109 protein-coding genes, 3 pseudogenes and 1 riboswitch (1 of these 113 running past the window's edge) are annotated in these 110,855 nt (G+C 61.6%); of the genes and pseudogenes, 53 read left to right on the top strand and 59 right to left on the bottom strand.

Translation table 11 applies throughout. The features are described 5' to 3' along the window. From M5C01_RS08090 to M5C01_RS08070, 5 genes are all read left to right on the top strand, one after another. On the top strand, positions 1-424 hold the final stretch of the coding sequence (locus tag M5C01_RS08090; protein ID WP_248764294.1) for an HlyD family efflux transporter periplasmic adaptor subunit. The gene continues 857 nt to the left of window position 1, outside the view; only the last 424 of its 1,281 coding nucleotides appear in the window; the start codon falls outside the window, past its left edge; it ends in the stop codon at positions 422-424. Beyond that, positions 421-2,586: a peptidase domain-containing ABC transporter gene (locus tag M5C01_RS08085; protein ID WP_152736786.1), complete on the top strand. Its 2,166-nt coding sequence runs from the start codon at positions 421-423 to the stop codon at positions 2,584-2,586. The genes M5C01_RS08090 and M5C01_RS08085 overlap by 4 nt, the downstream gene beginning before the upstream one ends. Continuing rightward, entirely contained in the window at positions 2,583-3,593 is a 1,011-nt protein-coding gene (locus tag M5C01_RS08080) for a hypothetical protein (RefSeq protein ID WP_152736787.1), read from the top strand. The genes M5C01_RS08085 and M5C01_RS08080 overlap by 4 nt, the downstream gene beginning before the upstream one ends. Then, positions 3,590-4,978, top strand: a complete 1,389-nt coding sequence (locus M5C01_RS08075; protein WP_152736788.1) for an efflux transporter outer membrane subunit — start codon at positions 3,590-3,592, stop codon at positions 4,976-4,978. Before M5C01_RS08080 ends, M5C01_RS08075 begins: the two co-directional genes overlap by 4 nt. Positions 4,979-5,095: 117 nt before the next feature. Beyond that, positions 5,096-5,632 carry a hypothetical protein gene (locus M5C01_RS08070; RefSeq protein ID WP_152736789.1) on the top strand — a complete coding sequence of 179 codons (537 nt, stop codon included), beginning with the start codon at positions 5,096-5,098 and terminating at the stop codon, positions 5,630-5,632. Positions 5,633-5,642: 10 nt separating this feature from the next. Here the strand turns inward: M5C01_RS08070 and M5C01_RS08065 are convergent, their stop codons facing one another. Both M5C01_RS08065 and M5C01_RS08060 read right to left on the bottom strand, forming a co-directional pair. Further along, positions 5,643-7,016, bottom strand: a complete 1,374-nt coding sequence (locus tag M5C01_RS08065) for a DUF3482 domain-containing protein (protein WP_152736790.1) — start codon at positions 7,014-7,016, stop codon at positions 5,643-5,645. After that, the gene (locus M5C01_RS08060) at positions 7,009-8,388 is read right to left on the bottom strand and encodes a DUF2868 domain-containing protein (RefSeq protein WP_178129705.1); all 1,380 of its coding nucleotides are present in this window, start codon (positions 8,386-8,388) and stop codon (positions 7,009-7,011) included. Before M5C01_RS08060 ends, M5C01_RS08065 begins: the two co-directional genes overlap by 8 nt. A 140-nt stretch (positions 8,389-8,528) precedes the next feature. Between M5C01_RS08060 and M5C01_RS08055 the strand changes: the two genes are divergently transcribed. Beyond that, on the top strand, positions 8,529-9,041 hold the full coding sequence (locus M5C01_RS08055; RefSeq protein ID WP_103494485.1) for a dihydrofolate reductase: 513 nt from the start codon (positions 8,529-8,531) through the stop codon (positions 9,039-9,041). Positions 9,042-9,208: 167 nt separating this feature from the next. Here M5C01_RS08055 and M5C01_RS08050 read toward each other — a convergent pair whose 3' ends face one another. Beyond that, positions 9,209-10,600 carry an L-cystine transporter gene (locus M5C01_RS08050; protein WP_152736791.1) on the bottom strand — a complete coding sequence of 464 codons (1,392 nt, stop codon included), beginning with the start codon at positions 10,598-10,600 and terminating at the stop codon, positions 9,209-9,211. Between the two features lie 466 nt (positions 10,601-11,066). On the opposite strand from M5C01_RS08050, the gene M5C01_RS08045 reads away from it, so the two are divergent. Further along, on the top strand, positions 11,067-11,705 hold the full coding sequence (locus tag M5C01_RS08045; RefSeq protein ID WP_152736792.1) for a hypothetical protein: 639 nt from the start codon (positions 11,067-11,069) through the stop codon (positions 11,703-11,705). A gap of 80 nt (positions 11,706-11,785) precedes the next feature. Here M5C01_RS08045 and ilvD read toward each other — a convergent pair whose 3' ends face one another. The 6 genes from ilvD to M5C01_RS08015 form a co-directional block, all read right to left on the bottom strand. Next, positions 11,786-13,627: a dihydroxy-acid dehydratase gene (gene ilvD, locus M5C01_RS08040; RefSeq protein ID WP_152736793.1), complete on the bottom strand. Its 1,842-nt coding sequence runs from the start codon at positions 13,625-13,627 to the stop codon at positions 11,786-11,788. 389 nt (positions 13,628-14,016) lie between these two features. Further along, positions 14,017-14,475: a transposase gene (locus tag M5C01_RS08035; protein ID WP_152736795.1), complete on the bottom strand. Its 459-nt coding sequence runs from the start codon at positions 14,473-14,475 to the stop codon at positions 14,017-14,019. Between the two features lie 319 nt (positions 14,476-14,794). Beyond that, the gene (locus tag M5C01_RS08030; RefSeq protein WP_152736796.1) at positions 14,795-16,006 is read right to left on the bottom strand and encodes a multidrug effflux MFS transporter; all 1,212 of its coding nucleotides are present in this window, start codon (positions 16,004-16,006) and stop codon (positions 14,795-14,797) included. After that, complete coding sequence (locus tag M5C01_RS08025) at positions 15,999-16,964, bottom strand: diiron oxygenase (RefSeq protein ID WP_152736797.1); 966 nt, start codon at positions 16,962-16,964, stop codon at positions 15,999-16,001. The genes M5C01_RS08030 and M5C01_RS08025 overlap by 8 nt, the downstream gene beginning before the upstream one ends. Further along, positions 16,961-18,046 (bottom strand): SagB family peptide dehydrogenase, encoded by a 1,086-nt coding sequence (locus M5C01_RS08020; RefSeq protein WP_152736798.1) that lies wholly within the window; start codon positions 18,044-18,046, stop codon positions 16,961-16,963. Before M5C01_RS08020 ends, M5C01_RS08025 begins: the two co-directional genes overlap by 4 nt. A gap of 451 nt (positions 18,047-18,497) precedes the next feature. Beyond that, positions 18,498-19,694, bottom strand: coding sequence for a class I SAM-dependent rRNA methyltransferase (locus tag M5C01_RS08015; protein ID WP_152736799.1), 1,197 nt, complete (start codon positions 19,692-19,694; stop codon positions 18,498-18,500). A 199-nt stretch (positions 19,695-19,893) separates the two neighbouring features. On the opposite strand from M5C01_RS08015, the gene M5C01_RS08010 reads away from it, so the two are divergent. The 3 genes from M5C01_RS08010 to M5C01_RS08000 all read left to right on the top strand — a co-directional run bounded on the left by M5C01_RS08010 (position 19,894) and on the right by M5C01_RS08000 (position 21,976). Continuing rightward, positions 19,894-20,706 carry an HDOD domain-containing protein gene (locus M5C01_RS08010; protein ID WP_178129715.1) on the top strand — a complete coding sequence of 271 codons (813 nt, stop codon included), beginning with the start codon at positions 19,894-19,896 and terminating at the stop codon, positions 20,704-20,706. Positions 20,707-20,755: 49 nt separating this feature from the next. Beyond that, positions 20,756-21,568 (top strand): bifunctional DNA-formamidopyrimidine glycosylase/DNA-(apurinic or apyrimidinic site) lyase, encoded by an 813-nt coding sequence (gene mutM, locus M5C01_RS08005; protein ID WP_100944583.1) that lies wholly within the window; start codon positions 20,756-20,758, stop codon positions 21,566-21,568. A gap of 69 nt (positions 21,569-21,637) precedes the next feature. Further along, on the top strand, positions 21,638-21,976 hold the full coding sequence (locus tag M5C01_RS08000) for a multidrug transporter (protein ID WP_152736801.1): 339 nt from the start codon (positions 21,638-21,640) through the stop codon (positions 21,974-21,976). Between the two features lie 168 nt (positions 21,977-22,144). Here M5C01_RS08000 and M5C01_RS07995 read toward each other — a convergent pair whose 3' ends face one another. The 5 genes from M5C01_RS07995 to M5C01_RS07975 all read right to left on the bottom strand — a co-directional run bounded on the left by M5C01_RS07995 (position 22,145) and on the right by M5C01_RS07975 (position 26,776). Then, positions 22,145-22,396 carry a YfhL family 4Fe-4S dicluster ferredoxin gene (locus M5C01_RS07995; protein ID WP_103494464.1) on the bottom strand — a complete coding sequence of 84 codons (252 nt, stop codon included), beginning with the start codon at positions 22,394-22,396 and terminating at the stop codon, positions 22,145-22,147. A gap of 135 nt (positions 22,397-22,531) precedes the next feature. After that, a complete protein-coding gene (gene coaD, locus M5C01_RS07990) occupies positions 22,532-23,011 on the bottom strand; it encodes a pantetheine-phosphate adenylyltransferase (protein ID WP_100944586.1) in 480 nt (159 codons plus the stop codon). Positions 23,012-23,128: 117 nt separating this feature from the next. Further along, complete coding sequence (locus M5C01_RS07985; protein WP_152736802.1) at positions 23,129-24,724, bottom strand: GMC family oxidoreductase; 1,596 nt, start codon at positions 24,722-24,724, stop codon at positions 23,129-23,131. A 50-nt stretch (positions 24,725-24,774) separates the two neighbouring features. After that, a complete protein-coding gene (locus M5C01_RS07980) occupies positions 24,775-25,317 on the bottom strand; it encodes a twin-arginine translocation pathway signal protein (protein ID WP_152736803.1) in 543 nt (180 codons plus the stop codon). A gap of 28 nt (positions 25,318-25,345) precedes the next feature. Continuing rightward, a complete protein-coding gene (locus M5C01_RS07975) occupies positions 25,346-26,776 on the bottom strand; it encodes a coniferyl aldehyde dehydrogenase (protein WP_152736804.1) in 1,431 nt (476 codons plus the stop codon). Positions 26,777-26,950: 174 nt separating this feature from the next. On the opposite strand from M5C01_RS07975, the gene M5C01_RS07970 reads away from it, so the two are divergent. The 3 genes from M5C01_RS07970 to M5C01_RS07960 all read left to right on the top strand — a co-directional run bounded on the left by M5C01_RS07970 (position 26,951) and on the right by M5C01_RS07960 (position 29,131). After that, positions 26,951-27,622, top strand: a complete 672-nt coding sequence (locus M5C01_RS07970) for a TetR/AcrR family transcriptional regulator (protein WP_152736805.1) — start codon at positions 26,951-26,953, stop codon at positions 27,620-27,622. A 147-nt stretch (positions 27,623-27,769) separates the two neighbouring features. Then, positions 27,770-28,624 carry a sulfurtransferase gene (locus M5C01_RS07965; RefSeq protein WP_152736807.1) on the top strand — a complete coding sequence of 285 codons (855 nt, stop codon included), beginning with the start codon at positions 27,770-27,772 and terminating at the stop codon, positions 28,622-28,624. A gap of 75 nt (positions 28,625-28,699) precedes the next feature. Further along, complete coding sequence (locus M5C01_RS07960; RefSeq protein WP_152736808.1) at positions 28,700-29,131, top strand: hypothetical protein; 432 nt, start codon at positions 28,700-28,702, stop codon at positions 29,129-29,131. A gap of 27 nt (positions 29,132-29,158) precedes the next feature. Here M5C01_RS07960 and M5C01_RS07955 read toward each other — a convergent pair whose 3' ends face one another. The 6 genes from M5C01_RS07955 to M5C01_RS07930 all read right to left on the bottom strand — a co-directional run bounded on the left by M5C01_RS07955 (position 29,159) and on the right by M5C01_RS07930 (position 36,661). Next, the gene (locus M5C01_RS07955) at positions 29,159-30,169 is read right to left on the bottom strand and encodes a hydrolase (protein ID WP_248764302.1); all 1,011 of its coding nucleotides are present in this window, start codon (positions 30,167-30,169) and stop codon (positions 29,159-29,161) included. 123 nt (positions 30,170-30,292) lie between these two features. Next, a complete protein-coding gene (locus M5C01_RS07950) occupies positions 30,293-31,756 on the bottom strand; it encodes a pitrilysin family protein (protein WP_152736809.1) in 1,464 nt (487 codons plus the stop codon). After that, entirely contained in the window at positions 31,749-33,095 is a 1,347-nt protein-coding gene (locus tag M5C01_RS07945; RefSeq protein ID WP_152736810.1) for a pitrilysin family protein, read from the bottom strand. Before M5C01_RS07945 ends, M5C01_RS07950 begins: the two co-directional genes overlap by 8 nt. Positions 33,096-33,207: 112 nt before the next feature. Further along, positions 33,208-33,822 carry a 16S rRNA (guanine(966)-N(2))-methyltransferase RsmD gene (rsmD, locus tag M5C01_RS07940; RefSeq protein WP_152736811.1) on the bottom strand — a complete coding sequence of 205 codons (615 nt, stop codon included), beginning with the start codon at positions 33,820-33,822 and terminating at the stop codon, positions 33,208-33,210. Further along, on the bottom strand, positions 33,822-35,312 hold the full coding sequence (locus M5C01_RS07935; RefSeq protein WP_152736812.1) for a pitrilysin family protein: 1,491 nt from the start codon (positions 35,310-35,312) through the stop codon (positions 33,822-33,824). Before M5C01_RS07935 ends, rsmD begins: the two co-directional genes overlap by 1 nt. Then, positions 35,309-36,661 (bottom strand): pitrilysin family protein, encoded by a 1,353-nt coding sequence (locus tag M5C01_RS07930; RefSeq protein ID WP_103494451.1) that lies wholly within the window; start codon positions 36,659-36,661, stop codon positions 35,309-35,311. Before M5C01_RS07930 ends, M5C01_RS07935 begins: the two co-directional genes overlap by 4 nt. Positions 36,662-36,835: 174 nt before the next feature. Between M5C01_RS07930 and ftsY the strand changes: the two genes are divergently transcribed. The 4 genes from ftsY to rpoH all read left to right on the top strand — a co-directional run bounded on the left by ftsY (position 36,836) and on the right by rpoH (position 40,991). Next, positions 36,836-38,320 carry a signal recognition particle-docking protein FtsY gene (gene ftsY, locus M5C01_RS07925; protein ID WP_152736813.1) on the top strand — a complete coding sequence of 495 codons (1,485 nt, stop codon included), beginning with the start codon at positions 36,836-36,838 and terminating at the stop codon, positions 38,318-38,320. Continuing rightward, a complete protein-coding gene (ftsE, locus tag M5C01_RS07920) occupies positions 38,317-38,988 on the top strand; it encodes a cell division ATP-binding protein FtsE (protein WP_100944599.1) in 672 nt (223 codons plus the stop codon). The genes ftsY and ftsE overlap by 4 nt, the downstream gene beginning before the upstream one ends. After that, positions 38,985-40,007: a permease-like cell division protein FtsX gene (gene ftsX / locus M5C01_RS07915; protein WP_152736814.1), complete on the top strand. Its 1,023-nt coding sequence runs from the start codon at positions 38,985-38,987 to the stop codon at positions 40,005-40,007. The genes ftsE and ftsX overlap by 4 nt, the downstream gene beginning before the upstream one ends. Positions 40,008-40,136: 129 nt before the next feature. Further along, positions 40,137-40,991: an RNA polymerase sigma factor RpoH gene (rpoH, locus tag M5C01_RS07910; RefSeq protein WP_100944601.1), complete on the top strand. Its 855-nt coding sequence runs from the start codon at positions 40,137-40,139 to the stop codon at positions 40,989-40,991. 186 nt (positions 40,992-41,177) lie between these two features. Here rpoH and mtgA read toward each other — a convergent pair whose 3' ends face one another. After that, complete coding sequence (mtgA, locus tag M5C01_RS07905; RefSeq protein ID WP_152736815.1) at positions 41,178-41,900, bottom strand: monofunctional biosynthetic peptidoglycan transglycosylase; 723 nt, start codon at positions 41,898-41,900, stop codon at positions 41,178-41,180. 70 nt (positions 41,901-41,970) lie between these two features. On the opposite strand from mtgA, the gene M5C01_RS07900 reads away from it, so the two are divergent. From M5C01_RS07900 to trmB, 4 genes are all read left to right on the top strand, one after another. Continuing rightward, positions 41,971-42,348, top strand: a complete 378-nt coding sequence (locus tag M5C01_RS07900; RefSeq protein ID WP_103494447.1) for a DUF423 domain-containing protein — start codon at positions 41,971-41,973, stop codon at positions 42,346-42,348. Positions 42,349-42,435: 87 nt separating this feature from the next. Further along, a complete protein-coding gene (gene thiS, locus M5C01_RS07895; RefSeq protein ID WP_100944604.1) occupies positions 42,436-42,636 on the top strand; it encodes a sulfur carrier protein ThiS in 201 nt (66 codons plus the stop codon). A gap of 65 nt (positions 42,637-42,701) precedes the next feature. After that, positions 42,702-43,496: a thiazole synthase gene (locus tag M5C01_RS07890; protein ID WP_100944605.1), complete on the top strand. Its 795-nt coding sequence runs from the start codon at positions 42,702-42,704 to the stop codon at positions 43,494-43,496. A 9-nt stretch (positions 43,497-43,505) separates the two neighbouring features. Beyond that, a complete protein-coding gene (gene trmB / locus M5C01_RS07885; RefSeq protein WP_152736816.1) occupies positions 43,506-44,231 on the top strand; it encodes a tRNA (guanosine(46)-N7)-methyltransferase TrmB in 726 nt (241 codons plus the stop codon). Between the two features lie 27 nt (positions 44,232-44,258). Here trmB and M5C01_RS07880 read toward each other — a convergent pair whose 3' ends face one another. The 9 genes from M5C01_RS07880 to M5C01_RS07840 form a co-directional block, all read right to left on the bottom strand. Then, the gene (locus M5C01_RS07880) at positions 44,259-44,582 is read right to left on the bottom strand and encodes a DUF3392 domain-containing protein (RefSeq protein WP_060781995.1); all 324 of its coding nucleotides are present in this window, start codon (positions 44,580-44,582) and stop codon (positions 44,259-44,261) included. Positions 44,583-44,591: 9 nt separating this feature from the next. Beyond that, positions 44,592-45,731, bottom strand: a complete 1,140-nt coding sequence (gene hemW / locus M5C01_RS07875; protein WP_178129716.1) for a radical SAM family heme chaperone HemW — start codon at positions 45,729-45,731, stop codon at positions 44,592-44,594. Positions 45,732-45,790: 59 nt separating this feature from the next. Further along, complete coding sequence (rdgB, locus tag M5C01_RS07870; RefSeq protein ID WP_152736818.1) at positions 45,791-46,387, bottom strand: RdgB/HAM1 family non-canonical purine NTP pyrophosphatase; 597 nt, start codon at positions 46,385-46,387, stop codon at positions 45,791-45,793. After that, complete coding sequence (locus M5C01_RS07865; protein ID WP_152736819.1) at positions 46,384-46,818, bottom strand: DUF4426 domain-containing protein; 435 nt, start codon at positions 46,816-46,818, stop codon at positions 46,384-46,386. The genes rdgB and M5C01_RS07865 overlap by 4 nt, the downstream gene beginning before the upstream one ends. Before the next feature lie 26 nt (positions 46,819-46,844). Further along, positions 46,845-47,465, bottom strand: a complete 621-nt coding sequence (gene metW, locus M5C01_RS07860; RefSeq protein WP_103494442.1) for a methionine biosynthesis protein MetW — start codon at positions 47,463-47,465, stop codon at positions 46,845-46,847. Between the two features lie 7 nt (positions 47,466-47,472). Then, positions 47,473-48,612, bottom strand: coding sequence for a homoserine O-acetyltransferase (locus tag M5C01_RS07855; protein WP_152736820.1), 1,140 nt, complete (start codon positions 48,610-48,612; stop codon positions 47,473-47,475). A gap of 77 nt (positions 48,613-48,689) precedes the next feature. Continuing rightward, positions 48,690-49,280: a YggT family protein gene (locus M5C01_RS07850; protein WP_152736821.1), complete on the bottom strand. Its 591-nt coding sequence runs from the start codon at positions 49,278-49,280 to the stop codon at positions 48,690-48,692. Between the two features lie 18 nt (positions 49,281-49,298). Next, entirely contained in the window at positions 49,299-50,117 is an 819-nt protein-coding gene (proC, locus tag M5C01_RS07845; protein ID WP_152736822.1) for a pyrroline-5-carboxylate reductase, read from the bottom strand. Between the two features lie 33 nt (positions 50,118-50,150). Beyond that, complete coding sequence (locus M5C01_RS07840; RefSeq protein WP_152736823.1) at positions 50,151-50,837, bottom strand: YggS family pyridoxal phosphate-dependent enzyme; 687 nt, start codon at positions 50,835-50,837, stop codon at positions 50,151-50,153. Positions 50,838-50,893: 56 nt separating this feature from the next. Between M5C01_RS07840 and M5C01_RS07835 the strand changes: the two genes are divergently transcribed. Then, a complete protein-coding gene (locus tag M5C01_RS07835) occupies positions 50,894-51,928 on the top strand; it encodes a type IV pilus twitching motility protein PilT (RefSeq protein ID WP_103494437.1) in 1,035 nt (344 codons plus the stop codon). A 65-nt stretch (positions 51,929-51,993) separates the two neighbouring features. Further along, positions 51,994-53,046, top strand: a pseudogene (locus tag M5C01_RS07830) (PilT/PilU family type 4a pilus ATPase); the annotation flags it as partial. Between the two features lie 233 nt (positions 53,047-53,279). Here the strand turns inward: M5C01_RS07830 and M5C01_RS07825 are convergent. Beyond that, positions 53,280-53,933 (bottom strand): C40 family peptidase, encoded by a 654-nt coding sequence (locus M5C01_RS07825; protein WP_103494435.1) that lies wholly within the window; start codon positions 53,931-53,933, stop codon positions 53,280-53,282. Between the two features lie 252 nt (positions 53,934-54,185). Between M5C01_RS07825 and M5C01_RS07820 the strand changes: the two genes are divergently transcribed. Continuing rightward, positions 54,186-54,605 (top strand): TM2 domain-containing protein, encoded by a 420-nt coding sequence (locus M5C01_RS07820; protein ID WP_152736825.1) that lies wholly within the window; start codon positions 54,186-54,188, stop codon positions 54,603-54,605. 208 nt (positions 54,606-54,813) lie between these two features. Here the strand turns inward: M5C01_RS07820 and M5C01_RS07815 are convergent, their stop codons facing one another. The 7 genes from M5C01_RS07815 to gshB form a co-directional block, all read right to left on the bottom strand. Further along, positions 54,814-56,085, bottom strand: coding sequence for a dihydroorotase (locus M5C01_RS07815; RefSeq protein WP_178129706.1), 1,272 nt, complete (start codon positions 56,083-56,085; stop codon positions 54,814-54,816). Continuing rightward, complete coding sequence (locus M5C01_RS07810; protein WP_152736826.1) at positions 56,082-57,086, bottom strand: aspartate carbamoyltransferase catalytic subunit; 1,005 nt, start codon at positions 57,084-57,086, stop codon at positions 56,082-56,084. The genes M5C01_RS07815 and M5C01_RS07810 overlap by 4 nt, the downstream gene beginning before the upstream one ends. A gap of 13 nt (positions 57,087-57,099) precedes the next feature. After that, a complete protein-coding gene (gene pyrR / locus M5C01_RS07805) occupies positions 57,100-57,606 on the bottom strand; it encodes a bifunctional pyr operon transcriptional regulator/uracil phosphoribosyltransferase PyrR (protein ID WP_152736827.1) in 507 nt (168 codons plus the stop codon). Positions 57,607-57,673: 67 nt separating this feature from the next. Further along, entirely contained in the window at positions 57,674-58,114 is a 441-nt protein-coding gene (gene ruvX / locus M5C01_RS07800; RefSeq protein ID WP_103494430.1) for a Holliday junction resolvase RuvX, read from the bottom strand. Then, entirely contained in the window at positions 58,114-58,683 is a 570-nt protein-coding gene (locus M5C01_RS07795; protein WP_103494429.1) for a YqgE/AlgH family protein, read from the bottom strand. Before M5C01_RS07795 ends, ruvX begins: the two co-directional genes overlap by 1 nt. 52 nt (positions 58,684-58,735) lie before the next feature. After that, positions 58,736-59,635 (bottom strand): energy transducer TonB, encoded by a 900-nt coding sequence (locus tag M5C01_RS07790; RefSeq protein WP_152736828.1) that lies wholly within the window; start codon positions 59,633-59,635, stop codon positions 58,736-58,738. 77 nt (positions 59,636-59,712) lie between these two features. Beyond that, positions 59,713-60,666, bottom strand: coding sequence for a glutathione synthase (gshB, locus tag M5C01_RS07785; protein WP_100944625.1), 954 nt, complete (start codon positions 60,664-60,666; stop codon positions 59,713-59,715). 251 nt (positions 60,667-60,917) lie between these two features. Here gshB and pilG point away from each other — a divergent pair, with 251 nt between their 5' ends. From pilG to M5C01_RS07755, 6 genes are read left to right on the top strand one after another with little or no spacing between them, the layout of a single operon-like run. Next, positions 60,918-61,325, top strand: coding sequence for a twitching motility response regulator PilG (gene pilG, locus M5C01_RS07780; protein WP_100944626.1), 408 nt, complete (start codon positions 60,918-60,920; stop codon positions 61,323-61,325). Between the two features lie 45 nt (positions 61,326-61,370). Further along, complete coding sequence (pilH, locus tag M5C01_RS07775) at positions 61,371-61,736, top strand: twitching motility response regulator PilH (RefSeq protein ID WP_103494426.1); 366 nt, start codon at positions 61,371-61,373, stop codon at positions 61,734-61,736. Between the two features lie 12 nt (positions 61,737-61,748). Beyond that, positions 61,749-62,300: a chemotaxis protein CheW gene (locus M5C01_RS07770; protein ID WP_103494425.1), complete on the top strand. Its 552-nt coding sequence runs from the start codon at positions 61,749-61,751 to the stop codon at positions 62,298-62,300. A 3-nt stretch (positions 62,301-62,303) separates the two neighbouring features. Further along, the gene (locus M5C01_RS07765; RefSeq protein ID WP_100944629.1) at positions 62,304-64,361 is read left to right on the top strand and encodes a methyl-accepting chemotaxis protein; all 2,058 of its coding nucleotides are present in this window, start codon (positions 62,304-62,306) and stop codon (positions 64,359-64,361) included. A 10-nt stretch (positions 64,362-64,371) separates the two neighbouring features. Beyond that, complete coding sequence (locus tag M5C01_RS07760) at positions 64,372-70,299, top strand: Hpt domain-containing protein (RefSeq protein ID WP_152736829.1); 5,928 nt, start codon at positions 64,372-64,374, stop codon at positions 70,297-70,299. After that, on the top strand, positions 70,292-70,747 hold the full coding sequence (locus tag M5C01_RS07755) for a chemotaxis protein CheW (protein WP_100944631.1): 456 nt from the start codon (positions 70,292-70,294) through the stop codon (positions 70,745-70,747). The genes M5C01_RS07760 and M5C01_RS07755 overlap by 8 nt, the downstream gene beginning before the upstream one ends. Before the next feature lie 23 nt (positions 70,748-70,770). Here M5C01_RS07755 and M5C01_RS07750 read toward each other — a convergent pair whose 3' ends face one another. After that, positions 70,771-71,274 (bottom strand): hypothetical protein, encoded by a 504-nt coding sequence (locus tag M5C01_RS07750; protein WP_152736830.1) that lies wholly within the window; start codon positions 71,272-71,274, stop codon positions 70,771-70,773. Between the two features lie 185 nt (positions 71,275-71,459). Between M5C01_RS07750 and M5C01_RS07745 the strand changes: the two are divergent. The 3 genes and pseudogenes from M5C01_RS07745 to M5C01_RS07735 all read left to right on the top strand — a co-directional run. Then, a pseudogene (locus M5C01_RS07745) lies at positions 71,460-71,609 on the top strand (chemotaxis protein CheW); the annotation flags it as partial. A 913-nt stretch (positions 71,610-72,522) separates the two neighbouring features. After that, a pseudogene (locus M5C01_RS07740) lies at positions 72,523-72,731 on the top strand (OprD family outer membrane porin); the annotation flags it as partial. Between the two features lie 383 nt (positions 72,732-73,114). Next, positions 73,115-74,467: a S8 family serine peptidase gene (locus tag M5C01_RS07735; protein WP_152736832.1), complete on the top strand. Its 1,353-nt coding sequence runs from the start codon at positions 73,115-73,117 to the stop codon at positions 74,465-74,467. Between the two features lie 254 nt (positions 74,468-74,721). Here M5C01_RS07735 and M5C01_RS07730 read toward each other — a convergent pair whose 3' ends face one another. Next, positions 74,722-75,135, bottom strand: a complete 414-nt coding sequence (locus M5C01_RS07730; RefSeq protein ID WP_177104258.1) for an RDD family protein — start codon at positions 75,133-75,135, stop codon at positions 74,722-74,724. A 123-nt stretch (positions 75,136-75,258) separates the two neighbouring features. Between M5C01_RS07730 and M5C01_RS07725 the strand changes: the two genes are divergently transcribed. From M5C01_RS07725 to madM, 11 genes are all read left to right on the top strand, one after another. Next, on the top strand, positions 75,259-75,888 hold the full coding sequence (locus M5C01_RS07725) for a nucleotidyltransferase domain-containing protein (protein WP_152736833.1): 630 nt from the start codon (positions 75,259-75,261) through the stop codon (positions 75,886-75,888). Next, positions 75,851-76,285, top strand: coding sequence for a hypothetical protein (locus tag M5C01_RS07720; RefSeq protein ID WP_152736834.1), 435 nt, complete (start codon positions 75,851-75,853; stop codon positions 76,283-76,285). The genes M5C01_RS07725 and M5C01_RS07720 overlap by 38 nt, the downstream gene beginning before the upstream one ends. Before the next feature lie 109 nt (positions 76,286-76,394). Further along, a complete protein-coding gene (gene mdcA, locus M5C01_RS07715; RefSeq protein ID WP_152736835.1) occupies positions 76,395-78,071 on the top strand; it encodes a malonate decarboxylase subunit alpha in 1,677 nt (558 codons plus the stop codon). Beyond that, complete coding sequence (locus tag M5C01_RS07710) at positions 78,072-79,052, top strand: triphosphoribosyl-dephospho-CoA synthase (protein WP_152736836.1); 981 nt, start codon at positions 78,072-78,074, stop codon at positions 79,050-79,052. Continuing rightward, entirely contained in the window at positions 79,052-79,351 is a 300-nt protein-coding gene (locus M5C01_RS07705) for a malonate decarboxylase subunit delta (protein WP_121135287.1), read from the top strand. The genes M5C01_RS07710 and M5C01_RS07705 overlap by 1 nt, the downstream gene beginning before the upstream one ends. Then, positions 79,344-80,195, top strand: coding sequence for a biotin-independent malonate decarboxylase subunit beta (locus tag M5C01_RS07700; protein WP_152736837.1), 852 nt, complete (start codon positions 79,344-79,346; stop codon positions 80,193-80,195). The genes M5C01_RS07705 and M5C01_RS07700 overlap by 8 nt, the downstream gene beginning before the upstream one ends. Continuing rightward, positions 80,192-80,995, top strand: a complete 804-nt coding sequence (mdcE, locus tag M5C01_RS07695; protein ID WP_152736838.1) for a biotin-independent malonate decarboxylase subunit gamma — start codon at positions 80,192-80,194, stop codon at positions 80,993-80,995. The genes M5C01_RS07700 and mdcE overlap by 4 nt, the downstream gene beginning before the upstream one ends. Positions 80,996-81,001: 6 nt before the next feature. Continuing rightward, positions 81,002-81,631 (top strand): malonate decarboxylase holo-ACP synthase, encoded by a 630-nt coding sequence (locus M5C01_RS07690; protein WP_152736839.1) that lies wholly within the window; start codon positions 81,002-81,004, stop codon positions 81,629-81,631. Next, positions 81,628-82,557: a malonate decarboxylase subunit epsilon gene (mdcH, locus tag M5C01_RS07685; protein WP_152736840.1), complete on the top strand. Its 930-nt coding sequence runs from the start codon at positions 81,628-81,630 to the stop codon at positions 82,555-82,557. The genes M5C01_RS07690 and mdcH overlap by 4 nt, the downstream gene beginning before the upstream one ends. Positions 82,558-82,622: 65 nt before the next feature. Continuing rightward, a complete protein-coding gene (madL, locus tag M5C01_RS07680; protein WP_152736841.1) occupies positions 82,623-83,039 on the top strand; it encodes a malonate transporter subunit MadL in 417 nt (138 codons plus the stop codon). Position 83,040: 1 nt separating this feature from the next. Beyond that, positions 83,041-83,805: a malonate transporter subunit MadM gene (gene madM / locus M5C01_RS07675; RefSeq protein ID WP_100944641.1), complete on the top strand. Its 765-nt coding sequence runs from the start codon at positions 83,041-83,043 to the stop codon at positions 83,803-83,805. 100 nt (positions 83,806-83,905) lie between these two features. Here madM and M5C01_RS07670 read toward each other — a convergent pair whose 3' ends face one another. Together M5C01_RS07670 and M5C01_RS07665 are read right to left on the bottom strand one after the other, a co-directional pair. Further along, on the bottom strand, positions 83,906-84,820 hold the full coding sequence (locus M5C01_RS07670; RefSeq protein ID WP_103499352.1) for a LysR substrate-binding domain-containing protein: 915 nt from the start codon (positions 84,818-84,820) through the stop codon (positions 83,906-83,908). A 250-nt stretch (positions 84,821-85,070) separates the two neighbouring features. Next, positions 85,071-85,418 (bottom strand): DUF3077 domain-containing protein, encoded by a 348-nt coding sequence (locus M5C01_RS07665; protein WP_152736842.1) that lies wholly within the window; start codon positions 85,416-85,418, stop codon positions 85,071-85,073. A 419-nt stretch (positions 85,419-85,837) separates the two neighbouring features. On the opposite strand from M5C01_RS07665, the gene M5C01_RS07660 reads away from it, so the two are divergent. Continuing rightward, on the top strand, positions 85,838-86,860 hold the full coding sequence (locus M5C01_RS07660; protein WP_152736843.1) for a type II toxin-antitoxin system PemK/MazF family toxin: 1,023 nt from the start codon (positions 85,838-85,840) through the stop codon (positions 86,858-86,860). Positions 86,861-87,058: 198 nt separating this feature from the next. On the opposite strand, the gene M5C01_RS07655 is transcribed toward M5C01_RS07660, so the two are convergent. After that, positions 87,059-87,601, bottom strand: coding sequence for a chromate transporter (locus tag M5C01_RS07655; protein WP_152736844.1), 543 nt, complete (start codon positions 87,599-87,601; stop codon positions 87,059-87,061). Between the two features lie 3 nt (positions 87,602-87,604). Next, positions 87,605-88,174 carry a chromate transporter gene (locus M5C01_RS07650; protein WP_152736845.1) on the bottom strand — a complete coding sequence of 190 codons (570 nt, stop codon included), beginning with the start codon at positions 88,172-88,174 and terminating at the stop codon, positions 87,605-87,607. Between the two features lie 301 nt (positions 88,175-88,475). Between M5C01_RS07650 and M5C01_RS07645 the strand changes: the two genes are divergently transcribed. After that, the gene (locus M5C01_RS07645; protein WP_152736846.1) at positions 88,476-89,093 is read left to right on the top strand and encodes a hemolysin III family protein; all 618 of its coding nucleotides are present in this window, start codon (positions 88,476-88,478) and stop codon (positions 89,091-89,093) included. Positions 89,094-89,222: 129 nt separating this feature from the next. Here the strand turns inward: M5C01_RS07645 and M5C01_RS07640 are convergent, their stop codons facing one another. Next, positions 89,223-89,942: a 16S rRNA (uracil(1498)-N(3))-methyltransferase gene (locus M5C01_RS07640; RefSeq protein ID WP_103499348.1), complete on the bottom strand. Its 720-nt coding sequence runs from the start codon at positions 89,940-89,942 to the stop codon at positions 89,223-89,225. 176 nt (positions 89,943-90,118) lie between these two features. Then, a complete protein-coding gene (locus M5C01_RS07635; protein ID WP_152736847.1) occupies positions 90,119-91,525 on the bottom strand; it encodes an adenosylmethionine--8-amino-7-oxononanoate transaminase in 1,407 nt (468 codons plus the stop codon). 284 nt (positions 91,526-91,809) lie between these two features. Here M5C01_RS07635 and M5C01_RS07630 point away from each other — a divergent pair, with 284 nt between their 5' ends. After that, positions 91,810-92,361, top strand: a complete 552-nt coding sequence (locus tag M5C01_RS07630) for a cytochrome b (RefSeq protein ID WP_152736848.1) — start codon at positions 91,810-91,812, stop codon at positions 92,359-92,361. Positions 92,362-92,392: 31 nt separating this feature from the next. After that, the gene (locus M5C01_RS07625) at positions 92,393-92,989 is read left to right on the top strand and encodes a YceI family protein (protein WP_103498390.1); all 597 of its coding nucleotides are present in this window, start codon (positions 92,393-92,395) and stop codon (positions 92,987-92,989) included. 161 nt (positions 92,990-93,150) lie between these two features. Here the strand turns inward: M5C01_RS07625 and M5C01_RS07620 are convergent, their stop codons facing one another. From M5C01_RS07620 to M5C01_RS07595, 6 genes are all read right to left on the bottom strand, one after another. Next, a complete protein-coding gene (locus tag M5C01_RS07620) occupies positions 93,151-95,031 on the bottom strand; it encodes a DEAD/DEAH box helicase (RefSeq protein ID WP_103498389.1) in 1,881 nt (626 codons plus the stop codon). A gap of 433 nt (positions 95,032-95,464) precedes the next feature. After that, positions 95,465-96,217, bottom strand: coding sequence for a transporter substrate-binding domain-containing protein (locus M5C01_RS07615; RefSeq protein WP_152736849.1), 753 nt, complete (start codon positions 96,215-96,217; stop codon positions 95,465-95,467). Between the two features lie 112 nt (positions 96,218-96,329). After that, a complete protein-coding gene (gene metF, locus M5C01_RS07610) occupies positions 96,330-97,175 on the bottom strand; it encodes a methylenetetrahydrofolate reductase [NAD(P)H] (RefSeq protein ID WP_103498387.1) in 846 nt (281 codons plus the stop codon). Positions 97,176-97,308: 133 nt separating this feature from the next. After that, positions 97,309-98,718, bottom strand: coding sequence for an adenosylhomocysteinase (locus tag M5C01_RS07605; RefSeq protein WP_152736850.1), 1,410 nt, complete (start codon positions 98,716-98,718; stop codon positions 97,309-97,311). Positions 98,719-98,739: 21 nt separating this feature from the next. Then, positions 98,740-98,846: riboswitch (S-adenosyl-L-homocysteine riboswitch) on the bottom strand. 146 nt (positions 98,847-98,992) lie between these two features. Next, the gene (locus M5C01_RS07600) at positions 98,993-99,505 is read right to left on the bottom strand and encodes an AidA/PixA family protein (RefSeq protein ID WP_152736851.1); all 513 of its coding nucleotides are present in this window, start codon (positions 99,503-99,505) and stop codon (positions 98,993-98,995) included. 121 nt (positions 99,506-99,626) lie between these two features. Further along, complete coding sequence (locus M5C01_RS07595) at positions 99,627-100,130, bottom strand: inclusion body family protein (RefSeq protein ID WP_100944655.1); 504 nt, start codon at positions 100,128-100,130, stop codon at positions 99,627-99,629. A 316-nt stretch (positions 100,131-100,446) separates the two neighbouring features. Here M5C01_RS07595 and M5C01_RS07590 point away from each other — a divergent pair, with 316 nt between their 5' ends. The 3 genes from M5C01_RS07590 (at position 100,447) to M5C01_RS07580 (ending at position 101,768) form a co-directional block, all read left to right on the top strand. Beyond that, positions 100,447-100,854: a hotdog domain-containing protein gene (locus M5C01_RS07590; RefSeq protein ID WP_152736852.1), complete on the top strand. Its 408-nt coding sequence runs from the start codon at positions 100,447-100,449 to the stop codon at positions 100,852-100,854. A gap of 128 nt (positions 100,855-100,982) precedes the next feature. Continuing rightward, positions 100,983-101,531 (top strand): DUF2975 domain-containing protein, encoded by a 549-nt coding sequence (locus tag M5C01_RS07585; RefSeq protein ID WP_152736853.1) that lies wholly within the window; start codon positions 100,983-100,985, stop codon positions 101,529-101,531. A gap of 12 nt (positions 101,532-101,543) precedes the next feature. Then, on the top strand, positions 101,544-101,768 hold the full coding sequence (locus tag M5C01_RS07580) for a helix-turn-helix transcriptional regulator (protein WP_152736854.1): 225 nt from the start codon (positions 101,544-101,546) through the stop codon (positions 101,766-101,768). On the opposite strand, the gene M5C01_RS07575 is transcribed toward M5C01_RS07580, so the two are convergent. Further along, positions 101,765-102,934, bottom strand: a complete 1,170-nt coding sequence (locus M5C01_RS07575) for an MFS transporter (RefSeq protein WP_152736855.1) — start codon at positions 102,932-102,934, stop codon at positions 101,765-101,767. The genes M5C01_RS07580 and M5C01_RS07575 overlap by 4 nt on opposite strands. A gap of 228 nt (positions 102,935-103,162) precedes the next feature. Between M5C01_RS07575 and M5C01_RS07570 the strand changes: the two genes are divergently transcribed. Further along, positions 103,163-103,549: an MAPEG family protein gene (locus M5C01_RS07570; protein ID WP_103498381.1), complete on the top strand. Its 387-nt coding sequence runs from the start codon at positions 103,163-103,165 to the stop codon at positions 103,547-103,549. A gap of 146 nt (positions 103,550-103,695) precedes the next feature. Here M5C01_RS07570 and M5C01_RS07565 read toward each other — a convergent pair whose 3' ends face one another. Then, positions 103,696-104,847, bottom strand: coding sequence for an MltA domain-containing protein (locus tag M5C01_RS07565; protein ID WP_152736856.1), 1,152 nt, complete (start codon positions 104,845-104,847; stop codon positions 103,696-103,698). A gap of 146 nt (positions 104,848-104,993) precedes the next feature. Here M5C01_RS07565 and M5C01_RS07560 point away from each other — a divergent pair, with 146 nt between their 5' ends. After that, positions 104,994-105,443, top strand: coding sequence for a cytochrome c (locus M5C01_RS07560; RefSeq protein WP_152736857.1), 450 nt, complete (start codon positions 104,994-104,996; stop codon positions 105,441-105,443). A 66-nt stretch (positions 105,444-105,509) separates the two neighbouring features. On the opposite strand, the gene M5C01_RS07555 is transcribed toward M5C01_RS07560, so the two are convergent. The 5 genes from M5C01_RS07555 to M5C01_RS07535 all read right to left on the bottom strand — a co-directional run bounded on the left by M5C01_RS07555 (position 105,510) and on the right by M5C01_RS07535 (position 110,561). After that, entirely contained in the window at positions 105,510-105,905 is a 396-nt protein-coding gene (locus tag M5C01_RS07555) for a DUF1090 domain-containing protein (RefSeq protein ID WP_103499424.1), read from the bottom strand. Between the two features lie 100 nt (positions 105,906-106,005). Then, entirely contained in the window at positions 106,006-107,676 is a 1,671-nt protein-coding gene (gene ligB, locus M5C01_RS07550) for an NAD-dependent DNA ligase LigB (RefSeq protein ID WP_152736858.1), read from the bottom strand. 97 nt (positions 107,677-107,773) lie between these two features. Next, positions 107,774-108,169, bottom strand: coding sequence for a DUF1090 family protein (locus tag M5C01_RS07545; protein ID WP_152736859.1), 396 nt, complete (start codon positions 108,167-108,169; stop codon positions 107,774-107,776). 188 nt (positions 108,170-108,357) lie between these two features. Further along, the gene (metK, locus tag M5C01_RS07540) at positions 108,358-109,548 is read right to left on the bottom strand and encodes a methionine adenosyltransferase (RefSeq protein WP_152736860.1); all 1,191 of its coding nucleotides are present in this window, start codon (positions 109,546-109,548) and stop codon (positions 108,358-108,360) included. Beyond that, positions 109,545-110,561 carry a metalloregulator ArsR/SmtB family transcription factor gene (locus M5C01_RS07535; protein WP_103499428.1) on the bottom strand — a complete coding sequence of 339 codons (1,017 nt, stop codon included), beginning with the start codon at positions 110,559-110,561 and terminating at the stop codon, positions 109,545-109,547. The genes metK and M5C01_RS07535 overlap by 4 nt, the downstream gene beginning before the upstream one ends. Positions 110,562-110,855 lie beyond the last annotated feature (294 nt).

The raw sequence follows: 110,855 nt of genomic DNA, 5'->3' as shown, positions 1-110,855 counted from the left end.
GCTGCACGAGGCGCCGGTGGTGGTCCTCGATGTCAGCCCGGCGGCCATCGGTTTTGCCGGCGCTGGCACCGAAGTCATCGTGCGGGTCGATGCGTTTCCCTATGAGCGTTATGGCGTGATCAGGGGGCAGATTGTCCGTAGCACCGCCAGTACCTACCTGGAAGCCGCGCCCGGTGCCAGGACCGATGGCGAGGAACCGGGGCCGACTTATCGCGCCGAGGTGAAGCTCGACTTTTCCGACCCACGGACCAAGATCCGCCAGGACTGGCTCAAGGACGGCATGACCCTCAGCGGTTCATTGCGTCTGGAACGCCTGAACCTGATGGAGTGGTTGTTCCTGCCGGTGCTCCGTGGGCTGGCGGGCAATCCTGACTACCTGCCGACGCTGGGCTCCCCGGCGCGGCCTGTGGATAAATCCGCATGAGCCGCCTCAAGCGATCCCTGCGCGAGGCCCTGGCCCGCTCGCGGCAGTTGTTCCAGCGCACGGTCCCGGTGATTCTCCAGGACGAAATGTCCGAATGCGGCATGGCCTCGATTGCCATGGTCGCCGGTTATCACGGCAAGGCCCTGAGCTTGCGCGAGATGCGCCAGCGCTACCGGGTGGCGCGGGACGGCATGTCGCTGTTCCAGGTGATCAAGGTCAGCGAAGAGCTGGGTTTCAGCTGCCGCCCGCTGCGCTTGCAACTGCACGATGTGCGGCAACTGCGCACGCCGTCGATCCTGTTCTGGAACAATATGCACTTCGTCGTGCTGCAATCCACCAATCGCCAAGGACTGCATATCGTCGATCCGGCGGTGGGGCGGCGTTTCTATACCTGGGAAGAAGCGCTGTCGATGTTCAGCGGCGCGGCGTTGGAAATGCTGCCGGGGCTGGGCTTCACCACCCAGGTCCATCGGCGTGTTCCCGGTACCTTCGGCCCGCTCGGCGTGCTGCGCAAGAACACCTGGCTGTTGCGTTACCTGGTGCCCATGGGCCTGCTGTCTGTGGTCGGCTACTTCGGCGCCATCGCCGCGCCCAAGCTGTTTTCCCTGACCATCGATGAAGTGGTGGCGAAGAACGACGAGGATTTCCTGTTTCTGATCCTCTATGTCTTTGGCGGGATCTTTCTGTTCAAGAGCCTCGCCGCCTGGCTGCGGGCGGTCCTCGATATGCGCCTGCGCGTTGCCCTGAGCCAGGACCTGTCCACCGGGGTGATCGCCTGGCTGCTGCGCTTGCCGGTGAGTTATTTCGAGCGCCGCGCCCCCGGCGATATCCTGCGGCGGACCCAGGCCACCGACAAAGCCTTCGTGCAGTTCACCGCCGGTTGGATGGACATATCCATCGACCTGGCCTTTGGCGTGGCGTTCCTGGCGTTGATGGCCTTGATCAATGCCAAGCTGGCGGCGCTGTCGTTGCTGTTGTGCCTGCTGTTCTTTCTGTTTCGCGGCGTGACCCTGCCGGTCATGGAGAAACACCACAAGACCTCGATCGAAGCCGAGACGGCGCGCAACGTGACCTTGCTCGGCACCCTGGGCAATGTCGAGTCGATGAAGCTCTACAACTACGAAGCGGCCAAGCTGGCGAACTGGAGCAACCAGCACACCGACACCGAAATGGCCCGCGCCGGCGTCCAGCGTTTGCAGGCGATGAACCAGGTGGTGCACGAAGGGTTGTCCCATGGCCATTCGCTGCTGGTCAGCGCCCTCGGTGCGCTGGCCGTGCTCCACGGCGAGAACAGCGTCGGCGACCTGTTCGCCTTTGTCCTCTACAAGGACATGTTCATGGGCTGCGCGCTGAAGGTGGTCGACAGCTATATGAACCTGCGGCTGGTGAAGGTCGAGCTCAAGCGGGTCGAGGAAATCGTCGATGAGCCGGTCGAGCAGGTGGAGTCGAGTGTGTACAGCGCCGATCCCCTTGGCCAGCAGCAACCCTTGCGCTCGATCCAGATCGAAGGCGCGCGCTTTCGCTACAGCTCGTTCGACCGGCCGACCTTCGAGGAGCTGAGTTTCAGCCTGGAAAGCCCGAACCGACGCATCGCGATATTCGGCCCTTCGGGCTGCGGCAAGAGCACCTTCCTGAAAGTGCTCGCCGGGTTCTATGCCCTGGACACCGGGCGCTTCAGGATCAACGGCCAGGCGATGCGGCATTTCGGTTTGCGCCGCTACCGCCAGAGCGTGGCCTATGTCACGGCCCACGACGAAATCATCGCCGGTACGGTGATCGAGAACATCCTGATGGACAGCGACCCGCTGGACGGTACGCGTTTGCAGAGCTGTGTCGAGCAGGCCGGGTTGCTGGAAAGCATCCTGAAACTGAGCAATGGCTTCAATACCTTGCTCGGACCCATGGGCGTGCAATTGTCCTCGGGCCAGAAGCAACGCCTGTTGATCGCCCGGGCACTGTATCGGCGCCCGGAACTGTTGTTGCTCGATGAGCCGACTTCCCATCTGGACCCCAGTGCCCGCGATGTGATTATCGAGACCGTGCGCCGCTTGCCCATGCTGTGTGTGATCGTGACCCACGACAAGGCGGTGGCCCTGGCCTGCGACAGGGTACTGCTGATGCATCAGGGGCGTTTGCGGCCGTTGAGCGGCGCGGCGCGATGACTCCGTTTCGTCCGGGCTGGCCGATCCGCCGCTGGCTGTGGTGGATGCGCTGCAAGGCCGGGTTGCGGGCGCGCCTGGTGAAAGGACTGGCGCTGATCTTTCGGCTGAAGGTTGCGCACCGTTGCTTGCCGCTGTTGCCGGTCGTGCTGCTGCGGCTGCCCTCCGCGTGGCGCGGCCCGGACTACAACACCTGTCGGCAGAACCTCGAATTGTTCGGACTGGAGCCCCGCGCCTGTCGGCTAGTGGCTTGTCGCTACAGCGCCATCCAGTTGCAGTGCGCGATCTACCAGGTGCTTTACCCTCGCGATTATCCCGAGCGGCTGCGGGCCTGGATTCGCGCGATTACCTGGCACGACCCGGAGCAACACTGGCCGCGTACGCGGGTGCGTTCGACGATTATCGTGCTGGCCCACACGGGCGAATACTGGATGGCGGTGGCCTGCATGATCGAGCGTTGCCCGGCGCCGAAGCGTTTCATCATTCCGATCTGGAACTTCAACGATCCCCTGACCCGGCGCTCCCTCAAGAGCCTGGAAGCCTTCGGGCATCGCGTGGATATTCTCGACAGCAACGATCCGAAAACCGCGTTGGCGATTGCCCGGGCGCTGAAGCGCGGCGACCAGGTGATCATCTTTGCCGACCTGCCGGTGAGTTTCGGTGGAGTACGTTCCGGCGAGCCGGTGGACGGCCACCTGTTCGGCCGCGCCGCGCAATTCGTCAAGGGGCCGATGTTCCTGGCGGCGAAAATGAAATGCGACGTGCTGCTGGCAGGGCATCGTGCCGAGCTTGGCGGCTGCGGTGAGCTGCATGTGATTCGGTGGATCACCCGGGCCGCCGCACCGGATATGCAGGCGCAATGGGCGCGGGCGATGGAGTCGTTTATTGCCGAGGCTCCCGAGCACTGGTTCTACTTGTCGCGGTTGGAGGCTTTCTATCAGCGGCAAAAGACTTCGGAGGAGAAGTCCTCGGGACTGCCGGGTCTGCTGCAACGGCGGGGGCTCAGATGATGAGGCGCAGCCCGGGGCTGACGCTGGTTGTCCTGCTATTGGCCGGGTGTTCGTTTATTCCCGATTACCAGCAGCCGTCGCCAACCGTGGCCGAGCACTGGCGAGACGCGAGTCCCCAGGGCGATGCCGTGCCGTTACCGGACTGGCACAAGGTTTTTCCCGACCCCGAGCTGCAAAGGCTGATCGAGCTGGCGCGGGTCCATAACCATGATCTGCAGGTGGCCGTCCTGCGCATCGACGAGGCCCGGGTGCTGTATGGGATTTCCACCGCCGATCAATGGCCCAGTGGCGGGATCGACGGTTCGGTGCAACGGCAGAAGATTTCCGCCGCGGACTCGCCCACTGGCAAGGCGGTGATCCGCGAGCAAGGGCAGTTCAGGCTGGGGATCACCGCCTTTGAACTGGATCTCTGGGGCCGCGTCCGGGCGTTGAAAACCGAAGTCGGGCAACGCTTGGTGGCCCGTGAAGAAGATGCCCTGAGTGTGGGGATCAGTCTGGTCGGCGAGGTCGCGACGGCTTACTACGAACACCGTGCCCATCTTGAATTGCACCGGCAGAACCGACAGTTGCTGGAGCGGGCGGGCCAGTCGAAACGGCTGATCGGCCGCCGCCAGGAATTGGGACTGGCGAGCGAACTGGAGTTGCGTCAGGCCGATACGCTGGCGTTGACCCTGGAGGCCGAGATGGCCGACGCGGCGCGTCAACAGGGGCTGGCGCTGAACCGCCTGGAGTTGCTGGTGGGCACGACGCTTGATCCCGCGCGTCTGTCCTCCGGGGAGTGGAGCGAAGGGCCACCGTTGCCGGAGATTGCCCCGGGCCTGCCTTCCGAATTGTTGGTGCGCCGCCCGGATATTCGCGCCGCCGAGGCCCGGCTCAAGGCCTTCAACGCCAATATCGGTGCCGCCCGGGCGGCCTTTCTGCCGAGCATTTCCCTGACCGGCTTCTTCGGTGTCAGCAGCCCGCAGTTGAGCGAGCTGTTTTCCGGCGAGGCCAAGGGCTGGTCCTTCACCCCCGCCGTGACCTTGCCGCTGTTCGATATTGGTCGGCGCTTCACGCAGCTCGAGCTGTCGAAGGTGCAGCGTGATATCGCCGTGGTCGAGTATCAGCGTTCGATCCAGCAGGCCTTTCGTGAAGTGGCCGATGCGCTGGCTTCGAACGAGCCGCTCAATCGGCAGCTCAATGCACAGCAACGGCTGGTGCTGAACGAGTCGCGCCGCGTCGAGTTGGCGCAACTGCTCCATCAGGATGGCTTGAACAGCTACCTTGAGGTGCTCGACGCCCAGCGCGGCCTGAGCACGGCGCAACAAGCCCTGATCAGGACCCGTTTGTTGCAGGTGAGCAACCGTATCGCCCTGTACAAGAGCCTGGGCGGTGGGTGGTCCTGAGCGTTGCCGTGCCTCTCAGCACAGGGCGCGGTTTCGTACACAGGCTCAGGAATCCTGGTCTGGTGGCTGAAAGATGCGCTGCACTAGGGTAGTGGCTCACATGGAAAGGAGTTGTTTATGCGTTATTTGAGAATGACCGCCCAGGATCGCAGCGGCAATGGTCGGGCCGATACGGTGTTGCTGCGCTTTTATGAGGAAGTGCCCGGCAAGCCTGACAAGCTGGTGCTCAAGGCGGCGTCGGTCGATATGACCGCCGATGGGGTGACGGACTTGCAGTTCGGTGGTGACGTCAATGGTGATGGCAGGGACAACGCCAAGGACGAAAAGCTGCTCAGGGCCTTTGCCAACCAGTTCCTGAAGCTTGGCTGGTTCAATCGAGGGAAAAGCTGGCAGCGCTATATCAAGGTGTTTGCCGAGAACTACCACAACGACAAGTCACCGAATGTGGTGAGGTTGCATCTTCATGAAGGGACGGGGACGCCGAGAAACCAGACCCTGGTCTTCAAGGCCTCGGCCCATGACACCGACAATAATGGGACGCTGGATTCGGTGGTTTATTTCGATGTCGACGGTGACGGTATTGTCAGCCGGGCCGAAGAGGAATGGATCAAGTCCATGGGCCGGACCTTTCTGAAGTTCAAGTGGTATAGCTGAACGTCCTGTTTCAGGTCTCAGCCAGACGCTGTAACAGCAGATCGATTTGCTCCTGGCGTTCTGGCTGGTTCAACCGGGCCTGGGGGTTGAGCGACGACCACTGCGGATGTGCCCGGGCCTTGTGCAAGGCCTCGGGCAACTTGCCCTCACGCCAACGGGTATCCACCGGCAGGCTCATCTTGATGCTCTCCATCGCCGCATGCCCACGTGCCTCCAGGGCTTGCAGCAGTTGCCGTTGGCGCAGGGCCAGCAGGCGCAGCACGTTGTCGTCGACGGTCAGTTCCCGTTGGCCCTTGAGTTTGCCCAGCAGGCGGCTGCCATAGCCGCGGACGGTTTGCAGGGCGCCACCGGCGAGGGCTCCGGCCAGGGCGGCCGCGCCTAGGGTCAGACCTCCCACCAGCAGGTCGATACCAGCACCCGCCGCCGCGCCTGCGGCAATCCCACCACCGACCTTTACACCGAGTTGCTTGAGGGTTTCAGGGTTGAACAGATCGTCACCCCAGCGCCCGTCCAGTAACGGCAGGTCGCCGGCCGCCGCGTCGCCACGGCGGAATCCGTAGAGCTTGAGCAAAGCCTCGACACAACGTTGCTCCCGTTGGCGCACGGCCTGGCGCAGTTCGCCGATGGCTTGGGTTTGCGCGTCGGCGGCGCTGACCACACTGCGCCGACAGGCCGCACAGTCGATCAGCAGTTCGGCGATCAGGCGGTTGGCGCTCTGCCGCCGCGCCCGCCGCTGGGCCTCCAGGTCGAGGACCAGCCGTTCCAGCTGCGGTCGGGCGCCTTCGAGCAACAGCGCCAGGCTTTCATACAGCCGCCGCTCACCGTCTTCCGGCGGGGCCACGCTGTCGAAGCGCACCAAGGCGTGCAGGCCCAGGCGGGCCAGGGCTTCACGCCACTCCGGCTCGCGCTGTTCGGCGCTGCTGACAAAGTTGAGCACCGGCAACAGCGGCTTGCCACAGCTGGCGAGGACGCTAAGTTCGTCGCGGTATTTGGCCAGCACCGGCTCGCGGGCGTCGATCACATAAAGCCCGGCATCCGAAGCCAGCAACTGGCGCAGCACCTTGGCTTCCTGTTCGAAGCGCTGGCGGGCTTCGCTGCCATCGAGAAAACGGGCGACGCGGGCCGGGCCGTCTAGGCGCTCGCCGGGGCGATCAAGGCGTTCGAGATAGTCGAGCAGGGCGATAGCATCTTCCAGTCCCGGGGTGTCGTAGAGTTCGAGCAGGGCTTCGCCGTCCACTGACAGCCGCGCGCCTTCCACATGCCGGGTGGTGCTGGGGCGGTGGGAGACTTCGCCGAAGCCGACGTCGCGGGTCAGGGTGCGCAACAGTGAGGTCTTGCCGACATTGGTGTGACCGACCACGGCCAGTTTCAGGGCTTTAGTCATGACCGGTCTCCAGCCAGTTCAGCGGAGCACTGTCGGCGAAAGGCAGTTCCAGTTGTTGCAGGGCACTGTGCCAGTCGCCGAGGCGATCGGCATCCAGGGCCTGGCCGGGCGGCGCCTGCAGCAGCCAGACCCGGGTCGCGCCGGCGCTGCGGGCCAGTTCGGCGATCAGCCCGAGGCTGCCACGGTCCGGCGAGCGCCGTGGGTCACAGGCGATTGCCAGGCGTGCGGGCGGGAAGCGGGTCAATTGTTCGAGGAGCTTGTTCCGCGATTCGCGGCTGTCGAGGATACCGGCGTCCTTGATGGTTTTCGGCAAGGTCGGCGGCCAGGGGCGCTGGTTGTCCAGCTCGATGGCCACCAGCAAGGCGCCTTCGCTCTCCAGGGCGGTGGTGCCTGTCTCGGCGTTGTGCAGCGCGTCGGGTGCCGTATCGCTGACCCCCAGGCGTTCACTGCTGGGCATCAGCCGTTCACGCAGTTGCGCGTAGCCGGGCAGGTTGAGGTCCAGGCTCAGGGCGCGGCTGCCACGGCGCCAGCGCCACAGGCAAAACCCGCCCAGCAGCAGGCGCGGTAACACGCCATAGACCACCAGCACTCCCACCAGCCAAGTGGCCCAGGCGTGCCGGGCGTTCTCCAGGTTCAGCGCGGTATTGCCGCTGGCACGGATCATCTCCGGGTCGGGCAGGTTGAAGCCGAGCAAGGCGGGCAGGGCGCCGAGGGCCTGGGTCACCGCGACAAAGGTGTCGCCGCGCAGCAGGGTGGTTTCCCAGACAAAACCGTAGCGCCGGGTCGACATCAACATCAGCAGCAGGACCAGGGCGCTGAGCATGGCCAGCAACCACAGGCCGTGGACCACGCAGCCGATGGCCCAGCGATTGAGGCGTCGGCGCTGGAGCATCAACAACAGGGCTGGCGCCAATTGCGCGGCCTGGGCATCGCGGGCGAGTTTTTCACTGAGCCACAGCCAGAGGCGGCCGAAGCTGGCCGCGTGTTCACCGGCGAAGACCAGGCCCAGGGCCCAGCTCAGCAGCAATAGCAGGTTCAGGCCGAGCAGGCTGCCGAGGGCCCAGAACACATTGACCGGCGTCTGGCCGTTGCCCAGGGCGGCGAAAGCCATGCCGGCGCCACTGACCATCACCAGCACCGCGAGGACCAGCAGCGCCAGTCGCGCGCCCTGCAACCAATGGTGTAACGCGTTGAGCAGGCCATCGCGCTCTGCCAGCCAGAGGGCGCGGTTCTGGATGCGGGTCGGCAGGTCGCCCCCCGCGGCGCGGGCGCGGCGATTGGCTTCGAGGTCTTCCAGCGGGCCTGCCTGTTCTTCGCGCAGGCGCACCGTCTCGGTCAGCCAGAGGCGGTGCAGGGGAGTCGGTTCAGTCACGCGGCGTCCTGGGCTCAAGTGAGCTGGAAGCATAACCGCTGCGGCGGGTAGCTGCATCCCGCTGTCCCTTGTGGAAAGGGCGAGTTAATTTTGTCGGCGTATGTCCGAGTCGGCCCATGGGCTCTGGTATCCTCGGTGGCATGAACAGAACTCTCCCTTTAAGCCTGATCGCGGCCCTCGGTGAAAACCGCGTGATCGGCGTCGACAACAGCATGCCCTGGCATTTGCCGGCGGATTTCAAGTACTTCAAGGCCACGACCCTCGGCAAGCCGATCATCATGGGGCGCAAGACCTGGGATTCGCTGGGCCGGCCATTGCCGGGCCGGTTGAACCTGGTGGTCAGTCGCCAGGCCGGTTTGCAGCTGGAAGGCGCGGAGGTTTTTCCGTCCCTTGCGGCGGCGCTGGTGCGCGCTGAACAGTGGGCGTTGGAGCAGGGCGCGAGCGAGCTGATGCTGATCGGCGGGGCGCAGTTGTATACCCAGGGGCTGGAACAAGCGGATCGGCTGTACCTGACCCGTGTGGCGCTGAGCCCGGAGGGGGATGCCTGGTTTCCGCAGATCGATGAAAGCCTGTGGAGGTTGGTGTCGGATGAACCGCACCCGGCGGCTGAGGGTAAGCCGGCGTTCAGTTTCGAGGTGTGGGAAAAGCGTTAAACGCTGTTCCTAAGAGGTGCCGAGGCTGAGCATGGTCTTGAGGGCCTCTTCGCGGGCAAGCTCCGCTCCCACATTGAGTTTTGAGTCGTACCCGAATCTTGTGTACGACCGAGAACCTGTGGGAGCGGAGCTTGCCCGCGAAGACGTTAGAACAGACGCCTAAAGACTCAAGCCTGCGCCAATTCCCCATGCTCTTCAGCCTCCAGCAGCGCCTTGTCGGTCTGCTGCATCACCTGGCTGGCAATCGCCCCGGCGGTGATCGAACCGCTGACATTCAACGCCGTGCGGCCCATGTCGATCAGTGGCTCGACGGAAATCAGCAACGCCACCAGTGACACCGGCAAGCCCATCGCCGGCAGCACGATCAGCGCGGCGAACGTCGCGCCGCCACCGACCCCGGCCACCCCGGCCGAACTCAAGGTCACAATGGCCACCAAGGTCGCGATCCACAGCGGATCCAGCGGGTTGATCCCCACCGTCGGTGCCACCATCACCGCCAACATTGCCGGATACAGCCCGGCACACCCGTTCTGGCCGATGGTCGCGCCGAACGAGGCGGCAAAGCTGGCAATCGACTGTGGAATCCCCAACCGGCGGGTCTGGGCTTCAATGCTCAGCGGAATGCTCGCCGCGCTGGAGCGGCTGGTGAAGGCAAAGGTCAGCACCGGCCAGATCTTGCGAAAGAAGCGCAGCGGGTTGATCCCGGCCAGGGACACCAGCAGGCCGTGGACCACGAACATCAAGGCCAGACCGATATACGACACCACCACGAAACTGCCCAGCTTGATGATGTCCTGCAGGTTGGAGCCGGCGACTACCTTGGTCATCAGCGCCAGCACGCCGTAGGGCGTGAGTTTCATCACCAGGCGCACCAGACGGGTGACCCAGGCTTGCAGGGTGTCGATGGCATTCACCACCTTCCGGCCCTTCTCGGCATCATCCTTGAGCAGTTGCAGCGCGGCCACGCCCATGAAGGCGGCAAAGATCACCACGCTGATGATCGAGGTCGGCTTGGCTCGGGCGAGGTCCGCGAAGGGGTTCTGCGGGATGAACGAAAGCAGCAACTGCGGCACATTCAGGTCGGCGACCTTGCCCGCGTAATCGCTCTGGATCACTTGCAGGCGGGCCAATTCCTGGGTACCGGCCACCAGGCCTTCGGCAGTCAGGCCGAACAGGTTGGTCAGGCCGATACCGATCAGCGCGGCGATGGCCGTGGTGAACAGCAGCGTGCCGATGGTCAGGAAACTGATCTTGCCCAGGGACGTGGCGTTGTGCAGGCGGGCCACGGCGCTGAGGATCGAGGCGAACACCAGCGGGATCACGATCATCTGCAGTAATTGCACATAGCCGTTGCCGACCAGGTCGAACCAGCCGATGGAGGCCTTGAGCACCGGGTTGCCGGCACCGTAGATGCTGTGCAGGGCGACACCGAAGAGCACGCCCAACACCAGGGCGAGCAGCACTTTTTTCGCCAGGCTGAAGGTGGTGCGACGGGTTTGGGCCAGGCCCAGCAGCAGGGCGAGGAACACCAGCAGGTTGAGAATCAGCGGCAGATTCATTGAAGCTCCGGAAAACGATAGGTGCCAATTGCTCTGGTCGGCAATTGTGAACCGGTAAGCCTAACAGCTTGATAAATATGGATTTAATATCGATGTGGAATGGCTTCCATCGTTTTTGGAATAAGCCGCTGGCGCTTGGGCGTGGTGACGTGACCGGAACACGGGGAAGCATGGATGAAGACTGTCATAGACATTTGCCAGGGGCTGTTGCTGTTTGATACTAATAAATTGAAACTTGGGAAGTTCACAATCGGACTTATCTTATAAATATTAAGTATTGCTTTTCTTTTTGGGTGGCTGACGGAAGGCTTGAAGTTCGGGTGAGGACTAAATAATATTTATTTCGAGCTTTAGACCGTGTTGTGTACGGAGCAGGCCCAGGGTCGCTGCGTCTATAACGCTTTTGATTTTATAGGGATACTGTTCAGTTTTAAATGAGCTGAGTTGAGCTGGGAGGCGATAAGCTGTGGGTGTTTCGAATGTGTTCTTGTGTGCGGCCAAGTCTGCAGGTGCCATTAAAAAAGAAAAGTTCAGTCAAGGAAAACTGATCAGGGCCGAGCAAAGCTCAATTATCCGCCAAGGTATTTGTGGCGGGATAAGCATGATTTTTTTGGGGCTCTATGCCAAGCATGGGCTGCGTAGCTTGACGGATGCAAAATCATATAGTTGGTCGGCTTTATTAGAATTTGGGCTCAAGATTCAAAACGGATTGGCGGAGGTTCATGTCGATGGTGTTGGTCAGACGGCCAGCCAGGCAAGTGCTCAGGCATTGGCAATTAACTGTACTCGCTTGGGACCTGTCGTTGGCTTGAAATTTGTGAAAATGTATCCTGTCTTGACATGGCCCTGCCAGGAACGGATATCGAGAATTGTCATGTCTGAGCCGGGATATTACTTGATAGGTATTCCCGGTCATTATGTGACAGCTGTTTGCAGCCGCTCAGGTTCGACGGTTTTCTTTGATTGTAATGCGGGCGCGGCCGAGTTTAGTGGTGTCGATGGGATGATTAGAATGTTAGCGGGATACTTTAATAATAAGCAGGTGATGGATCTCTATACGGGGAGCACAAACAACGTGCATATCATGCGTTTTGATGCGATGTAATGAACTCATCGACGCTCCAGAAACATGCTTTCAAAAAGAACCGGCGCCTGGGCGCCGGTTCTTTTTGACATATATATGTCTTAGAGACCGTCGAGCATCGCCTTGTTGCGCACCGCGCCCTTGTCGGCACTGGTGGCGAGCAACGCGTAAGCTTTCAAGGCCGTGGTCACCTTGCGTGGACGCACTTCCACCGGCTTCCAGCCCTTCTTGTCCTGTTCGGCGCGACGTGCCGCCAGCACCTCATCACTGACCAACAGGTTGATCGAGCGATTCGGAATGTCGATCAGCACTTTGTCGCCGTCCTGGACCAGGCCAATCGCGCCACCCGCGGCCGCTTCCGGAGAAGCATGGCCGATGGACAGGCCCGAAGTGCCGCCGGAGAAACGCCCGTCGGTCAGCAGGGCGCAGGCTTTGCCCAGGCCCTTGGACTTCAGATAGGACGTCGGGTAGAGCATTTCCTGCATGCCCGGGCCGCCTTTCGGACCTTCGTAACGGATGATCACGATGTCGCCGGCCTGCACTTCGTCGGCGAGGATGCCGCGCACGGCGCTGTCCTGGCTTTCGAAGATCTTCGCGTTGCCTTCGAACACGTGGATCGACTCGTCGACACCGGCGGTTTTCACCACGCAGCCGTCCAGGGCGATATTGCCGTAGAGCACGGCCAGGCCGCCTTCTTTCGAATAGGCGTGCTCGACACTGCGGATGCAGCCGTTTTCACGGTCGTCGTCGAGGGTTTCCCAACGGGTCGACTGGCTGAACGCGGTCTGGGTCGGGATACCGGCGGGGCCGGCCTTGAAGAAGGTGTGTACCGCTTCATCGCTGGTCTGGGTGATGTCCCACTTGGCGATGCCCTCGGCTAGGGTCCTGCTGTGCACGGTCGGCAGGTCGGTGTGCAGCAGGCCGCCACGGGCCAGTTCGCCGAGGATGCTGAAGATGCCGCCGGCGCGGTGCACGTCTTCCATATGGTACTTCTGGATGTTCGGCGCGACCTTGCACAGTTGCGGCACGTGCCGGGACAGGCGGTCGATATCGCGCAGGTCGAAATCGATCTCGGCTTCCTGGGCGGCGGCCAGCAGATGCAGGATGGTGTTGGTGGAACCGCCCATGGCGATGTCCAGGGTCATGGCGTTTTCGAACGCCTTGATATTGGCGATATTGCGCGGCAGCACCGAGTCATCGTTGTCGCCGTAGTAACGCTGGCACAGCTCGACGATGGTGCGGCCGGCCTGGAGGAACAGTTGCTCGCGGTCGGAGTGGGTCGCCAGGGCCGAACCGTTGCCCGGCAGGGCCAGGCCCAGGGCTTCGGTGAGGCAGTTCATCGAGTTGGCGGTGAACATGCCGGAGCACGAACCGCAGGTCGGGCAGGCGCTGCGCTCGTACTCGGCAACCTTCTCGTCAGAGGCGCTGGAGTCGGCGGCGATGACCATGGCGTCCACCAGGTCGAGACCGTGGGCGGCCAGTTTGGTCTTGCCGGCTTCCATCGGGCCGCCGGAAACGAAGATCACCGGGATGTTCAGGCGCAGGGCGGCCATCAGCATGCCGGGGGTGATCTTGTCGCAGTTGGAGATGCAGACGATGGCGTCGGCGCAGTGGGCGTTGACCATGTATTCGACGGAGTCGGCGATGATCTCGCGGCTCGGCAGCGAATAGAGCATGCCGTCATGGCCCATGGCGATGCCGTCATCCACGGCGATGGTGTTGAATTCCTTGGCCACGCCGCCGGCGCGTTCGATCTCGCGGGCGACCAGTTGGCCCATGTCCTTGAGGTGGACATGGCCGGGAACGAACTGGGTGAAGGAGTTGGCGACGGCGATGATCGGTTTCTTGAAGTCGGCGTCTTTCATCCCCGTGGCGCGCCACAGGGCGCGGGCACCGGCCATGTTGCGGCCGTGGGTGGATGTTTTCGAGCGGTAATCAGGCATGGAGCACTCCGGGCGGCTAATCAGGTATCAAATGGGGAGTGAGCTTCTATGGACCTTGGGAACACTCAGAAATGGCCGTGTGTCCGAAAGCTGCCGATAACACCACGGGATCGCCGTGCGTTTCAGCCTGAGCTCATAAACCCGCCGGGGGATGACTGGCGATGAATAAGCTGATTCTACACGGGTCGTGGACGGAAGGAATCGCGGCAAGTGTTGTGTCAGGGGTCACAACGCGTGTGGGATGACGACTGGTGGTTTCCGGATATGAATATTCTGTAGGAGCGAGCTTGCTCGCGATGGAAGTTCGGGCACCGCGGGACACCAGGTACCCCGCGTTATCGTTGACGCCCATCGCGAGCAAGCTCGCTCCTACAGACGGGGGCGTACTGTCAGAGCCATATGGCATCCCAAAGCGGATAATCGCCGATATGCTCGGCCAGTCCCGCTCGTAGCGGGTTGGCGACAATGTAACGAGCCATGGCTTTCAAGTCTTCTTCACGGCGCAGTGCCCGATCGAAGTAGCCCTTTTGCCAGAGTGGTGTCTGAAGTCCCCTGATTTTGTTGATGGCGCGGGCGCTGCGGGATTTTGTGCACTGCATCAGCCTGGGCAGGTCGCCGTTGTGCAGTTCAAGCAACCAGTGAAAATGATCCGGCATCACGACCCAGGCCAATGATTGCGCGGCACCGGTTTGCTCGGCCTGCTTGAACTCATTCACCACCAGTCGGCCCAGGTGCCAATCCATAAAGATCGGCTGGCGATTCAGGGTGACTGCGGTAAGAAGGTAGATGCGCCCCGGTTCCGAAAAGCGGCCGACGCGTAGTCGATGGGTGTGAGGGAAGCTGGACATTCCGTTGTCCTCTGTGCAAGTGGAGGAACAACGTTAATGGAGGGAGGTTCGGATTGTCTTGCTGGCAGTGGGTCAGGATGTGTCCGTTGGAACGCATCGCGAGCAAGCTCGGTCCTACAGGGGGAGCGAGCTGGGTACGATCTTAGCTGTTAGGCAACAACCGGCAAATAATGCTCTTGATATAGCGCGTCTCCGGGATCGCCGGGTGTACCGGATGACCCGGGCCATGGCCACCGCGTTCCAGCAACAGGAAAAGGGTGCAACTGCCGAGGCTGGGATTATGGAGTATGGAGTATGAAGGATGACGACCGGGATCGTGTTACTCGAAAACCGGCCGCTGGTTACGTCGCTGGATTAGCGTGTTCAGGCCAAGTCCGGTCGTGCTCAATAGCAGAAAGGACAAGGCGAGTGTCGCTTCGAGTGCCACTGGGCTGAGATTGACTAGCGCACTGATCAGTCCGCCGCAAACGAAAATCAACGTGTTGCCAGCAGAGGCGCTTGCGCCAGCTTGGTCCGGGAAACACTCCATGGCTTTTGAGGTCGCAGCAGGACGAGTGATAGTGGTGCCCGCAGTACAAATGATCATCGGTATCAGCATCGTTATTGTCGACAAACCGAAGTGATGTGACAGGTAAAATAGCATCATGCCCGCGCAGAAAATAAAGCATAGGCCCACTGTGATTTGGGTGTTGGCGGTTATTTTGGTGCTTAGAAGTCCTGCGACTGCACCGCCGATGACATAAGCAGCGCCGTAGAACAACAGGGTTAGTGAGAACTCGTACTCGGAGAGTTGCAAATGCTCCATGAATATCAATGGTGAAGCAACGATGAACGAAAAGTGACAAGTAAAAACCAGCGCAGCGATTAGCCAATAGCCAAGGAACTTTATATCTGTGCAAATATGGCGATAGGATTGGAAAATTGAGCGGTGAGGGGCGCGCTCCACTATAGGGATAGGATTCTCTAGGAGCAGGTAGGCTTTGATAAATACCACCGCGGCGACTATGGTAAATATATAGAAACTGCCTGGCCAATCAAGCCGGTTCTGCAATGAGGCGCCGGCCAAGGGTGATAGCGATATGAAAATACCGCTGGCGGTAACGATGAGAATGCGTAACCGATCTCGCTCTTTGCCCTCGAATAGATCTTGGACGAGGGCTTGTGAGAGCACAAAACAGCCGCACCCGAGTGCTTGGATTAGGCGAAAAAGTAAAAACAGACTGTATTCGTTGACTAGCGCACACCCCAGCGCCCCCAGCATGGATATCGCCATACCGGTCAGAAGGAGGTTTTTTCGGCCTATTTTGTCTGATAATGGCCCGATGAATAATTGAGAAATGGATATGCCGACGGCGAACAGGCTGATGGACAGGGCAATGTCGGCAGGGGATCGATTGAAATGAGAGGACAGTGAAGGAACAGACGGGAGCAGCACATCGATAGGAAATACCCCTAGCAACACCATGGACAGTAAGAGCGCAATAGCCGAGATTTTCTTGTTTTTCTCTATGGTATGACTTAACTCAATCATCGATCAGTCCCGCTTCCTTGAAAGGAAGTTTGTTATGTTTGTTGTCGAAAACACCAGCTTTTTTCATAGCGAGGAAAGTAGGCGTGGCACCGACTCGGATGCGTTGGATAGCGGTAGACTTATTCAAGAGTGGGTAGATGATAGTACGGATTTGAGAGGTGGAGAAACCTGTGCTGAGGAGACTTTCTGTCAGCCACGGCTCATCAACTTCTGAAAAAATCAGAATGATGTTTTTCAGCAGTTCTACTGTGAGTAGCTGTTGGTTGGCTTCAAGGCGCTGCCAAAAATAGCAGAAAGCATCTGCGAAAAATCGACTGTGTCGAGCTTCGTCTTCCAGATGCTGTCGTAGAATCTGGTATACGCTGGAAATTATGGTGTTACAGGTGACGTTGAGTAGCTCTTTGGCAATGATTGTCTCGGATACAAAACCAATCAGGAACCATGCCAGTGGTTTGTGCTCTGTCTCAACTCTATCGATAAGGTCAAGCAAGAGAGTGATTCGTAGTGGTCTAGGACTTTGGCTCTGAATACAATAGTATTCTGAAACCTGCTTGGCTATTTCATGAGAAAAATATGCATGGTAGCCCTCATCGGTATAGAGTTGTAAGGCGGCGGACTTCATTGGCTCAGGTATGTCATCTTGCAATTCCCCATGGATAATAGTTTCTACAGACCGATTGACGATTTTGTGTTCTAGTACGGTGGTGTAGTCGAGAAAGTGAATCAAGTGGTTGGCTGTTAGTCTTTGCTTGAGTTTCTTGTCTGTGTTAACGGTTAATGGGTGTTGTAGATAGGGCATGAAGGTTGGAGGGAACCAGTATTTACTTTCTAGTTCAAGCTCCAGCTCTCGCTTGGAAGGAAAAAGAAAATTGCTTTTTCTTGTTCTTACACAGGCTTTGTTATCCCAGTCTCCCAAAGTAAATAGGGGCGAGTTGGCCATGGAGCTGGAAAGTGTCATTGTTGAACACTCCGTTCCTCGATCAGCGTGCGGAGTTCTTTGCACTGAGCTTCTGAATCGCCCTTTCCGCATCCCACGAAAAACAGGACTTGTTCAGGACTGTTTTCCAAATTCAGCAAATCCTCGATTCGTTCGTCAGCCATAGCGCCGGTCAGCCATGTTTTCAGCCCGAGTGCAGTGGCGATCAGTTGGAACGTTTGGGAGATGTGACCCGTTTCGACGTAGGCCATCCGATAGGCTCGCGAGTGCTCATATTTCCACCACAATTTGTCAAAGCGACAGGTGAGAAACACACCGAAAGGCAACGCGTTGATGAAATGCTGACCAGCCAGGAATAGACCCAGAGGTTTGGCAGGCAACGGGCTTGTGAGGCTCAATGCATGGTGGTTTGGATGATAGCGATAAATCCCGGGATCTATCCCCTTGATCCTACGAGCATAGATAAAGCCATCGCAGGCATTCAATCCACCCCCGGAAGGGCTGCTGCGTCGTGATCGTAATGTCTTGGGAATGGACTCATCTATATCCTGCTCGCGTTCTTTCAGATAACCGAGTGAGAGATAGAGTAATGTGCTGGCGTGGTTGAGGGATATTTCGTCTTCGCTGAATGATCGGCAGGTTTTTCTACTGATCAGGCTGTGGGTCAACGACATCTTTAATGACCCTGCCGACAATGGGGGTGGCAGATGGATTAGAGGGGGTGTGGGGGGGTTCTCTGAGAGGAAGTCAGGTGCCGGCTTTTTCAATACTTCATCACAATGTGCCAGATAGTGAACTGACCACTCTTGAATATCTTGGATCTCATGTTCGTAAGGAATGTCCTTGGTGCCGATATGGAATATCTTCGACAGCTCATCCCAGTTCCAGTCAAGGGTCGTGTGTTTTGTTGCGCTAATAATTCCGGATGCGAGAAATTCTGCGTCCATCGAAGCATTGACGTCAAATGAGTTGGGATTGTCTATGAGTTCGGTCAGACGTTTTGCATAATGAACGTTTAATTCGTACTGGGTGTGTGTTTTATAGTTCCATACGATCTGGTGTGGTGGTCGAGCAATAATAAATAGATTCGGATTTATATGCATGGTGTGCCACCTTGTTGGGGAATGCTAACAAGAGGGGGTCGGGCCGCCGGCACTTCCCGATCCCTCATTGATATTAGCGCTGCTTGGTTGCTACCAAGCAATTAAGGTTGGCGATTTTTTTGGCTTCCAGATTAATTTTTTTCATGAGTGTTACTCCATTGAGTTGAATGGCTGATATTGCTGTCTTAGTCATTTGTGAAATGACTATCTCAATAGTAGTTTGGTTGTGGTTGTTGGCAAGGGAAAAATAAGTAGGAAGCTTCCAGTAATTTTGTAAGGGGGATCTTTATCGTGTAGGACGATTTATATGTTTTTGTTGTTGTGGGTGTGGGTTTGACGCATGTATGTTGTAAGAGGTGTGATTGAACGAGGGCGTGTTTGAATGAGGATTGGGGCGGGTATTTAATTATCCTCAAGGCGCGGAGCAGGGCTGCTCCGCGCCGCGGAAAAGTCAGCTGTTAGGCAACAACCGGCAAGTAATGCTCTTGATATAACGGGTTTCCGGAATCGCCGGGTGTACCGGATGGTCCGGGCCCTGGCCGCCGCGTTCCAGCAGCTGGATATTGCGGTCCAGGTGACGGGCGCTGGTCAGCAGGATGTTCTGCAGGTCATCTTCCGGCAGATGCATCGAGCACGAGGCACTGACCAGGATCCCGTCCTTGCTCAGCAGGCGCATGGCCTGCTCGTTCAGGCGGCGATAGGCGCCTTCGCCGTTCTTCAGGTCTTTCTTGCGTTTGATGAAGGCGGGCGGGTCGGCCACGATCACGTCGAAACGCTCTTCGGAGGCCTTCAGTTCCTTGAGGGCTTCGAACACGTCACCTTCGATGCAGGTCATCTTCTCGGCAAAACCGTTCAACGCCGCGTTACGTTCCACGCCGTCCAGGGCAAAGGACGAGGCATCGACGCAGAACACTTCGCTGGCACCGAACGCCGCCGCCTGCACACCCCAGCCGCCGATATAGCTGAACAGGTCCAGCACCCGCTTGCCCTTGGCATACGGCGCCAGGCGCGCACGGTTCATGCGGTGGTCGTAGAACCAGCCGGTTTTCTGGCCTTCCATGACCGGCGCTTCGAACTTCACGCCGTTCTCTTCCAGGGCGACCCATTCCGGCACCAGGCCGAACACGGTCTCGACATAACGCTCCAGGCCTTCGGCGTCACGGGCCGCGGAGTCGTTCTTGAACAGGATGCCGCTCGGTTTCAGGACCTGGACCAGCGCCGCGATCACTTCATCCTTGTGCTGCTCCATGGCCGCCGAAGCGAGCTGGACCACCAGGATATCGCCGAAACGATCCACCACCAGCCCCGGCAGCAGGTCGGAATCGCCGTAGACCAGGCGATAGAACGGCTTGTCGAACAGCCGATCGCGCAGGGACAGGGCCACGTTGAGACGGTGTACCAGCAGCGATTTGTCCAGCGGCAGCTTGATGTCGCGCGACAGCAGGCGCGCGCAGATCAGGTTGTTCGGGCTCATGGCGACGATGCCCAGCGGCTTGCCGCCGGCAGCTTCGAGCAGGGCCTGGTCGCCGGCCTTGAAGCCGTGAAGTGGAGTGGCCGCCACGTCGATTTCGTTGCTGTAGACCCACAGGTGACCGTTGCGCAGGCGTCGGTCGGCGTTGGCTTTAAGGCGTAGGCTAGGCAGGGACATGACGTCGCTCCGGGGAAAAAAGAGCGGGATTATAGCGGGAGTTGGGCGTCCCCGGCGTGCGATGTTTCATGTAAGCGATTGTACACTTGGCCCATGGCGTACAGGTTTTCCGCTAGAATCCCTCACTCGCCCGGAGTGTGTACCCATGTCCCAAGAACTTTCACCTGAACAGATCCAGCAGGCCCTGCAAGGCATTAGCGTGCCTCCCCAACCGCAAATCATGGTGGATTTGCAGATGGAGCAGTACATGCCTGACCCGGATCTGGAGGTGATCGCCCGGCTGATCAGCCAGGACCCGGGTCTCTCCGGCGCGCTGCTGAAAATCGTCAATTCGCCGTATTACGGCCTGTCGAACAAGATCGCCTCGATCCAGCGCGCGGTGAATCTGCTGGGCAGCCGCTCGATCATCAACCTGATCAACGCGCAATCGATCAAGGGTGAGATGGCTGATGAAACCATCGTCACCCTCAATCGTTTCTGGGACACCGCCCAGGACGTGGCCATGACCAGCCTGACCCTGGCCAAGCGTACCGGCGCCCAGGCGGTCGATGAGTCCTATGCCCTGGGGCTGTTCCACGATTGCGGCATTCCGCTGATGATCAAGCGTTTCCCCAACTATATGGCGGTGCTTGAGCGGGCTTATGCCAATGCCAGCCCGGAGCAGCGCGTGGTGGACACGGAAAACGCCGAGTTGAACACCAACCATGCGGTGGTCGGCTACTACACGGCCAAATCCTGGCGCCTGCCGGAGCATGTGACCAACGCCATCGCCAATCACCACAATGCCCTGGCGATCTTCAGCGACGAATCGACCCGCAACAGCCAGTTGAAGAACCTGCTGGCCATCCTGAAAATGGCCGAACATATCTGTGCGTCCCATCGGGTGCTGGGCAACGAAGCCGAAGACCACGAATGGAAGGCCATCGGTCATCTGGTGCTCGATTATGTCGGCCTGTCCGACTATGACTTCGAGAACCTCAGAGAGAACATCCGCGAACTCGGTACTCACTAAGCGTCCGAGCGTCGTCGCCGAGCCCGTTATTGCCTGACCTGGGGCCGCCATGCCTGAATTACCTGAAGTCGAAACCACCCGGCGCGGTATTGCGCCCCATCTGGAAGGCCAGCGGGTCAGCCGTGTGATCGTGCGCGACCGTCGGTTGCGCTGGCCGATCCCGGAAGACCTCGATGTGCGCCTGTCCGGGCAGCGCATCGTGCTGGTGGAGCGGCGGGCCAAATACCTGTTGATCAATGCCGAGGTCGGGACCCTGATCAGTCACCTGGGCATGTCGGGCAACCTGCGCCTGGTGGAAGCCGGCTTGCCGGCGGCCAAGCACGAGCATGTGGATATCGAGCTGGAATCCGGGTTGGCCTTGCGCTACACCGACCCACGGCGTTTCGGTGCGATGCTCTGGAGCCTGGACCCGCTCAATCACGAATTGCTCGCGCGCCTGGGGCCGGAGCCGCTGACCGAGCTGTTCGACGGCGAGCGGCTGTTCCAGCTGTCGCGCAAGCGTTCCATGGCGGTGAAGCCGTTCATCATGGATAACGCGGTGGTGGTGGGGGTCGGCAATATCTATGCGACCGAGGCGCTGTTCGCCGCCGGCATCGACCCGCGCCGCGAGGCCGGGAGTATTTCCCGGGGGCGCTACCTGGCGCTGGCGATCGAGATCAAACGCATCCTGGCAGCGGCCATCGAACGGGGCGGCACCACCTTGCGCGACTTTATCGGCGGCGACGGCCAACCCGGCTATTTCCAGCAGGAACTCTTCGTCTACGGGCGTGGTGGCGAGCATTGCAAGGTCTGTGGCACTGTCTTGCGTGAGATTCGTCTGGGGCAGCGGGCGAGCGTGTACTGCCCGCGTTGTCAGAGCTGACCTGACAAGCGTGCGGACGCTGTTATAGTTAAGACTTTGCCATCCATTGCTTTGTTGAAGGATAGTGCCATGAACCCGTTTCGCACCCTGGCCCTGGTTGTGGCCCTGAGTTTTGGTCTGCAGGCGTTGCCGGTGCTGGCGGACGATGGTACCAGTGGCGACCCGACCTACTCGATCCAGAACCCACCGGCCTACGCGATGATCGCCGACCTGATCATCGCCCGTCCCTTGCTGGTGGGCGCGACCCTGGTGGGTACGGCGGTGTTTGTGGTGTCGTTGCCGTTTACCGCATTCGGTGGTGTCGACGGCATGGGCAAGGCCGGCAAGTCACTGGTGCTCGCCCCCGGGAAAGCGGCCTTTGCCCGTTGCCTGGGTTGCACGGCGGAAGGGTTTGACGGCGACCAGTAATCTGCTGGCGCCCGGTACAGCCCTTGCTGGCTGCGGCGTCAGTGATGGCCCTTTCGCGGGCAAGCTCCGCTCCCACAATATCTGAGCCAAGACTAAATATTGTGTATGACACAAAACCTGTGGGAGCGGAGCTTGCCCGCGAAAAGGGCCTTGGATTCGCTACAATGCTCAAGCCTTACCGGTGATCTTCCGGTATTTGATCATCAACTCATCTTCGGTTTCCGGATGGGCTTCATCCAGTGGGATACAGTCCACCGGGCAGACCTGCTGGCATTGCGGCTCGTCGTAATGGCCGACACACTGGGTACACAGGTTCGGGTCGATCACGTAGATCTCTTCGCCTTGGGAAATAGCGGCGTTCGGGCACTCGGGTTCGCAGACGTCGCAGTTGATGCAATCGTCGGTGATGATCAGGGACATGGGCACTCCGGCCCGGGCGGCAGGCCGGGCAACATGAAAACTAATGCGCCAATTGTGCCGCATTGGCGCGCGCAGTGCACGCGCGCCCGTCGAGGCGGCCGCAATAGCCAGCCTCGACAGTGCCTGCGCCCGGCGTTATTTCTTGAAGCGCAGGGTCAGTGCGTCGGCCACCGCCGGGTGGACAAACTTGGTGATATCGCCGCCCAGGGCCGCGATTTCCCGGACCAGGGTCGACGAAATGAATGAATAACGCTCCGACGGCGTGAGGAACAGACTCTCGACGTCCGGAGCCAACTGACGGTTCATGTTTGCCAGCTGGAACTCGTATTCGAAGTCCGACACGGCGCGCAGGCCACGCAGGAAGACATTGGCGTTCTGTTCCTTGGCAAAATGCGCCAGCAGGGTGGAAAACCCCACCACTTCCACGTTGGGCAGGTGCTGGGTGACCTCGCGGGCCAACTCCACACGTTGCTCCAGGGGGAACAGCGGGTTCTTCTTCGGGCTGGCTGCCACGGCGATGATCACGTGGTCGAACAGGCGCGCGGCGCGCTCGACCAAGTCGCCATGACCCTTGGTAATCGGGTCGAAGGTACCTGGGTACAACACTCGGTTCATCGCGTCGTCCTGGCGGGTATCCGTTTAGGGGAGTCGGATGGTATCGCAGCCTTTCCGGTCGGCCAAGTCAGGATACCGGGAAGAAAGCACTATAGACGCGACGAATAGTCCTCTTTTTCACGGGTTTTTCAAGCGCTCCGCGAGGGCGGTCGCCAGCTTGGCTGTCAGACCATAAACCGAAAGCTGTGGGTTGGCGCCTATGCTGGTGGGGAACAACGAGCCGTCGTGGACCGACAGATTGCGCAGTTGATGGTGGCGGCCGAGGCTGTCGGTGACCGCGCTTTTCGCCTCTTCGCCCATGGCGCAACCGCCCATGACGTGGGCGCTGCCCAGGCGCGTGCGGTACAGCTCCAGGCTCAGTTCGTCGATCAGTTCCCGGGCCTTGGCCAGGGTGTTCACGTAGTCGGCATCGGCGTGCAGCGGCAGCACCGACTTGGCGCCCGCCGCGAACTGGATCTCGGCCATGCTGTGGTACGCCCGGCGCAGGCCGTCCCAGGCATAGGCCGATACCTGATAGTCGAGCACCGGCGTGCCGTCGCCGCGCAGTTCCACGCTGCCGCCGGGACTGTCCGGGTGGAAACCGTCGCGCATCAGCGCCAGCATCATGTGGGTATGCGGCAGTTGTTGCATGCGCAGGGCGTTTTGCGTGCCGAAGCCGCCCAGCAGGGTGCTGGCCAGGGCCGGTTGCAGGGGCGGGACTTCGAGTTTGTAGGACATCGGCCCGGTGACGCCGGCATTCCACTGGAAATGGTCGGAATAGATCGACTGGGGCGCGCCGTAAAACGGATTGATGACTTCGGAAAACTGCCCAGCGGAGAAATTCACCAGGTGCAGGAAGGTCCGTTTGCCCAGTTGGCCGCTGGGATCCGGTGCCTTGGAGCGCAACAGCAGTCCCGGGCTGTTGATGCCGCCGCCCGCCAGCACGTAATGCCGGGCCTTGACCTGGATTGTCCGGCCATTGGGGGCCACGCAACGTTCGTCCATCGCCACGCAGAGCAGGCCGGTGACCTGATCGCCTTCGATCTGCAAGCGTTCGGCCCGGGCCAGATAGAGCAGCTCGCCGCCTTTCTCCAGGGTTGCCGGGATGGTGGTGACCAGCATCGACTGCTTGGCGTTGGTCGGGCAGCCCATGCCGCAGTAACCCAGGTTCCAGCAGCCGCGCACGTTGCGCGGGATGACTTTCCAACTGTAGCCGAGGGCTTCGCAGCCGTTGCGGATCACGTCGTTGTTGGCGTTGGGCGGCATGACCCAGGGGGCGACACCCAGGCGCTGTTCCATTTTCTCGAACCAGGGCGCCATCTCGGCGCTGCCATGGCCCTTGACGTTGTGCTCTTTGGCCCAGTGTTCGAGGGTCTGGTCCGGAGTGCGGAAGCTCGAGGTCCAGTTGATCAGTGTGGTACCGCCGACGGCGCGGCCCTGGAGGATGGTAATGGCGCCGTCCTTGCTCATGCGGCCGATGCCTTCCTGGTAGAGGCTGGTGTAGGCCTGGTCTTCGAGCATCTTGAAGTCGCTGCTGGTTTTCAGCGGGCCTTCTTCGATCAGCAGGACCTTGTAGCCGGCGGCGCTGAGGATTTCGGCGGTGGTGCCGCCGCCCGCGCCGCTGCCGATAATGGCGACATCGGCCTCCAGCGTCAGGTCCTGCTCCAGGCGAGAGCCGTTGTAGGTTTTCCAGCCTCGGGCCAGGCCTTCGCGAAACAGATCGGGTACGGGCATGTGCAGCCTCTTTTATTGTTGTTTTGTCAGAAACCGGGCATCTACAAGGATCAGACTTTCGGTGGGCCTGGATAACCGCAGTGCGCCCAGGCTTCGGCGCGGTTGTACCAAGCCATCATCACCAGTTGCAGCAGTGACGCGTGGCCCATGCGCAGCAGGCTCAGGTAGCTGTTTTCCCAGCGCTTGAGAAAGCCGTGGATCTGCGCATTGCTGGCATTTTCCCAACTGCCCCAGATGCCGGTCAGCGGCCCACGGGTGATGCCCATGCCGAGGACGTCGAACAGTTGCCGGGTCAGCTTGAGCATTTCCGGCGACAGGTGGTCGAGGCTGTAGTCCAGGCTCGCCAGGGTCTGGTCGATGGCGGCGGGGATTTTCTCGGCGGCGACAGCGCCTTCGAGCATCACCGGGATCAGCGCCTGCAAAAACGGCAGGTCATTGGCCTGCAACACGGTAAAACCGCTGGCCGGATGGCCGGCCGAGCAGCCGCTGAGGCTGGCGACAAGCCCGGCGCTGCTGAGGAAGGCGCCGGCGCAGAGACCGAGTTTCAGCACGCCGCGACGGCTCAGTTCGGGGGATTCAGACAGGCTTGGCATTCTTGTTATTCACCTGGGCAGTGGAACATCAACGAACGAAGAGTTTCTGGATCAGTTTCTGGATCGATTTGCCGTAGGGCGGATAGATCAGCCGCGCCGCGTTGAAGCGCTGCTTGGTCAGCACGCCCTTGGCCTTGCTGAAAGTCAGGAAACCTTCGTGGCCATGGTAATGGCCCATGCCCGAGGGGCCGATGCCGCCAAAGGGCAGGTCTTCCTGGGGCACATGGAGCAGGGTGTCATTCAGGCAGACGCCGCCGGAATGGGTTTCATCGAGCACCCGTTGCTGTTCGGCCTTGTTATAGCCGAAGTAGTAGAGCGCCAGGGGGCGAGGCCGGTTATTGATGTAGGCAAAGGCCTCATCCAGGCCCTTGTACGGCACGATGGGCAGCAACGGGCCGAAGATCTCGTCCTGCATCAGGGTCATCTCATCGCTGACGTTCAGCAGCAGGCTGTGGCCCATGCGCCGACCCTGGCCCTGGTCGAACAGCGGAATCAGCAGCGCGCCCTTGCTGGTGGCATCGCTGAGGTAGCCGTTGAGCCGTGTCAGTTGGCGGTCGTTGATGATGCTGGTGTAGTCCGGGTTGTCGACCAGGGTCGGATAAAAGCCGCGCACTGCCTGTCGGTAGGCTTCGACGAAGGACCCGACCCGATCTTCCGGCACCAGCACGTAGTCCGGCGCCACGCAGGTCTGGCCGGCGTTGAGGGTCTTGCCGAAGGCGATGCGTTCGGCGGCGTCCTTGAGGGGCACGTCCTGGGAGACGATGGCCGGCGACTTGCCGCCCAGTTCCAGGGTCACCGGGGTCAGGTTTTCCGCCGCCGCGCGCATCACGTGTCGGCCGATGCTGGTGGCACCGGTGAACAGCAGGTGATCGAACGGCAGCTTGGAAAAGGCCATGCCGATCTCGGCTTCGCCGAGTACCACGCACACCTGGTCTTCCGGGAATACCCGGCCCAGCAGTTCCTTGAGCAACAGGCCGGTGGCCGGGGTCGACTCGCTGAGCTTGAGCATCACCCGGTTACCCGCCGCCAACGCGCCCACCAGTGGGCCGACGCTGAGGAACAGCGGGTAGTTCCAGGGCACGATCACGCCGACCACTCCCAATGGTTGATAGACGACTTTGGCCGAGGCCGGCTGGAAGGCCAGCCCGACCCGACGGCGCGACGGTTTCATCCAGCCCTTGAGGTGGCGGCGGGCATGCTGGATGCCGTGCAGGCTGGGCATGAGTTCGCCGAGCAGGGTTTCATCGGCGCTGCGGTTGCCGAAGTCCTGGCTGATGGCGTCGATCAGCGCCTGGCGTTCGTCGCTGAGCAGTTGGCGCAGGCTGTCGAGCCATTGCCGGCGTTGCTCGGCGGGAGGCATGGGGTGCGCGGCGTAAGCCTGGCGCTGCGCTTGAAACTGGCGCTGGAGTTGGTCCAGTTGCTGCTGAGACTCCTGCAGATAGGCTATTTCGGCAGACATGGCGCGCTCCGGTGTGTGATTTTATTTTTAAACGAATGTTTAGAGCTAATGCTCCAGAAAGTCAACAGGGAGTGCCTGTGCGTTCTGATAGCGGCTGAGAATCATGGCGATTTATCCGCGGCCGGATAGGCCGTAAGATGGCCGATACCGTCTTCTGGAAGTAAAGCTGAAGTCATGGCCCCTCGAATAAAAACCAGCGAGCGTATCGTCCAGAACAGCCTGGATCTGTTCAATCTGCAGGGCGAGCGCAGTGTCAGCACCAACCATATCGCGGCGCACATGGACATTTCGCCGGGCAACCTCTACTACCACTTCCCCAACAAGCAGGCGATCATCGCCGTGCTGTTTGCCGAGTACGAAGCCCTGGTCGACAGTTTTCTGCGCCCGCCCCAGGGTCGCGCCGCGACCATCGACGACAAGCGTTTCTACCTCAAGGCCTTGCTCGCGGCGATGTGGCGTTATCGCTTCCTGCACCGTGATCTTGAACATCTGCTGGAAAGCGATGCCGAACTGGCCGCCCGTTACCGACGTTTTTCCCAGCGCTGCCTGATCCAGGGCCAGGCGATCTACGCGGGTTTTGTCGCGGCCGGGATCCTGGGGATGGATGCCGTGCAGATCGAGGCCCTGACCCTCAATGCCTGGATTATCCTGACCTCCTGGGTGCGTTTCCTGAGCACTACCCGCGAGAATGCCCATCACCTGAGCGAAGAATCGATCAAGCGTGGGGTCTATCAGGTGCTGGTGCTGGAGTCGGGTTTTGTCACCGCGCAGTCGCGGGCGGCGGTGGACAAGTTGCTCAGTGAGTTTTATGTGCCGTTGGCCCAGGCCCTGGATGAGGGAAGCTAGGTTATGGTGTTGTAGGAGCAAGCTTGCTCGCGATGGACGTCAACGATGACGCGGGCGTCCTGGCACCCCGCGGCGCCTGGACCACCATCGCGAGCAAGCTCGCTCCTACAATTGTTTTGTATTCACTTCACTTAGGAGGCGTTCGCCATGTCCCTTGCGCAGCTGATCAGCCCCCGGCAACTGGCCGAACGCCAGGCCCGGCCCGGGTTGGTGATCCTGGATTGCCGTTTTGCCCTTGATGACCCGGATTACGGGCAGCGCAGTTATGCCCAGGGGCATATCGAAGGCGCACACCACGCCGATCTGGAGCGGGACCTGAGTGGCCCGGTGATCAAGGGGCTGACCGGGCGTCATCCGCTCCCGGATCCGGTGGCCCTGGTCGAGCGCCTGCGGGCCTGGGGTATCAGTGCCAACAGCGAGGTCGTGCTCTATGACGATGGCCCGGGCATGTACGCCGCCCGGGCCTGGTGGCTGCTGGCCTGGCTGGGCAAGCGCGACGGCGTGTTCCTGCTCGATGGCGGGTTGAAAGCCTGGCATGCCGCCGGTCAACCACTGAGCCTGAATCCACCCACCGCCGGTCGTGGAACCTTCGAGGGGACGCCGGACGCGGCGCTGCAGATCAGCGTCGAAGACTTGCAGCAGCGCCTCGGGCAGCCGTCGATGACCCTGCTGGACGCCCGTGCCCTGCCGCGTTTCCGTGGTGAAGTGGAGCCGATCGATCCGGTGGCCGGCCATATTCCCGGCGCACAGTGTGCGGCGTTCAACGAGAACCTGGACGCGGATGGGCGTTTTCTGCCTGCGGAACAGCTCAAGCAGCGTTTCGCCGCCAAGCTGGGGGATCGCTCGCCACGGGAACTGGTGGCGTATTGCGGCTCCGGGGTGACGGCGTGTCATAACCTGTTTGCCCTGTGCCTGGCGGGTTATCCGTTGGGAACCTTGTATGCCGGTTCGTGGAGCGAGTGGATTACCGATCCGCAGCGAGCGGTGGCGATGGGCGACTGATTATCCCGGCGGCCGAGATTTATCTACCTACAGGCCGGACTCCGTAACCGGCTTAATCCCCATGAGCGTGGAGCGATGCACGCTGTAGAAACCTCTTTGATAGAACGGATACAGGAGATTTTTATGGGACAGGCCGTGTTGAATAATCAACTCGATCCGAGGTCGGTAGAGGAAATGGACGAATCGGCAGGGGCGCGAACCCCTGCCGAGCCACGATACAGCGGGCAGATGGAACCTCTCGCCAAACACTTTGAAACACTGGCGAACAATACCCATCACAAGATGCTCGCGCTGGGCCGTAGTGTGCTGCTGGACAAAAAAGCGTCCTTGCAAGACCGTGAGATTGAAATGCTGGAAGACTGGCTGGTGGATGCGGAACTCGAAGCCGAAGTTTTTGCCTGGGTCGAGGATCAGCCAGATGGCTATTCGGATGGGCAAGTGCTGGTGCCACTCGTGAATGATATCGCCACGCCGCTTGGCGCTGTCAGCTACCACGAATATGCCTGATCGATAGAAAGGCATCGCGCATTCCGCTCAATATTGCCTATCGGCCAGCCATTGTGGAATGCGCCTCTCCAGATAGTAAGTCGGCTTGCCCAGCGAGCCGTCGACAAACCCCACATGCCCGCCCTTGGCCTGCAATTCGAACTGGATGCCCGGTGCCAATTCGTCAGGCTCCGGCAGGCTGTGGGGAAACACGAAGGGGTCGTCCTTGGCCTGGATAATCAGCGTCGGGGTGCGAATCGCTCCAAGGAAATAGCGGCTGGAGGCGCGGCGATAATAATCCTGGGCATCGGCAAAACCGTGCAATGGTGCGGTGACCCGGCCATCGAAATCCCAGAAGGTGCGCATGCCGGTCAGCGGTCCCAGGTCGCTCAGGGTCGCCAGGCCCTCGATCCGCCCGTCATGCTGGAACTGGCGCTGCTTGTTCTTGATATAGGCCACCATCTCGCGCATGAAATGCGCCTGGTAGAGCCGCGAAAAGCCCTGGCCGATGCGGTCGGCGCACTGGTCCAGGCGAAACGGCACCGACACCGCCACGGCGCCTTGCAGGCCACTGTCCTGGCCACTTTCCCCCAGATGCTTGAGCAGCACGTTGCCACCCAGGGAGTAGCCGACGGCATAGAGCGGCGCCAGCGGGCGTTGGGCCTTGAGGTGGGCGATCGTGGCTGCCAGGTCTTCGCTGGCCCCGGAGTGATAGCTGCGCGCCAGTAGATTGGGCTCTCCCGAACAGCCCCGCCAGTTCAGCGCCACGCTGGCCCAGCCCTGGTTGCCCAGCGCCTGTTGCAGGCCGGCGACATAAGGCGAGTTCGACGAACCGGTGAGCCCGTGGAGGATCAGCACCAACGGCGTCTCGGCGGCATGCGGGCCGTGCCAGTCAAGGTCGAGGAAGTCGCCATCGTCAAGCCACAGGCGTTCACGCCGACGGTCAAGGTGGACGGTCTTGCGCCAGAGCGGCCCCCACAAGGTCTGCAGGTGTGGGTTGCCCAGGCCTGTGGCAGGGGTGAAACCCGGTAAATGAGTGGGCTGGGAAAATGGCGGCAACGCAGCGAGTCTCGAAGTGGGAATGGACAGGTCGGGTGCTGCCATCAGCAAGTCGCCATGGCGGCCACGCTTGTGCGTGCGATGCATCTAAATTGCCACAGTCCTGTCCATTGCCGCAGCTTTTTATCCGGGCGGCAGGGCGCGAGGCTGGCAACTGGGTCCCCGCACCTGGAGATCGGGCAACGCTTGCTGGGCGACGCTCGGGCCGGTGCTGGTCACCACCCAGCTCTCGGCATCAAAGTGCTTGTTCAAGGCCGTCCTGATCATTTCGCGGGTCAGTTGCTGGGCCTGTTCGGCGTAGTCCGTCAGGCTCAGTGGCAGGTCGTGACGCGCGATCACCAGCAGCGCCTGGAGGATATCCGCATTGCTGGCGCCATTCAGGGCCATGTCACCGCGCAGGCTCAGCTTGATGTTCTGCAGTTCCTGCTCGGTCGGGCCGTCTTTCAGGAGTTGTTCGAACATCCGCTTGACCCGCCGGATAACGGCTTCGCGGTATTCGGGAGGGGTCGAGAGGTTGATATGGAACGGGCCCCGGGCTTGCCAGTTCTTGAGTTGGGCCTCAGCCGAATAGGTGACGCCGTGCTGTTCGCGCAGGACTTTCATCAGGCGGCTGTCGAAGCCGCCGCCAAAAATCAGGCTGGCCACGTAGAGGGCGACGTAATCGGGATGATTCCGGGGCGGAGCGATCTGGGCGAAATCCAGATGAATCAGGGTGGTCGGCTGTTCGATATGGAAGGTACCGACGACACTGTCTTCAGGCCGGGCGCTGGCGGTGGGTGGCAATGCCGGACCTTTGGGCAAAGCGTCGGAAATCTTCACGCTGATGCTCTGTGCCTGCTCCAATGAGAGATCACCGACCAGCAGGATAATGGCGTTGCCCGCGCTGTAAGCCTTGCTGTGAAAGCTGCGCAGCTGCTCGGCAGTGATTTCCCCGATACTTTCCCGAGTGCCATAGAGAGGCTGGGCATACGGGTGCCGTGGGTAGAGCGGCGGTGCAAAGCGATGACTGATCCAGGTGTCGATGGCGACATCCTCGCGCATTTGCCGGTCGATGATCTCGCTCTTGACCCGGCGGATGGCGTCGCGGGTGAAGCTGGGTTTGCTCAACACTTCGCTCAACAACTGCAGGGCCGGTGTGCGGACAGCTTCGTCGCTGAGACTGCGCAGGGTGAAAAAGCCATGGTCGCGGTCAATGCCATTGCCCAGCTTCACCCCCAGGCTGTCGAACGCGGTCAGGATGGTGTCGACATCCTTGCCCTCCGACCCTTCGTTGAGCAGGCTCAGGGCCATGGCCGCCAAGCCGGGTTGCTCGCCGTCATAACGGCTGCCGGCGGCAAAGCTCACGGCCACATCGAGCAAGGGCAGGCCATGGGTTTCAACGAAGAGCACCTTGCTCCCGCTGAGGGTTTTCCAGCCGCGAACAAGGCGGGTGGTGGGGGTGGGGGCCAGGTACTGGACCGCGCTCAGCGATTGCAGGGGATTGACGGTCGACAGCTCGCCGCCAGCGGATGCCCTCGGCCCGGGGGTGGCAGGGGTGCAGATGAATGTCAGCAGAACGCTCGATAACACCAGGTTAGTCTTATTCATGGTGGGTTTTCCCGGGGCTGGCCAGGGCAACGCTGAGTCGCTCGTGGGTGAAGTAGGTTTGCGCGGCGCGTTGAATATCCAGGGGCGTGACGGCTTTCAGTTGTTCTTCTTCCAGTTCCTCCAGGGGCCACGACAGGCCGACGCTTTCCAGGCCGCCGAGTTTCTGCGCCTGGTTTTCCAGGGAGTCGAGGGCAAAGACGCGTTTCGCCATTATCCGGGTGCGCGCGCGCTCCAGCTCCTGGGCGCTGACAGGTGAGCGTTTGAGCTCGTCGAGCAGTTGCCACAGACGTGTCTGAAGGTCGTCCAGGCTGGGATTTTTCAGAGTGTCCAGGTCGACGACGATCTTCAACAAGGCGTCTCCCCGGTTGAAGGCCTCATAGCGCGAGTGAGCCCGGGTGACCAGCTCTTCATGGAACTTCAACTCCCTGAAAAGCCGCGAGCCGGAGCCGACGCCAAGCAGTTCGTTGAGCAGGCGCAAGGTGTGCGCGGTATGCGGATCGGCGGCGGTGACCAGGCTGGGCACGTTGAACGCCATGATCAGGCTGGGAAACTCATTACGGGTCTGGAGCATGATCCGTCGCTCGCCCGGCTCGTTCAGCTCCAGTGGGGGCTTGGTCTCTGGCAGCGTTCGGCCGGGCAGGTCGGCGAAGTAGCGCCGGGCCAGGGTTTCGACCTCCCCGGGGGTGATATCGCCGACCACCACCAGGGTGGCGTTGTTCGGCGCGTACCAGGTGGCGTACCAGCGTTGCAGTTGTTGGGCGTTCATGCGTTGCAGGTCGTGTAGCCAGCCGATGGTCGAGGTGCGATAGCCGCTGGTGGTAAAGGCGATGCTGCGCATCTTCTCGTCGAGCAGTGTCCCTGGGGTGTCATCGACGTTCTGCAGCCGCTCGTTTTTGATCACCTCGATTTCACGCCGGAAGGCGGCTGGCGAAAGTCGGGCGGTGCTCATCTGGTCGGCCATGATTTCCAGCGCGACGCCCAGGGCATGGCGTGGCATCAGGTATTCGTAGGTGGTGCTGTCATGGTTGGTGAAGGCGTTGATCCGCGCGCCCAGGCGTTCCATGATCTCGAACGCCTGGCCGGGGCAGACTTTGCTGCTGCCCTGGAACAACAGGTGTTCCAGGGCATGGGAAAGCCCTGATTCACCCGGTGGTTCGTGACTGGAGCCGACTTTGTACCAGAGCTGGGCCGCCACGACGGGGGCTCGATGATCTTCGCGCACGATGATTTTCAAACCGTTGTCGAGCATCAGCTCGTGGGTGCTGGGCAAGGGGGTGGCGAGGGCGATGACCGGCAGGAAAAGCAGGCCGAGTGCACATCGTGGGTAGGGGCATTTCATCCTTCGGGGGCCTTTTGAGCTGCAAAGGAACACCTTGATCCGGATGACGGAGGGGCTGGCGGTAGCGGGATAGTGACGGCGGTCTGAGGCTTGGCTCGAACCGCCGCTCAGGTTATTGGCTGGCTATGCTGCGCTGCCACAGCGCGTAGTGGACCCGCCCGGACTTCTGCTCGCGGTGCAGGCGCCAGTTGCCCGGCAGGCCGAGGCCCGAGGGGGCGTTTTCGCTTTCGGTGTAGACCCACGCGTCGTCGGCCAGCCACTGGCGTTCTTCCAGCAGGGCGCAGATGCCGGGCAGCAGGTTCTGGTTGAACGGCGGGTCGAGGAACACCAGGTCGAAGGCCGTGGCCGCCTGGGTTTCCAGGTAGCGCATGGCGTCGGCGGTCTGCACCTGGCCGACGCTGCAACGCAGGGTGCCCAGGTGTTCGCGCAGGTTGGCCACCGCCAGGTTGCTGGCGTCCAGTGCCTGGCCCATGGCCGCGCCACGGGACAGGGCCTCGAGGAACAAGGCGCCGCTACCGGCGAACGGGTCGAGCACCTTGGCCCCGGCGACATAGGGCGCCAGCCAGTTGAACAGGGTTTCGCGCACCCGGTCCGGGGTCGGCCGCAGCCCCGGGACATCCGGGAAGCTCAGGCGTCGGCTGCGCCATTCGCCACCGATGATACGCAGTTGATTCACACCGTTATGGGGGTGAGCGGGTTTCTTGCTGGGACGCGATGGGCTGGCCATTAATGCTCCGGAACCCCGAGCGGCTGCTCGGCGGGTTTGTCAGTCGGTGGCGGCAGGGGCTTTTGCGGCACCGTGGGCCCTGCGGTGACGACGATCATCTTGTCGACACTCAGGTGTTTGTTCATGGCGGACTTGATCTGCTCGACGGTCAGCGCCTGGGTTTGTTGCACGAAGTTTTCCAGGTAATCGAGTGGCAGGTCATAGAAACCCATCAGGCCCAACTGGCCGACGATGCTGCTGTTGCTCGCATTGGAAAGCGGAAAGCTGCCGGACATTTCGCGCTTGGCGTCGTCGACTTCCTTCTGGGTCGGGCCGTTTTTCAGGTAGTCGGCGACCACGTCGTCCACCAGTTTGAGCGTGCCTTCGCTCATTTCGGCGCGGGTTTGCAGGTTGATCTGGAACGGACCCCGGACCTGCATCGGCGAGAAGCCCGAATAGACACCATAGGTCAGGCCGCGTTTTTCCCGCACTTCGCTCATCAGGCGGGTGCCGAAACCGCCGCCGCCGAGGATCTGGTTGCCCAGGGACAGGGCTGCGTAGTCCGGGTCGGTGCGGTCGATGCCCTGTTGGGCCATCAGGATGGTGGTCTGCTTGGACGGGAACTCGATATGCCCGACGCTGGCTTTCGGTTCAGCCGGCTGGGCGATCTTCGGCAAGGCCGGGCCCTTGGGCAGGGCGGCGGAGACCTGGCTGGCGATGCCTTCGGCTTCGCTGCGGGAAAGATCGCCGACCAGCGCGATCACCACGTTGCCGGCCGCGTAGGCCTTGGCATGGAAGGCGCGCAGCTGTTCCAGGGTAATCGGCGGAATGCTCTGTGCCGTACCTTCGCTCGGGTGCGCGTAGGGGTGATCGCCATACAGGCGCTTGGACAGGTCCAGGCTCGCCAGCTTGCCGGGGTTCTGCTTCTGGTATTCGAAACCGGCCAGCAACTGGTTCTTGATCCGCGCCAGGGAGTTGGCAGGGAAGGTCGGCTTGCCCACCACCTCGGCGAACAGCTTCAGCGCCGGCTCGCGTTTGTCCGGGGCGCTGAGGCTGCGCAGCGAAGCAATCGCCATGTCCTTGTAGGAACCGTTGCCGAAGTCAGCCCCGAGGCCTTCGAAGCCCTGGGCAATGGCACCGACGTCCTTGCCGGCCACGCCTTCATTGAGCATGGCGTTGGTCAGCGCGGCGAGGCCGGCGGCGTTGCCGTCCTGGCTGCTGCCGGCGGCGAAGGTCAGGTTCAGGTTGAACATCGGCAGTTCATGGGCTTCGACGAACAGCACCTTGGCGCCTTCGGCGGTTTTCCAGGTCTGTACGTTCAGGCTGCGGTGCGCCGGCGCCTTGCCGTCCAGCTCCGCCAGCGATTGCAGCTTGTGGCCGGACTTGGCCGCGTCCAGGGCCTGGCTGGCCTGGGTATTACGCGCATCGAACAGATAAAAGCCGATACCGCCCGCCGCGACGGCGAGGGTCAGGGCGAGCAGGGCGAAACGTGGCCCCTTGGACTGACTCATTGGGCGCTCTCCTCGGGCAATACATGGGCGACGCTGAGGCGCTCGCGGGTGAAATAGGTACGGGCGGCTTTCTGCAGATCCTGCGGCGTGACGCTTTGCAGGTCGGCCAGTTCGGTGTCCATCATTTTCCAGGACAGGCCGACGGTTTCCAGGATGCCGATGGCGCTGGCCTGGCTGGTGATGGAGTCACGTTCGTAGACCAGGCCGGCGATCACCTGGGCACGTACGCGTTCCAGCTCTTCGGCGCTCGGTGCCTGGGTTTTCAGTTGGTCGAGCAGGCGCCAGAGGCCGGCCTCGGTGTCGGCCAGGGTTTTTTTCTTCTGGCTGTTGGGGGTGGCCGAAAGCAGGAACAGGGTGTCGCCACGGGTGTAGGCGTCGTAGCTCGACGAGCCGCCGGAGATCAGCTCTTCGCCACGCTCCAGTTGCGACGGCAGGCGCGCACTGTAGCCGCCGTCGAGCAGGGCGGCGATCAGGCGCAGGGCGGTGACCGAACGCTTGTCTTCGGCGGTGGCGAAGCTCGGCACGTTGAAGGCGAGCATCAGGCTCGGCAACTGGGTCTTCACATGCAGGGTGATCAGGCGTTCGCCGGGCTCGTCGAGTTCCCGCGGGATCTTCGCCGGCGGTGTGTCACGCCGGGGGATGGCGCCGAAATAGCGTTGGGCCAGGGTTTTGACTTCATCCGGGGTGACGTCGCCGACCACCACCAGGGTGGCGTTGTTCGGTACATACCAGGATTGGTACCAGTGGCGCAGCTCTTCGACCTTCATGCGGTCGAGGTCGGCCATCCAGCCGATGGTCGGCGTGTGGTAGCCACTGGCCGGATAGGCCATCGCCTTGAAGCGCTCGAAGGCCTTGCCCATGGGCTTGTCGTCGGTGCGCAGGCGGCGCTCCTCCTTGATCACTTCGATTTCCCGGCTGAACTCGTCGGCCGGCAGGCGCAGGCTGGCCATGCGGTCGGCTTCCAGTTCCAGGGCCACGCCCAGGCGGTCGCGGGCCAGGACCTGGTAATAGGCGGTGTAGTCGTCGCTGGTGAACGCGTTTTCTTCGGCACCGAGGTCCCGCAGGATCAGCGAGGCTTCGCCCGGGCCGACCTTGGAGCTGCCCTTGAACATCATGTGTTCCAGGGCGTGGGACAGGCCGGTCTGGCCCGGGGTTTCGTAGCTCGAGCCGACCTTGTACCAGATCTGCGAGACCACCACGGGGGCGCGGTGATCCTCGCGCACGACGACCTTCAGACCGTTGTCGAGGGTGAATTCGTGGGTCGGTTGCGGGTCGGCGGCCAAGGCGGCCAGGGGTAGGCAAAGCGTGCTGAGCAACAGGCCAGCGGCACGGCGGGCTAGAGCATTCATTCGTTTTCAAACCTGTAGTACGGCCCGCGTGATCTTAGCGTCGGCGGGCGAGGAGGTGCTAGGATACTGCGTTGCGCGCGAACAATCTGGTCAAAAGGCAGTCTGTTGCGCATCAGAATATTATTTGCCGAAGCGCCACCTTGGCGCGTCGCTACCGTGAGATAGCCGTCCTCCATGTTTGGTTCCAACGACGACAAGAAGACCCCAGCCCCGGCTGGCGAGAAAAAAAGCCTGTTCGGCTGGCTGCGTAAAAAACCGCAGGAAGCCGTCGTCGAACAGCCACAACCGACCCCCGAGGCCACGCCCGCGCCAGTGAGCGAGGCATTGCCGGTGGCCGCCGAGCCGTTGCCGTTCAGCGTGCCGGTGGTTGAAACGCCGGCCGTCGCGCCGGTTGCCCAGGTGCATGAGCCCTGGCCGAGCCTGCCCGTGGCTGAGGAGCCGGTGGCCCTGGTCGAGGATGTTCAGGCACCGCATATCACCCCGCCGATCCCGCTGACGGCTGTTGCGCCGGTCGCTGAAGTGGCCGCACCTGAACCGTTCATCGCCGGACCGGTGCCAGCGCCGGTCATTGCGCCGATTGTCGAAGCTCCAGCTCCAGCTCCAGTCTCTGCACCTGCACCAGTCCCGGCACCCGCGCCGGTCGTGGCGCCTGTGGTTGCTCCTGCGCCGGTTGCGGTGGCTGAACCGGTGACTGCCGAACCGGCCAAGCCCGTTTCCGAAGAGACCAAGGTCGGCTTCTTTACCCGCCTCAAACAGGGCCTGTCCAAGACCAGCGCCAGCATTGGCGAAGGTATGGCCAGCCTGTTCCTGGGCAAGAAGGCCATTGACGACGACCTGCTCGAAGAGCTGGAAACCCGCCTGCTGACCGCCGACGTGGGCGTTGAAGCCACCTCGGTGATCATCCAGAGCCTGACCCAGAAAGTCGCCCGCAAGCAGTTGACCGACAGCGACGCGCTCTACGCCTCGTTGCAGGCCGAGCTGACCGCGATGCTCAAGCCGGTCGAACAGCCGCTGAAGATCGATTCGCAGCACAAACCCTTCGTGATTCTGGTAGTGGGCGTCAACGGCGCCGGCAAGACCACCACCATCGGCAAACTGGCGAAGAAGCTGCAGCTTGAAGGCAAGAAGGTCATGCTGGCGGCGGGCGATACCTTTCGCGCGGCGGCGGTGGAGCAATTGCAGGTGTGGGGCGAGCGCAACCAGATTCCGGTCATCGCCCAGCACACCGGTGCCGATTCGGCTTCGGTAATCTTCGATGCGGTACAGGCGGCCAAGGCCCGCGGTATCGACGTGCTGATCGCCGACACCGCCGGTCGCCTGCACACCAAAGACAATCTGATGGAAGAACTGAAGAAGGTCCGTCGGGTGATCGCCAAGCTCGACGTAGAGGCGCCCCACGAAGTGCTGCTGGTGCTCGACGCCGGTACTGGGCAGAACGCCATCAACCAGGCCAAACAATTCAACCAGACGGTCCAGCTGACTGGCCTGGCATTGACTAAGCTCGATGGGACCGCCAAGGGCGGGGTGATCTTTGCCCTGGCCAAGCAGTTTGGCCTGCCGATTCGTTACATCGGCGTCGGCGAAGGGATCGACGATCTGCGCACCTTCGAAGCCGAGCCCTTTGTCCAGGCCCTTTTCGCTGAGCGGGAGCATTCATGATTCGTTTCGAACAGGTCGGTAAACGCTATCCGAACGGTCATGTCGGCTTGCATGAACTGAGCTTTCGGGTGCGTCGTGGTGAATTCCTGTTCGTGACCGGGCATTCCGGCGCGGGCAAAAGTACCCTGTTGCGCCTGCTGCTGGCGATGGAGCGTCCGACCACCGGCAAACTGCTGCTGGCCGGGCAGGACCTGGGCCAGATCAGCAACGCGCAGATTCCGTTCCTGCGCCGGCAGATCGGCGTGGTGTTCCAGAACCACCAGTTGCTGTTCGATCGCACGGTGTTCAACAACGTTGCCTTGCCGTTGCAGATCCTCGGCCTGTCCAAGGCCGAGATCGTCAAGCGGGTGGATTCGGCCCTGGAGCGCGTGGCGCTCTCGGACAAGACCGACCTCTACCCCGGCGATCTTTCCACCGGCCAGCAACAGCGCGTCGGTATTGCCCGTGCCATCGTCCATCGCCCGGCCTTGCTGCTGGCGGACGAACCCACCGGTAACCTCGACCCGCGCCTGGCGGCGGAAATCATGGGCGTGTTCGAAGACATCAACCGCCTGGGCACCAGCGTGCTGATCGCCAGCCACGACCTGGCCCTGATCGCCCGCATGCGCCACCGCATGCTGACCCTGCAACGCGGCCGATTGATCGGCGACGGGGAGGCAGGCGAATGAGTGCGACTCGCAGCCCCAAGGTAGCCGAACGCGTGGCCCCGAAAGCCAGCGACCCGCAGCCGCCGAAGAAAAAACGCAACGAAGACGACGGTCCGGACTTCGGCACCCTGCTCAGCGCCTGGATCGAAAGCCATCGCGCCAGCCTGTTGGACAGCCTGCGCCGCCTGGGCAAGCAGCCGATCGGCAGCTTCTTTACCTGCCTGGTGATGGCCGTGGCCCTGAGCCTGCCCATGGGCTTGTCGCTGCTGCTGAACAATGTCGAGCGACTGGGTGGCTCCTGGCAGCGCGCGGCGCAGATCTCCCTGTACCTGCAACTGGATGCCAGCCCGACCGAAGGCGCGCACCTCAGCGAACAGATCAAGGCCATGCCCGGCGTCGCGGATGCCGAGTACATCAGCAAGGAAAAGGCCCTGGACGAGTTCCAGCAGCAGTCGGGCCTGGGCGAAGCCCTCAAGGAATTGCCGCAGAACCCCCTGCCGGGGGTGGTGCTGGTGACGCCGAACGAAGTCGACAAGGCGACATTGGAAGCTCTGCGCCAGCGCCTGGCCGAGTTGCCCAAGGTGCAACAGGCGCAACTGGACCTGGTCTGGGTCGAGCGTCTGGCGGCTATTCTCAAGCTGGGCGACCGGTTTGTCTTCGGCCTGACGGTGCTGCTGGTGTCTGCATTACTTTTGGTGATAGGCAATACCATTCGTCTTCATATTGAAAACCGCCGCACCGAGATCGAAGTGATTAAACTGGTCGGCGGCACTGATAGCTATGTGCGTAGGCCTTTTCTCTATATGGGCGCGCTTTATGGCTTTGGTGCCGGGTTTTTGTCCTGGGGCGTGTTGGCTTATGGCCTGAACTGGCTGAATGACGCGGTGGTCGGGCTGGCCGGTCTCTACGGCAGCGACTTTTCCCTGGCCGGTGTGCCGGTGGCCGATGGTCTGTCATTGTTGCTTGGGGCGGTGCTCTTGGGGTATATCGGTGCTTGGATTGCGGTCGCACGGCATTTACGTGAGCTGGCACCGAAGTAGTTAATGTCAGATTAATGTGGTTTCGTTTGTATTGACCGTATTGGTGGTTTAGGGAACTTGTCCTACGGTTCCCGGTCAATTTTCGCAGTGCATCACTGCACGAGTTATGTGAGTCGGAGGTTTTTTCGTATGACCACTTCTTTGCAACCTGTCTACGCGTTGGTCCCGGGTGCGAACCTGGAAGCCTACGTGAACACGGTGAACAGCATTCCCTTGCTGACGCCGGAGCAGGAGCGTGAACTGGCCGAGAGTCTCTATTATGAGCAGGATCTTGGGGCGGCTCGGCAGATGGTGCTCGCCCACCTGCGTTTTGTCGTCCATATCGCCCGTAGCTATTCCGGCTACGGGCTGGCCCAGGCTGACCTGATCCAGGAAGGCAACGTCGGCCTGATGAAGGCCGTGAAGCGCTTCAACCCGGAAATGGGTGTGCGCCTGGTGTCGTTCGCCGTGCACTGGATCAAGGCGGAAATCCACGAGTTCATCCTGCGCAACTGGCGCATTGTGAAAGTGGCCACCACCAAGGCCCAGCGCAAGCTGTTCTTCAACCTGCGTAGCCAGAAAAAGCGTCTGGCCTGGCTGAACAACGAGGAAGTCCACCGCGTGGCTGAAAGCCTCGGCGTGGAACCCCGTGAAGTGCGCGAGATGGAAAGCCGGCTGACCGGCCAGGACATGGCCTTCGACCCGGCGGCGGAAGCCGACGACGACAGTGCCTTCCAGTCTCCGGCCAACTACCTGGAAGACCACCGGTATGACCCGGCGCGTCAGCTGGAGGATGCCGATTGGAGCGAAAACTCCAACAGCAACCTGCATGAAGCCCTGGAAGTGCTCGACGAGCGCAGCCGCGACATTCTCTACCAGCGCTGGTTGGCGGAAGAGAAAGCCACGCTGCACGACCTGGCGCAGAAGTACAACGTTTCGGCCGAGCGGATTCGCCAGCTGGAAAAGAGTGCGATGAACAAGCTGAAGTTGTCGATTGCCGCTTAAGTGCTGAAGCAATAAAAAACGCCCCGATCTGATCGGGGCGTTTTTGTTTCGACGTTCGAAATTTTCGGCGTCTGGACAGGCCTCATCGCGAGCAAGCTTGCTCCTACAGGGCCAGCGTCGTTCACAACATTGTGGCTCGCCGCCAACACTGTAGGAGCAAGCTTGCTCGCGATGAGGCCGTGGAGATCACAACGCCCAGGGCGCCTTGCGCGAGTTGTTCAGCCCGCTCAGGTACTCATCCCCACCCAACTGGCTCATCTGCTGGCGAATCCAGCCCGCCCGGCGCGCCACGTAGATGCTCGGGTGACTGGCGCTCCATTCCCGCGGATTGGGCAGTACCGCCGCCAGCAAGCTGGCCTGCTGGCGCGACAGGCCCGCCGCGCTCACGCGGAAGTGATGCCGCGCCGCCGCTTCCGCGCCGAACACGCCGTCGTCCCACTCCACGCTGTTCAGGTACACCTCGAGAATCCGCTGCTTGGGCCACGTCAGTTCGATCAGCGCGGTAAACCAGGCTTCCAGCCCTTTACGCAAATAACTGCGCCCCGACCACAGGAACAGGTTCTTCGACACCTGCTGGCTCAAGGTGCTGGCGCCGCGAATCGAACCGCCGCGCTCGTTGTGTTCAAACGCGGCCTGGATCGCATCGAAGTCGAACCCCCAGTGCTCAGGGAATTTCTGGTCCTCGCCGGCCATTACCGCCACTTTCAACTCGTCGGAGATCTGTTCCCACGGGCGCCAGCTGCGTTGCAGGTCAATGGGCTCGCCATCGGTCCAGGACTCGATCTTGCGTTCGACCATCAGCGCGGTCCCGGGCGGCGGCACCCAACGAAACAGCAGCACCAGCAACACACTGCCGATGGCGAACCATTTCAGGACGGTGACGAGGCGGCGGAAAAGGAATGACAACATAGAGATGGCTTGGCCGGGGCGTGGGAGCGGGCCATTATACAGACCCTGTGCCCCCTGAATGGAGTTCGTCATGTTGCGTGGTTTTTTGCTGCTGGCCGCCTTTTTCGGTTTTACCGGCGTCGCCCTCGGTGCCTTTGCCGCCCACGGCCTGAAAGACCGCCTGAGCGCGGAGTACCTGGCGATCTTCCACACCGGGGTGACCTATCAGCTGGTGCACGCCCTCGCGCTGTTCGGCGTGGCGCTGTTGGCGACCCATATTCCGGGGCGTCTGGTCACCTGGGCCGGCCTGTCGTTCGCCTTCGGGATTATCCTGTTCTCCGGCAGCCTGTATCTGTTGACCCTGACCGGTGTGAGCAAGTTGGGCATCATCACCCCGTTCGGCGGCCTGGGCTTCCTGATCGGCTGGTTCTGCCTCGGTCTGGCCGCCTGGCGCCTGCAGGCGGCTTGAGCTGACCGCCAGGTCGACGAATGGCTTGGGTCGCCCGGACTGATCGGGCTAGAATGCTGACCCCTAAAAATGATGGCAGCCCGGCGCATGCGCATTCAATTGAACGGTGAACCCTTTGAACTGCCCGATGGCGAGACCGTCGCGGCGTTGCTGGCCCGGCTCGACCTGGTCGGGCGGCGGGTGGCGGTGGAGCTGAACCTGGATATCGTCCCGCGCAGCCAGCATGCCGACACCGCCCTGCGTGAAGGCGATCAGGTCGAAGTGGTACACGCTATCGGTGGCGGTTAATCGCCCCCGCGGTCCCACGCCCTGATCCACCCTGCAAGCCCTCAACCTTTCAAGAGGATTTCCGAATGAGCACTGTTCGCAGCGACAAGCCCTTCGTGCTGGCCGGCCGTACCTATCAGTCCCGTCTGCTGGTGGGTACCGGCAAATACCGCGACATGGAAGAAACCCGCCTGGCCATCGAGGCCTCGGGGGCCGAGATCGTCACCGTGGCGGTGCGCCGGACCAATCTGGGGCAGAACCCGGGCGAACCTAACCTGCTGGATATCCTGCCGCCGGATCGCTACACCATCCTGCCGAATACCGCCGGTTGCTACGACGCCATCGAAGCCGTGCGCACCTGCCGCCTGGCCCGTGAGCTGCTGGACGGCCACAACCTGGTGAAGCTGGAAGTCCTGGCCGACCAGAAAACCCTGTTCCCCAACGTGATCGAAACCCTCAAGGCCGCCGAAGTGCTGGTCAAGGAAGGTTTCGACGTGATGGTCTACACCAGCGATGACCCGATCATCGCCCGGCAACTGGCGGAAATCGGCTGCATCGCGGTCATGCCGCTGGCCGGCCTGATCGGCACGGGCCTGGGGATCTGCAACCCGTACAACCTGCAGATCATCCTCGAAGAAGCCAAGATCCCGGTGCTGGTGGATGCCGGTGTCGGTACCGCCTCCGACGCCACCATTGCCATGGAACTGGGTTGCGAGGCGGTGCTGATGAACTCGGCCATCGCCCACGCCCAGCAGCCGATCCTGATGGCCGAAGCCATGAAACACGCCATCGTTGCCGGTCGCCTGGCCTACCTCGCCGGTCGCATGCCGAAAAAACTCTATGCCAGCGCTTCCTCGCCGCTGGATGGTCTGATCAAGTAAGAGCCTTTGATGACTGAATCGAACGACACGCCAATCCAGCCGGAAGAAGGCGAAGAGCGCCAACACCGCCGTATCAAGAGTTTCGTGATGCGCGCCGGGCGCATGACCGAAGGCCAGCAGAAGGGCCTGGAACAGGGCACGCCGCTGTTCGTCCTGCCGCTGGCCGATGCGCCGGTAGATTTTGACCAGGTGTTCGGTCGCTCGGCGCCACGCTCGCTGGAAATCGGCTTCGGCATGGGGCATTCCCTGCTGGAAATGGCGGCGGCGGCACCCGAGCAGGATTTTATCGGTGTGGAAGTGCACCGTCCGGGTGTTGGGGCGCTGCTCAATGGCGTGCTGACCCAGGGGCTGAAGAACCTGCGGGTCTACGACTGCGATGCCATTGAAGTGCTCAACCGCTGCGTGGCGGACAACAGCCTGGATCGGCTGATGCTGTTTTTCCCGGATCCGTGGCACAAGAGCCGTCACCACAAGCGGCGTATCGTCCAGGCATCCTTTGCCGAACTGGTGCGCAGCAAGCTGAAGGTCGGTGGGATCTTGCATATGGCCACCGACTGGGAGCCGTATGCCGAATATATGCTGGAAGTGATGAACGTCGCCCCGGGTTATCGCAACCTGGCCGAAGACGGCAAATGCGTGCCGCGTCCGGCCGAACGCCCGATCACCAAGTTCGAACGCCGTGGCGAACGACTGGGACACGGAGTGTGGGACCTGAAGTTCGAGAAACTGGCCTGAGGCCGATGGCGGTGAAGCGCGTTCCAATCAGCGCCGATCCGCCACCACCCCGATCAATACCAGCACCACCAACAACACCGGCGCCAGGCTGTAGTTGTTGAACTGGCTCAAGCCGCGCACCACCCAGGGCGTGGCGTAGATCAAGGCCGCGCCGCTGCCGATCATGCACAGCAGGGCCAGCAGCGGTACGCGCAAGGCACCGGCAATGCTGCCCAGGCGTTGATCGATCCAACCCTTGATATCCGCGCCAAACAGCACCAGCAGGCAGCCCACCAGCGCCAGGGCGATTTCCGACAGGTTGCTGCGGCTCCAACGCGATACCGTGGCGAGCAGGTCGAGTACCAGGTCCATGGGGTTTCCTTAGGTCAAAAAGTATTGCAGCAGGTCGTTGAGAAACAGCTGCCCGCGATCGGTGGCCGCCAGGCGTGACGGTTCGACCCGCAACAGGCCACTTTGTTCGGCCTCGGCGCGTGCTTCGTTCAAGCTGTCGAGACTAAGCCCGGTACGTTGCGCAAACAAGACGGCGTCAACGCCCTCGGTCAGGCGCAGGGCATTCATCAGGAACTCGAACGGCAGCTCTTCGTTGGCCAGGGCTTTCTCCCCGGCCTGGAAGGCCTTGGCCGGGTTCAGGTAGTCCTTCGGCAGGCGGGTTTTCCAGGTCCGGACGATGCGCCCGTCCGAGTGGCTGAGTTTGCCATGGGCGCCGGCACCGATACCGATGAAATCGCCGAAGCTCCAGTAGTTGAGGTTATGTCGCGCCGCCCGCCCGGGCTGGGCATAGGCCGAGACTTCGTACTGGGCGTAACCGTGCTCGGCCAACAGCGCCTGGCCGGCTTCCTGGATATCCCACAGGGTGTCGTCTTCCGGCAGGGTCGGCGGCTGGTTCCAGAACACCGTGTTCGGCTCCAGGGTGAGTTGGTACCAGGACAGGTGCGTGGGCTTCAAGGCAATGGCCTGGCGCAGATCAGCCAGGGCATCGTCCAGGGACTGGTCCGGCAAACCGTGCATCAGGTCCAGGTTGAAGTTGTCGAACCCGGCCTGGCGCGCCATATCCGCCGCCCGCACGGCTTCGCCGCCGGTATGGATGCGGCCGAGGGCCTTGAGCTTGTCTTCCTGGAAACTCTGGATACCGATGGACAGCCGATTGATGCCCAGCTGGCGATAGGCGATGAATTTTTCCTGCTCGAAGGTCCCGGGGTTGGCCTCCAGGGTGATTTCGATATCGCCGGCAAACGGAATGCGCGCCTCGACGCCCTTGAGCAAACGCCCCAGCGCCGGTGCGCTGAACAGGCTGGGCGTGCCGCCACCGAAGAAGATCGAACTCAATTCACGGCCATACACCGCGTGCAGGTCCTGGTCGAGGTCGGCCAGCAGTGCGTCGACATACTCCTCTTCCGGCAGCACCGGGCTGGCGGTGTGGGAGTTGAAGTCGCAATACGGGCATTTGCGCACGCACCAGGGGATATGGATATACAGCGCCAGGGGCGGCAACTGCGCCATGGCCGCCCGAGGGATTGGCGCGCTGCCGTGGATCAGCGGCGGCGCTACGTGGGGCTGGGTCATTGCAGGCCCAGGCGCTGGCGCAACAGGGCCATGGCGCGGGCGCGGTGGCTGAGCTGGTTTTTCTCGACCGGACCCAGTTCGGCGCTCGAGCAGTCACGCTCCGGCACCCAGAACAGCGGATCGTAGCCAAAACCGTGCTCGCCGCTGGCGGCGGTGAGGATACGTCCGTGCCACAGGCCTTCGCAGAGAATCGGCAGCGGGTCATCGGCATGCCGCACCAAGGCCAGCACGCAGACGAACTGCGCGCCTCGCTCGGCGGTGGGGACGTCCTTCAGGGCCTCGAGCAGCTTGGCGTTGTTCGCCGCATCGCCCTGGCCATCGGCATAGCGGGCCGAATAGATACCCGGCGCGCCACCGAGGAAGTCCACCGCCAGCCCGGAATCGTCGGCCAGCGCCGGCAGGCCGGAAATGCGTGACGCATTACGGGCTTTCAGGATGGCGTTTTCGACGAACGACAAGCCGGTTTCTTCCGGCTCGACGCTGCTGAACTCACCGATCGAGCGCAGTTGCACCGACCCACCGAGCATGGCCTGGAGTTCTTTGAGTTTGCCGGCGTTGTGGCTGGCCAGTACCAGTTGGCTGAAGTTCATCATTCGCCTGGGAAAAGTTCCTGATTGAAGCTGAAAGTGTGGGCATCACCGCCGGCGGTGACGGTGATTTCGAAGATGCGGTTTTCCTGCTGCGGTACCGGGTATTGCGCCAGGTAGTAGACGGCGCCCTGCTCGGTAATCTGCTTGAAGTTCAGTGTGACGCTCTTGCCGGTCAGGTCCTTCACATTGCCGCTGATCTGGGCGACCAGCGGTTTGCCGGCCTTGGCCACCGAGATGTTGATCACACCCTGGTCCTTGCTGCGTACCAACTCCGCACGCTGGGCAGTGTCCGGTTGAATATAGGTAGAGTTGAAGGTGTTGTAGTGCACGGTGAGGTCACCGAAGACTTCCTGGCGCTCGCTCTTGATGGCATCGGCGGCCATGGCCGTGACGCCGAAGCAGGCCGCCACTAGAAACACAATTGAACGCAGCATGATCATTCTCCTCGAGGCAGTGCGGTTTATACCGCGATCTGGTGATCGCTGAGACCTGGGCTGCTGACGCGATAAATGCCGATCTCACCTAATAGATTAGGCCATAGCTTACTGGCCCACCCATGGCGGTGCTGTTGATCCACGGCAAGCCGGTTGATCACCTTGGCGGTTCGCTCGCGGCACAGTGCCTCGAAGTCCTCGAAGGTGCAGAAGTGGATGTTCGGCGTGTTGTACCAGGTGTACGGGAGGAATTCCGAAACCGGCATCCGACCCTTGCTCGCCAGGTACCAGCGGCAGCGCCAGTGACCGAAGTTGGGGAAGGTGATGATGCACTGGCGCCCGACCCGGAGCATTTCGTCGAGGATCTTGTCCGGGTAGTGCACGGCTTGCAGGGCCTGGGTCATGACCACGATATCGAAGCTGTTGCTGGCAAAGTTGCCGAGGCCCTTGTCCAGGTCCTGCTCGATGACGTTGATGCCCTTGGCCACGCAGGTGGCGATGTTCTCCGGGTCGTTTTCCAGGCCGTAGCCGGTGACCTGCTTGTTGTCCCGCAGCCAGGCCAGCAGTTCGCCGTCGCCGCAGCCGAGGTCGAGCACGCGGCTGCCGGCGGGGATCCAGTCTTGGATGATTTCCAGGTCGGCTCTCATGGCGTCCTCACAGCGTAATTCGGTTCATGTAGTTGCCGAACGCCTGCAGGTAACGCGGGATCGGGATCAGGAAGGCGTCATGGCCTTGTGGTGCGTCGATTTCCAGGTAGCAGACGTCCTTGCGCGCGGCCATCAGTGCATCGACGATTTCCCGCGAGCGGGCCGGCGAGAAACGCCAGTCGGTGGTGAAGGACATCACGCAGAAGCGGGCCGTGGCACCGGCGAAGGTTCGCGCCAGGTCGTCGTTGAAGTTGGCCGCCGGGTCGAAGTAGTCCAGGGCCTTGGTCATCAACAGGTAGGTGTTGGCGTCAAAACGCCCGGAAAACTCCTCGCCCTGGTAACGCAGGTAGCTCTCGACCTGGAACTCCACGCTGTGGAAGTCGTAGTTGAGCTTTTCGCTCTTGAGGCCACGGCCGAATTTCTCGCCCATGGAGTCATCGGACAGGTAGGTGATGTGCCCGACCATGCGCGCCAGCATCAGGCCGCGCTTGGGGATCACGCCGTGCTCCTGGAACGAGCCGCCGTGGAACTCGGGATCGGTGAGGATCGCCTGGCGCGCCACTTCGTTGAAGGCGATGTTCTGCGCCGACAACTTGGGGGCCGAGGCGATGGCGACGCAATGGCGTACGCGATCGGGGAAGGTGATGCTCCATTGCATGGCCTGCATGCCGCCCAGGCTGCCGCCGATCACCGCGGCCCACTGGCCGATGCCCAGGCGGTCGGCGAGGTGGGCCTGGCTGTGGACCCAGTCTTCCACGGTCAGCACCGGGAAATCGGCACCGAAGGGGCGGCCGGTCTCGGGGTTGATGCTGCTCGGGCCGGTGGAGCCGTTGCAGCCGCCAAGGTTGTTCAGGCTGACGACAAAGAACTTGTTGGTGTCGATGGGCTTGCCGGGGCCGATGCAGCTGTCCCACCAGCCGGGCTTGCGCTCGTCGGGGCTGTGGAAACCGGCGGCGTGGTGATGGCCGGAAAGGGCATGGCAGATCAGCACGGCGTTGCTCGCCGCGGGATTGAGGGTGCCGTAGGTTTCGTAGATCAGGTCGTAGGCCGGCAGGGAACGGCCGCAGGCCAGGGCCAGGGGCTCGCTGAAGTGTGCTGTTTGCGGCACGACCAGCCCGACGGAATCGTGGGGAAAGACAGTGGACATCGACCCTGCTCACGCTTGAATGAGGCGTAAGTCTAATGAGCGGGGGGAGCAGCGGCAAGCGCCGCTCCCACAGTTGATCAGATCAAGCGGAACAGCACTTCCGGCATGCCGCTCATGACCGCCAGCGGCGGAATCACATAGCTCTGGATCAACTGGATCACCAGGAACGCCAGGATCGGCGAGATATCCAGGCCACCCAGGTTCGGCACGATCTTGCGGAACGGCGCCAGGGCCGGTTCGCTGATCTGGAATACCAGCTCGGCCGCCGGGCTATGGCTGCCGGGCGCGACCCAGGAAAGGATCACGCTGATGATCATGGCGAAGAAGAACACCTTGAGGAACAGCGAGGTGATGCCGATGACCGCCCAGATCAGCAGGTAGGCGATATTGCCGGTGACACCGTAGCTGAGCAGCAGGATCACCGCCATCAACAGCATCTGCACGACAATCGCCAGCACCAGCGAGGACATGTCCAGGCCGAACAGGCTTGGAATGATCCGGCGCAGCGGCTTGAGCAGGGGTTGCGTGGCTTTCACGGTGAACTGGCAGAGCGGGTTGTAGAAGTTGGCCCGGACCAGTTGCAGGATGAAACGCAGCAGGATCACCAACAGGTACAGGCTGCCCAGGGTTTGAATGACAAAAATGGCAGCGCTATTTAATGCAAACATTAAGGGTTCCCTCGAGGATTACTGACCGAGTTGCTCGGCCATTTCGGCCGAACGGTGGGCGGCGGCGCCAAGCGCCTTTTCTACCAGGGCTTCGAAGCCGCCGGCCTGGAACGTCTTGATCGCGGCTTCCGTGGTTCCGGCCGGCGAGGTCACGCGACGGCGCAGCTCGGCGGCCTCGACGTCACTGGAGACGGCCATATGGGCGGCGCCCAGGGCGGTCTTCAGGGTCAGTTGGCTGGCGATGTCACGGGGCAGGCCAAGTTTCTCGCCGGCGGCGGTCATGGCTTCGATCAGCAGGAAGAAGTACGCCGGGCCGCTGCCGGACACGGCGGTCACCGCGTCCAGTTGCTGTTCTTCGTCCAGCCAGAAGGCACTGCCGACGGCCGACAGCAGGGTTTGCGCCTGTTGGCGCTGTTCGGCGGACACCCGCGCGGTGGCGAACAGGCCGCTGACGCCCTGGCGCAGCAGCGCCGGGGTGTTCGGCATGCAGCGCACGATCGGCTGCTCGCCCAGCCAGCGGTTCATGCTCGCGCAGGTGATACCGGCGGCAATCGACACCACCAATTGATGGGGCTTCAGGCTGGGACGCAAGGCTTCGCACACGGCCTTCATGGCTTGCGGCTTGACCGCCAGCACCACCACATCCGCGCCGAGGATGGCCTCGGCGTTGTCGGCAAACACTTCAATACCGTGTTCGGCCTGGACCCGGGCGCGGGTCTCGGCGCCGGGATCGCTGGCGCGAATCAGCGCGGCGTCCAGGCCCTCGGCACGCAGGCCGCCGATCAGGCTGGCCGCCATGTTGCCGGCGCCGATGAAAGTGATTCGATTCTTGCTCATGACGGATCCTTAAGACGAGTGTGTGAGGCCATGTCAGGCCTGGCCATAATCGCGGGCGCCAAACAGCGCGGTACCGATCCGCACCCAGGTGGCGCCTTGGGCAATGGCCGACTCGAGATCGTGGCTCATGCCCATGGAAAGTGTGTCGAGCGGCAGGTTGAGGCTGTCTTGCAAAGTCCGCACGGTGGCGAACGCGGCGTCTTGTTCGGCACGCTCTTCGGTCGGTTCGGGGATCGCCATCAGCCCGCGCAGCTTCAGGTTCGGCAAGGCGCTGATGGCCGCGGCCAGGGCCGGCAGGTCGGCCGGGGTGCAGCCGGACTTGCTGGCCTCGCCGCTGACATTGACCTGGATGCAGATATTCAACGGCGCCAGGTCAGCCGGGCGCTGTTCGGACAGGCGTTGTGCGATTTTCAGGCGATCCACGGAGTGCACCCAATCGAAATGCTCGGCGATGGCGCGAGTCTTGTTCGATTGAATGGGGCCGATGAAGTGCCAGCACAAGGGCAGGTCGGTCAATTCGGCCTGTTTGCCCAGGGCTTCCTGCAGGTAATTCTCGCCGAAGTCCCGCAGGCCCGCGGCATGGGCTTCGCGCACGGCGGCGGCGGGCTTGGTCTTGCTCACGGCGAGCAGGCCGATGCTGGCGCTGTCGCGGCCGGCGGCCTGTGCAGCGGCAGCGATGCGGGCTGCAACGGTGGTGATGTTGTCTGCTATCGTGGTCATTCAAATTCGCCAGCAGGTCAAAAGTCTGCGGCATTCTACCTGTATTGGGGAGCCTCATGGATATCACCGAGCTGCTGGCCTTTAGCGCCAAACAGGGCGCGTCGGACTTGCACCTCTCGGCGGGCCTGCCGCCGATGATCCGGGTCGACGGCGATGTACGGCGGATCAACCTGCCGGCGCTGGACCACAAGCAGGTCCACGACCTGATCTACGACATCATGAACGACCGCCAGCGCAAGGACTACGAGGAGTTCCTGGAGACCGACTTCTCCTTCGAAGTGCCGGGCGTGGCGCGCTTCCGGGTCAACGCCTTCAACCACAACCGCGGGTCGGGCGCGGTGTTCCGGACCATTCCCTCGAAAGTCCTGACCATGAGCGACCTGGGCATGGGCGAGGTGTTTCGCAAGATCACCGAGGTGCCGCGCGGGCTGGTGCTGGTGACCGGGCCGACCGGCTCGGGCAAGTCGACCACCCTGGCGGCGATGATCGACCACCTGAACAACAACAAGCATCACCATATCCTGACCATCGAGGACCCGATCGAATTCGTCCACGAGTCGAAGAAGTGCCTGGTCAACCAGCGTGAAGTGCATCGCGACACCCAGAGTTTCTCCGCGGCCCTGCGTTCGGCCCTGCGGGAGGACCCGGACGTGATCCTGGTGGGCGAGATGCGCGACCTGGAAACCATCCGCCTGGCGCTGACCGCCGCGGAAACCGGTCATCTGGTGTTCGGCACGCTGCACACCACCTCGGCGGCCAAGACCATCGACCGGGTGGTCGACGTGTTTCCGGCGCAGGAGAAGTCGATGGTTCGCTCGATGCTCTCCGAATCCCTGCAGGCGGTGATTTCCCAGAGCCTGCTGAAGAAGGTCGGCGGCGGGCGTATCGCCGCCCACGAGATCATGCTCGGCACCCCGGCGATCCGGAACCTGATCCGCGAGGACAAGGTGGCGCAGATGTACTCCTCGATCCAGACCGGCGGCTCGCTGGGCATGCAGACCCTGGACATGTGCCTCAAGGAGCTGCTGACCAAGGGCCTGATCACCCGCGACAATGCCCGGGAGAAGGCGAAGATCCCGGACAACTTCTGACGCGAACCCCCGTGAGCTTCTACGCTGTCACACAGGTGTGTGCCTGATGCGACGCGGAGACGCTCATGGAGTTCGAGAAACTGCTGCGCCTGATGGTCGAGAAGGGCGCTTCCGACCTGTTTATCACCCCGGGCCTGCCGCCGTCGCTCAAGGTCAACGGCCAGATCCTGCCGGTGACCCGCGCCCCGCTGACCCAGGAACAGACCCAGGACGCGGTGTTCGGCCTGATGACCGAGCGTCAGAAGCTCGACTTTACCCACCTGCACGAATGCAATTTCGCCATCCACCCCAAGGGCGTGGGGCGTTTTCGTGTCAGCGCGTTTTACCAGCGCAGCCAACCGGGCATGGTGTTGCGGCGCATCGAGACGCGGATTCCCGAGCTGGCCACGCTGAAGCTGCCGCCGATCATCGAGCAATTGGCACTGCTCAAGCGCGGGCTGGTGATGCTGGTCGGGGCCACCGGCACCGGCAAGTCGACCACCCTGGCAGCGATGATCGGCCACCGCAACCAGCAGGGCAGCGGCCATATCGTCACGGTCGAGGACCCCATCGAGTTCGTTCATGAGCACCAGAACTGCATCATTACCCAGCGCGAAGTGGGGATCGACACCGATTCCTACGAGGTGGCGCTGAAAAACACCCTGCGCCAGGCCCCGGACCTGATCATGATCGGCGAAGTGCGCACCCGGGAGACCATGGGCCATGCCCTGGCGTTCGCGGAAACCGGGCACCTGTGCCTGGCGACCCTGCATGCGCCGAATGCCGACCAGGCGCTGGAGCGGATCATCAACTTCTTTCCCGTGGACCGGCACCCGCAGATCTGGATGGAGCTGTCCCTCAACCTGCGGGCGATTGTCGCCCAGCAGTTGATTCCAACCCGGGATGGCCAGGGACGGCGGGCGGTGGTGGAAGTGCTGCTGAATACGCCGCTGATGGCCGACCTGATTCGCAAGGGCGAGATCAAGGAGCTCAAGGCGTTGATGAAACGCTCGACCGAACAGGGGATGCAGACCTTGGACCAGGCGTTGTATGCATTGCATCAGGAGGGGGTGATCAGCTACCGCGATGCATTGGCGTATGCGGATTCAGCCAATGACTTGCGGCTGATGATCAAGTTGGAGAAGGGGACGGGTGGTGCGGGGGCGGATAGCTTGAGCCTGGGGCCGGCCTAGGAGCTTTGTGGTGGCTGTTCTGACGCCTTCGCGGCGGTGCGGCGACCCGACAAGCCCTGCTCCTACAGTACGTCGTCGTTCACCGATTTTGTAAACGACGCAACACTGTAGGAGCAGGGCTTGCCCGCGAAGAGGCCCTCGAGAGCGCCAAAAACTTCACAGGCGCACCACGAATCCAATCAGCGCTGCACAACCCGCATATGGTTCTGCTCTTTCGGGATCACGCGCTTGGCAATCACGTAATGGCTGTCCCAGTACGGCTTCTTCAGCGTGTCGATGGTCACCGACTTGCCGCGACGCGGTGCGTGGATAAACCGATCGTTGCCCAGGTAGATGGCCACGTGGTTGACCTTGCGGCTCTTGAGGGTGAAGAACAGCAGGTCGCCCGGCTTGAGGTCCTTGCGCGCGACTTTCTGCCCGTGGCCGGCGGCCATGGCATTGGACGTGCGCGGCAGATCACTGGCCGCTACGCCGTTGAAGGCATACTTGACCAGGCCGCTGCAGTCGAAGCCCTTGCTCGGGCTGCTGCCGCCCCAGCGATACGGGGTCCCCAGCACATTCACCGCACGGCTGAGCACGGCGCTGCTCTGCTTGGCGTTCGGTGCGGCCGGATTGATGGCCACCACGCTATCATGACGGGCTTTGCCATGGCTGCCGTGCTTGCCAGGGCGCTTGACCACAGGGGCGGTCAGATCGGTAGCATGGGCAACGGTAGCCGGTGATTTGGCAGTGTGACCGTTGACTGAAGGAAGACGTTGCTCACGGTTGGTGGCGTGGGCGGCCAGTGGCATTAATAGGCAGATGGTTAGCCATGTCTTGAAAAATGGTCGCATTAGGCAAGGCTCTAAATAGGTAATCGCGCAACTTTATAACAGCTTTTTGGTCACTTCTGGGCCCGTTTGTCGAATCAATACAGGGGTTTAAAGTGGCCTGGGGCTGTGAAATCCGACCCACGAGTCACGTGAAAGTCAGGCCCCACAAGGCTTTCAGCGATTTTCGGTAAGGGTTTGTTACATGTTTTGAGACAGTAAAAAAGTCACACGGTTTTACGAAATATTTATCTATCGAGCTCGGAGAAGGCGTTGATGAACAGCTATCGGCAGGACGGCACACCGGCGAATACCCACAACGTTTTACTCGGGTATTTGCTGTGGATTTTTGGTTTTACCGGTTCTCACCGCTTCTATTACGGCAAGCCGGTTACCGGGACGATCTGGTTTTTTACCTTCGGGTTGCTGGGGATCGGTTGGTTGATCGACCTGTTCCTGATTCCGGGCATGGACCGCGAGGCGGATCTGCGTTTTACCGCCGGGCCGCTGGACTATAACGTCGCCTGGTTGCTGCTGACGTTCCTGGGGTTGTTCGGTATTCACCGGATGTACCAGGGCAAATGGCTGACCGGGCTGCTTTATCTGCTGACGGGCGGGTTGCTGGGGCTTGGCGTGCTGTATGACTTCTGGACACTGAATGACCAGGTGTCGCTGAGGAACAGCGGGCGGGGTTGAGGTCGAATCCCTTTTCTCTGGGGGTTTTTGGTGACCTCAAGGGCCTCTTCGCGGGTAAGCCCTGCTCCTACAGTCTTCGTCGAATATCAATCTGGTGTACGACATAAATCTGTAGGAGCAGGGCTTGCCCGCGAAGGCGGTTTTAAGGACGCTAAAAGCTTCGCGGCGGTGCGGCGATCCGACAAGCACCGCTCCCACAAATACTGGATCACGCCTGGTGTGTGATCCGCCCATCCATCAGCGTATAACGCACCGCTCCCGGCAACGCATGGCCGAGGAACGGGCAGTTCTCGCCCTTGGACAACCAGTGCTCACCGGCCACGGTCGAGGTGCTCGGATCGAACAGCACCAGATCCGCCGCCGCCCCCACCGCCAGCTTGCCCGCCGGCAGGCGCAAAGCCTCGGCAGGACCGGCGCTCAGGCGCTTCAGCAAGGTCGGCAGGTCCAGCAGGCCATCTTCCACCAGGGTCAACGCCAGCGGCAGCAACAGCTCGACGCTGCTGATGCCCGGCTCGGTCTCGCCGAACGGCGCCAGCTTGGCATCGCGCTCATGGGGCTGGTGATGGCTGGAGATGGCGCTCACCACCCCGGATTTCACCGCAGCGCGCAAACCGTCGCGGTCGGCGCGGGTGCGCAGCGGCGGTTGCACGTGGTAAAGGCTGGAGAAGTCGATCAGCGCTTCGTCGGTCAGGATCAGCTGGTACAAGGCCACATCGGCGGTCACCGGCAAGCCACGGGCCTGGGCCTGGGCGATCAGGGCCACGCCGCGCGCACTGGTCAGCTGGCTGAAGTGCGCGCGCACGCCGCTCTGCTCCACCAGCAGCAGGTCCCGGGCCAGGGCCACGGTCTCGGCGGTTTCCGGAATCCCCGACAAGCCGAGGAAGCTGGCGGTCGGGCCTTCATGGGCCAGGCCGCCATGGGCCAGGTCATGGTCCTGGGAGTGGAAAATCACCGTCAGGTCGAACGTCGCCGCATATTCCAGCGCCCGGCACAGGGTGCGGGTGTTGCGGAAGCTCTCCAGGCCGTTGCCGAACGCCACGCAGCCGGCATCGCGCAAGGCCGCCAGTTCGGCCAACTGTTCGCCTTCCAGGCCTTTGCTCAGGGCGCCGATGGGGAACACCTTGGTGTTGCCGGCTTCGCGGGCGCGGTCGAGGATCAGTTCGGCCACCGCCGAGGTGTCCAGCACCGGTTTGGTCTTGGGCGGGCAGCACAGGCTGGTGACGCCGCCGGCCGCCGCCGCGCGGGTTTCGCTGGCGATATTGCCCTTGCGGCTGTAGCCCGGCTCGCGCAGGGAGACGTTCAGGTCAACCAGCCCGGGAGCGGCCACCAGGCCTTTGGCGTCGATCACTTCAATGGCGGCAAAACCCGCCGGGGCGGCGCCGATGGCAATCAGCTTGCCGGCTTCCAGGTGCAGGTCGGTCACTTGATCCAGGCCGCTGCTCGGGTCGATGACGCGGGCGCCGAGTATGCTGAGTTTCACTGGGCCTTCTCCTGCTCGAATTGGCGCTGGGCAGTCTGCCCGCTCATGGCCATGGACAGCACGGCCATGCGTATGGCGATGCCGTAGGTGACTTGGTTGAGGATCACCGAATGGGGGCCGTCGGCCACCGCCGATTCGATTTCCACGCCACGGTTGATCGGGCCCGGGTGCATGACGATGCAATCCGGCTTGGCGCCGGCCAGGCGCGCGGTGGTCAGGCCGAACAGGCGGTAGAACTCGCCTTCGCTGGGCAGCAGGCCGCCGGTCATGCGTTCACGCTGCAGGCGCAGCATGATCACCACGTCGACGTCCTTCAGGCCTTCGGCCAGGTCGGTGTAGACCTTCACCCCGTATTGCTCGATGCCGATCGGCAGCAAGGTTTTCGGCGCGATCACGCGGATATCCGGGCAACCGAGGGTCTTGAGTGCCAGCATGTTCGAACGGGCCACCCGCGAGTGCAGGATGTCGCCGACGATGGCCACCGAGAGGTTTTCGAAGCCGCCCTTGTGCCGACGGATGGTCAGCATGTCGAGCATGCCCTGGGTCGGGTGCGCGTGGCGGCCGTCGCCGCCGTTGATGACCGCCACCTGGGGGCAGACGTGTTCGGCTATGAAATGCGCGGCGCCGGACTCGCCGTGACGCACGACGAACATATCGGCGGCCATGGCCTCGAGGTTGCGCAGGGTGTCGAGCAGGGTTTCACCCTTGCTCGCCGAGGACGTGGACACGTTCAGGGTGATCACGTCCGCCGACAGCCGTTGGGCCGCCATTTCAAAGGTGGTGCGGGTACGGGTGGAGTTCTCGAAGAACACGTTGCACACGGTCTTGCCGCGCAGCAGCGGGACTTTCTTTACCGCCCGGGCGCCGACTTCGAGGAAGGAGTCGGCGGTGTCGAGGATTTCGGTCAACAGCTCGCGGCGCAGGCCGTCGAGCGAGAGGAAGTGGCGTAGCTGGCCCTGATCATTGAGCTGCAGCGGGCGCTTGGCGTCTAGAGGCGTCATCGCAAGGGACTCTTTAAAGGGCGAGGTCTTGAAGTTCAAGTTGGAGCGGCGCGGGGCCGGACAATTTTACCCGTTCCGTGGGAGCCAGCGACAGTGTTGCACCGACCACATCGGGACGGATCGGCAGTTCGGCGGCATCGAGGTCCAGCAGGCTGACCAGCGTCACGCTGGCCGGGCGGCCGTAGTCGAAGAGCTCGTTGAGGGCCGCGCGGACGGTCCGGCCGCTCATCAGCACGTCGTCGATCAGCACCAGGTGCTGGCCTTCGATCTCGAACGGCAGCTCGGACGGGCGCACCTGCGGGTGCAGGCCGTTCTGGCTGAAGTCGTCGCGGTAGAAGGACACATCCAGGGTGCCCAGGGGCGATGTGCTATCCAGGGCCTTGAGCAGCGCCTGGGCCACCCACACGCCGCCGGTACGAATACCGATAAAGCGCGGTTCGACAATGGCGCGCTTGCTCAGGTGGGCGTTGAGATCGACGGCCATCTGGCTGATCAGGTCGGCGGGATTGGGCAGGCTCATGGTTGCTCCTTCAAGGGCCCTTGCGGGGGATCAAGGCGAGGGTAAGAGGTTCGGGCAGCGCCGCTGTTCAGGACTCGGCAGGTGTCGGGTGTTCTTCGATCCAGCTTTGCAGCAGCAGCTTGGCGGCGATGGCGTCCACCGGGTTGTCGCGATAGGTGCCTTTCTGGCCGCCACGGGCCATGCGTTCGCCCTTGGCTTCGAAAGTGGTCAGGCGTTCGTCCTGGGTGAAGAACGGCAGGTTGTAGCGACCGTTGAGCCGGCGGGCGAATTTCTCCGCACGGGCGCACATGTCGCTGGGGGTGCCGTCCATGTTCAGCGGCAGGCCGACCACCACGGCGTCGGGTTTCCATTCCTTGATCAGGGCTTCGACCTGGTTCCAGTCGGGAATCCCGTTTTGCGCCTTCAGGGTGCAGAGCTCACGGGCCTGGCCGGTGATCATCTGGCCGACGGCGACGCCGATCTGTTTGGTGCCGTAGTCGAAACCCAGCAGCAGGCGGATGGCGGCCATCAGGCGTGGCCCGCCTGGCTGGTGAGCAGGCTGAGGTTGATCCCCAGGTGCGCGGCGGCGGCGGCGAGGCGGGCGTCGCTGTCGGTTTCGAAGAGAATGTCCGGGGAGAACGGGCAGGTCAGCCAGGCGTTGTCGGCCAGTTCCGCTTCCAGTTGCCCGGCTTCCCAACCGGCGTAGCCGAGGGCGATCAGGCTGCGGGATGGGCCTTCACCGTCGGCAATGGCGAACAGCACATCCTGGGACGTGGACAGCGCCAGGCCTTCCAGTTCGACGGTGGCCTGGTAGGTCTGGCCGATGGGGTGCAGGACAAACCCGCGGTCGGTCTGCACCGGACCGCCGGTATAGATCGGCACATGCTGGCAGAGGGCTGGCGGCTCGATGTCCGGGCGCAGTTGCTCGAGGATATCGGCCAGGCTCAGCGCTTGCGGGCGGTTGATCACCAGCCCCATGGCACCGTTCGCGCTGTGCTCGACGATATAGGTCACCGTCTGCGCGAAATTCGGGTCGGCCATATGCGGCATGGCGATCAGGAAATGATGCTTGAGGTACGTCGGGGTGAGGTTTTTCATGAGCCCTAGTGTGGCCGTGGGCGGGCGACCTGACAAGCGGTGTAGGCGCGATTCAGTTGCTGGAAAGCTTGTCGCCCCGGGAAAAACGCCAGGTGCGGATGATCTCCAGGCGGTCGATGTCCGACAGATCGCCGGTAAAGGGCGCGAACGGTGCCGCCAGGCGCACGATCCGCTGCGCCGCCTGGTCCAGCAGCGGCTGCCCGGAGGATTCCAGCACCAGCACTTCATACAGCGAGCCGTCGCGGTTGATCGAGACCATCAGCCGCAAATTGCCGTAGATCTGCTGGCGACGTGCTTCTTCGGGGTAATTGAGGTTGCCGATGCGCTCGACCTTCTTGCGCCAGTCATCCTTGTACCAGGCGCCCTTGTCGCGCATGGTCGAGGCCGCGCTCAAGCGATGAATCCGCGGGCGCTTGGCATACAACTGTTGTTCCTTGGCCAGTTCCGCTTCAAGGCTGGCGATGTCGCTGCTCAACTGCGAGCTGTCGAAGGTCGGTGCCGGTTGCTGGGGCGCCGCCTCGGTCTTGACCTGCTCATGCTTGATCACGGCTTTCTTCGGCTTCGGCGCCACCGTGGTGACCACCGCCTTCGGTGCCGCTTCGGTTACTTCCTGCTTGGTCGGTGGCGGCGGGGTGACCTCATTGATGCTGTTGTCCTGGAACGGCGCGACCTCGGTGGTCTTGGGTATCGCCTTTTTATCCAGGGTGCCGCTGCCTTCCTGGTTGTCCTGGGCGAGGAAATCAGCCTTTTCCGGCGGTTTCACGCTCTTGAAGGTGGACAGGGTGATTTCCAGGGTCTTGCTGATCTGCTTGGGCTCGACGACGCTGAAGCCCACACCGAGCAGCAGCGCCAGGTGGATCAGCGCCGCGAGGAAAAGCGTGAAGCCAAGCCGATCCGCCGGGCGTACGCCGGGGCGGGAAAGTTCGGGAGGCAGATCGGCGGGAAGCGTCATGACCAGGAAACCAACATCGCATGTATCGAAAGCGCGGAATGATAACGCAATGTTGGTTTTTTCTCGGCTGTTCTACATCAACGGGCTTGCAGCTTGCGCTCAATGGCATCCATCAGCAGGCCGCCGATGTCGGTGCCGAAGGCGTTGTCGATCTCGCGGATGCAGGTCGGGCTGGTGACGTTGATTTCCGTCAGATGCTCGCCGATCACGTCCAGGCCGACAAACAACAGGCCTTTTTCCCGCAAGGTCGGGCCGACCTGGGCGGCGATCCAGCGGTCGCGGTCGGTCAGCGGACGGGCTTCGCCGCGACCGCCGGCGGCCAGGTTGCCACGGGTTTCACCGGCTGCCGGGATCCGCGCCAGGCAATAGGGCACCGGCTCGCCGTCGACCATCAGGATGCGCTTGTCGCCGTCCTTGATTCCCGGCAGGTAGGCCTGGGCCATGATCTGCTGGCTGCCCAGGGCGGTCAGGGTCTCGAGGATCACCGACAGGTTCGGGTCGCCGACCCGGTGGCGGAAGATCGAAGTACCGCCCATGCCGTCCAGCGGCTTGAGGATCACGTCACCGTGCTTGGCGGCAAACTCGCGCAACACATCGGCGCGACGGCTGACCACGGTGGCCGGGGTGCACTGCGGGAACTGGGTGGCGAAGAGCTTTTCGTTACAGTCGCGCAGGCTCTGCGGCTTGTTGACCACCAGCACCCCGGCGCGCTCGGCCTGTTCCAGCAGGTAGGTGGAGTAGACGAACTCCATGTCGAAGGGCGGGTCCTTGCGCATCAGGATCACGTCCAGGTCGCTCAGGGCCGTGTCGGTCTCGGCTTCCAGCTCGAACCAGTGCTCGGGGTTGGCGAACACTTTCAGTGGACGCATGCGCCCGCGCGCCACGCCGGCGTCCTGGTACAGGTCCTGCTGTTCCATGTAGAACAGGGTCCAGCCGCGCGCCTGGGCGGCCAGCAACATCGCCAGGGAACTGTCCTTTTTATAGGAAATGTTGGCGATGGGGTCCATGACAATCCCGAGACGAACGCTCATGGGCTATATCCTCTATGGGCCGTGATGGCCGAAATGACTTGAAAAAGTGGCGTCAGAGTGGCGCTACACCGATTCCCGGTCAAGGAAAAACCGCCTGTCCGGGTGGGGCCGGGGGCGGTTGATAGATTGCATCTTGAGACTGTGCTAAAAAGGCTCGCATGCCGCTCGAAGCGCTTACACATCAAGGGCTTCGCGCCTGAAAAGCGCTTAAATGCAGTCAATCGAGTCGCTGTGGCGATGGTAGAGCAGATATGGAACAGCATTCCACAGCCTTGAAAGTGATGGTCATCGACGACTCCAAGACGATTCGCCGCACCGCCGAGACGCTGTTGAAACACGTGGGTTGCGAGGTGATCACGGCCATCGACGGCTTCGATGCCCTGGCCAAGATCGCCGATCACCATCCGGGTATCATCTTCGTCGATATCATGATGCCGCGCCTGGATGGCTACCAGACCTGCGCCCTGATCAAGAACAACCGTGCGTTCAAGTCCACGCCGGTGATCATGCTGTCCTCCAAGGACGGCCTGTTCGACAAGGCCAAGGGGCGTATCGTCGGTTCCGATCAGTTTTTGACCAAACCGTTCAGCAAGGAAGAGCTGCTGGCCGCGATCAAGGCCCATGTGCCGGGGTTCGCGGCGGTAGAACAAGCACATTGACGGCCGGCCGCCTGGCCGCCCGCCTTATAAGCAGTGGGGAACACCATGGCACGTATCCTGATCGTCGATGATTCGCCGACTGAAATGTACAAACTGACCACCATGCTGGAGAAGCACGGTCATGAAGTGCTCAAGGCCGAAAACGGTGCCGACGGCGTGGCCCTGGCCCGCCAGGAAAAGCCCGACGCGGTCCTGATGGACATCGTCATGCCGGGCCTCAATGGCTTCCAGGCCACCCGACAGCTGACCAAAGACAGTGAAACCAGCCATATCCCGGTGATCATCATCACCACCAAGGATCAGGAAACCGACAAGGTCTGGGGCACGCGCCAGGGCGCTCGCGACTACCTGACCAAACCGGTGGAAGAAGACACCCTGATCAAGACCCTGAACAGCGTCCTCGCCGGCTGACGGCCCGCGCCCATGAGCCCGTCGCAGACTGCCTTCCAACTGCTGCTGGAAATCGACCAGCGCTGTCGCCTGTTGGCGGCCGATCTGCCGTCGCAACAGGCCCGCCAGGACACCTGGAGCGGTATCGGCTTTCGCCTCGGCGAGCACTGGTATGTGGCGCCGATGGGTGAAGTCGGCGAAGTCCTGCATGAGCCGCGTCACACCCTGTTGCCGGGGGTGAAACCCTGGGTCAAGGGCGTGGCCAACCTGCGTGGGCGCCTGCTGCCGATCATGGACCTGTGTGGGTTTTTCGGCCATGAGCTGTCCGCGTTGCGCAAACAGCGGCGGGTACTGGTGGTGGAATACAAAGACGTGTTCGCCGGCCTGATGGTGGACGAAGTGGCCGGTTTGCAGCACTTTCCCCAGGGCGGGCAGCAGGGGCTTTCGGTCCAGCCGCCGGATGCGGCGGTGGCGCCCTTTGTCCAGGGCCGTTTCGAGCGTGAACGCAGTTGGTGGGTGTTCAGCCCGTTTGCCCTGGCGCAGGCGCCGGGGTTTCTGGATGTAGCCTTACAGGCAGGGGCCTGATCGATGACAAACGCTAAAACCGGCAAGCCGTTGGAGGCTTCGCGCAGTCGTTCGCAGATCATCGTGCTGTTTATCGCCCTGATCGTGTTCATCATGCTGTTGTTCGCCAACTTCGCCTACCTGAACACCCAGTCCACCTACGACAAGCAATACATCAGCCATGCCGGCGAGCTGCGGGTGCTGTCCCAGCGTATCGCCAAGAACGCCACGGAAGCGGCTTCCGGCAAGGCCGCGGCGTTCAAGTTGCTGAGCGACGCGCGCAACGACTTCGCCCAACGCTGGGGTTACCTGAAAAAAGGCGACCCGGCCACTGGCCTGCCCGCCGCGCCGCCCGCCGTGCGTACGGAAATGCACGCCGTGCAGCAGGATTGGGAAAACCTGCTGCGCAACACCGATGCCATCCTCGCCAGCGAACAGACCGTGCTGTCGTTGCATCAGGTGGCCGCGACCCTGGCCGAAACCGTGCCGCAGTTGCAGGTCGAGTACGAAAAGGTCGTGGAGATTCTCCTGCAACGCGGCGCCCCGGCGGCCCAGGTGGCCATGGCCCAGCGCCAGTCGTTGCTGGCCGAGCGGATCCTCGGCGCGGTGAACACGGTGCTGGCCGGCGACGAAACCTCGTCCCAGGCCGCCGACGCCTTCGGTCGCGATGCCGCGCGTTTCGGCCAGGTGCTCAACGGCATGCTCCAGGGCAACGCGACCCTGAAAATCACCCAGGTCGAAGACAAGGACGCCCGCGCCCGTCTGGGGGATATCGCCGAACTGTTCGAATTCGTCTCAGGCTCCGTGGATGAAATCCTCGAAACCTCACCGCAGCTGTTCCAGGTTCGCGAGTCGGCCGGGAATATCTTCAGCCTGTCGCAAACCCTGCTGGACGAAGCCTCGCACCTGGCCAACGGTTTTGAAAACCTTGCCGGCGAACGCTCCCTTGATACCATCGGCGGTTATGTCCTCGGCCTGCTGGCCCTGGCCTCGATCATCCTGATCGGCCTGGTGATGGTCCGCGAGACCAATCGCCAGTTGCACGAGACCGCCGAAAAGAACGAGCGCAACCAGCACGCGATCATGCGCCTGCTGGATGAAATCGAAGACCTGGCCGACGGCGACCTGACCGTGACCGCTTCCGTCACGGAAGACTTCACCGGGACCATTGCCGACTCCATCAACTATTCCGTCGACCAGCTGCGGGATCTGGTGGCCACCATCAACCTCACTGCCGGCCAGGTCGCCGCCGCCGTGCAGGAAACCCAGGCCACCGCCATGCAACTGGCCGAGGCCTCCGAGCACCAGGCCCAGCAGATTTCCGAAGCGTCCACCGCCATCAGCGATATGGCCGAGTCCATCGACCAGGTCTCGGCCAACGCCGCCGAATCGTCGGCGGTGGCCGAGCGTTCGGTGGAGATCGCCAACAAGGGCAACGAGGTGGTGCACAACACCATCCACGGCATGGACAATATTCGCGAACAGATCCAGGACACCGCCAAGCGGATCAAGCGCCTGGGCGAGTCTTCCCAGGAAATCGGCGATATCGTCAGCCTGATCGACGACATTGCCGACCAGACCAACATCCTCGCCCTCAATGCGGCGATCCAGGCCTCCATGGCCGGCGATGCCGGGCGCGGTTTCGCGGTGGTGGCCGATGAGGTCCAGCGCCTGGCGGAACGTTCGTCGGCGGCGACCCGGCAGATCGAAACCCTGGTGCGGGCGATCCAGACCGACACCAACGAGGCGGTGATCTCCATGGAGCAGACCACCACCGAAGTGGTGCGCGGCGCGCGGCTGGCCCAGGATGCCGGGGTTGCCCTGGAAGAAATCGAAGGAGTCTCCAAGACCCTGGCGGCCTTGATCCAGAGCATTTCCAACGCGGCCCAGCAACAGACCACGTCGGCGGGACAGATCTCGCTGACCATGAACGTGATCCAGCAGATCACCACCCAGACCTCGTCGGGCTCGACCGCCACCGCCGACAGCATCGGCAACCTGGCGAAAATGGCCAGCCAGCTGCGGCGCTCGGTCTCCGGCTTTACCCTGCCTGCTGCGCAAGATGCGCGTGAAACCCGTTAGTGGAGTCGTCATGAGCGATCAGCACGACTATGTGGCCCTCGAATGGGTCAAGGGCGAAATCGCCGATACCCTGAAGCAGGCGCGCCAGGCCCTGGATGCGTTCGATGAGCCGACGCATTCGGTCCAGGACATCGCCGAATGCCTGGAATGTATTCACCAGGTTCATGGCAGCTTGCAGATGGTGGAGTTCTACGGCGCGGCCCTGCTCGCCGAGGAAACCGAAGCCCTGGCCCTGGCCGTGCAGCAAGGGCGGGTGGTCGATCTGCCGGAAGCGCTGAAGTTGTTGCGCCAGGCCCTGGGGCAGATGCCGCTGTATCTGGACCGGGTCCACAGTGCCCGTCGCGATCTGCCATTGGTGGTGCTGCCCCTGCTCAATGACCTGCGCAGTGCCCGGGGCGAAAGCCTGCTGTCGGAAACCAGCCTGTTCAGCCCGACCTTGCCGGAGTTGCCGCCCCTGGACGAGGCGACCCTCGCCGAACTGACCCCGGCGGAACTGCCGGCCTTGTTGCGCAAGTTGCGGCAGATGCTGCAGACCGCGCTGGTCGGTTTGCTACGTGAACAGGACGACGAAACCAACCTCGGCTATATGGCCAAGGTCTTTGCCCGGCTTGAAATCCTCTGTCTGAATGCACCGTTGGGGGCGCTCTGGCAAGTCGCGTCGGCGCTGGTCGAGGGCATGCTCGCGGGTGTCATCGCCAACAGCCCGGCCCTGCGCAGTCTGCTCAAGGACTCCGACAAGGAACTCAAGCGCCTGCTGGAGCAGGGCATCGCCGGAATCAACCAGCCGGCCCCGGAAGAATTGCTCAAGAGCCTGCTGTTCTATATCGCCAAGGCGCGCCAGCCGACGGCGCAGATGCTCGCCCTTAAAGAACGTTATGGCCTGGATGAAGCCCTGCCCGATACGGCGGTGGTCGACGAGGAGCGGGCGCGTCTGGCAGGCCCCGACCGCGATGCCATGCGTTCGGTGGTCGCGGCGTTGTGCGAGGAACTGGTGCGGTGCAAGGAACGGCTGGACCTGTTCGTGCGCGGCGACCGCCAGCACACCGATGAACTGTCGAGCCTGCTGGCGCCCCTGCGGCAGATCGCCGATACTCTGGCGGTGCTCGGCTTCGGCCAGCCGCGCAAGGTCATCATTGACCAGACGGCGGTGGTCCTGGGCCTGGTCCAGGGCCAGCGCGAGCCGAATGACTCGGTGCTGATGGACGTTGCCGGCGCCTTGCTCTACGTCGAGGCGACCCTGGCCGGGATGATCGGCACCGTGGAGCCGGAAAGCCGTGAAGAAAGCCGCCTGCCGACCACCGACCTGACCCAGATCCACCAGTTGGTGGTCAAGGAATCGCGGATCTGCCTGCAACAGGCCAAGGACCTGATCATCGAGTATATCGATGCCGACTGGGACCGCGAGCGCCTGTTGCCCTTGCCCGAGTTGCTGACCTCGGTCCGTGGCGCCTTGTCGATGATTCCCCTCGGTCGGGCCGCGAGCCTGCTGGAAACCTGTAATCGTTATATCCACGACCACCTGTTGAACGGTCCGCAACCACCTTCCTGGCAGCAACTCGACCGCCTGGCCGATGCCCTGAGCAGTATCGAGTACTACCTCGAACGTTTGGGCGAAGACCACGAGGCGCCGGGTGAACGGGTGCTGGACATGGCCGAGGAGAGCCTCGATGCCCTGGGGTATACGCCTGTCGAGCAGGACGTACCTGTGCTCGAAGATGTCCTGAGCCCCAACGAAGCCCAGGTGATGCAGGACTTGCAGGTGCTGGATAATCCGCAGGTGGTGCAGTCCCTGGCCGATGTCCTGGCCAGCCCCGTGTCCGCCCTCAACCCGCCGGCCCGCCAGGTCCCGGGCAGCCTGCTGCCGCCACCGGGCGACGAAGTTCCGGTGGACGACGAATTACGTGAAGTCTTCCTTGAAGAATGCGCGGAAGTGCTCGATGTGTTGCGCGAATACCTGCCGCGCTGGGCACTGAACACCGAGAGCAAATCGGCCCTGACCGAGCTGCGTCGCGCTTTCCACACGCTCAAGGGCAGCGGCCGGATGGTCCGGGCGCTGGTGCTGGGCGAGCTGGCCTGGGCGGTGGAAAACCTGCTCAACCGTGTGCTCGAACACAGCGTCGAGGCCGACGCGCCGGTCCACCAGTTGCTCGACGATGTGCTGCAGGTGTTGCCGGAACTGGTCAGCGAGTTTGCCGAACAGGCCCAGCGCCAGCGCGACGATGTCGACCTGCTGGCCGCCCGAGCCCATGAGTTGGCGGGTTCGGCTGCGGACGAAGCCACGCCCGGGGACGTGGGAGAGACCGACGATGAGGCCATCGACCGGCAGTTGCTGGATATTTTCCGCAACGAGGCCGAGACGCATCTGGACAGCCTCAACCACTTTCTCGAAGAGGCCACCGAACACCTGCCGCTGGCCGCCAGCGACGAATTGCAAAGGGCGTTGCACACCCTCAAGGGCAGCGCCTACGTGGCCGGCGTACGGCCGATTGCCGAACTGGCGGCACCGTTTTACCACCTGGTGCGTGAGTTCAAGGCCCACCTGTTGCCACTGGACCTGGATGAAGTCGAGTTGCTGCTGGAGGCCGAGGTCCTGTTGCACCAAGGGTTGAAGCAACTGGCTGACGACCCGCTGGCGGCCATCGACGGCGCCGCGGAGCTGATCCGACGTGCCGAGGCCCTGCTCGCGGCCCGGCTGGAGTCGCTGCTCAGCGTTACCAGCGGCACCAAGCGTGACCCGCAACTGATCAACAACTTTCTGGCCCAGGGCATGGATATCCTGCTGGACGCGGAAAACCTGCTGCTGCGCTGGCAGCAGCACCCCGGCGAGCGTGAGGAGCTCAACAGCCTGCTGGACGAGCTGACCACCCTCGGCCAGGGCGCCCACAGTGCCGACCTGCACCCGGTGGACGAACTCTGCGAAGCCTTGCTCGACCTCTACGGTGCGGTCGAAGAAAGCAGCCTGGCGGTCAGCGAGCGGTTTTTCCATGAGGCGCAGAGCGCCCATGAAGCGCTGATCAACATGTTCGACGAACTGGCCGCCGGCCAGGAAATCAAGGCGCAACCGGAGCGACTGCGGGCCCTGCGCGAGCTGCTCGACGAGGCCCTCGATCCATCCGCCACCGGCCTGATCAAGACTGACGGCAGCCGCGCCCTGAGCATCGCCGAACTGGGCGCCGCCACCGCCGAAGCGAGCCAGGCCCTCGATGAAGTGGACCTCGACGACGAGATCGTGGTGATCTTCCTCGAAGAGGCCGCGGATATCCTCGACAGTGCCGGGCTGGCCTTGCAGCGTTGGCTCGACGATCCGGATAACGCCGCGCCGCTTCTGTCCCTGCAACGGGACCTGCACACCCTCAAGGGCGGCGCGCGCATGGCCGAGATCGGCCCGGTGGGCGATCTGGCCCACGAACTGGAAAATCTCTACGAAGGTCTGGTGGACCGGCGCTTCAATCATTCTCCCGAACTGGCGCTGCTGTTGCAGAAAAGCCATGACCGCCTGGCGGTCCTGCTGGACCAGCTTCAAGGGCATCAGCCCCTGGGCGATCCGAGTGCGCTGATCGAGTGCTTGCGCCAGTTCCGCCAGGGCAGCAGCGCACCGCTGGAGGTGAGCGAGGCCGCCGAAGCGCCCACGTCGGTGACCGGCAACGATCCGGAGTTGCTGGAGATCTTCCTCGAAGAGGGGTTCGATATCCTCGAAAGCTCCGGCGCGGCCTTGCTGCGCTGGCAGGCTGAGCCGGCAAATCGCCAGGACGTGGAAACCCTGCTGCGTGACCTGCACACCCTCAAGGGCAGCGCGCGCATGGTGGAAATCGTGCCGATCGGCGACCTGGCCCACGAGCTGGAGTTTCTTTACGAAGGGCTGTCGGCGGGGCTGCTGCAACCGGGTCCGGAGCTGTTCGGCTTGTTGCAGGCCGGCCATGACCGGCTGGCGCATATGCTCGATGCGGTGCGCGCCGAACAGCCGGTGCTGCCCGCCGATGCGCTGATCCAGGATATCCAGGCGTTTGGCCGGCAGTCGCCGGTCAATCTGCCGGTCGCGACCCCGGTTGTCGCGCCGGCAGCACCCAAGCCCGAGGCCCCGACGGTCGCCGAGGCCGAGCGGGCGGCCCAGGATATGGTCAAGGTTTCGGCGGATGTGCTCGAAGACCTGGTCAACCTGGCGGGTGAAACCTCGATCTTCCGTGGCCGTATCGAGCAGCAGGTCAACGACGCCAGGATCGCGCTCAACGAAATGGAGACCACCATCGAGCGTATGCGCGATCAGTTGCGCCGCCTCGACACCGAGACCCAGGGGCGGATTCTCAGTCGCCAGCAGGTGGAAGCCGAACGCCTGGGTTATGAAGAATTCGACCCGCTGGAAATGGACCGGCATTCGCAGTTGCAGCAATTGTCCCGGGCCTTGTTCGAATCCGCCTCCGACCTGCTGGACCTCAAGGAGACCCTGTCCGGGCGCAACCAGGATGCGGAAAACCTGCTGGCGCAGCAGGCGCGGGTCAACACCCAGTTGCAGGAAGGCCTGATGCGCACGCGCATGGTGCCGTTCGAGCGTCTGGTGCCGCGCCTCAAGCGTATCGTCCGGCAGGTGGCGGGGGAGTTGGGCAAGGAGGTCGATTTCGTGGTCGGCAATGCCGAGGGCGAGATGGACCGCAATGTGCTGGAACGCATGGTCGCGCCCCTGGAGCATATGTTGCGTAATGCCGTCGACCACGGCCTGGAAAGTGCCGAAGGCCGGCGTGCGGCCGGGAAACCGGAGCAGGGGCTGATCAGCCTGGACCTGTCCCACGAAGGTGGCGATATCGTCTTCGATATACGTGACGACGGCGCCGGGGTACCCCTCGAAGCGGTACGGCGCAAGGCGATCAAGCGCGGTCTGCTGGAGCCGGACATGCCGATCAGTGATCGCGACGTGTTGCAGTTCATCCTCCAGCCGGGCTTTTCCACGGCGGAAAAGATCACCCAGATTTCCGGGCGCGGCGTGGGCATGGACGTGGTTCACGAAGAGGTGCGGCAACTGGGCGGCACCATGCGTATCGACTCCATCCCGGGGCAGGGCGTGCACTTCCAGATCCGTCTGCCGTTCAGCGTCTCGGTGAACCGTGCATTGATGGTGCAATGCGCCGACGAGCAATACGCGGTGCCGCTGAACACCGTCGAAGGGCTGGTGCGGGTTTTGCCGAGTGAGCTGGAAGATTATTACCAACTCGATCCGCCACGCTACGAATACGCCGGGCAGACCTACGAACTGCGTTACCTCGGCGAACTGCTGCAAACCGTGGGCAAGCCGAAATTATTCGGCCAGAGCCTGGCGTTGCCGGTGTTGCTGGTGCACTGCAACGATCAGCGCATGGCGCTGCAAGTGGATGCCCTGGCGGGATCGCGGGAAATCGTGGTGAAGAACCTCGGGCCGCAGTTCGCCGCGGTACCGGGGCTGTCGGGGGCGACCATCCTGGGCGACGGTCGCGTGGTGCTGATTCTCGATTTGCTCGCCCATGTGCGCAACGCCTTGTCGCGGGCGCCGGTGCAGTCCATCTCCAGTGGTGCGAGCGTGGATGTCACGCCGGTGCGCCCGACCCTGGTCATGGTGGTGGATGACTCGGTCACCGTGCGCAAGGTCACCAGTCGCCTGCTGGAGCGTAACGGTATGAACGTGCTGACGGCCAAGGATGGGGTGGATGCCATGATGTTGCTGGAGGAGCACACCCCGGACCTGATGCTGCTGGACATTGAAATGCCGCGTATGGACGGTTTTGAGGTGGCGACGCGGATCCGCAACGATGAACGCCTCAAGGACCTGCCGATTATCATGATCACCTCGCGTACCGGGCAGAAACACCGGGACCGGGCCATGGCCATTGGCGTCAACGAATACCTGGGCAAGCCGTACCAGGAGTCGGCGTTGCTGGAAAGCATCGCCTATTGGAGTCAGCTCCATGCATGAACACAGCACCAGCAGCCTGACAGGGTTGATGCTGCCGTTGGCGGACCGTTACCTGTTGCTGCCGAATGTCGCGGTGGCGGAGTTGATCGACTACCAGCGCGGCGAGCCGGCCAGCGATGCGCCGCCGTGGTATCTGCGGCAGGTGACTTGGCGCAACCAGCAATTGCCATTGATCAGCTTCGAGGCGGCCTGCGGCTGTCCGCTGGCGGTGGGGGATCGGGCACGGATCGTGGTGCTCAATGCCCTGGGCGGGCGGCCGGAGTTGAAGTTCATTGCGCTGGTGATCCAGGGGATTCCGCGTTCGTACAAGCTCGACAGCCAGCTGAGTTTTGTCGATGTGCCGCTGTGTCGGTTGGAGAAGGCGGCGGTGCAGGTCGGCGAATGGGTGGCGAAGGTGCCGGACCTGCTGGGGCTGGAGCAGTTGGTGTTGGAGTCCGGGTTGGCCTGACAACCCGGACCCGGAGTAACTTTCTATTTAACGGGAGTCCGCACAACCTTGATGTCATCGATGTCTATCTTACGGGACACGCCGGGCCCTGTCCCATTACGCGCACCGATCAAGAGATGGCTCAAGTTATTGGAGTAGACAACTAGGATTTGGATTGGATCACCTTGGAGCCACTCGTTGGTTGGTGTGTACTCATCTATAAAAAAATTGTTATAGGCTATCGAGAAGTGCTGTGTAATCACGCCCGTGATCGTTGTTGCTTCCCCCGGCTCCGGCGGGTAAACACGGTATTTGAAGGATATTTCAAGCCACTCTTTTTCCTGCTCTTTGCCAGAAAGGGTAAACATCTTGAAGAGAGAGGGCAGAAACGTGTTTGGGGGTCTCCATTCCAGCTTGCCGGACCAGAAAGTATTCGGGCCTTCCGGGCCAGCTTCCGTTTTGAGTATCCCGTCTGGAGATCCAATCTCATTTTCCCATCCGTTCCTTTCTCCATTTTCGAAATCGGTAAAATCATCCAGGTTCTTCATCTTGGTTTCTCCGGTCACTGGCGCTTTTGACCCTGCCCGTGGAGCCGGACATTGGAGATCGCAGCGCCACCTGATTGGGCGCTGCAAATGGTGGGTGGTCTACTGTCAGAACTGACAGGTCGAAGTCACTATCCGACAAAAGGTTCTGATGCTTTCGCAACACAGAATCACCTCTAGTCTCGATCCGTTCGTAGAAGCTCGACAGCCAGTTGAATTTTGTCGATGTGCCGCTGTGCCGGCTGGAGAAGGCGGCGGTGCAGGTGGGCGAGTGGGTGGCGAAGGTGCCGGACTTGCTGGGGTTGGAGCAGTTGGTGCTGGAGTCGGGGTTGGCTTGACGAACGGCCGGTTTTTTTCGTTCACAGGCCTCGCAGATGACATCACCCTGTAGGAGCCGGCTTGCTGGCGATGATGCTGGTACATTCGACACATTATCTGCGCTGTGCACATCGCTATCGCCAGCAAGCTGGCTCCTACAGGTTTTATGGCGTTTTTACGGACGTACCACTACCCGCTCATCCAACGCCGAATTCACGAATGCCCGCGCCATCTCGATCAGGTGCACGACGCCCAGCACCACCTTTCGGTTTGACCCACTGAGGTTTTCTACCGCTTCGTAGGCGGTAGCGGCTGCTGCTTCCAACAGTTCATAAGCAGTGACGAGGGATTCCTCGGAACGCACATCCACCCGAATCTGATACAGGCTTTCAGGCAGTTTGTAGCGAATGGGTGGTTCTGCCGGTGGCAGGTTGTAGTGGGCGAATATGCGCTCGATGTCGGCGTCTATCGGGTTAAGTGTGACGGGTGGGTCGGGGTTATCTTCGACATTGATTTAGCTCTCTCAACGCAGGTTGAGCTGCTACCGAGACGCTACTACACGACAGGGTGGCAGCTGTACGCAGGTTAGTAGCCGGCGAGCTAAGAACCGGTGCACCGAGGTGCCCTGCGCACAGCCACCATAACGCGCAGGCAACAAACAGTGCCTGACAGGACGGTGACGCATTGCGCCTTAGCTAAACAGCGGGCTACTAAACCCGATCACTGAATTGGCAGTGACGAACGAAGACTAGACCAGGTGTTTTGGCAGGCGCAAGCCGCCGAGATTTTCTAGGAAATTTCACTCAATAGAAAGAGTGGTGTCTTATAACGAACGACTGGCCGTTGCTGCGATTTTTCTTCGTTCACAAAAACAGTGATAACCACACTTTAATCGCTCCCTCCGATAAAACGTGGTCTGTCCCGGAAAAGCTCGATACGGACACCGGCGGTTACCGTCCACAACAAGGGACGGCGGACGCCATTGGGAGCGCGATCTGAACCTGCACTACATCGTGCAATCAGTGCCCGGCCAAGGACCTTCGCTGCAACAGTCCCACGTCACCCATCGCGCCAACAGCAGTCAGGGCGGCGATGACATCGACCGGCCGTACCTCGTCATTGAGTACCCGCTCGAGCTGGGGGCCGTTCTGACATTTCCGCCGCTGAATAAGATTTTGGCAACGGTTCGATGTTCTTCTCCTCGACCCCGGCATGCGGGTCGGCCTGTCTGTTCATCGTCGCCAATGTGCGTATCGCCGACGTCAGCGGCCTGGACGGACTGCCCGATAACCGCCACTGCAGTCCCCGCCAACAGTTTCCGACGCGTGACGGCGGACACACTTCTGCTATTCTCAGCCATGATCCGAGCTCCCTAAGGACTTAAATGACGATAACGAGCAAGCAGTCGAGAGCGGCAAGAGCGCTACTGCAGTGGGACCAGAAGGCGGGCTGAAGCTGGACATACCCAGCCCTGGCTGCAGTTTGCGGGGCAAGTAATTCTCAGTATGCTCCATGGAGGTGCGTGATGAATGAAGCCTATAACTTACTTGTGAAGTTCACTCCAGACAGTATTTCCAATGTAACAAATGGAAAGATATTTTTTCATGAATCAGAAAAACTAGCAAAGGATGCGAGTTTTTTATCTGATTTAGAATATCGCCATGCCATTCCAGGATTGGCAGAGACGGGCAAAATAAAAAACGAAGAAAATAGTATTGATTTTTCTCAATATAAGGGGCTCGTCTATATCAAAAACGCACCCTCCATGTCATTTGAAGAATTGCAGCGCCTCGCAACGGCGTTGAGGGATATGGATATTGTAGAATATGTTGAAATTGAGCCAGTCGAGCCTGAGCTTGATCCAGTCGGGCCTGCTCCGACGCCGTCAGGCGAATGTACAGCAGGCCCCACAAGTACAACTCCGAACTTCGTTGATCGGCAAGAGTATCTCCAAGGTGATTTGGGATCAAATGTCATTGGTATTGATGCCATGAATGCTTGGCGATTATTTGAGGCTACCGGGCGAGGAATTAGATGTGCAGATATCGAAAACGGCGAGTTTGCTTACGATCATGAAGATCTGGAAGGCGCTAATTTTATAGAGCTCGTTCCAATGCCCGGTGAGAATACCAATGACCACGGGACTCAAGTTGCTGGTGTCGTCTTTGCTAGAAACAATGGATTTGGCATGCTGGGCGTTGCCTATGAAGTTGATGTATTTTACGGGATTTCGCAGGGTCCTCTTGGTCGCGTTGGCGGTATTGCTGAGGGTTTGAAACATTTAAGAGCCGGAGACGTATTTATATATGAAATGCAAACGGGCGGCCGTGAGGGCCGATTGGTACCCGCTGATTTTAATAGGGGTGTTTGGGACATAACAAAACAGGCCACTGATGCTGGAATTATTGTTGTCGCCGCTGCCGGTAATGGTCATGAAGATTTAGACCATCCGTTTTATGAGGAATATAGAAGCCGTGGCGACAATGGAAGTATTCTCGTCGGCTCTGGAACACGGACCGGCCGTAATTGCTCCGTTTTTTCTACATATGGTAGCCCGATACATTTACAGGGGTGGGGTGGTGATGGGTATGTGGCTACTTGCGGCGTTGGTGATCTTTTTAATGAGGGGCGTACGAGGACTTATGCCGCAGAGTTTGCAGGAACCTCTGCGGCCACGGCAATTGTAGGAGCAGCCGTCATTGCGGTGCAGTCATGGTTTAAAAGGACTGGCACGGTAATAACGCCAAGACACATGAGAGAGCTATTAATTCGGACGGGTACACCTCAAGGAACAGGTGGACATATCGGTCCACTTCCCCATATCGTGAACGCCATTGCTTCAATGTCTGCGGTCGAACTGCCGGCGCCGGCGATCTAAAGAGGTCAGCAGCCGCCAGCTCGATCCGCTGGCGGCGTTGACCACGCTGACGGTGCTGGTGTCGCAATACGATGATATCGCAAGTGCCGACCAGATCAGTGTGATACAAGGCCAGTCAAACTGGGGTCGTTCTGACCCTGGCGCAGCTAACGCCGCGCCTCGTACATCCGCTGTTTACTTGCGCGAGGCCTTATCGGTCATCCGAGTGGCGCGTAGGGTGGCCTCTTCGGCGGTACGTTGTGCCTGCTCGGCCATTATCTGAAGACAATCGTAGACGCGAGCATGTCACCCAACCGCTTCCTTGAACCAAAGAAAATAAATATCCAGTCAAAAAAATTTAGAAATGGCGTCGTAATATTGCGCATAAACGATTGATATAAATTGCAGTTCAGGTAACTACGCTCATCAATCACTGACATCCCCAACAGCTTTTTACCCACGCTTTGCCCGTTCGGCATTGCATCGGAAAACAAGTAATACGCCGCAGTGGAGCCTAACGCCAGAAGACCGACTACATTCGGTGGCAATCCGACAAATTTGGCCGCTCGGCCTGCGAGAAAGAACAGGAAAAAGGTGACCAGGGAGTCAATGATTTGTCCTCCCCTGCGTCGCCCTAGACCAGGTGTTTTGGCAGGCGCAAGCCGCCGGGATTTTCTAGGAAATTTCACTCAAGCGAAAGAGCCAAGTCCTCGTTTGGCCCCCGAAAACGCTTTGCGATTGGCATCAAATGGCCCTTGATAAGTCCCAAAAAGGGACCTATCGTTCCCTTTTTGGGACTCTTTGGCGCGACCATGCAAACCCTCTCCCTCAGTGACGCGTTATTTACTGCAACACAACAGCGAATCCTGGGCTTGCTCTTCGGCAAGCCGGACCATAGTTTTTATGCCAATGAGATAGCCCGTTGGGCGAAGATCGGTAAGGGCAGCCTGATGCGTGAGTTGGAGCGCTTGCAACGGGCTGGCATCCTGACCCTCAGTCGGCAGGGTAATCAGACACACTACCAAGCCAATCCGGCGTGTCCTATCTACCAGGAATTGCTGGGCATTGTGCGCAAGACATTCGGCATCGTCGAGCAGTTGCGTGTGGCGCTCGGTCCGTTTGCGGATCAAGTAGCTTGGGCGTTTGTTTACGGCTCCATCGCCAAGGACCAAGCCCATGCCGGCAGCGATATCGACCTGATGTTGATTGGCGACGACCTGCACTACAGCGAAGTGATGGAGCGGCTGTTGCCCATGGAAGAACAAGTGGGCCGCACCATCAACCCCACGCTGTACAGCTTGGAGGATTGGAACGCAAAACTTGCCACTGGCAACAGCTTCGTTCAGCGGGTGGTGGAGCAGGAGAAGCTCAACATCATGGGTGAAAACCCAGTGGAGTCTAAGGATGGACAAAAACCAAAGCCTGGAAAACCTGCAACGTAGCGGCGGCCTGAAGGCCGAGCCAGCGGACCGCAAGGAGTGCGAAGGTCTGATGCGCTCGGCGAGTGATCGTTTGCAGGATGCACGTAGCGCCCAACTTTCCTTTGCCAGCCGCTTCGACCTGGCCTATAACGCCGCCCATGGAATTGCCCTCACGGCATTGCGCTTATCGGGCTTTCGTTCCGACCGCCGTTATCTGGTGTTTCAGTGCCTGGTTCATACCGCCGGGATCAACAAGTTGCAGGTTCGCTTGTTCGCGTTGTGTCACGAGCGCCGAAACCTGGCGGAATATGAAGGCTACATGGATGAAGACGAGAGGTTGTTGGCGGAGTTGATCGACAACACCACTGCATTGAAGGCCGTCGTTGAGCAAACAATGGCTGGGCTTTATTCCGGCTGATTGAGTGGAACCATTACCCTGACCGTAACGATCCACCGCTGGGCTTGATTGATGCCCGGGCGATTCACTCCTACTGTCTACTCCACGAAAGCGAACCCGTGGAGTGAGCATGACAACCCCCAATTCCCCCGACTCGCGCTGGACGCGGCGGCGCACCGAGAAGCAGCGCCGTCTCGAACAGGTACGAGCCCTCGCCGATGGCGTGGTGTTGCCGACCGACAAGATCGTCGCCGCCCTCGAAGCCCTGATCATGCCCGGCGACCGGGTGGTGCTGGAGGGCAATAACCAGAAGCAGGCGGATTTCCTCTCCCGCTCCCTGGTCAAGGCCGACCCGGCCAAGCTCCACGATTTGCATATGATCATGCCCAGCGTCGGTCGCGCCGAGCACCTGGACCTGTTCGAACGCGGCATCGCCCGCAAGCTGGACTTCTCCTTCGCCGGCACCCAGAGCCTGCGCATCAGCCAGTTGCTGGAAGACGGCCTGCTGGAAATCGGCGCGATTCATACCTACATCGAACTCTATGCGCGCCTGGTGGTGGACCTGATCCCCAATGTGGTGCTCAGCGCCGGTTTCATGGCCGACCGCGCCGGCAATATCTACACCGGGGCCAGCACCGAAGACACCCCGGCCTTGATCGAACCGGCGGCGTTCAGCGACGGGATCGTGATCGTCCAGGTCAATCAACTGGTGGATGACGTCAGCGAGCTGCCACGTGTGGATATCCCCGCGTCCTGGGTCGACTTCGTGGTGGTGGCCGACAAGCCCTTCTATATCGAGCCGCTGTTCACCCGCGACCCACGCCATATCAAGCCGGTGCATGTGCTGATGGCGATGATGGCGATTCGCGGGATCTACGAAAAACACAATGTGCAGTCCCTCAACCACGGGATCGGTTTCAACACCGCCGCCATCGAACTGATCCTGCCGACCTACGGTGAATCCCTGGGCCTGAAGGGCAAGATCTGCCGCAACTGGACGCTCAATCCGCACCCGACCCTGATTCCCGCCATTGAAAGCGGCTGGGTCGAAAGCGTGCATTGCTTCGGCACCGAACTGGGCATGGAAAACTACATCGCGGCCCGCCCGGATGTATTTTTCACCGGTCGCGACGGCTCGATGCGTTCGAACCGGATGTTCTGCCAGTTGGCCGGGCAGTATGCGGTGGACCTGTTTATCGGCGCGACCTTGCAGGTCGACGGCGACGGTCATTCGTCCACCGTGACCCGTGGCCGCCTGGCCGGTTTCGGCGGGGCGCCGAATATGGGACATGACCCGCGCGGTCGCCGCCATGGCACCCCGGCCTGGCTCGATATGCGCCTGGACACCGGTGACGCGCCCGAAGCCTTGCTCGAACGTGGCAAGAAGCTGGTGGTGCAGATGGTCGAGACGTTCCAGGAGGGCGGCAAACCGACTTTCGTCGAAACTCTCGATGCCGTGGAAGTGGCGAAGAAGAGTGGGATGCCACTGGCACCGATCATGATCTACGGCGACGACGTGACCCATTTGCTCACCGAAGAGGGCATTGCCTACCTGTACAAGGCCCGTTCCCTGGAAGAACGCCAGGCGATGATTGCCGCCGTGGCCGGTGTCACGGCCATCGGCTTGCGGCATAACCCCAAGGACACGGCGCGGATGCGTCGCGAAGGTTTGATCGCCTTGCCTGAAGACCTGGGCATTCGGCGCACCGACGCCAGCCGCGAACTGCTGGCGGCGAAGAGCGTGGCCGACCTGGTGGAATGGTCGGGAGGCCTCTACAACCCGCCCGCCAAATTCAGGAGCTGGTAAATGCACGCCTTCAATCTGCAAGTCCAACCCCTGTCACTGGCCGAGCGCCTGGCGGATTTCGCGGTGGAAGCGCTGATCGACGAAGCCGACCTGTCGCCCAAGCCGGCCTTGGTGGATCGCCGTGGCAACGGTGCGCATACCGACCTTCATCTGGGCCTGATGCATGCTTCGGCGTTGTCGCTGTGGCCGATGTTCAAGGAGATGGCCGAAGCCGCGCAAGGTATGGGTAACACCCGCGATGTCTCGGAATACACCACCCCCTGTGGGAGCAAGCTTGCTCGCGATGGTGGCCCTGGCGCCGCGGGGTATCAGGCATCCCGCGTTATCGTTGACGCCCATCGCGAGCAAGCTCGCTCCTACAGGGAGCTGCGTGAGGCGCTCGGTCGCATCGGTCGTGAAGGCGAGCAAGCGATGCTCAAGACCACCGGCGGCGTAAATACTCATCGCGGTGCGATCTGGGCCTTGGGACTGTTGGTCGCCGCGGCGGCGCTGGACCCTCTCTCCCTCAGCGCCAACGCCCTGACCCTGCGCGCCGCCCGCCTGGCGTTGCTGGAAGACCGATACGCCCCCAACAGCAGCAGCCACGGCAGCCAGGTCGCCCAACGCTACGGCGCACGCGGTGCCCGTGAGGAAGCGCAACTGGGTTTCCCAGCGGTTACCCAACTCGGTCTGCCACAACTCAAACGAACCCGCCTCGCCGGCCACGGCGAGCAGAACGCCCGGCTGGATGCCTTGCTCGCCATCATGACCACCCTGGCCGATACCTGCGTGCTCTACCGCGCCGGCGTGCCGGGTTTGCAGGCCATGCAACAGGGCGCCCGCGCAGTGCTGGAAGCCGGCGGTAGCGCCAGCCTGGCCGGTCGGCGCTGCCTGCATGAATTGGATCAACAGCTGTTGGCGATGAACGCTTCACCGGGAGGCGCGGCGGATCTGCTCGCGGCCTGCCTGCTGATCGACCGCCTCGAACAGGAAGCCTTGTGATGGAAAAGTTGTCCTTTGAATTCCCCGCCGGGCAACCGCCCAAAGGCCGGGCGCTGGTGGGTTGTGTCGGCTCGGGTGACCTGGAGGTACTGCTGGAACCCGGCCATCCCGGCACCTTGTCGATCCAGGTGACCACCTCGGTGAACGGCAGTGCCTCGCGCTGGCAGCACCTGTTCGAGCGTCTGTTCGACGGCCAGTTGCCGCCCGCGCTAGCCATCGATATCCATGATTTCGGCGCCACCCCTGGCGTGGTCCGCTTGCGTCTGGAACAAGGTTTCGAGGAGATCGGCCATGACTGACAGCGAGCGTTTGTTGCACAAGCACAGCTTCGTCGAACTCGGCGCCCGCCAGCGTGCCCGGGCCTTGCTCGACAGCGGCAGTTTTCGCGAACTGCTCGACCCCTTTGCCCGGGTCATGTCGCCCTGGCTCGAACGCCAGGGCGTAGTGCCCCAGGCCGACGACGGCGTGGTGATCGCCAAGGGCAGCATCGATGGTTTGCCGGTGGTGATCGCCGCCATCGAAGGTGCGTTCCAGGGCGGCAGCCTCGGTGAAGTGGGCGGCGCGAAAATCGCCGGCGCCTTGGAGCTGGCCGCTGAAGACAACCGCAATGGTATCCCCACCCGCGCCGTGCTGCTGCTGGAAACCGGTGGCGTGCGTTTGCAGGAAGCCAATCTGGGGCTGGCGGCCATCGCCGATATCCATGCGGCGATTGTCGACCTGCGTCGTTATCAGCCAGTGATCGGCGTGGTGGCGGGTAGCGTCGGTTGTTTCGGCGGCATGTCCATCGCGGCGGCGCTGTGCAGTTATCTGGTGGTGACCCAGGAGGCGCGCCTGGGCCTCAACGGCCCGCAAGTGATCGAGCAGGAGGCGGGGCTGGACGAGTACGACTCCCGCGACCGGCCGTTTATCTGGAGCCTGACCGGTGGCGAGCAGCGTTTCACCAGCGGCCTGGTGGATCGTTATGTGGCCGATGATGTGGCGTTGATCCGGCAACAGATTGCCGAATTGCTGGAAGCCGGTTTGCCCGGTGTACAACGCAGTCGGCAGGCGGAGTGGTACCTGCAACGCTTGGCCGAACTGGATGCCGAACCGCAAATCGATCCGGCCACGGTACGCCGTCTTTTCCAAGGAGATCGTCCATGAGCGCTTATTCCCTGCGGGGTTTGCACTGGTTCCAGGCGCTGGCGGCGGAGGCTGTCGAAGTGTCCGGGCTGCCGCCTTCATTGAAAGTCGCCGATGGCCAACTCGGTGATCAGCCAGTGCGCTTTCTGGCGGTGGTGGCCGATCCGGCCAACCGGTTTGTTCGTGCCCGCAATGGCGAAGTCGGATTGCTGGAAGGTTGGGGCCTGGCCAAGGCCGTGGACGAGGTGATCGAGGCCGACAGCGGTCGTGCCGGGAAGCGCGCCTTGATCGCCATTGTCGATGTGCCGAGCCAGGCTTACGGCCGTCGTGAAGAAGCCCTGGGGATTCACCAGGCCCTGGCCGGTGCGGCGGACAGTTATGCCCGTGCCCGCCTGGCCGGTCATGCGGTGATCGCGCTGCTGGTGGGCAAGGCAATGTCCGGGGCGTTTCTCGCCCACGGTTATCAGGCCAATCGGTTGATCGCCATGCGCGATCCGGGGGTGATGGTGCATGCCATGGGCAAGGCCTCGGCGGCGCGGGTGACCTTGCGCAGCGTCGAAGAACTGGAGGCCCTGGCCGCCAGCGTGCCGCCGATGGCCTATGACATCGACAGTTACGCCAGCCTGGGGCTGCTGTGGAAAACCCTGGGCGTGGAGCAGATCGAACAACCTACGGCGGCTGACCTGGCGCAGGTGGAGGACTGTCTGGTCGAGGCCATCCACGATGTGGCGCAGAAGGGCACGGACTTGAGTGGGCGCCTGGGCGCGAGCAATCGGGCGGCGTCGAGTCGGGTTCGGCAACTGTTGCGCGAGCAGTGGTGAGCCGCGATGCACGCTGACCAGGACTTCCTGCCCCACGACCTGCTCTGGGGACTGACCCCGGCGCAGTTGCCGGAGGAGGCGCCGGATTGGGTGGCTGAGGCGCTGAGCCTGGGCCAACCAGTGGTGGTGCGCCGGGCGCTGACGGCGCCGGATCAGGTGGCGGTGGGCGTGCGCGGGGTTTTGCGTGAGCAGCGTTTCGCCACGCTGATGCCACGGGTGCTGGTCGAGCGCTGCGTGCGGCCCGAAGCCCTTATCGATATTGAAGTCTGTACACAGGATTGGCCGGCCTTGCAGGCGCTGCATTACCTGCGGCCGTTGTTGGATGCGTCGGGTCTGGTGTGGGGCGTCAGCGGCAGTGCCGGTTTCGAGTTGGCCACCGGTTTGCCGACCCTGCATCAACAGAGTGATCTGGATCTGATTCTGCGCGTGCCGCAAACGCTTTCCCGTCGTCAGGCCAATGGCTTGTTGCAGCGACTCGACACCCCGTTCTGTCGTGTCGACCTGCAACTGCAAACCCCGCTGGGCGCGGTGGCCTTGGTGGAGTGGGCGGGCACGGCGCGCCGGGTCCTGCTCAAGCGGGCCGATGGCGTGCAGTTGGTGCTCGATCCCTGGGATACCCGGGAGCGCGTGGCATGAGCAGTCTGCTGGTGTTTCCCGGCCAGGGCGCGCAACAGCCCGGCATGCTGCAGCGCCTGCCCGATGCCGCTATCGTTCGTGGCTGCCTGCACGAAGCGAGCGATGTGCTGGGCGAGGACGTGAGCTTGCTGGATACGTCGCAAGCCCTGGCTTCGACCCGGGCGGTTCAGCTTTGCCTGCTGATCGCCGGTGTGGCCTGTGCCCGGCTGTTGCTGGAAGACACGACGCCGCCGGCTTATGTCGCCGGCTTGTCCATCGGCGCCTATCCGGCGGCGGTATTGGCCGAGAGCCTGACGTTCAGCGATGCCCTGCGCCTGGTCAGCCTGCGCGGCGAGTTGATGCAGCAGGCTTATCCACAGGGCTACGGCATGACCGCCCTGATCGGATTGGAGCTGGCGGCTGTGGATAAGTTATTGGCCCAGGTGCATAGCGAACGGACACCGGTCTATCTGGCGAATATCAACGCCGATAACCAATGCGTGATCGCCGGGAGCGACGAGGGCATGAGCGCGCTGGTTGCCCTGATGAAAAAGGAGGGTGTGGCCAAACGCCTTGCGGTCAGCGTGCCGTCCCATTGCCCGCTATTGGATGAGCCAGCCCAGGTATTGGCCGCCGCCTTTGCCAGGGTGTCGATGCAGGCACCGCGCCTGGGCTACCTCAGTGGCAGCAGTGCGCGGCTGCTGCGTAGTGCTGAACAGATCCGCGATGACCTGGCCTTCAATATGCGCCGGGTCGTCGATTGGCGCGGCACCGTGCAAAGCGCCTATGAGCGCGGTGCCCGCCTGCAGATTGAACTGCCCCCGGGCTCGGTCCTGACCGGCCTGGCGCGCCGGGTGTTCGAGCAAGGCTCCGTCATTGCGTTCGACGGCGCCCGCCTGGACACCCTCAAGGCGCTGTTGGATGAGGAGGGACGCCGTCACCGATAAACACCGGCTGCTGCTTCGAAGGACAAAAACAACAACTTCGACAATGCAATGTGAGGACAACAAGAATGATTATCTACGGTGTGGCGCTGCTGGCGATCTGTACGCTGGCAGGGGTGATTCTGGGGGATATGCTGGGCGTGCTGCTAGGCGTCAAGTCCAATGTCGGTGGGGTCGGGATCGCGATGATCCTGTTGATCTGCGCCCGTTTGTGGATGCACAAACGGGGCGGCCTGACCAAGGATTGCGAGATGGGCGTCGGTTTCTGGGGCGCCATGTACATCCCGGTGGTGGTCGCCATGGCCGCCAACCAGAACGTGGTCGCGGCGCTGCACGGCGGGCCGCTGGCGCTGCTGGCGGCGATTGGCTCGGTGGTGGTCTGCGGTTGCACCATTGCCCTGATCAGCCGGATCCATAAAGGCGATCCGCTGCCGGATGAGCCGCTTGCGGTTGTCCCGACCGCCAGCGTCGCGGGAGGTCGCTGATATGTGGGATCTCATTGGCAAGGACCTGGGGCAGAACTCGCTGATCACGGCATTCGCCGGTGTTGGCCTGGTGATGTGGGTGTCGGTGGTGCTGTCCAAGCGCCTGACCTATGGCCGGATCCACGGTTCGGCGATTGCCATCGCGATCGGCCTGGTGCTGGCGTGGATCGGCGGTACGTTGACCGGCGGGCAGAAGGGGCTGGCGGATGTGGCGCTGTTTTCCGGTGTCGGTTTGATGGGCGGGGCGATGTTGCGGGACTTCGCCATCGTCGCCACGGCCTTCGAGGTCCAGGCGACCGAGGCGAAGAAGGCGGGGTTGGTTGGAGCGCTGGCGTTGCTGCTGGGTACGTTGTTGCCGTTTATTGTCGGCTCGTGCATGGCCTGGGCCTTCGGTTATCGCGATGCGGTGAGCATCACCACTATTGGCGCCGGGGCGGTGACCTATATCGTCGGGCCGGTGACCGGGGCGGCGATTGGCGCGAGTTCCGAGGTGGTGGCGCTGTCGATTGCGACGGGTTTGATCAAGGCGATCCTGGTGATGGTCGGCACGCCGGTGGCGGCGCGTTGGATGGGGTTGGACAACCCGCGTTCGGCGATGGTGTTCGGTGGTCTGGCGGGCACGGTCAGTGGGGTGACCGCGGGGTTGGCGGCGACGGATCGGCGGTTGGTGCCTTATGGCGCGCTGACGGCGACTTTCCATACCGGGTTGGGTTGTCTGCTTGGGCCTTCGGTGCTGTTCTTCATTGTGCGCGGTCTGGTGGGCTGATCCTGATTATTTTGTGCCTGTTCTACCGTTTTCGCCGCACCGCCGCGAAGAGGCCCTTGAGGCCACCGGAAATGCATGATCGAACCTAGTCGTTGGCTGCTCAAGTCAATCGGTTGGCGTACATCCGGCACTCCGCCAGAAGCGCCAGCAGGTTGGGATCGCGCTCCTTGGCCTTCAGAAACACCACGCCAATATGCTGTTGCAGGCGGTAGCGCGCCTGCAATGGAATCAGCTTCACCCGATTCTCGTACACCGCCGCAATCCGCCCCGGCAGCAAGGCATAACCGACGCCGGAGCTGACCATGCTCAACAGCGTGAAGATATCGTTGACCTGCATCGCCACCTTTGGCTCGAACCCGGCCTGCTCGAACACCCGGTTGCCGTCCCGGTGGGTGGCGAAGCCTTGGGTCAGGGTAATGAAGGTCATGTCTTTCAGGTCCGCCAGGTCAACTTCGTCCTGTTGGGACAAGGGTGAGTCGGCGGGCGTCGCCAGGAAAATATCATCGGAAAACAGCGGAAGATGCTCGCAGTCCGAGTCGTTGGTGGTCTCATCCAGCGACACCAGGATCGCGTCCACCTCCATGTTCTTGAGCTTGTACAACAGGTCGAAGTTCGAGCCCAGGATCAGGTCGATATTGAGTTCGCTGCGGCGGATCTTCAGGCCCATGATCAGTTGCGGCACGGTTTTCACCGTCAGCGAATAGAGCGACCCGAGCTTGAAGCGTTCGGCGGAGAACCCGGCGGCTTCGCGGGTCATTCGCACGCTTTCGACCACATCCTGGATCAGCTTCTGCGCGCGCTCTTCCAGCACATAGGCGCTTTCCAGCGGTGTGAGGTTGCGGCCTTCGTGCTTGAACAACGGGCAGCGCAGGGCGTTTTCCAGGGAGTGGATGGCCCGGTGCACGCTGACATTGCTGGTCTGCAACTCGGCCGCCGCCCGCGCCAGGTTGCCGGTACGCATAAAGGCCAGGAACACCTCCAGCTTTTTCAAGGTCAGCTCTTCGTCGATCAGCATGGCGCGGGCTCTTTTTCGAATGCCCCGATTGTGCCCAAGTCCCGGGGTTTTGGCTGGGGCTTTTTCAGAATGGAGCCGGCTTGAGGGACGCTCGATTGCCTGTGAGGATTTTAGCGTTCTCCCAGGCCTCTTCGCGGGCAAGCCCTGCTCCTACAGTTTTCCGTCGTTCACAGAACTCGTGTGCGCCACCGTACTGTAGGAGCAGGGCTTGTCGGATCGCCGCACCGCCGCGAAGGCACCCGCTCAGGCGCTACGAGTTTTGCGGGTGTTCTACCCCGCGCTTATCCAACGCCGAATCGACCAGCGCCTTCGCCAACTCGATCAGATGCACCACGCCCAGCACCACCTTGCGGTTGGCGCCACTCAGGTTTTCCACGGATTCATAGGCTGTTGCGGCGGCCGACTCCAGCAACTCGTAGGCGGTGGTCAGCGACTCTTCCGAGCGCACATCCGCGCGAATCTGGAACAGGCTTTCCGGTAGTTTGTAAGGTTCGGATGGTTCAACCGGTGGCAGGTTGTAGTGGGCGAATACCCGGTCGCTGGTTTTGTCGTGCCTGTGCAGCGGGCTGACGGGTGGGTCGGGGGTAATCTTCGACATATTCTCGACTCTCTCAACATGTGAGTTGAGCCGCCAAACACCACTGCTAAATGGTTAGGTGGCGGCCGTACGCAGGTTAGCAGACCGGCGAGTCAAGAAACCGGCGCACCCGAAGATGCCCTGCGCACAGCCACCATAATGCGCAGGCCACAAAAAAAGCGCCTGACAGGACGGGGGCGCTATGCGCCTTGACTCAACGCGGGCTGCTAAACCCGATCACTGAATTGGCAGTGACGAACGAAGACTAGCCACGTGTTTTGGCAGGCGCAAGCGGTCAGGATTTTCTAGGAAATTTCACTCAAGTGAAAGAGTAAAGTCGCATTCAGTGGTCTGCAAACTGGCGATTTTTTCGGACTATGATCACCCCAGCAACTGGCGTGGGCATGAGCGGCCCCTTAATCACAATCTCAAGGACGCACATGCAGACAATTGTTGTTCGTTATTTGGAGGTCATTACGTCTCGCGACGGAGTGCCTGGAACATCGGTCCTGTTGGGGACTGAAATTTACGAGAATATTAAAGAGGTACTCATTCCAGGAATACCCCAGCCAAAGGGTGATCGTGCCTTGCATCCGGTGTTCTTCACGAAATGCTTTCTTGGTATCGATAATCATCTGTGGCGGGTGGAGTCGGTAGCGGCGACACCCGCGGATGCACAGCAGCCAGCTTTCTTCTCGGTCTTGATCAAACGACATGATGTGTCCAAGGAAATATTTCTTTACCAGACTCTGAAATCAAACAAGGGTCTGACGGCACAGAAAATTCTGGGGCAGCAGGGCACGTTGGTGGAGGTGGATTACGGGTTTGTCCAGAGGGCTGGCCGGATGAACGCGATCAGTAAAACGAATAAGCGTTATATGGATACGTTGCTTGAGGCGGAAATGCACAAGCGGCGGTTAGCGGTGGTCGTGAAAGTGATATCAGCGAACCTGATTCAGGTCGCTCCTGTTACGTCTCAAGAGATAAAGCCGGGTGATCGAACGGCGTTCAAGCTTGATCGAAGTACACTCGAAAAAATGCCTAGGTATCAGAACAGCGGTAAAGAAAGTTACGTCATTTGCAGCATGCTTGAGTGTGTGTCTGTACAGAGGATTTTACCGCCGGTCAGCTATTTCAAAGAGGGGCGAAGTTCAGGGCGCAACGCCAACTATGGCATTGCCCTCAGTCGCTCCGAGAGCAAAAAGCTCAAGAACGCGTTGATTCACGCGATTGGAGCGGGTGACCATGTCCCCTATAACGATGTCCTACAGAGCCAGCGCCAGGTTGATCAGCTTCAGGCATCTGTCGATTCTCTGACGGCTCAATTGAAGGATCAAGCGCAACGCCTCAATCATTTGTCGGCAGTCGAGCGATTGGCCAGAAGCTGGGCTGAGTCCATGGGGCGTGACTATGAGGATGAGCTTGAGTTTCAGCGCGCTCTGGACGCCGAGAACGGGCATTGACTTACACGGCTTGTTCGGTCTGCTGGTCCTGAGCAGATTGACACGAACTATGGTTTTCAATAGCATTGGAAAGCATGGTCCGGAAATCGAGAGCAGAACTCTACCCGGGCGACAGGGCTAATACCCTTTTCTGTGAAAGTAAAATGTACAAAATAGCCGCCTTCAGGGGCGGCTTTTTTGTGCCCTGGGAAATGTCTTTCAGAACCACCCAACCCCCAACGCCGAACTCAACAAACCCAACCCCACCCCCGCCAGAATCAACCAGATGGCATTGACCCGGCTGAAATAGACCACCGCGGCGCTGACTAGCGTCAGCAGCAAACTCAAGGTGCTGGTTTCCATGCTGCGAATCAGGATGTAGCTGGCCGCGAGGATCAGGCCCACCGAGATCGGCAGCAAGGCGCGCTTGATCCGTTGCACCCACGGGGTTTCGGTGTGTTTTTCCAGCCAGCCAGCGCCGAACCAGGTCAGCATCGAGCACGGCAGCAGCTTGGCCGTCAACGCCACCAGCGCCCCGGGCAGGCCCGCCGTCTGCTGGCCGATAAACACCAGGAACATGCCGTTGGGCCCCGGCAACGCCTGGGACAGGGCGAAGAAGGCGACGAACTGGGCGTCGCTGATCCAGTTCATCTGGGTCACGGTGTAGCGGTGGATATCGCCCAGGGCCACGGTGTTGCCGCCAATGGCCATCAAGGACCAGAGCGCGCATTGGATCATCAGGTGGAACAGCACGGTCTGCATGGCTCAGGCTCGTTTGTCGAGAAAACGCAGGGCAATCGACAGCGGAATGCAGATCAGCAAGACGCTCCATAACGGCAGCACCAGCACCCCCATCAGAATAAAGGTCACGCCGAAGGCGCAGTAGTTGGCGAGATTGCGCGGCATGGCCTTGAGCAGGCGCAAGGTGGTGCCGAGCATCAGCCCGGTGGCAATCGGCATGATCGCGCCGAACACCTGTTGCACCGCGTCATTGCTCCACCAGCGGGCATAGGCGAAACCCGCCAGCACGGTGATGATCGACGGAAACAGGTACAACCCGAACAACGCCGCGCAAGCCCCGGCCAGGCCATGTTGGCGGCGGCCGTAGATGATGCTGACATTGCCGATATTCGGGCCGGGGAAGAACTGGCCGGTGGTCAGCAGTTCGTTGAAGGCCGGCTCGTCGACCCAGCGTCGGCGGTCGACCATCATCTGCCGGGCCCAGGGCATGACCCCGCCAAAACCGAACAGGCCGACCATGGCGAAGTTATAGAAGAGTTGCCAGAGGCTGGGCGAAGGAGCAGGGGAGGTGAGTGCGGGCGCGGACATCAGCATGGGCTCCGTTGAACGCCTGGGTTCAGGTCATGACGCCGTTGAGCGGGCAACGGGCCATCAGTAAAACCGGTTCGGACGTGACACGCCAGAGGGGGACGGCCTGGCTTTTAGTTTTCTGTCAGGGTTGGTCTTTTTTTCTTAATCTATGGGGCGATATATAGAAGGTAGAGGCTTTGTTTTTTGTGGGAAGGTGCCTGGAGAGAGGTTCTTCCTGACGATGTCATGCCAAGACTCTTGTGCTTTTGTCCGTCAGGCCTGAGCCTTGGGCGCAGTTGTTTCGACCAAGCGAGGTAAGTGGCAGATGTATCACGGGGAACGACTCAACGCCTGGACCCATCTGGTAGGGGCCGTATTGGCGTGTATCGGGGCGATCTGGTTGCTGGTGGTGGCGAGCCTCGACGGCAGCCCCTGGAAGATTGTCAGTGTAGCGATCTATGGCGTGACCCTGTTGCTGCTGTACAGCGCGTCGACGGTTTATCACAGCGTGCGTGGGCGGGCCAAGGTGATCATGCAGAAGGTCGATCACCTGTCGATCTACCTGTTGATTGCCGGCAGCTACACGCCGTTCTGCCTGGTGACATTACGCGGGCCCTGGGGCTGGACGCTGTTCGGGATCGTCTGGGGCCTGGCGGTGATCGGCATGTTGCAGGAGATCAAGCCACGTTCCGAGGCGCGGATCCTGTCCATTGTGATCTACGCGGTGATGGGCTGGATCGTGCTGGTGGCGGTCAAGCCGCTGCTCGCCGCACTGGGGACGGCGGGGTTTGTCTGGCTGGCAGCCGGCGGGGCGCTATATACCCTGGGGATTATCTTCTTTGCTCTGGATTATCGGCTGCGGCATGCTCATGGGATCTGGCACCTGTTCGTGATTGCCGGCAGCGTGCTGCATTTTGTGGCGATTTCCTGGTACGTGATCTGACTTGAGGTCGAGCGCAGACCTTTGTAGGAGCCGCCTTGCCGGCGATGAGGCCAGTGAGCCTTGCATCGCCTGATCGGCCGCCATCGCCGGCAAGCCGGCTCCTACAGGGTTTTGCGGTGTGTCAGAAAGTCAGAAATCGCCCCACAGCTGTTGGGCCACCGCCAAAGCCACCACTGGCGCGGTCTCGGTACGCAGCACCCTTGGGCCGAGGCGCGCCGGCAGATAACCGGCTTGCGCGGCCTGGGCCACTTCGCCGTCCGACAACCCGCCTTCCGGGCCGATCAGGAATGCCAGCGTCCCCGGCTTGGGGTGACTGGTCAGTGGCTCGGCCACCGGGTGCAGCACCAGCTTGAGTTCGGCTTCGGTCTGTTTCACCCACTCGGCCAGCAACAGCGGCGGATGAATCACTGGCAGGCTGGAGCGGCCGCACTGTTCGCAGGCGCTGATCGCGATCTGCCGCCAGTGGGCCAGGCGTTTGTCGGCGCGTTCGTCCTTGAGGCGTACTTCACAACGTTCGCTGACGATGGGGGTGATTTCGCTGACGCCCAGTTCGGTGGCTTTCTGGATCGCCCAGTCCATCCGCTCGCCCCGGGACAGGCCCTGGCCGAGGTGGATGCGCAGGGGGGATTCGGTCTGCCCGGCGAAGCTTTCGGCCAGTTGGATGCGCACGCGCTTCTTGCCGACCTCCAGCAAGGTGCCGAGGAATTCCGTGCCCGAACCGTCGAACACTTGCAGGGCGTCACCTTCGGCCATGCGCAGAACGCGGCCGATGTAGTGGGCCTGGGCCTCGGGGAGCTCGTGTTCGCCGAGGCTAAGGGGGGCGTCGATAAAGAAGCGGGACAGTCGCATGGTGAATCTCTGGATATCGGAATGATGTGTTGCTGGGGAGGGCCTCTTCGCGGGCAAGCTCCGCTCCCACAGGTTTTGTGTCGAGCACAGCATTCGGGCTTGACTCAAATACTGTGGGATCGCCGAACCGCCGCGAAGGCGTTATGACTGGCTCCGGATGAACTCAAGCCAACATCCTAGCCCGGATCACGAAAATCCGGATGGAAATTGCCCGGCACCGCCACGCTGACACCCGTGCGGGTAGCGATATCGATCCCCTCGCTGGCCACTTCAGCCAGGAAGTCGATCTGCTCCGGGGTAATGACATACGGCGGCAGGAAATACACCACGCTGCCCAGCGGCCGCAGCAAGGCGCCGCGCTCCAGGGCGTGCTGGAAGACCTTCAACCCACGGCGCTCCTGCCACGGATAGGCGGTTTTGCTCGCCTTGTCCTGGACCATCTCGATCGCCAGGGTCATACCCGTCTGGCGAACCTCGGCGACATGCGGATGGCCCACCAGATGCGCGGTGGAACTGGCCATCCGCTGGGCCAAAGCCTTGTTGTTCTCGATAACGTTGTCCTGTTCGAAGATATCCAGGGTTGCCAACGCCGCCGCACAGGCCAGTGGGTTGCCGGTGTAGCTGTGGGAATGCAGGAACGCCCGCAGGGTCGGATAGTCGTCGTAGAAGGCGCTGTAGACGTCTTCGGTGGTCAGGCATGCCGCCAGCGGCAGGTAACCGCCGGTCAGGGCCTTGGACAGGCAGAGGAAGTCCGGTCGGATACCGGCTTGCTCGCAGGCGAACATGCTCCCGGTCCGGCCGAAGCCCACGGCGATTTCATCGTGGATCAGGTGCACGCCATACCGGTCGCAGGCCTCGCGCAGCAGCTTGAGGTAGACCGGATGGTACATGCGCATGCCGCCGGCACCCTGGATCAGCGGCTCGACGATCACCGCGGCGACGCTGGCGTGGTTTTCCGCCAGGGTCTGTTCCATGACCAGGAACATATTGCGCGAATGCTCTTCCCAGCTCATGCCTTCCGGACGCAGGTAGCAATCCGGGCTCGGCACCTTGATGGTGTCCAGCAGCAGGGCCTTGTAGGTTTCGGTGAACAGCGGCACATCGCCCACCGACATTGCCGCCACGGTCTCGCCGTGATAGCTGTTGGTCAGGGTGACGTAACGCTTCTTGTCCGGCAGGCCACGGTTGAGCCAGTAATGAAAGCTCATCTTCAGCGCGACTTCTATACAGGACGAACCGTTGTCGGCATAGAAGCAGCGGGTCAGGCCTTCGGGCGTCATCTGCACCAGGCGTTCGGACAGTTCGATCACCGGCTGATGGCTGAAACCGGCGAGGATCACGTGCTCGAGCTGGTCGACCTGATCCTTGATCCGCTGGCCGATGCGCGGGTTGCAGTGACCGAACACATTGACCCACCAGGAACTGACCGCGTCGAGGTAGCGCTTGCCGTCGAAATCCTCCAGCCAGACGCCTTCGCCGCGCTTGATGGGGATCATCGGCAGTTGCTCGTGATCTTTCATCTGGGTGCAGGGATGCCATACCACCGCGAGGTCGCGTTGCATCCACTGGTTATTCAGGCTCATTTCCACTCTCCGGGCGCTTGTCCGCGACGCAGGCGGACACACAATCGCGCAAGCCTATGCAATGCGCGGCCGTAGGACAACCCATGGCGTCGTTGCCGAAACATGGAGAGCCCGAATAAACCCGTGGGCCCAGGTGTTCACTTCACGGATCGACCTTAATATTTTCTTAACGCGCTCGTCTCAGACTGATAATCGTATTTTTCGATATTTCAAAGCGAAATTTTCCGCTTTAATTCGATAGGTAAACCATTAGTCTTGGGCGCATCACTTACAGGATTCCGGCAATGCAGCTACGCAATTCATCCTCTCGCTACGGTGCTGTCAGTATCTTCCTGCATTGGGGCGTTGCCCTGGTGGTGTTTGGTCTTTTTGCGCTGGGCTTGTGGATGGTCGGGCTCGACTACTACAGCGAATGGCGCAAGGCGGCGCCGGACCTGCATAAAAGCATCGGCCTGACCCTGTTCGCGGTCATGGTGCTGCGGCTGATCTGGCGTTTTATTAGCCCGCCGCCGCCGTCACCGGCCAACCATGGTCGACTGACCCGCCTGGGTGCCAAGTTCGGTCATGCGTTCCTCTATCTCGGCCTGTTTGCCTTGATGTTTTCCGGGTACCTGATTTCCACCGCCGAAGGTGTCGGGATTCCGGTGTTCAACCTGTTCGATGTGCCTGCCTTGATTTCCAGCATCCCCAATCAGGCGGATGTGGCCGGCAGTGTGCATTTGTTCCTGGCCTGGACCGTGGTGATCTTTGCGGTTCTCCATGGTCTGGCTGCTCTGAAACACCACTTTATCGACCGTGATGCGACGCTGACCCGCATGCTGGGTCGCAAAGCCTGATGTTCAACCTCGACTCAAAAGGAATAGAAGTATGTTGAAAAAGACTCTCGCCGCTCTGGCAATCGGTTCTGCACTGTTTGTTGCCGGTCAGGCGATGGCTGCGGATTACGTGATCGACAAGCAGGGCCAGCACGCCTTCGTCAATTTCAAGATCAGCCACCTGGGCTACAGCTACATCACCGGTACCTTCAAGGACCTGGACGGCAAGTTCAGCTTTGATGCGGCCAAGCCTGAAGACAGCAAGATTGAAGTCAACGTGCGTACCGCCAGCGTGTTCACCAACAATGCCGAGCGTGACAAGCACATCTCCAGCAAGGACTTCCTGGACGTTGCCAATATTGCCGATGCCAAGTTCGTCTCCACTGCGGTCAAATCCACTGGCAAGAATGCCGATGGCAAAGACACGGCTGACGTGACGGGCGACCTGACCTTGCACGGCGTGACCAAGTCGATCGTGGTCAAGGCTACCTTCCTGGGTGAAGGCAAGGATCCATGGGGCGGCTACCGCGCTGGTTTCGAAGGTGTAGCGCACATCAAGCGTTCGGACTTCGGCAAGATGATGGATTTGGGTCCAGCGTCTGATGCGGTAGAGCTGTACATCACGTTTGAAGGTGTGAAAGCGAAGTAATGCTGAGAATGTAGGAGCTGGCTTGCCAGCGATAGCATTGGTGAATGCACCATCGAATCGCCAGCAAGCCGGCTCCCACAATAAATGGGGGCCTGAAAGGGCCCCATAAAAAACGCCCCCGGCTCTCACGAACCGGGGGCGTTTTTCATTGCGCCATCAACTCAGCGATTGCGAGTCAACAACGCCGGCTTCTCGCCTCTTGGACGCCCTGGCAGTTGATCCAACTGCTCAGGCGTCGGGAAGCGATCGCTCTTCGACTCTTTATGAATGATCTTCGGCCCTGGCCCGCGCGGGTTCTGCACCGCCGGCTCTTCCCGAGGCTGATCATCCCGCGCCGGACGACGATTGCGCGACTCCTCACGACGGGCTTGCCCATCACGGGGAGCGCCATTACGTGGACCGCTGCGCTTGGCCGGAGGCGTCCCGGTAGTCGCACCGTTGCTGCTACGCGGACCATTCTGACGACCCTGCGGCTGCCCGGTACGCGGAGCACCCGCACCCGCGGCGCCACCCTGAGCCGGAGCCCCCGGACGACGACCACGACCTTGAGCCGGCTTGGCCTGAGGCACGTAGTCAACGCGATTCCCAAAGTTATCCACATCGTCATCCAGGAACTCATCCGGAGCACGATCCGCCGCCGCGCGTGGCGGCTGGCTTGGCTGACGCTGTTCGCGAGCCGGAGTCCCTTCACGGGGCTTCTGCTCGCGAGCCGGACGCTCACCGCGACCGTTGGCGGGGGCCTTTTCCTTGCCGCCCTTGTCCTTGCCTTTATCCCGACGACCGCCACCACCACCGCCGCCGTTCGGGCCATCGCCCTTCGGACCGCGTGGAGGCGTGCGTGGATTACGCACATCCGGACGCTCGCGCACTTCCGGCTTCTCGGCTTCCACGGCGCTGGAATCAAAGCCCATCAGGTCGCCGTCGGCGATTTTCTGCTTGGTCATGCGCTCGATGCTTTTCAGCAGCTTCTCTTCGTCCGGCGCGACCAGGGAAATGGCCTCGCCCGAACGACCGGCCCGGCCGGTACGGCCGATACGGTGCACGTAGTCTTCGTCGACGTTCGGCAGTTCGAAGTTCACCACGTGCGGCAGCTGGTCGATATCCAAACCGCGCGCGGCGATATCGGTGGCCACCAGGATGCGCACTTCACCGGCCTTGAAGTCGGCCAGGGCTTTGGTGCGGGCGTTCTGGCTCTTGTTGCCGTGGATGGCGACAGCGCTCAGGCCGTGCTTGTCCAGGTACTCGGCCAGGCGGTTGGCGCCGTGCTTGGTGCGGGTGAACACCAGGACCTGTTCCCAGGCGCCGGCGGTGATCAGGTGCGCCAGCAGCGAACGCTTGTGGCTGGCGGCCAGGCGGAACACGCGCTGTTCGATACGCTCGACCGTGGTGTTCGGCGGCGTGACTTCGATGCGTTCCGGGTTGTGCAGCAGCTTGCCGGCGAGGTCGGTGATGTCCTTGGAGAAGGTCGCCGAGAACAGCAGGTTCTGACGCTTGGACGGCAGGCGCGCGAGGACCTTCTTCACGTCATGGACAAAGCCCATGTCGAGCATGCGGTCGGCTTCGTCCAGCACGAGGATTTCCACGTGGGACAGGTCGACGCTGCCTTGGCCGCACAGGTCGAGCAAACGACCCGGGCAGGCAACCAGCACGTCGACGCCACGGGACATGGCCTGAACCTGTGGGTTCATGCCGACGCCGCCGAAGATGCAGGCGCTGACGAATTTCAGGTCACGGGCGTAGACCTTGAAGCTCTCGTGGACCTGGGCAGCCAGTTCACGGGTCGGGGTCAGGACCAGGACGCGGGGTTGGCGCGGGCCGTGACGCTGGGATTTGTCCGGGTGACCGTTGGGAAACAACCGTTCCAGAATCGGAAGGGCGAAGCCTCCGGTTTTACCCGTACCTGTCTGTGCCGCGACCATCAGGTCGCGACCTTGCAACACGGCGGGAATGGCCCGCTGTTGCACCGGAGTAGGCTCGGTGTAGCCGGCTGCCTCGATGGCAGCGACCAAAGCCTCGGAGAGACCGAGGGAAGCAAAGGACATGAGTAATCCTGTTCAGTTAGGGCTTGGCCCGATGGGAATCTTGCCTGGCGCGAATGGCGTTTCAGGTTCTGCAAGAGGAAAGCTGGCCGCATGTCTTGTGGCCCGGCGAGTTTTCTTGCAGACCCCTGGGGCGCATCCCGTCCGGTCCTGCTGGGCCTTGAGGCTCTACGCACTGCTCGCGCGGGCCCTTGGGCGGCGCTGGTCGCAGTGTCGGAATACCTGATGCAAGGTCGAGCGTCCGGGCGTGAGCCTGGCGGGAACGCCGGAGTATAACAGAGCAAACGCCGCGCGCCGCTTTCCTGCTGCTCAACGGTTTGTGCTTTTGTTATCAGGGGCGGCGCAGTCCCGGGTCCGGGTGGCGTTCCGACGAAGCTCCGGCGTTCTTGAGGGCCCCTTCGCGAGCAAGCTCTGCTCCTACAAGGTCCTGCGTAGATCAAGGGACGTTTTTGGCCTTGTCGGTATAGCGGGCAACCAGCGCGGCGTAGGCCGGTTCACGCTTGAAACGCCGCAGCTCGGCGCCGAAACGCTGGACCAACAGGTCCATTCCTGCGTTACGGCGGATCGCCAGGTACTGGCTTTCCCGGGCAATCACCGTCGGGTACTGGTCGACCTGGTCCTGCAACTGCAGTTGTTTCAGGAGGCGCTGGCCGACCCGCCGATCGGTGATCAGCAGATCGATGCGACCGCGGACCAGTTTGCCGAAGTTGGCTTCGTGACTGGGCCCGTCTTCGCGCTTGAGGCCCGTGGTGTCCTTGAACACCGAACCGTACAGATAACCAGGCGAGGTGCCGATGGTCAGGCCCTTGAGTTCTCCCAGGGTGGTAAAGGGATGAGGGCGGGCCTTGGCGAAGAACATCACGAACTCCACTTCCGACAAGGGTTCGCCGGGGTAGAGCAGACTGTTGTCGCGCTCGTGGTTGTGGAAGATATCCAGGGCGCCATCGGCCTGGCCCTGGTCGAGCAGCATCAGGCAGCGTTTCCAGGGCAGGAACTGCCACTCGACCTCTACGCCCAGGCGCTGGAAGACAGTGGCCGTGGTTTCGTAGTCGAGCCCTTTGGCCTGGCCGTTTTCTTCGTAGGCGTAGGGGGCCCAGGGATCGGTGACAATACGCAGCTTTTCACCTTGAGCGGCAAAACTCAGGCAAGCAAAAAGCACGGCTGTCAGAAGTTGGGCAATGACGGGCATGGCTGGAGATTACGACGCTGGAGCGGCGAATAGAAGCGCTGGCGTGTTTTCTCTGGGGGGCTTGCTCGGGTAACACGGTTGCAGCCCCCGGATTTCCAGGGGCTTGCAGTTTTCAGCGCGGCAGCTTCAGGTTGTTCCAGATCGCCAGGCTCGGTTCCGCCTGGTTCAGGGTGTAAAAGTGCAGCCCTGGCGCGCCACCTTCCAGCAGGCGGTCGCACATCTGGCTGATCACCTGCTCGCCGAAGGCCTGGATGCTTTGGGTGTCGTCACCGTAGGCTTCCAGTTGCTTGCGGATCCAGCGTGGGATTTCCGCGCCGCAGGCGTCGGAGAAGCGCGCCAGCTTGCTGTAGTTGGTGATCGGCATGATGCCCGGCACGATCGGGATGTTCACGCCCATCGCCCGTACGCGCTCGACGAAATAGAAGTAGCTGTCGGCGTTGAAGAAGTACTGGGTGATCGCGCTGTCGGCGCCGGCGTTGGCCTTGCGCACGAAGTTCTGCAGATCGGCTTCGAAGTTGCGCGCTTGCGGGTGCATTTCCGGGTAGGCGGCGACTTCGATATGGAAGTGGCTGCCGGTTTCTTCACGAATGAAGGCCACCAGGTCATTGGCGTGCAGCAACTCGCCGCTGGCCATGCCCATGCCGGAAGGCAGGTCACCGCGCAGGGCGACGATGCGCTGGATACCGGCGCCCTTGTATTGCTGCAGCAGGCCGCGCAGGTCGGCTTTGCTGTCGCCGACGCAGGACAGGTGCGGTGCGGCGGGAATCTTTACTTCGCTCTCGAGCTGCAGCACGGTATTGATCGTGCGGTCGCGGGTCGAACCACCGGCACCGTAGGTGCAGGAGAAGAAGTCGGGGTTGTAGCTGGCCAACTGACGGGCAGTGGCGAGCAGTTTTTCTTGCCCAGCATCGGTCTTGGTCGGGAAGAACTCGAAGCTGTAGCGACGATCTTGGGACATGGTCGGATCCTTGGAAACGCGAAAGCCGGATGCTGGCTCTTGTAGGAGCAAGCTTGCTCGCGATGAACGCGACGCGGAGTGTCAGTGACACCGCTATCGCGAGCAAGCTCGCTCCTACAAGGAACCAGGCGTATCAGTAGCGATAGGCGTGCGGCTTGAACGGACCTTCGACGGCCACGCCGATGTAGTCGGCCTGGGTCTTGGTCAGTTGGGTGACCACGCCGCCGAAGCCGCGGACCATTTCCAGGGCCACTTCTTCGTCGAGTTTCTTCGGCAGCACTTCCACGGTCAGGCGCTCGGCTTTCTGAGCGGCGGGCAGGTCGGCGTACTTCTGGCCGAACAGGAAGATCTGCGCCAGGACCTGGTTGGCGAACGAACCGTCCATGATGCGGCTTGGGTGACCGGTGGCGTTACCCAGGTTTACCAGACGGCCTTCGGCCAGCAGGATCAGGTAGTCGTCGTTCTGTGGATCGAAATCGCCGTGACCGGTGCGATGGACCTTGTGCACCTGTGGCTTCACTTCTTCCCATGCCCAGTTCTTGCGCATGAAAGCGGTGTCGATTTCGTTGTCGAAGTGACCGATGTTGCAGACCACGGCGCGCTTTTTCAGGGCCTTGAGCATGTTGGCATCGCAGACGTTGACGTTACCGGTGGTGGTCACGATCAGGTCGATCTTGCCCAGCAGGGCCGCGTCGATGCTGGCGGCGGTGCCGTCGTTCAGGCCGTTGATGAATGGCGAAACCACTTCGAAACCGTCCATGCAGGCTTGCATGGCGCAGATCGGGTCGACTTCGGAGACCTTGACGATCATGCCTTCCTGACGCAGGGACTGGGCCGAGCCCTTGCCCACGTCACCGTAGCCGATCACCAGCGCTTGCTTGCCGGACAGCAGGTGGTCGGTGCCGCGCTTGATGGCATCGTTCAGGCTGTGACGGCAGCCGTACTTGTTGTCGTTCTTGCTCTTGGTCACCGAGTCGTTGACGTTGATGGCCGGGATTTTCAGCTCGCCCTTGGCCAGCATGTCCAGCAGGCGGTGCACGCCAGTGGTGGTTTCTTCGGTCACGCCGTGGATTTTGTCCAGCATGGCCGGGTATTTCTTGTGGATGATCTCGGTCAGGTCGCCGCCGTCGTCGAGGATCATGTTGGCGTCCCAAGGCTGACCGTCCTTCAGGATGGTCTGCTCGATGCACCACTCGTACTCTTGCTCGGTTTCACCTTTCCAGGCGAACACCGGGATACCGGCAGCGGCGATGGCGGCAGCGGCCTGGTCCTGGGTCGAGAAGATGTTGCAGGACGACCAGCGTACTTCGGCACCCAGGACAACCAGGGTTTCGATCAGTACGGCGGTCTGGATGGTCATGTGGATGCAGCCGATGATCTTGGCGCCTTTGAGCGGCAGCTCACCGGCGTACTTGCGGCGCAGACCCATCAGGGCCGGCATTTCCGATTCGGCGATGATGGTTTCGCGACGGCCCCAGGCAGCCAGGGACATGTCGGCGACTTTGTAGTCGTTGAAATCTGCAGGCGTGTTGACAGCGCTCATGAAGAGCCTCCATTCGTAGTATGCGAATGGGCGCCGTTGTGCGTTTAGTGTCCGTGCAGGGAGTCCTGAACGAACAACGCCCCATCCGAGCCTGACAGGTCGAGCCTGCTGCAGCGCCCCTCGGACAGGTGGCGGGAAAACGGTATCAAGGGAAGATGACCGTTTTGAAACGACCGGCATTATAACGCGGCTTTTGCGGCTTGCCCAAGTGATTAGCGTGCAGTTTGTCGCGTCGACCCGCCCGGGGTCGACGCTGAAGGTTTCCAACTGGGGGTCAGGGCTGAAAGTCGAGCTCCAGGGGCATGGAGAAATAGCCGAGGATCGAGCAGTCGTTCCCAAGCAGGGCAAAGCGGATATCGAGGCCGGTACGACCATGGGCATTCAGGCGGCTTTCCCAGAAATAGTCATCCGCTGTTTCTGTTTCAATCTCCAGCAGGTTGTCGAAGCGCGGCCGTGCCAGGCTGACGCCGGACCGCGTGGACGCCGTCGCGGGGCTGAGGATGCTGTTGTTCAGGACCTGGAGGTCGTGCACAAAAAGCAGGTTTTCGCCGCGCAGGGCAATCGGCGCAAAGCGAATATGCAGGCTGTCCCCGGGGTGTGCCGAGAGGCTGAAGGGCTGTTCTTCCGGGCCTTGCCAGTGTTCCGGACGAGCGCCCTGGATAAACAGGTGGCGGGACTGGACCCTGGTCGGCGAATCAGCCGAGGCACTGGGACCGGGATGATTCTCGAGCAGGGTTTCGGTGTCGAGGACAAACAGCAGGTGTCTGTCGAATGCGTCTTGGGGCATGGAGGTCTCCTTCCCTGAGTCTGCCGATGCTGCGCCCTGGCCAGCTTGCCGCGGTCAGCCGTGGCGGGCCGCCAGGGATGACGCCTCGCGTTGGCCACGAAGCGTCAGCGCAACAGCCGCCTCAGTTATGGATGGTGATGAATGGATCCCAGGAGAAGTAGCCGCAAGGTTTGCAGTCGCGGTCCACGATCATGAAGTTGAAGTGGTAGGTCACACGACCGGTCTCCAGTGTCTCGGACGACCAGTAGTAATTGTCGACTTTCTGACAGGTCGGAATGACCGGGTTGCTGGTGTTGGGCTGGGCGAACGAGGCGGTTGCCTTGCGTGGCGTCGGGGTCGAGATCAGGTTGGCGCCGACGTTGCCGATGAACCGGTAGAAAATCACCGATTTCTCGAAGCCCAGGGACAGGCTGGTTTCCCGCCAGCGGATCAGGTCGCCGACCTGCGCCTTGAGATCCAGTTCGCCACCGGCCTGGCCGCTGACCACGTTGTCCTGGTTGGTGATCATGTAGACGTGTTGCCAGTCGATCAGCGTCGGCTGATCGGGGTTGCGGCTGGGGTTGGGGTATTTTTTCAGGATGGTTTCAGTGTCAAAGCTGACAAGTACATCAGTAACTCTAGACATGTTTAAGCGTCCTTACTTGGTGGTAGGTCAATGGTGAGATGCTGGTCTCCCATGGCCTCGCGGAGCTTGCGCGTCCTGCGCGTTCGTCTGATGGCGCTATGTTGCCAAGTTCCGGTTGGCTGAATGCTGGGTCCGTTCCAGCAGGTCACGGACGGAGAATAGCCAAGGGCAAAGAGCTGTCAAACAGCCTTGTGGCTAATGGGTCATTTTTAGACTGGTGGTCGCGGGTGGTTGGAGTCGGTGGGCAAGCGTTCTAACATGAGGGCTCAGGCCTGTCGGATATTTTCATCCGGCGGCAAGACGGTCAGGAGAATGCATGAATTTCCACACCCGCAAATGGGTCAAACCCGAAGACCTCAATCCCAATGGCACGCTGTTCGGCGGCAGCCTGCTGCGCTGGATCGACGAGGAAGCGGCGATCTACGCCATCGTCCAATTGGGCAACCAGCGTGTCGTGACCAAGTACATCTCCGAGATCAACTTCGTCAGCGCCTCGCGCCAGGGCGACATCATCGAACTGGGCATCACCGCCACCGAGTTCGGTCGTACGTCCATCACCCTGACCTGCGAAGTGCGCAACAAGATCACCCGCAAAAGTATCCTGACCGTGGAGAAAATGGTCTTCGTAAACCTTGGCGAGGATGGCTTGCCAGCGCCCCACGGGCGGACCGAGATCAAGTACGTGAAGGATCAGTTCAAGGAAGACGAGGCGGCCCAGGCGTGATCGGTTGGGTTGTGGCATAAGGCTATTTGTTGCTGTTATTTTGTAATAAATTATCGTTTTGCGATAATTTTACCCCCTGTTAGTTTCTTTGCCGGGTCATCCGGCCAAAGAACTGACAGGAGTATTCAATGAAAGATGATCGTTTGATCAGGCACAGTCGCTGGTTGGCGAATGCCACCTTGGTTTTGCTGGTGAGCATGTTGCTGTTGAACGTGGCTTGCTGGCTTTTCCCGGTGCTTGTCGAGCATGGGCTGGACTTCAACCTGACCTCCCTGGTCAGGGATCTTGAAGTCGACATCGCCGCAATGCCCTGGTGGCAGGTGGCTGGCGGCATGTTGCTGAGCAGCATTCCATTGCTGGTCCTGACGCGTGGGTTGGAAGCGTTGCGTGCTTTGTTCCAGACCTATGCGCAGGGTGAATATTTTTCCCGGGAAACGGCCAGCCTGCTGGGCGCGGTAGGCAAGAGTGTCGGTCTCTGGGTGCTTTGCAGTGTGCTGCTGTATCCGCTGATGAGCGTGTGGATAACCCTGTTGCGGCCACCGGGAGAGCGCCTGCTGAGTCTCGGTTTCAGCCCCGCTCAATTGGTGGCCTTGTTTCTGGCCGCCGCGGTCATGCTGGTGGCCCGGATCATGGGCAATGCCTGCCGGATGGCCCGTGAAAACCAACAGTTCATCTAGCAGGGTGTGTCGATGTCGATTGAAATAACGCTGGATGTGATGCTGGCCATGCGCAAGGTCAAGTCCAAGGACCTGGCGGTGCAGATTGGCATCACCGAACAGAACCTTTCGTTGTTGAAGCAGGGCAAGGTCAAGGGCTTTCGCCTGGCGACCCTTGAGGCCATTTGCCAGGCGCTCGATTGCCAGCCCGGCGATCTGCTGAAATATCGACCCGTCGTAACAGGCGCTGACGCTTAAGCCGAGGTATTGACCAAGGACTGAGTACGGCGTTGCAGGAAGATAAAGAACAGCGCCGCCAGCAGCGTGACGCAGCCGCTCAACGCCCCGGCCCAGGGCAGGTCCGCCAGGTCGATGCCGCTGCCCACCACCAGTCCGCCGATCCAGGCGCCGGTGGCGTTGCCCAGGTTGAAGGCGCTCTGGTTCAGGGTCGAACCCAGGTTCGGCGCTTCATGGGCCTGGTCGATGATCAGCAGTTGCAGGATCGGACACAGGGCAAAGGCAAAGATCCCCCACAGCACCAGGGTGATCGCCGCCGGGATGACCGAGCGGCTGGTCTGGCTGAACGCCGCCAGCACCAGCACCACCGCCAGGGCCATGCCCACCAGCGAGGGCAGCAGGCGGCTGTCGGCCAGGCGCCCGCCGAGCATGCTGCCCGCCGTCAGGCCGACGCCGAACAACAGCAGCATGATCGTGACCCCGTGGGGGCTGACACCGGTGACGTCCTGCAGGATAGGCGCGATATAGGTGAAGACACTGAACAGGCTGGTCGAGGCCAGCACACTCATGCCCAGGGCCATCAGCACATTGGTCTTGCCCAGTACGCGGAACTCGCTGGCCAGGTTGGCCTTGTCCATGGCGATATGTTTCGGCAGCCAGACCCACTGCGCAATGGCCGCGATCACGCCAATCACCGATACCGCCCAGAAGGTCGAGCGCCAGCCGGCGTATTGCCCGAGGGCAGTGCCCAGCGGTACGCCGAGCACATTGGCCAGGGTCAGGCCGGTGAACATCATCGCAATGGCCTGGGCCCGTTTATTGGGCGCGACCAAACCGGCGGCCACCACCGAGCCGATGCCGAAGAAGGCGCCATGGCACAAGGCCGTGACCACGCGTGCGGCCATCAGGGTGGTGTAGTTCGGCGCCAGGGCGCAGAGCATATTGCCGAGAATGAACATCAGGGTCATGCCCAGCAGCGTGGCCTTGCGCGGCATGTTCGCGGTGCCGATGGCCAGGATCGGCGCGCCGAAGACCACGCCCAGGGCGTAGCCGGTGATCAGCAGGCCGGCGCTGGGAATGCTGACGCCAAGGTCGCGGGCGACATCGGGCAGCAGGCCCATGATGACGAATTCGGTAGTGCCGATGCCGAAGGCGGCAACGGCGAGGGCAAGCAAGGCGAGTGGCATGCGGGTGATCTCCTGGGCAGCGGGGCCGGGCGTACGCATGCCACTGGCCCGATCACGTGCGATCGGGCAGAAGCGGAATTTATTGGAATAGGTCTATGCGCATGAAGTGCGGCGTGGTGCGGTCAGTATAAACAGCCGCACAGCGTTGGCGAATCGGTTTCTGCGGATTGTCCGGTTATGCGCTAGTGTTGTCGGCGACGCCTCTGGGCACTCTTCAAGGACCCTGTTATGACCGCTGCTTTCTGGTGTGTATTGATCGCGTTTTGCCTGCCTTACCTGTGTATCGGTATCGCCAAGTTCAGTGGCGGCAAGTTCGGTCCGCGCCAGAACCATGATCCGCGGGCCTTTCTCGCCGGTCTTGAAGGTTTCGCCAAACGGGCCCATTCGGCGCATTTGAACAGCTTCGAGGTGAACCCGGCCTTTGCGGCGGCGGTGATCATTGCTCATTTCGTCGGCACGGCGTCACTGGTGACCATCAATGTGCTGGCGGTGCTGTTTATCACCAGCCGCCTGCTCTACATCATCTGCTACCTGGCGGACTGGGCGATGCTGCGCTCGCTGGTGTGGTTTGTCGGGATGGCCTTGATTGCGGCGTTCTTTTTCGTGTCGATCTGAGGGGGCGTTTCAGTCATTGGGTTGTGCAGCGTCTGTACGGGCCTCTTCGCGGGCAAGCCCTGCTCCTACAGGGTTGTGTCGTACACAAAGTTAGCGAACGACATCAGGGCTTGCCCGCGAAGAGGCCCGTACAGGCTACGCACTAATCAGCTACCGACATCCGCTGCCTTGGGCAACGCCACGCCCTTGGGCCACAACATCCAGATATTGCCTTTCTGCTTCATATCCCCGGCCAGTTGCCCCGCCGCATCGCCGGTGCCCCAGAACAGATCGGCGCGGACCTCGCCGGCAATCGCGCCGCCGGTATCCTGGGCCGCCACCGGACGCACCAGGGCGCTGCCGTCCGGCTTGGTGGTCGACAACCACAACAAGCTGCCCAGCGGAATCACCTTGCGATCCACCGCCACGCTATAGCCGGCGGTCAGCGGCACGTTCAGCGAACCGCGTGGCCCTTCATTACTGTCCGGGTTGCGGGCGAAGAACACATAGCTGGGATTGCTACCGAGCAATTGCGGGATACGCGTCGGATGGGCCTTGGCCCAGGCGCTGATGGCGCCCATGGTGACGTCTTCCTTCTTCAACTCGCCCTGTTCCACCAGCCAGCGGCCGATGGCGCGGTAGGGGTAGCCGTTCTGGTCGGCGTAACCGATCCGCAGCTGCTGGCCGTTGTCCAGGCGAATCCGGCCCGAGCCCTGGATCTGCAGGAATTGCAGGTCCATCGGGTCGGTCAGCCAGGCCAGTACCGGGGCCTTGACGCCCTGGGTGGCGATCAGCGCCGCATCGTCATAGGGTTTCACCACCCGACCTTCCAGCCGTCCGCGCAGGCGCTTGCCCTTGAGTTCGGGGTAGAGACTGTCGAGCTGCACGATGATCAGGTCGTCCGGTACGCCATACACCGGCACCGTGGCCTTGGCGGTCTGGGTCAGGCTGCCGGGGTAGACGGGCTCGTAGTAGCCGGTGATCAGGCCGTCGGCGCTGTTCTGCGCGGAGCGCAGGCTGTAGACCTCGAGGTTCTGCTGGAGAAAATCGCGAATGGCTGCCGGAGTATTGGCCACGGAGGCGGCCGCCAGACAGGTCGGCCCCCAGTTGGTATCGGCCTTGAGCCGGGCACAGGCACTACGCCACGAGGTGAAACCCGCTTGCAGGTCGGCGTCGGACACGGTTGGCAGCGCTTGCCAGTCGGCCTTGAGGTAGGTGTCCACCGGGGCTGGAGGTGTTGGAGGTTGCTTGGGTTTGCAGCCGGCGAGCAGGGCGAGTACGCAAAGGCTTGCGGCCAGTCGTTTGAAAGAGGTGTTCATACAGCGGTGAATTCCTTGGGTAATGGCCTGTTCAGACTTTGTTCAGTAAATCCACTGATTTAGTGTGGTTAAGAAAGGTTCGGGCTCTTGGTCTTTGGCGATCAGGCGAGGATACTGGCCGCCGTTTCCCGTGACCTGAAGCCATCATGACTCTTAAAAGACTTTCTGTTGTATTGCTGGCCTGCCTGACCCTCAGTGCGTGCGGCGGTGTCGACCCGAATTCTCCTTTGGGCCAGCGCAAGGCCATTTTCAAGCAGATGCTCAAGACCAGCGAAGACCTGGGCGGCATGCTGCGCGGTCGCATTCCTTTTGACGGGCCGCGTTTCGTCGAGGGCGCGAACCAGCTCGACAGCCTGTCCCGCGAGCCGTGGAAACACTTCCCGCAAGTCAAGGAAGCGGAGCATACCAGCGCCCGGGACGCGGTCTGGCAGAAGCAGGCGCATTTCCAGGAGTTGGCGCGCTCGCTGGAAGCGGCGACCGGGGAGCTGCGGGTTGCCAGTCAGGTCCAGCCTTACAAGGCCAGTACCCTGAAGCCGGCGGTCGAGAAGGTCGAGGATGCCTGCGATGCCTGTCATAAGGAATTTCGCGATCATTGAGGTGGACGGACGATAAAGGGCAACAGCGCCTACACGGGTGTGCGGTGTTTTCAGGGGGCCGGTGGCCTACTTGTCCAGTTCATCCAGCGCGTTCTGCAAGTCCTTGCGCGACTCGGCGAGCTTTTCCTTTCGCTTGTTGATCTTGTCCGGATCACCCTTTTTCATCGCCTTGTCGAGGTCGGCCTGACGGCGGCTGACTTCGTGCTTGGCATCGAGCACCTTGTTTTCCCGCTCTCTTTTCAGCGAGGCATCGGTGCAATGGGTGGTCACTTCGTCCAGTGCCTTTTCCAGGCCGGTCTGTTGCTCGCTGTTGCCCTGGGCCTTGGCGATGTCGAGTTGGTTGCTGATGGCCTGGCGCTTGGCCGCGCAACCGGTCAGTTCGGTGGGTTCTTCAGCAGCCAGCAAGGGGGCGGCGAGGACGCTGCACAAGGTAAAAATCGCCAGCGGTGGAAAAAATTGCATAAACACTCCGGACTGAAACACTGATTGAAAAACAGTCACTCTGAAAATAGATGGCCGTGCTGTCTGTATGAATTATCTGAAATAGACATGGATTGTCTCCTTAAAATCCCGCGATACCGGCATTACGCAAAGATTCGGCCAGGGCCTGCACTTCCTGGTCGCGGAAAAAAGCGCTCAGTTGCAGGGCCCGCTCCGCGCCGACGCCGGGTATGGCCTGCCACGCCTCGGTCGTACGACCTGCCAATACCGGCCAGGACTCGTCCAGCGGTGCCGTTGCACTGGGAGGCAGCCCCAGCGCCTTGAGCCAGCGCTCGAACGGTCGTTGTCGGGCCAGTTGCACGGTTTCCAGCCATCGCGCACGGCTGCGCGGGCCAAAGCCGGCAATGGTAGCAAGCTCTTCCTCCTCCAGGGTCAACCAATCGAGCAGTCGATGGATGTGCCCGCTCGCCAGCAGCTTTTCCCAGGTGCCGCCGCCCAGGTGCGGCAGGTCCAGCCCCTGCTTGCCGCTCAGCCAGCGCAGGCGGGCAAGAAACTGGCTTTCGCATCCCGGGCCATATTGCCAGCAGCTCAGGGCATGGAAGTGCCGAGGGTCGGGGACGGACAGCGGTTCACGTTCGCGGCTGCGCCAGACCACGCTGTCCAGGCGCGGGATGGTCAGGCCGGCGAGGCTGATCGCCACCTGGTCGCCGGGGTGGATATCCAGGGCCTGCCAGCGTGGCAGCGAACCGAGGCTGACCCGCTTGATCTGCCGGTCATCGAGTAGCACCGGCGTCAGCTCCAGCATGGGGGTAATCCGCCCGGTCCGGCCGATGTTGAAACTGACTTTGCGCACATGGGCCAAGGCCTGGGCGTGGGGGTATTTCCAGGCCACGCTCCAGTAGGGGGGTTGGGCTTGCCAGTTTTTTGCGGCGAGGCGTCGACTCTGGCGCAGAACCACTCCGTCGCTGGCGAACGGTAATGGCTGGTGGTACCAGTGATTGCGCCAGTGTTCGGCTTCCGTGAAGTCTGCGATGGGCTGGCTGTAGGTCTTGCTGTCCGGGAAGCCCAGTGCCTGCAATCCGTCCAACCGTTCCTCCTGTGTCGCCGGCCCTTCCGGCCAGTCCCAGACAAACAGGCCGATGCCCGCCGCCTCCGTGCTGCCGAGCTGGTGCCGGGCCATCAAACCGGCCACGGTGCCACGGGCATTCAAGCTACCTTGGTGGGCCTGCACATGATTCGGCAAGCGCCAGTACAACTCGCCCTGCAGCACCAGGTCGCGGGCCTCCGGCAAGGTGCCGGGGATTGCCGGAATCTTGCGGGCCGAGGCGGTCCAGTCCTGCCCGCTCAACCCGTTGCCGCGACTGATGACCTGGTGCAGCCGGCCCTGGCGATACACCAGGGTCACCGCCACGCCATCGACCTTGGGCTGAATCCACAGGCCTTCGCGGCCCTTTATCCAGGCCCGGACGGCTTCGGCGTCCGGCAGTTTGTCGAGGCCGGTATGGGCGGTTGGATGAAGGGCGGGGCCGCCCGCGCCCGCTGTGGTGTCCGGCTTGGCGGAGGGCAGCCGGAAACAGCCGCGCCACTGTTCAAGCCGCTGTCGGGATTGGTCGTAGAGTTCGTCGGCCACCGGCGAGCGACCTTGTTGATGGTAGCTGTGGTCCCATTCAGCCAACTGGGTTTGCAGGGCGTCGACTTCTCGCCGGGCGCGTTCCGCTTGCCAGTCCGGGCAAACGTCGGCCTGGGCCGCGAGGTAAAAGACCAACAACAGAAAACCACTGAAGAAGCGCATCGTGAGCATCCTTGCTCGGACTAAAACCCAAGCCTAGATCACCCCGCGCATAAAAAAGCCCCGCGCGAGGCAGGGCTGTTTTACTGCGTGTGTCGGCTTACTTGAGCAGACCGCCCAGTGCCTTCATGCCAGTATCCATGGCCTGGGCCTTGGGGTCCTGGGCGGCAGCGGGAGCCGCTGCTGGTTGTGGCGCCGTGGCCGCCTGGCCGTTGAGCTTGGTGCAGCCCTTGGACGCCTGGTCCATGGCCATTTGCAGGCCGCTGACCTTCAGGTCGTCGCCCTTGGCCTTGGCGCTATCGATCTTCGCCTGCAGGTCCTGGATCTGCTTGTTGCAAGGGCCTGCGCCGGCGGCGGTAGTGGCCGGCGGCGTTGCGGCGGTACCGCCCAGCTGCGATGTCAGGCCACCGGCCAGGGTGCTCAGATCGGCGGCCTGGGCGGACAGGGAAAACAGGCCGAGCAGGATGGCGGCGGGGGCGAGTGCGGAGAGACGCATGGCAAACCTCAATGTTCGATTGACGGCGCTAAAGGGAGTCTCGAACGGGCGCCGTGCAATATCCAAGTGGGAAAAGGGTTCGAGAGGGGGCGGGATTCTAGGGATGCATGCGTCGACGCGCAAGTTTCGACGGGCATGAAAAAGCCCCCCATGGCCGGCCATGGAGGGCTTTTGTGACGCAGGCTACATTACAGGCCGGCAGCCGCTCGCAGCGCGTCTACGCGGTCGGTCTTTTCCCAGGTGAAGGTGGTGAAGGTGTCGTCGCCGACGGTCTTCTGCTCCGGGGTGCGACCGAAGTGGCCGTAGGCCGCGGTTTCCTGGTACATCGGGTGCAGCAGGTCGAGCATGGTGGTGATGGCGTATGGGCGCAGGTCGAAGATTTCGCGAACCAGCTTGATGATCTTGTCATCGCCGATCTTGCCGGTGCCGAAGGTGTTCAACGAGATCGAGGTCGGTTGCGCGACGCCGATGGCGTAGGACACCTGGATTTCGCAGCGATCGGCCAGGCCGGCGGCGACGATGTTCTTGGCTACATAACGACCGGCGTAGGCGGCGGAACGGTCAACCTTGGATGGATCCTTGCCGGAGAACGCACCACCGCCGTGACGGGCCATGCCGCCGTAGCTGTCGACGATGATCTTGCGACCGGTCAGGCCGCAGTCGCCCACCGGGCCACCGATGATGAAGTTGCCGGTCGGGTTGATGTGGAACTGGGTGTCCTTGGTCAGCAGTTCGGCAGGCAGCACGTGCTTGACGATCAGCTCCATCACGCCTTCGCGCAGGTCTTTGTAGGAGACCTCCGGGTTGTGCTGGGTCGACAGCACGATGGCGTCGATGCCGACCACCTTGCCGCCTTCGTAACGGCACGTCACTTGCGACTTGGCGTCCGGGCGCAGCCAAGGCAGCAGGCCGGATTTACGGGCTTCGGCCTGGCGCTGAACCAGTTGGTGGGAGAAGGCGATCGGCGCGGGCATCAGCTCCGCGGTTTCGTTGCTGGCGTAGCCGAACATCAGGCCCTGGTCGCCGGCACCCTGGTCTTCCGGCTTGCTGCGGTCAACGCCCTGGGCGATGTCCACGGACTGCTTGCCGATGATGTTCATCACGCCACAGGTGGCGCCGTCGAAGCCGACGTCGGAGCTGTTGTAGCCGATGTCGAGGATCACGTTACGGACGATGTCTTCGAGGTCGACCCAGGCCGAAGTGGTCACTTCGCCGGCGATGATCGCCACACCGGTTTTCACCAGGGTTTCGCACGCGACACGGGCGAACTTGTCTTCCGCAATGATGGCGTCCAGCACCGCATCGGAGATCTGGTCGGCGATTTTGTCCGGATGCCCTTCGGACACGGACTCGGAGGTGAAAACGGAATATTCGCTCATATCGATGGTTTTCCTGAGTTACCGATGGTGAGGGTGCCAGCCGGTCGCTGAAAATGGCGAACCTGAATCTGGAAACCATTACGTAAGCCTACATAGAGGCTGTCCTCGGGCACGAGCCCCGCAGCGATGGCCCAACGGGCCAGATCGTCCTGTTCGAACCCCAACCAGAGATCACCGCAGGCCTCCCTGGCCCAGCTCTGGTTGTGGCTACACAATTCTGTCACTAACAAACTACCGCCAGGTTGCAGCAGGCCGGCCATCTGCTTGAGGGCCTCGGCCGGCGCGGCGAAGTGGTGCAACACCATGTTCAGCACCACGCAATCGGCCTGCAACCGGATATCTTGCAGTGCATCGGCCAGATGCAGGCTGACATTAGCCAGGGCTTCACGCTCACACAGTTGGCGGGCCAGTTCGAGCATCGCCGGGCTGTTGTCCAGCGCCGTGACCTGCTGGAAGCGCCGCGCCAGTTCCGGCAGGAAAGCGCCGTCGCCGGGGCCGACTTCCAGGGCCGTGGCCTGGGGGCCGAAGCTCAGCTTGTCGAGCAGCGCCAGCACGCTTTCGCGGTACTGCGGCAGGCCGGCGATCAAGTCTTGCTGGGCGCGGAATTTCTCCGCCACCCGGGCGAAAAAGTCCTGGCTGGCGGCGGCGCGCTGGCCGTGGACCAGGCCGATGCGGGCTTGTACGTCGTCGGGCAAGTCGAGCGCGTCGACTTCCTCCAGCAGCGCCGCATGCAGCTTGCCACCCAGACGTTCGGTATGGGGCAGGGCGCGGCGGTAGAAAATCGCATTGCCTTCACGACGGGTCGCCACCAGGTCGGCCTGGGCCAGTACCTTCAGGTGATGACTCATGCCGGATTGGCCGATGCCGAAGATCTGCGCCAGTTCCAGCACGCCGAACGAATCGTTGGCCAGGGCCCGCAGGACGTTCAGGCGCAACGGATCGCCGCCGGCCTTGCACAGGGCGGACAGGTCGTCGCTGGCGTCATGACGAATCGCGGACACAGGTAAATTCATAAGGCCAGCAGTCTAGTGATCCCTCGGTCGCCTAGCAAGATCAATATCAAAAAGTTTTGATATTGAATGATGGATGGCACTTTCAGGTCTTCGTGGCCCTCTACAGACCGACAGCGGAAAGGTTTCACCGAAGGAATGCGCAACTATCCGCAGGAAAAACGCCCCGCAGCGACTATCTGTCATTGCCCCCTGGCGGTCCCTGAGGGAAAATGCTCGCCTTTTTTCCGTTTCGTTTTATTCACTTTCAATTTCAACATCCCCAGGAGATCAGCGATGCCCAGCCGTCGTGAGCGT

The organism is Pseudomonas sp. MWU12-2319 (genome assembly GCF_023242525.1).
In the GTDB taxonomy this organism is placed as follows: domain Bacteria; phylum Pseudomonadota; class Gammaproteobacteria; order Pseudomonadales; family Pseudomonadaceae; genus Aquipseudomonas; species Aquipseudomonas gingeri_D.
The sequence above is the reverse complement of the archived record's forward strand: the minus strand, read 5'-3'. Positions and strand labels throughout refer to the sequence as shown.

Coding starts and splice junctions, on each gene's coding strand:
- M5C01_RS08085 (WP_152736786.1), top strand. CDS start 421: ATGAGCCGCCTCAAGCGATCCCTGCGCGAGGCCCTGGCCCGCTCGCGG.
- M5C01_RS08080 (WP_152736787.1), top strand. CDS start 2,583: ATGACTCCGTTTCGTCCGGGCTGGCCGATCCGCCGCTGGCTGTGGTGG.
- M5C01_RS08075 (WP_152736788.1), top strand. CDS start 3,590: ATGATGAGGCGCAGCCCGGGGCTGACGCTGGTTGTCCTGCTATTGGCC.
- M5C01_RS08070 (WP_152736789.1), top strand. CDS start 5,096: ATGCGTTATTTGAGAATGACCGCCCAGGATCGCAGCGGCAATGGTCGG.
- M5C01_RS08065 (WP_152736790.1), bottom strand. CDS start 7,016: ATGACTAAAGCCCTGAAACTGGCCGTGGTCGGTCACACCAATGTCGGC.
- M5C01_RS08055 (WP_103494485.1), top strand. CDS start 8,529: ATGAACAGAACTCTCCCTTTAAGCCTGATCGCGGCCCTCGGTGAAAAC.
- M5C01_RS08050 (WP_152736791.1), bottom strand. CDS start 10,600: ATGAATCTGCCGCTGATTCTCAACCTGCTGGTGTTCCTCGCCCTGCTG.
- ilvD (WP_152736793.1), bottom strand. CDS start 13,627: ATGCCTGATTACCGCTCGAAAACATCCACCCACGGCCGCAACATGGCC.
- M5C01_RS08035 (WP_152736795.1), bottom strand. CDS start 14,475: ATGTCCAGCTTCCCTCACACCCATCGACTACGCGTCGGCCGCTTTTCG.
- M5C01_RS08030 (WP_152736796.1), bottom strand. CDS start 16,006: ATGATTGAGTTAAGTCATACCATAGAGAAAAACAAGAAAATCTCGGCT.
- M5C01_RS08025 (WP_152736797.1), bottom strand. CDS start 16,964: ATGACACTTTCCAGCTCCATGGCCAACTCGCCCCTATTTACTTTGGGA.
- M5C01_RS08020 (WP_152736798.1), bottom strand. CDS start 18,046: ATGCATATAAATCCGAATCTATTTATTATTGCTCGACCACCACACCAG.
- M5C01_RS08015 (WP_152736799.1), bottom strand. CDS start 19,694: ATGTCCCTGCCTAGCCTACGCCTTAAAGCCAACGCCGACCGACGCCTG.
- mutM (WP_100944583.1), top strand. CDS start 20,756: ATGCCTGAATTACCTGAAGTCGAAACCACCCGGCGCGGTATTGCGCCC.
- M5C01_RS08000 (WP_152736801.1), top strand. CDS start 21,638: ATGAACCCGTTTCGCACCCTGGCCCTGGTTGTGGCCCTGAGTTTTGGT.
- M5C01_RS07995 (WP_103494464.1), bottom strand. CDS start 22,396: ATGTCCCTGATCATCACCGACGATTGCATCAACTGCGACGTCTGCGAA.
- coaD (WP_100944586.1), bottom strand. CDS start 23,011: ATGAACCGAGTGTTGTACCCAGGTACCTTCGACCCGATTACCAAGGGT.
- M5C01_RS07985 (WP_152736802.1), bottom strand. CDS start 24,724: ATGCCCGTACCCGATCTGTTTCGCGAAGGCCTGGCCCGAGGCTGGAAA.
- M5C01_RS07980 (WP_152736803.1), bottom strand. CDS start 25,317: ATGCCAAGCCTGTCTGAATCCCCCGAACTGAGCCGTCGCGGCGTGCTG.
- M5C01_RS07975 (WP_152736804.1), bottom strand. CDS start 26,776: ATGTCTGCCGAAATAGCCTATCTGCAGGAGTCTCAGCAGCAACTGGAC.
- M5C01_RS07970 (WP_152736805.1), top strand. CDS start 26,951: ATGGCCCCTCGAATAAAAACCAGCGAGCGTATCGTCCAGAACAGCCTG.
- M5C01_RS07965 (WP_152736807.1), top strand. CDS start 27,770: ATGTCCCTTGCGCAGCTGATCAGCCCCCGGCAACTGGCCGAACGCCAG.
- M5C01_RS07960 (WP_152736808.1), top strand. CDS start 28,700: ATGCACGCTGTAGAAACCTCTTTGATAGAACGGATACAGGAGATTTTT.
- M5C01_RS07950 (WP_152736809.1), bottom strand. CDS start 31,756: ATGAATAAGACTAACCTGGTGTTATCGAGCGTTCTGCTGACATTCATC.
- M5C01_RS07945 (WP_152736810.1), bottom strand. CDS start 33,095: ATGAAATGCCCCTACCCACGATGTGCACTCGGCCTGCTTTTCCTGCCG.
- rsmD (WP_152736811.1), bottom strand. CDS start 33,822: ATGGCCAGCCCATCGCGTCCCAGCAAGAAACCCGCTCACCCCCATAAC.
- M5C01_RS07935 (WP_152736812.1), bottom strand. CDS start 35,312: ATGAGTCAGTCCAAGGGGCCACGTTTCGCCCTGCTCGCCCTGACCCTC.
- M5C01_RS07930 (WP_103494451.1), bottom strand. CDS start 36,661: ATGAATGCTCTAGCCCGCCGTGCCGCTGGCCTGTTGCTCAGCACGCTT.
- ftsY (WP_152736813.1), top strand. CDS start 36,836: ATGTTTGGTTCCAACGACGACAAGAAGACCCCAGCCCCGGCTGGCGAG.
- ftsE (WP_100944599.1), top strand. CDS start 38,317: ATGATTCGTTTCGAACAGGTCGGTAAACGCTATCCGAACGGTCATGTC.
- ftsX (WP_152736814.1), top strand. CDS start 38,985: ATGAGTGCGACTCGCAGCCCCAAGGTAGCCGAACGCGTGGCCCCGAAA.
- rpoH (WP_100944601.1), top strand. CDS start 40,137: ATGACCACTTCTTTGCAACCTGTCTACGCGTTGGTCCCGGGTGCGAAC.
- mtgA (WP_152736815.1), bottom strand. CDS start 41,900: ATGTTGTCATTCCTTTTCCGCCGCCTCGTCACCGTCCTGAAATGGTTC.
- M5C01_RS07900 (WP_103494447.1), top strand. CDS start 41,971: ATGTTGCGTGGTTTTTTGCTGCTGGCCGCCTTTTTCGGTTTTACCGGC.
- thiS (WP_100944604.1), top strand. CDS start 42,436: ATGCGCATTCAATTGAACGGTGAACCCTTTGAACTGCCCGATGGCGAG.
- M5C01_RS07890 (WP_100944605.1), top strand. CDS start 42,702: ATGAGCACTGTTCGCAGCGACAAGCCCTTCGTGCTGGCCGGCCGTACC.
- trmB (WP_152736816.1), top strand. CDS start 43,506: ATGACTGAATCGAACGACACGCCAATCCAGCCGGAAGAAGGCGAAGAG.
- M5C01_RS07880 (WP_060781995.1), bottom strand. CDS start 44,582: ATGGACCTGGTACTCGACCTGCTCGCCACGGTATCGCGTTGGAGCCGC.
- hemW (WP_178129716.1), bottom strand. CDS start 45,731: ATGGCGCAGTTGCCGCCCCTGGCGCTGTATATCCATATCCCCTGGTGC.
- rdgB (WP_152736818.1), bottom strand. CDS start 46,387: ATGATGAACTTCAGCCAACTGGTACTGGCCAGCCACAACGCCGGCAAA.
- M5C01_RS07865 (WP_152736819.1), bottom strand. CDS start 46,818: ATGCTGCGTTCAATTGTGTTTCTAGTGGCGGCCTGCTTCGGCGTCACG.
- metW (WP_103494442.1), bottom strand. CDS start 47,465: ATGAGAGCCGACCTGGAAATCATCCAAGACTGGATCCCCGCCGGCAGC.
- M5C01_RS07855 (WP_152736820.1), bottom strand. CDS start 48,612: ATGTCCACTGTCTTTCCCCACGATTCCGTCGGGCTGGTCGTGCCGCAA.
- M5C01_RS07850 (WP_152736821.1), bottom strand. CDS start 49,280: ATGTTTGCATTAAATAGCGCTGCCATTTTTGTCATTCAAACCCTGGGC.
- proC (WP_152736822.1), bottom strand. CDS start 50,117: ATGAGCAAGAATCGAATCACTTTCATCGGCGCCGGCAACATGGCGGCC.
- M5C01_RS07840 (WP_152736823.1), bottom strand. CDS start 50,837: ATGACCACGATAGCAGACAACATCACCACCGTTGCAGCCCGCATCGCT.
- M5C01_RS07835 (WP_103494437.1), top strand. CDS start 50,894: ATGGATATCACCGAGCTGCTGGCCTTTAGCGCCAAACAGGGCGCGTCG.
- M5C01_RS07825 (WP_103494435.1), bottom strand. CDS start 53,933: ATGCGACCATTTTTCAAGACATGGCTAACCATCTGCCTATTAATGCCA.
- M5C01_RS07820 (WP_152736825.1), top strand. CDS start 54,186: ATGAACAGCTATCGGCAGGACGGCACACCGGCGAATACCCACAACGTT.
- M5C01_RS07810 (WP_152736826.1), bottom strand. CDS start 57,086: ATGACGCCTCTAGACGCCAAGCGCCCGCTGCAGCTCAATGATCAGGGC.
- pyrR (WP_152736827.1), bottom strand. CDS start 57,606: ATGAGCCTGCCCAATCCCGCCGACCTGATCAGCCAGATGGCCGTCGAT.
- ruvX (WP_103494430.1), bottom strand. CDS start 58,114: ATGGCCGCCATCCGCCTGCTGCTGGGTTTCGACTACGGCACCAAACAG.
- M5C01_RS07795 (WP_103494429.1), bottom strand. CDS start 58,683: ATGAAAAACCTCACCCCGACGTACCTCAAGCATCATTTCCTGATCGCC.
- M5C01_RS07790 (WP_152736828.1), bottom strand. CDS start 59,635: ATGACGCTTCCCGCCGATCTGCCTCCCGAACTTTCCCGCCCCGGCGTA.
- gshB (WP_100944625.1), bottom strand. CDS start 60,666: ATGAGCGTTCGTCTCGGGATTGTCATGGACCCCATCGCCAACATTTCC.
- pilG (WP_100944626.1), top strand. CDS start 60,918: ATGGAACAGCATTCCACAGCCTTGAAAGTGATGGTCATCGACGACTCC.
- pilH (WP_103494426.1), top strand. CDS start 61,371: ATGGCACGTATCCTGATCGTCGATGATTCGCCGACTGAAATGTACAAA.
- M5C01_RS07770 (WP_103494425.1), top strand. CDS start 61,749: ATGAGCCCGTCGCAGACTGCCTTCCAACTGCTGCTGGAAATCGACCAG.
- M5C01_RS07765 (WP_100944629.1), top strand. CDS start 62,304: ATGACAAACGCTAAAACCGGCAAGCCGTTGGAGGCTTCGCGCAGTCGT.
- M5C01_RS07760 (WP_152736829.1), top strand. CDS start 64,372: ATGAGCGATCAGCACGACTATGTGGCCCTCGAATGGGTCAAGGGCGAA.
- M5C01_RS07755 (WP_100944631.1), top strand. CDS start 70,292: ATGCATGAACACAGCACCAGCAGCCTGACAGGGTTGATGCTGCCGTTG.
- M5C01_RS07750 (WP_152736830.1), bottom strand. CDS start 71,274: ATGAAGAACCTGGATGATTTTACCGATTTCGAAAATGGAGAAAGGAAC.
- M5C01_RS07735 (WP_152736832.1), top strand. CDS start 73,115: ATGAATGAAGCCTATAACTTACTTGTGAAGTTCACTCCAGACAGTATT.
- M5C01_RS07725 (WP_152736833.1), top strand. CDS start 75,259: ATGCAAACCCTCTCCCTCAGTGACGCGTTATTTACTGCAACACAACAG.
- M5C01_RS07720 (WP_152736834.1), top strand. CDS start 75,851: ATGGACAAAAACCAAAGCCTGGAAAACCTGCAACGTAGCGGCGGCCTG.
- mdcA (WP_152736835.1), top strand. CDS start 76,395: ATGACAACCCCCAATTCCCCCGACTCGCGCTGGACGCGGCGGCGCACC.
- M5C01_RS07710 (WP_152736836.1), top strand. CDS start 78,072: ATGCACGCCTTCAATCTGCAAGTCCAACCCCTGTCACTGGCCGAGCGC.
- M5C01_RS07705 (WP_121135287.1), top strand. CDS start 79,052: ATGGAAAAGTTGTCCTTTGAATTCCCCGCCGGGCAACCGCCCAAAGGC.
- M5C01_RS07700 (WP_152736837.1), top strand. CDS start 79,344: ATGACTGACAGCGAGCGTTTGTTGCACAAGCACAGCTTCGTCGAACTC.
- mdcE (WP_152736838.1), top strand. CDS start 80,192: ATGAGCGCTTATTCCCTGCGGGGTTTGCACTGGTTCCAGGCGCTGGCG.
- M5C01_RS07690 (WP_152736839.1), top strand. CDS start 81,002: ATGCACGCTGACCAGGACTTCCTGCCCCACGACCTGCTCTGGGGACTG.
- mdcH (WP_152736840.1), top strand. CDS start 81,628: ATGAGCAGTCTGCTGGTGTTTCCCGGCCAGGGCGCGCAACAGCCCGGC.
- madL (WP_152736841.1), top strand. CDS start 82,623: ATGATTATCTACGGTGTGGCGCTGCTGGCGATCTGTACGCTGGCAGGG.
- madM (WP_100944641.1), top strand. CDS start 83,041: ATGTGGGATCTCATTGGCAAGGACCTGGGGCAGAACTCGCTGATCACG.
- M5C01_RS07670 (WP_103499352.1), bottom strand. CDS start 84,820: ATGCTGATCGACGAAGAGCTGACCTTGAAAAAGCTGGAGGTGTTCCTG.
- M5C01_RS07665 (WP_152736842.1), bottom strand. CDS start 85,418: ATGTCGAAGATTACCCCCGACCCACCCGTCAGCCCGCTGCACAGGCAC.
- M5C01_RS07660 (WP_152736843.1), top strand. CDS start 85,838: ATGCAGACAATTGTTGTTCGTTATTTGGAGGTCATTACGTCTCGCGAC.
- M5C01_RS07655 (WP_152736844.1), bottom strand. CDS start 87,601: ATGCAGACCGTGCTGTTCCACCTGATGATCCAATGCGCGCTCTGGTCC.
- M5C01_RS07650 (WP_152736845.1), bottom strand. CDS start 88,174: ATGCTGATGTCCGCGCCCGCACTCACCTCCCCTGCTCCTTCGCCCAGC.
- M5C01_RS07645 (WP_152736846.1), top strand. CDS start 88,476: ATGTATCACGGGGAACGACTCAACGCCTGGACCCATCTGGTAGGGGCC.
- M5C01_RS07640 (WP_103499348.1), bottom strand. CDS start 89,942: ATGCGACTGTCCCGCTTCTTTATCGACGCCCCCCTTAGCCTCGGCGAA.
- M5C01_RS07635 (WP_152736847.1), bottom strand. CDS start 91,525: ATGAGCCTGAATAACCAGTGGATGCAACGCGACCTCGCGGTGGTATGG.
- M5C01_RS07630 (WP_152736848.1), top strand. CDS start 91,810: ATGCAGCTACGCAATTCATCCTCTCGCTACGGTGCTGTCAGTATCTTC.
- M5C01_RS07625 (WP_103498390.1), top strand. CDS start 92,393: ATGTTGAAAAAGACTCTCGCCGCTCTGGCAATCGGTTCTGCACTGTTT.
- M5C01_RS07620 (WP_103498389.1), bottom strand. CDS start 95,031: ATGTCCTTTGCTTCCCTCGGTCTCTCCGAGGCTTTGGTCGCTGCCATC.
- M5C01_RS07615 (WP_152736849.1), bottom strand. CDS start 96,217: ATGCCCGTCATTGCCCAACTTCTGACAGCCGTGCTTTTTGCTTGCCTG.
- metF (WP_103498387.1), bottom strand. CDS start 97,175: ATGTCCCAAGATCGTCGCTACAGCTTCGAGTTCTTCCCGACCAAGACC.
- M5C01_RS07605 (WP_152736850.1), bottom strand. CDS start 98,718: ATGAGCGCTGTCAACACGCCTGCAGATTTCAACGACTACAAAGTCGCC.
- M5C01_RS07600 (WP_152736851.1), bottom strand. CDS start 99,505: ATGCCCCAAGACGCATTCGACAGACACCTGCTGTTTGTCCTCGACACC.
- M5C01_RS07595 (WP_100944655.1), bottom strand. CDS start 100,130: ATGTCTAGAGTTACTGATGTACTTGTCAGCTTTGACACTGAAACCATC.
- M5C01_RS07590 (WP_152736852.1), top strand. CDS start 100,447: ATGAATTTCCACACCCGCAAATGGGTCAAACCCGAAGACCTCAATCCC.
- M5C01_RS07585 (WP_152736853.1), top strand. CDS start 100,983: ATGAAAGATGATCGTTTGATCAGGCACAGTCGCTGGTTGGCGAATGCC.
- M5C01_RS07580 (WP_152736854.1), top strand. CDS start 101,544: ATGTCGATTGAAATAACGCTGGATGTGATGCTGGCCATGCGCAAGGTC.
- M5C01_RS07575 (WP_152736855.1), bottom strand. CDS start 102,934: ATGCCACTCGCCTTGCTTGCCCTCGCCGTTGCCGCCTTCGGCATCGGC.
- M5C01_RS07570 (WP_103498381.1), top strand. CDS start 103,163: ATGACCGCTGCTTTCTGGTGTGTATTGATCGCGTTTTGCCTGCCTTAC.
- M5C01_RS07565 (WP_152736856.1), bottom strand. CDS start 104,847: ATGAACACCTCTTTCAAACGACTGGCCGCAAGCCTTTGCGTACTCGCC.
- M5C01_RS07560 (WP_152736857.1), top strand. CDS start 104,994: ATGACTCTTAAAAGACTTTCTGTTGTATTGCTGGCCTGCCTGACCCTC.
- M5C01_RS07555 (WP_103499424.1), bottom strand. CDS start 105,905: ATGCAATTTTTTCCACCGCTGGCGATTTTTACCTTGTGCAGCGTCCTC.
- ligB (WP_152736858.1), bottom strand. CDS start 107,676: ATGCGCTTCTTCAGTGGTTTTCTGTTGTTGGTCTTTTACCTCGCGGCC.
- M5C01_RS07545 (WP_152736859.1), bottom strand. CDS start 108,169: ATGCGTCTCTCCGCACTCGCCCCCGCCGCCATCCTGCTCGGCCTGTTT.
- metK (WP_152736860.1), bottom strand. CDS start 109,548: ATGAGCGAATATTCCGTTTTCACCTCCGAGTCCGTGTCCGAAGGGCAT.
- M5C01_RS07535 (WP_103499428.1), bottom strand. CDS start 110,561: ATGAATTTACCTGTGTCCGCGATTCGTCATGACGCCAGCGACGACCTG.